This window comes from Paenibacillus phytohabitans (assembly GCF_013141775.1).
In the GTDB taxonomy this organism is placed as follows: Bacteria; Bacillota; Bacilli; order Paenibacillales; family Paenibacillaceae; genus Paenibacillus_AQ; species Paenibacillus_AQ phytohabitans.
Genome location: NZ_WHOB01000059.1, coordinates 115,344 through 230,686 on the forward strand (window position 1 = coordinate 115,344; position 115,343 = coordinate 230,686).

Annotated in this window: 93 protein-coding genes and 1 tRNA gene (1 of these 94 only partly in view); 13 read left to right on the top strand and 81 right to left on the bottom strand. The window is 53.9% G+C overall.

What is annotated here, in order from left to right; all coding sequences use genetic code 11:
• The 6 genes from GC101_RS18655 to hemE all read right to left on the bottom strand — a co-directional run.
• On the bottom strand, positions 1-322 hold the 5' portion of the coding sequence (locus GC101_RS18655) for a fumarylacetoacetate hydrolase family protein (protein WP_039310261.1). It extends 302 nt beyond the left edge of the window; only the first 322 of its 624 coding nucleotides appear in the window; the start codon lies at positions 320-322; its stop codon lies off the left edge, out of view.
• 75 nt (positions 323-397) lie between these two features.
• Complete coding sequence (locus GC101_RS18660; RefSeq protein WP_171718670.1) at positions 398-1,129, bottom strand: glycerophosphodiester phosphodiesterase; 732 nt, start codon at positions 1,127-1,129, stop codon at positions 398-400.
• 30 nt (positions 1,130-1,159) lie between these two features.
• Positions 1,160-2,539 carry a CapA family protein gene (locus GC101_RS18665; RefSeq protein ID WP_171718450.1) on the bottom strand — a complete coding sequence of 460 codons (1,380 nt, stop codon included), beginning with the start codon at positions 2,537-2,539 and terminating at the stop codon, positions 1,160-1,162.
• A gap of 188 nt (positions 2,540-2,727) precedes the next feature.
• Positions 2,728-4,200: a protoporphyrinogen oxidase gene (gene hemG / locus GC101_RS18670; RefSeq protein WP_171718451.1), complete on the bottom strand. Its 1,473-nt coding sequence runs from the start codon at positions 4,198-4,200 to the stop codon at positions 2,728-2,730.
• Complete coding sequence (gene hemH, locus GC101_RS18675) at positions 4,197-5,150, bottom strand: ferrochelatase (protein ID WP_042135693.1); 954 nt, start codon at positions 5,148-5,150, stop codon at positions 4,197-4,199. The genes hemG and hemH overlap by 4 nt, the downstream gene beginning before the upstream one ends.
• Before the next feature lie 106 nt (positions 5,151-5,256).
• Positions 5,257-6,318, bottom strand: a complete 1,062-nt coding sequence (gene hemE, locus GC101_RS18680) for a uroporphyrinogen decarboxylase (protein WP_171718452.1) — start codon at positions 6,316-6,318, stop codon at positions 5,257-5,259.
• Positions 6,319-6,545: 227 nt separating this feature from the next.
• Here hemE and GC101_RS18685 point away from each other — a divergent pair, with 227 nt between their 5' ends.
• A complete protein-coding gene (locus GC101_RS18685; RefSeq protein ID WP_042135690.1) occupies positions 6,546-7,766 on the top strand; it encodes an MFS transporter in 1,221 nt (406 codons plus the stop codon).
• Positions 7,767-7,815: 49 nt separating this feature from the next.
• Here GC101_RS18685 and GC101_RS18690 read toward each other — a convergent pair whose 3' ends face one another.
• Positions 7,816-8,445, bottom strand: a complete 630-nt coding sequence (locus GC101_RS18690) for an O-methyltransferase (RefSeq protein ID WP_171718453.1) — start codon at positions 8,443-8,445, stop codon at positions 7,816-7,818.
• Positions 8,446-8,621: 176 nt separating this feature from the next.
• Here GC101_RS18690 and GC101_RS18695 point away from each other — a divergent pair, with 176 nt between their 5' ends.
• Entirely contained in the window at positions 8,622-9,755 is a 1,134-nt protein-coding gene (locus GC101_RS18695; RefSeq protein ID WP_042135686.1) for a THUMP domain-containing class I SAM-dependent RNA methyltransferase, read from the top strand.
• Positions 9,756-10,266: 511 nt separating this feature from the next.
• On the opposite strand, the gene GC101_RS18700 is transcribed toward GC101_RS18695, so the two are convergent.
• The 18 genes from GC101_RS18700 to GC101_RS18785 all read right to left on the bottom strand — a co-directional run bounded on the left by GC101_RS18700 (position 10,267) and on the right by GC101_RS18785 (position 30,564).
• Entirely contained in the window at positions 10,267-10,950 is a 684-nt protein-coding gene (locus GC101_RS18700; protein WP_171718454.1) for a hypothetical protein, read from the bottom strand.
• Positions 10,951-11,327: 377 nt separating this feature from the next.
• The gene (locus tag GC101_RS18705) at positions 11,328-11,567 is read right to left on the bottom strand and encodes a DUF1450 domain-containing protein (RefSeq protein ID WP_039308771.1); all 240 of its coding nucleotides are present in this window, start codon (positions 11,565-11,567) and stop codon (positions 11,328-11,330) included.
• A gap of 42 nt (positions 11,568-11,609) precedes the next feature.
• Positions 11,610-11,912 (bottom strand): HesB/IscA family protein, encoded by a 303-nt coding sequence (locus GC101_RS18710; RefSeq protein WP_039308768.1) that lies wholly within the window; start codon positions 11,910-11,912, stop codon positions 11,610-11,612.
• Between the two features lie 126 nt (positions 11,913-12,038).
• Entirely contained in the window at positions 12,039-12,290 is a 252-nt protein-coding gene (locus GC101_RS18715; RefSeq protein WP_039308765.1) for a hypothetical protein, read from the bottom strand.
• A gap of 171 nt (positions 12,291-12,461) precedes the next feature.
• Positions 12,462-14,558, bottom strand: coding sequence for a 3-keto-alpha-glucoside-1,2-lyase-like domain-containing protein (locus GC101_RS18720; RefSeq protein WP_171718455.1), 2,097 nt, complete (start codon positions 14,556-14,558; stop codon positions 12,462-12,464).
• A 23-nt stretch (positions 14,559-14,581) separates the two neighbouring features.
• A complete protein-coding gene (locus tag GC101_RS18725; RefSeq protein ID WP_171718456.1) occupies positions 14,582-15,934 on the bottom strand; it encodes an FAD-dependent oxidoreductase in 1,353 nt (450 codons plus the stop codon).
• Positions 15,935-16,185: 251 nt separating this feature from the next.
• Complete coding sequence (locus tag GC101_RS18730; protein WP_246354415.1) at positions 16,186-17,787, bottom strand: helix-turn-helix domain-containing protein; 1,602 nt, start codon at positions 17,785-17,787, stop codon at positions 16,186-16,188.
• On the bottom strand, positions 17,768-19,516 hold the full coding sequence (locus tag GC101_RS18735; protein ID WP_171718458.1) for a sensor histidine kinase: 1,749 nt from the start codon (positions 19,514-19,516) through the stop codon (positions 17,768-17,770). Before GC101_RS18735 ends, GC101_RS18730 begins: the two co-directional genes overlap by 20 nt.
• Before the next feature lie 80 nt (positions 19,517-19,596).
• Positions 19,597-20,964, bottom strand: a complete 1,368-nt coding sequence (locus tag GC101_RS18740; protein WP_171718459.1) for an ABC transporter substrate-binding protein — start codon at positions 20,962-20,964, stop codon at positions 19,597-19,599.
• A 140-nt stretch (positions 20,965-21,104) separates the two neighbouring features.
• The gene (locus GC101_RS18745; protein WP_171718460.1) at positions 21,105-21,941 is read right to left on the bottom strand and encodes a carbohydrate ABC transporter permease; all 837 of its coding nucleotides are present in this window, start codon (positions 21,939-21,941) and stop codon (positions 21,105-21,107) included.
• A gap of 24 nt (positions 21,942-21,965) precedes the next feature.
• A complete protein-coding gene (locus GC101_RS18750) occupies positions 21,966-22,904 on the bottom strand; it encodes a carbohydrate ABC transporter permease (RefSeq protein WP_171718461.1) in 939 nt (312 codons plus the stop codon).
• The gene (locus GC101_RS18755; protein ID WP_171718462.1) at positions 22,897-24,279 is read right to left on the bottom strand and encodes an FAD-dependent oxidoreductase; all 1,383 of its coding nucleotides are present in this window, start codon (positions 24,277-24,279) and stop codon (positions 22,897-22,899) included. The genes GC101_RS18750 and GC101_RS18755 overlap by 8 nt, the downstream gene beginning before the upstream one ends.
• Before the next feature lie 1,577 nt (positions 24,280-25,856).
• Positions 25,857-27,065 (bottom strand): M14 family metallopeptidase, encoded by a 1,209-nt coding sequence (locus GC101_RS18760; protein ID WP_171718463.1) that lies wholly within the window; start codon positions 27,063-27,065, stop codon positions 25,857-25,859.
• A 228-nt stretch (positions 27,066-27,293) separates the two neighbouring features.
• Complete coding sequence (gene racE / locus GC101_RS18765) at positions 27,294-28,100, bottom strand: glutamate racemase (RefSeq protein ID WP_039308737.1); 807 nt, start codon at positions 28,098-28,100, stop codon at positions 27,294-27,296.
• 233 nt (positions 28,101-28,333) lie between these two features.
• Complete coding sequence (locus GC101_RS18770; protein WP_171718465.1) at positions 28,334-28,813, bottom strand: YtxH domain-containing protein; 480 nt, start codon at positions 28,811-28,813, stop codon at positions 28,334-28,336.
• A 98-nt stretch (positions 28,814-28,911) separates the two neighbouring features.
• Complete coding sequence (locus GC101_RS18775) at positions 28,912-29,577, bottom strand: helix-turn-helix transcriptional regulator (protein ID WP_171718466.1); 666 nt, start codon at positions 29,575-29,577, stop codon at positions 28,912-28,914.
• A 42-nt stretch (positions 29,578-29,619) separates the two neighbouring features.
• Positions 29,620-30,060 carry a HepT-like ribonuclease domain-containing protein gene (locus tag GC101_RS18780; protein ID WP_171718467.1) on the bottom strand — a complete coding sequence of 147 codons (441 nt, stop codon included), beginning with the start codon at positions 30,058-30,060 and terminating at the stop codon, positions 29,620-29,622.
• A 216-nt stretch (positions 30,061-30,276) separates the two neighbouring features.
• Positions 30,277-30,564 carry a Dabb family protein gene (locus GC101_RS18785; RefSeq protein ID WP_039308729.1) on the bottom strand — a complete coding sequence of 96 codons (288 nt, stop codon included), beginning with the start codon at positions 30,562-30,564 and terminating at the stop codon, positions 30,277-30,279.
• Between the two features lie 199 nt (positions 30,565-30,763).
• Here GC101_RS18785 and GC101_RS18790 point away from each other — a divergent pair, with 199 nt between their 5' ends.
• Entirely contained in the window at positions 30,764-31,348 is a 585-nt protein-coding gene (locus tag GC101_RS18790; protein ID WP_171718468.1) for a helix-turn-helix domain-containing protein, read from the top strand.
• A gap of 82 nt (positions 31,349-31,430) precedes the next feature.
• On the opposite strand, the gene GC101_RS18795 is transcribed toward GC101_RS18790, so the two are convergent.
• The 8 genes from GC101_RS18795 to rpmG form a co-directional block, all read right to left on the bottom strand.
• Positions 31,431-32,054, bottom strand: a complete 624-nt coding sequence (locus GC101_RS18795) for a class I SAM-dependent methyltransferase (protein ID WP_171718469.1) — start codon at positions 32,052-32,054, stop codon at positions 31,431-31,433.
• A gap of 69 nt (positions 32,055-32,123) precedes the next feature.
• On the bottom strand, positions 32,124-32,543 hold the full coding sequence (locus GC101_RS18800) for a DUF6157 family protein (protein ID WP_171718470.1): 420 nt from the start codon (positions 32,541-32,543) through the stop codon (positions 32,124-32,126).
• A 153-nt stretch (positions 32,544-32,696) separates the two neighbouring features.
• Positions 32,697-32,966, bottom strand: coding sequence for a 30S ribosomal protein S14 (rpsN, locus tag GC101_RS18805; RefSeq protein WP_039308720.1), 270 nt, complete (start codon positions 32,964-32,966; stop codon positions 32,697-32,699).
• A 24-nt stretch (positions 32,967-32,990) separates the two neighbouring features.
• Complete coding sequence (locus tag GC101_RS18810; RefSeq protein WP_171718671.1) at positions 32,991-34,118, bottom strand: metal ABC transporter substrate-binding protein; 1,128 nt, start codon at positions 34,116-34,118, stop codon at positions 32,991-32,993.
• Positions 34,119-34,142: 24 nt separating this feature from the next.
• Entirely contained in the window at positions 34,143-34,982 is an 840-nt protein-coding gene (locus GC101_RS18815) for a metal ABC transporter permease (protein WP_171718672.1), read from the bottom strand.
• Complete coding sequence (locus GC101_RS18820; protein ID WP_171718471.1) at positions 34,928-35,635, bottom strand: metal ABC transporter ATP-binding protein; 708 nt, start codon at positions 35,633-35,635, stop codon at positions 34,928-34,930. The genes GC101_RS18815 and GC101_RS18820 overlap by 55 nt, the downstream gene beginning before the upstream one ends.
• Positions 35,636-36,014: 379 nt before the next feature.
• Positions 36,015-37,223, bottom strand: a complete 1,209-nt coding sequence (locus GC101_RS18825) for a GTP-binding protein (protein ID WP_171718472.1) — start codon at positions 37,221-37,223, stop codon at positions 36,015-36,017.
• A gap of 95 nt (positions 37,224-37,318) precedes the next feature.
• Positions 37,319-37,468, bottom strand: coding sequence for a 50S ribosomal protein L33 (gene rpmG / locus GC101_RS18830; protein ID WP_042135659.1), 150 nt, complete (start codon positions 37,466-37,468; stop codon positions 37,319-37,321).
• Between the two features lie 295 nt (positions 37,469-37,763).
• On the opposite strand from rpmG, the gene GC101_RS18835 reads away from it, so the two are divergent.
• From GC101_RS18835 to GC101_RS18845, 3 genes are all read left to right on the top strand, one after another.
• Complete coding sequence (locus GC101_RS18835) at positions 37,764-38,795, top strand: CobW family GTP-binding protein (RefSeq protein ID WP_171718473.1); 1,032 nt, start codon at positions 37,764-37,766, stop codon at positions 38,793-38,795.
• 22 nt (positions 38,796-38,817) lie between these two features.
• On the top strand, positions 38,818-39,816 hold the full coding sequence (locus GC101_RS18840) for a permease (RefSeq protein WP_171718474.1): 999 nt from the start codon (positions 38,818-38,820) through the stop codon (positions 39,814-39,816).
• A gap of 89 nt (positions 39,817-39,905) precedes the next feature.
• Positions 39,906-40,763: a TIGR03943 family putative permease subunit gene (locus tag GC101_RS18845; protein WP_171718475.1), complete on the top strand. Its 858-nt coding sequence runs from the start codon at positions 39,906-39,908 to the stop codon at positions 40,761-40,763.
• 8 nt (positions 40,764-40,771) lie between these two features.
• Here GC101_RS18845 and GC101_RS18850 read toward each other — a convergent pair whose 3' ends face one another.
• From GC101_RS18850 to GC101_RS18890, 9 genes are all read right to left on the bottom strand, one after another.
• Positions 40,772-41,167: a NusG domain II-containing protein gene (locus GC101_RS18850; protein ID WP_042219308.1), complete on the bottom strand. Its 396-nt coding sequence runs from the start codon at positions 41,165-41,167 to the stop codon at positions 40,772-40,774.
• A gap of 90 nt (positions 41,168-41,257) precedes the next feature.
• On the bottom strand, positions 41,258-41,446 hold the full coding sequence (locus tag GC101_RS18855) for a DUF6954 family protein (RefSeq protein WP_042135652.1): 189 nt from the start codon (positions 41,444-41,446) through the stop codon (positions 41,258-41,260).
• 31 nt (positions 41,447-41,477) lie between these two features.
• Positions 41,478-44,948, bottom strand: a complete 3,471-nt coding sequence (locus tag GC101_RS18860; RefSeq protein ID WP_246354397.1) for a PAS domain S-box protein — start codon at positions 44,946-44,948, stop codon at positions 41,478-41,480.
• A 219-nt stretch (positions 44,949-45,167) separates the two neighbouring features.
• Positions 45,168-45,800 (bottom strand): hypothetical protein, encoded by a 633-nt coding sequence (locus tag GC101_RS18865; protein ID WP_171718476.1) that lies wholly within the window; start codon positions 45,798-45,800, stop codon positions 45,168-45,170.
• Positions 45,797-47,026 (bottom strand): ABC transporter permease, encoded by a 1,230-nt coding sequence (locus GC101_RS18870; protein ID WP_171718477.1) that lies wholly within the window; start codon positions 47,024-47,026, stop codon positions 45,797-45,799. Before GC101_RS18870 ends, GC101_RS18865 begins: the two co-directional genes overlap by 4 nt.
• Positions 47,023-47,898, bottom strand: a complete 876-nt coding sequence (locus tag GC101_RS18875; protein ID WP_171718478.1) for an ABC transporter ATP-binding protein — start codon at positions 47,896-47,898, stop codon at positions 47,023-47,025. Before GC101_RS18875 ends, GC101_RS18870 begins: the two co-directional genes overlap by 4 nt.
• 34 nt (positions 47,899-47,932) lie before the next feature.
• Positions 47,933-48,226, bottom strand: coding sequence for a hypothetical protein (locus GC101_RS18880; protein WP_171718479.1), 294 nt, complete (start codon positions 48,224-48,226; stop codon positions 47,933-47,935).
• The gene (locus GC101_RS18885; protein WP_171718480.1) at positions 48,189-48,929 is read right to left on the bottom strand and encodes an RNA polymerase sigma factor; all 741 of its coding nucleotides are present in this window, start codon (positions 48,927-48,929) and stop codon (positions 48,189-48,191) included. Before GC101_RS18885 ends, GC101_RS18880 begins: the two co-directional genes overlap by 38 nt.
• 88 nt (positions 48,930-49,017) lie before the next feature.
• Positions 49,018-49,698 (bottom strand): TetR/AcrR family transcriptional regulator C-terminal domain-containing protein, encoded by a 681-nt coding sequence (locus GC101_RS18890; RefSeq protein WP_171718481.1) that lies wholly within the window; start codon positions 49,696-49,698, stop codon positions 49,018-49,020.
• Positions 49,699-49,962: 264 nt separating this feature from the next.
• On the opposite strand from GC101_RS18890, the gene GC101_RS18895 reads away from it, so the two are divergent.
• The gene (locus tag GC101_RS18895; protein WP_171718482.1) at positions 49,963-51,417 is read left to right on the top strand and encodes an MDR family MFS transporter; all 1,455 of its coding nucleotides are present in this window, start codon (positions 49,963-49,965) and stop codon (positions 51,415-51,417) included.
• A 596-nt stretch (positions 51,418-52,013) separates the two neighbouring features.
• On the opposite strand, the gene GC101_RS18900 is transcribed toward GC101_RS18895, so the two are convergent.
• Positions 52,014-52,097: transfer RNA gene (locus GC101_RS18900), tRNA-Leu, on the bottom strand.
• 214 nt (positions 52,098-52,311) lie between these two features.
• On the opposite strand from GC101_RS18900, the gene GC101_RS18905 reads away from it, so the two are divergent.
• The 3 genes from GC101_RS18905 to GC101_RS18915 are packed head-to-tail and all read left to right on the top strand — an operon-like array spanning position 52,312 to position 54,655.
• Positions 52,312-52,779, top strand: coding sequence for an Lrp/AsnC family transcriptional regulator (locus GC101_RS18905; protein WP_171718483.1), 468 nt, complete (start codon positions 52,312-52,314; stop codon positions 52,777-52,779).
• Complete coding sequence (locus GC101_RS18910) at positions 52,776-53,408, top strand: LysE family translocator (protein ID WP_171718484.1); 633 nt, start codon at positions 52,776-52,778, stop codon at positions 53,406-53,408. Before GC101_RS18905 ends, GC101_RS18910 begins: the two co-directional genes overlap by 4 nt.
• Positions 53,405-54,655: an MFS transporter gene (locus tag GC101_RS18915; protein WP_171718485.1), complete on the top strand. Its 1,251-nt coding sequence runs from the start codon at positions 53,405-53,407 to the stop codon at positions 54,653-54,655. The genes GC101_RS18910 and GC101_RS18915 overlap by 4 nt, the downstream gene beginning before the upstream one ends.
• Positions 54,656-54,662: 7 nt before the next feature.
• On the opposite strand, the gene GC101_RS18920 is transcribed toward GC101_RS18915, so the two are convergent.
• The 4 genes from GC101_RS18920 to GC101_RS35830 all read right to left on the bottom strand — a co-directional run bounded on the left by GC101_RS18920 (position 54,663) and on the right by GC101_RS35830 (position 59,375).
• Positions 54,663-56,264 (bottom strand): helix-turn-helix domain-containing protein, encoded by a 1,602-nt coding sequence (locus GC101_RS18920; RefSeq protein WP_171718486.1) that lies wholly within the window; start codon positions 56,262-56,264, stop codon positions 54,663-54,665.
• A gap of 110 nt (positions 56,265-56,374) precedes the next feature.
• The gene (locus tag GC101_RS18925) at positions 56,375-57,397 is read right to left on the bottom strand and encodes an ABC transporter substrate-binding protein (protein ID WP_246354398.1); all 1,023 of its coding nucleotides are present in this window, start codon (positions 57,395-57,397) and stop codon (positions 56,375-56,377) included.
• A 401-nt stretch (positions 57,398-57,798) separates the two neighbouring features.
• On the bottom strand, positions 57,799-59,031 hold the full coding sequence (locus GC101_RS18930; protein ID WP_171718487.1) for a CynX/NimT family MFS transporter: 1,233 nt from the start codon (positions 59,029-59,031) through the stop codon (positions 57,799-57,801).
• Between the two features lie 239 nt (positions 59,032-59,270).
• The gene (locus tag GC101_RS35830) at positions 59,271-59,375 is read right to left on the bottom strand and encodes a YjcZ family sporulation protein (RefSeq protein WP_216626667.1); all 105 of its coding nucleotides are present in this window, start codon (positions 59,373-59,375) and stop codon (positions 59,271-59,273) included.
• Between the two features lie 218 nt (positions 59,376-59,593).
• Between GC101_RS35830 and GC101_RS18935 the strand changes: the two genes are divergently transcribed.
• Together GC101_RS18935 and GC101_RS18940 are read left to right on the top strand one after the other, a co-directional pair.
• Positions 59,594-61,309 carry an ABC transporter ATP-binding protein gene (locus GC101_RS18935; RefSeq protein ID WP_171718488.1) on the top strand — a complete coding sequence of 572 codons (1,716 nt, stop codon included), beginning with the start codon at positions 59,594-59,596 and terminating at the stop codon, positions 61,307-61,309.
• 151 nt (positions 61,310-61,460) lie between these two features.
• Positions 61,461-62,165, top strand: a complete 705-nt coding sequence (locus tag GC101_RS18940) for a hypothetical protein (RefSeq protein WP_171718489.1) — start codon at positions 61,461-61,463, stop codon at positions 62,163-62,165.
• A 97-nt stretch (positions 62,166-62,262) separates the two neighbouring features.
• Here GC101_RS18940 and GC101_RS18945 read toward each other — a convergent pair whose 3' ends face one another.
• From GC101_RS18945 to GC101_RS18955, 3 genes are all read right to left on the bottom strand, one after another.
• Complete coding sequence (locus GC101_RS18945; RefSeq protein ID WP_171718490.1) at positions 62,263-63,492, bottom strand: M20 family metallopeptidase; 1,230 nt, start codon at positions 63,490-63,492, stop codon at positions 62,263-62,265.
• A gap of 389 nt (positions 63,493-63,881) precedes the next feature.
• Positions 63,882-65,333, bottom strand: a complete 1,452-nt coding sequence (locus tag GC101_RS18950) for a DEAD/DEAH box helicase (RefSeq protein WP_171718491.1) — start codon at positions 65,331-65,333, stop codon at positions 63,882-63,884.
• 90 nt (positions 65,334-65,423) lie between these two features.
• Positions 65,424-66,077 (bottom strand): HD domain-containing protein, encoded by a 654-nt coding sequence (locus GC101_RS18955; protein ID WP_171718492.1) that lies wholly within the window; start codon positions 66,075-66,077, stop codon positions 65,424-65,426.
• 288 nt (positions 66,078-66,365) lie between these two features.
• On the opposite strand from GC101_RS18955, the gene GC101_RS18960 reads away from it, so the two are divergent.
• A complete protein-coding gene (locus tag GC101_RS18960) occupies positions 66,366-67,646 on the top strand; it encodes a histidine--tRNA ligase (protein WP_246354399.1) in 1,281 nt (426 codons plus the stop codon).
• 505 nt (positions 67,647-68,151) lie between these two features.
• On the opposite strand, the gene GC101_RS18965 is transcribed toward GC101_RS18960, so the two are convergent.
• From GC101_RS18965 to GC101_RS19115, 31 genes are all read right to left on the bottom strand, one after another.
• Positions 68,152-69,930 carry a glycoside hydrolase family 2 protein gene (locus GC101_RS18965; protein WP_171718493.1) on the bottom strand — a complete coding sequence of 593 codons (1,779 nt, stop codon included), beginning with the start codon at positions 69,928-69,930 and terminating at the stop codon, positions 68,152-68,154.
• Between the two features lie 105 nt (positions 69,931-70,035).
• Positions 70,036-71,676 (bottom strand): response regulator, encoded by a 1,641-nt coding sequence (locus GC101_RS18970; RefSeq protein WP_171718494.1) that lies wholly within the window; start codon positions 71,674-71,676, stop codon positions 70,036-70,038.
• Positions 71,669-73,480 carry a cache domain-containing sensor histidine kinase gene (locus tag GC101_RS18975; RefSeq protein WP_246354400.1) on the bottom strand — a complete coding sequence of 604 codons (1,812 nt, stop codon included), beginning with the start codon at positions 73,478-73,480 and terminating at the stop codon, positions 71,669-71,671. Before GC101_RS18975 ends, GC101_RS18970 begins: the two co-directional genes overlap by 8 nt.
• 29 nt (positions 73,481-73,509) lie before the next feature.
• The gene (locus GC101_RS18980; RefSeq protein ID WP_171718496.1) at positions 73,510-74,832 is read right to left on the bottom strand and encodes an ABC transporter substrate-binding protein; all 1,323 of its coding nucleotides are present in this window, start codon (positions 74,830-74,832) and stop codon (positions 73,510-73,512) included.
• 44 nt (positions 74,833-74,876) lie between these two features.
• Positions 74,877-76,547, bottom strand: a complete 1,671-nt coding sequence (locus GC101_RS18985) for a family 43 glycosylhydrolase (RefSeq protein WP_343049760.1) — start codon at positions 76,545-76,547, stop codon at positions 74,877-74,879.
• A 501-nt stretch (positions 76,548-77,048) separates the two neighbouring features.
• The gene (locus GC101_RS18990; protein ID WP_171718498.1) at positions 77,049-77,882 is read right to left on the bottom strand and encodes a carbohydrate ABC transporter permease; all 834 of its coding nucleotides are present in this window, start codon (positions 77,880-77,882) and stop codon (positions 77,049-77,051) included.
• Complete coding sequence (locus tag GC101_RS18995) at positions 77,883-78,776, bottom strand: carbohydrate ABC transporter permease (protein WP_231575329.1); 894 nt, start codon at positions 78,774-78,776, stop codon at positions 77,883-77,885.
• A gap of 93 nt (positions 78,777-78,869) precedes the next feature.
• The gene (locus tag GC101_RS19000; RefSeq protein ID WP_171718499.1) at positions 78,870-80,174 is read right to left on the bottom strand and encodes an ABC transporter substrate-binding protein; all 1,305 of its coding nucleotides are present in this window, start codon (positions 80,172-80,174) and stop codon (positions 78,870-78,872) included.
• 540 nt (positions 80,175-80,714) lie between these two features.
• A complete protein-coding gene (locus GC101_RS19005; protein ID WP_171718500.1) occupies positions 80,715-81,737 on the bottom strand; it encodes a phosphotransferase enzyme family protein in 1,023 nt (340 codons plus the stop codon).
• A gap of 146 nt (positions 81,738-81,883) precedes the next feature.
• Entirely contained in the window at positions 81,884-82,156 is a 273-nt protein-coding gene (locus GC101_RS19010) for a CD3324 family protein (RefSeq protein WP_171718501.1), read from the bottom strand.
• 657 nt (positions 82,157-82,813) lie between these two features.
• The gene (locus GC101_RS19015; RefSeq protein WP_171718502.1) at positions 82,814-84,847 is read right to left on the bottom strand and encodes a methyl-accepting chemotaxis protein; all 2,034 of its coding nucleotides are present in this window, start codon (positions 84,845-84,847) and stop codon (positions 82,814-82,816) included.
• A 261-nt stretch (positions 84,848-85,108) separates the two neighbouring features.
• The gene (locus GC101_RS19020) at positions 85,109-86,143 is read right to left on the bottom strand and encodes a bile acid:sodium symporter family protein (RefSeq protein WP_171718503.1); all 1,035 of its coding nucleotides are present in this window, start codon (positions 86,141-86,143) and stop codon (positions 85,109-85,111) included.
• 135 nt (positions 86,144-86,278) lie between these two features.
• Positions 86,279-87,289, bottom strand: coding sequence for an L-rhamnose/proton symporter RhaT (locus GC101_RS19025; protein ID WP_171718504.1), 1,011 nt, complete (start codon positions 87,287-87,289; stop codon positions 86,279-86,281).
• 257 nt (positions 87,290-87,546) lie between these two features.
• The gene (locus GC101_RS19030) at positions 87,547-88,500 is read right to left on the bottom strand and encodes a radical SAM protein (protein ID WP_039303158.1); all 954 of its coding nucleotides are present in this window, start codon (positions 88,498-88,500) and stop codon (positions 87,547-87,549) included.
• A 282-nt stretch (positions 88,501-88,782) separates the two neighbouring features.
• Positions 88,783-90,033, bottom strand: coding sequence for a stalk domain-containing protein (locus tag GC101_RS19035; RefSeq protein ID WP_171718505.1), 1,251 nt, complete (start codon positions 90,031-90,033; stop codon positions 88,783-88,785).
• Positions 90,034-90,210: 177 nt separating this feature from the next.
• Positions 90,211-91,170, bottom strand: coding sequence for a nucleoside hydrolase (locus GC101_RS19040; protein WP_171718506.1), 960 nt, complete (start codon positions 91,168-91,170; stop codon positions 90,211-90,213).
• A 1,131-nt stretch (positions 91,171-92,301) separates the two neighbouring features.
• On the bottom strand, positions 92,302-93,621 hold the full coding sequence (locus GC101_RS19045) for a glycoside hydrolase family 125 protein (RefSeq protein WP_171718507.1): 1,320 nt from the start codon (positions 93,619-93,621) through the stop codon (positions 92,302-92,304).
• A 2-nt stretch (positions 93,622-93,623) separates the two neighbouring features.
• Positions 93,624-95,927: a glycoside hydrolase family 3 N-terminal domain-containing protein gene (locus GC101_RS19050; RefSeq protein WP_171718508.1), complete on the bottom strand. Its 2,304-nt coding sequence runs from the start codon at positions 95,925-95,927 to the stop codon at positions 93,624-93,626.
• Between the two features lie 50 nt (positions 95,928-95,977).
• Positions 95,978-96,838 carry a sugar phosphate isomerase/epimerase family protein gene (locus tag GC101_RS19055; protein WP_171718509.1) on the bottom strand — a complete coding sequence of 287 codons (861 nt, stop codon included), beginning with the start codon at positions 96,836-96,838 and terminating at the stop codon, positions 95,978-95,980.
• Positions 96,839-96,875: 37 nt separating this feature from the next.
• On the bottom strand, positions 96,876-99,983 hold the full coding sequence (locus tag GC101_RS19060) for a glycoside hydrolase 5 family protein (RefSeq protein ID WP_171718510.1): 3,108 nt from the start codon (positions 99,981-99,983) through the stop codon (positions 96,876-96,878).
• Positions 99,984-100,035: 52 nt separating this feature from the next.
• Complete coding sequence (locus GC101_RS19065) at positions 100,036-100,893, bottom strand: sugar phosphate isomerase/epimerase family protein (protein ID WP_171718511.1); 858 nt, start codon at positions 100,891-100,893, stop codon at positions 100,036-100,038.
• Positions 100,894-101,399: 506 nt separating this feature from the next.
• Positions 101,400-102,458, bottom strand: coding sequence for a Gfo/Idh/MocA family protein (locus GC101_RS19070; protein ID WP_171718512.1), 1,059 nt, complete (start codon positions 102,456-102,458; stop codon positions 101,400-101,402).
• Position 102,459: 1 nt separating this feature from the next.
• On the bottom strand, positions 102,460-103,647 hold the full coding sequence (locus tag GC101_RS19075; protein WP_171718513.1) for a M20 family metallopeptidase: 1,188 nt from the start codon (positions 103,645-103,647) through the stop codon (positions 102,460-102,462).
• Positions 103,648-103,711: 64 nt separating this feature from the next.
• Positions 103,712-104,809: an alanine racemase gene (locus tag GC101_RS19080; protein WP_171718514.1), complete on the bottom strand. Its 1,098-nt coding sequence runs from the start codon at positions 104,807-104,809 to the stop codon at positions 103,712-103,714.
• Positions 104,806-105,273, bottom strand: coding sequence for a RidA family protein (locus GC101_RS19085; RefSeq protein ID WP_039303920.1), 468 nt, complete (start codon positions 105,271-105,273; stop codon positions 104,806-104,808). The genes GC101_RS19080 and GC101_RS19085 overlap by 4 nt, the downstream gene beginning before the upstream one ends.
• Positions 105,274-105,331: 58 nt before the next feature.
• Positions 105,332-106,945: an N-acyl-D-amino-acid deacylase family protein gene (locus GC101_RS19090; RefSeq protein WP_171718515.1), complete on the bottom strand. Its 1,614-nt coding sequence runs from the start codon at positions 106,943-106,945 to the stop codon at positions 105,332-105,334.
• A gap of 36 nt (positions 106,946-106,981) precedes the next feature.
• Complete coding sequence (locus tag GC101_RS19095) at positions 106,982-108,352, bottom strand: alpha-L-fucosidase (RefSeq protein ID WP_171718516.1); 1,371 nt, start codon at positions 108,350-108,352, stop codon at positions 106,982-106,984.
• 98 nt (positions 108,353-108,450) lie between these two features.
• Positions 108,451-110,136 (bottom strand): ABC transporter substrate-binding protein, encoded by a 1,686-nt coding sequence (locus GC101_RS19100; protein WP_171718517.1) that lies wholly within the window; start codon positions 110,134-110,136, stop codon positions 108,451-108,453.
• 20 nt (positions 110,137-110,156) lie between these two features.
• Positions 110,157-111,056: a carbohydrate ABC transporter permease gene (locus tag GC101_RS19105; RefSeq protein ID WP_171718518.1), complete on the bottom strand. Its 900-nt coding sequence runs from the start codon at positions 111,054-111,056 to the stop codon at positions 110,157-110,159.
• A gap of 13 nt (positions 111,057-111,069) precedes the next feature.
• Positions 111,070-111,987, bottom strand: coding sequence for an ABC transporter permease (locus GC101_RS19110; protein ID WP_343049761.1), 918 nt, complete (start codon positions 111,985-111,987; stop codon positions 111,070-111,072).
• A gap of 877 nt (positions 111,988-112,864) precedes the next feature.
• The gene (locus GC101_RS19115; RefSeq protein ID WP_171718519.1) at positions 112,865-115,168 is read right to left on the bottom strand and encodes a helix-turn-helix domain-containing protein; all 2,304 of its coding nucleotides are present in this window, start codon (positions 115,166-115,168) and stop codon (positions 112,865-112,867) included.
• Between the last annotated feature and the right edge of the window lie 175 nt (positions 115,169-115,343).

Below are 115,343 nucleotides of genomic sequence, written 5' to 3' on the forward strand. Positions count from 1 at the left end.
GTGTCCAGGGCAGGCCTTTTTTCTGCAGATCATTATGCACATCACGGAGCGTGAAGTCGAGGCCCAGCGCCATCACATCCACCAATTCCTCCACACTCATCCCCGGTACGTAATCACGCGCAATACGCAGCACCAGCTCACCTTCATAATGGATCAGTCCCGCATCTTTGGGCAGATGGATGATCGCTTTATCAAGCGCAACAGCAGCATGCGACGGCTTCAGGAAGATCAGCGGCTCGGCCGGCACCTGATTGCCGAGTTCCTCCGCATGTAATTTATAATTGCGTCCCACACAGTACACATTATTGACCGCTCTACTCATTGATCGTTCAGCTCGCTTTCTTCTCAGATTATTAGAATGAATAGATCGTTTAAATGGATTAGTCTATATCCTAAGTCAGGCCTGCAGAAAGATATCGCCCCAAATATCCGGGCGGTTCGTACAGATCATGATATCCGAATGCATGGCGGACAAGCGCCGCATCTCCTTAGCTTTATTCACTGTCCAGGCCATGATCTTCACGCCCCGTTCAGCCAGGGATTTCGCCAGAACCGGGCTAAGCCGGTCGGAGCTGATGGATAAGAAGGAGCAGCCCAGCTCATTCAGCTTTTTGGCCGGATCGCCGGACCTGGAATCATAGATCAGACCGGTACGGAACCGCGGGTCCAGCTCCTTAATCCGCTGCAGCACACCGGCGTCGAAGGAGGTCAGCACCACATCCTCGCGCATTCCCATGGTATTCACCAGATCGATGACCGCTTGCTCAAGGCCAGGGTACATCTCCCCGCTGGTCTTCAGCTCAATGTTAAGCCGCAGTCTGCCTGAAGCCAGGCTGAGCACTTCTTCCAGGGAGGGCACCCGTTCTCCGCGAAAAGCACGCCCTTTCCAGCTCCCCGCATCCAGACGCCGTATATGTTCATAATCCATGTTCTTCACCTTGCCGTGTCCATTGGTCGTGCGGTCCAACGAATAATCATGGATGACCACAGGCACGCCGTCCTTCGTCAGCTGCACATCAATCTCCATCCACCGCACAAAAGGCAGGGCAATCGCCATCCGGACGGCCGCCAGCGTATTCTCGGGGGCTTTGCCGGAAAATCCGCGGTGGGCGACACACATGTTATTCATCATCATTGGCACCTCCAGCAGAAGTAGGATTTATTGGGCCGACTGCACAACGGTACCATCATTGCGGATCTTCACCAGACCGGAAGATAAGGATTCCACCTTATGCAGCAAAAGCTGTCCGTCCGCCTCATTCATCGGCACCGGTTGTCCCAGCTCAGCATCCATCGGACTCAGCTTAAGGGAACATTGTCCCTCCTTGCTGCATTCCGCCTGGAATACAGCCGTCTCCCAGGTTGCCGGAAGACTGGAACGTGTGAAGATAAAGTTGCCTGTGCTGTAGGCAATCCATTTCCCTTTGTAAGGCTCAATCCCCTGCAGCACATGCGGATGTCCGCCCATCACCAGATCGGCTCCCGCATCGATAAAGCTATGCCCCAGCGTCTGCTGGGTCTTGTCATATTGCTCCATCCGCTCCTTGCCCCAATGGACAACGACTACGACAAGATCGGCTTGTTGCTTGGCAGCGGCAATGGCCTTGAGTGCTTCTGCGCTGTCATAGACAGAGGCGAGGCCCGGCTTGCCTGCTTCGGCCTTCCATTCGATCACCGGCATCACCCGTGTGAACCCGAGCAAGGCTATTTTGATACCCTGCCGCTCAAAATACTGCGCAGAGTAAGCTTCCTTGCTGTTCTTTCCTGCTCCGACATAGGGAATGCCCCGCTTGCTCAGGTGCTTCAGGGTATCCTGCAAGCCCTCTTCCCCCTGATCCAGCGTGTGGTTATTAGCCAAATTGACCGCATCTACGCCAGCTGATTTCAGTGCATCCAGCGCTTCGGGGGCACCCTTGAATACAAATTGCTTGTTCGCGGCACCTACACCGCCAGTAGTGATCGGCGTCTCCAGGTTGACCACGGTCAGATCATCCTTTTTGAACATTCCGTCAAGTGCACTGTAAGAATAATCGTACCCTTTCTTCTGCAGCAGCTCCGCTACCTTACCGGCAAAGATAACATCTCCGGCAAAATTCAGCTTCACCGTACCGCCGGAAGAGTTCTCCGGCAAGCCTGATATCAGGCCGCCAGGATTGCCCGTTGTCGCTTGGGGTTCAGCCGTTGCCGCTTCCTTAACTGTAGGAACAGGCGTAATCACGGCTTCCGCAGTCTCCGTAGGCAGCGCAGTGGTCTCCGGTGTTGCTTCTGGTGTTGGCTCCGGACTGGATGTAGCCTCTGCTGTAGGTGCCACCTCCATAGGAGCTGCCGCTGTTGCAGAAGCTTCAGACGAAGGTGACGGCTCAGTCACTACTACCGGAGGAGCTGAACTCTCCTTATCTTTGTTATCCATGAAAGAATAGGCCAGCAGGCCGGTTATCATCAGAAGCAACACTACATTAAACCATGCCCAGACCGTTCTGCGCCTCTTTTTGCTGCTATGTTTCTTGCTCTGTCTACTGCGTGACCTCGGCGGATACATGAGTACTGGTAATCTCCTTTACCCTTAAAGTGTTTCTATTATAGCATATCTCTTCCGTGTCGCTCCAAAGTAACCCATAGTCTTCCCGCCCCGCGGAGCGTGGCCTTGGCTTCAATGATTATTCCGGCACTTTATAAATTCCCTAATAAAAAAGGGTGAAGCGCCACTGCTCCGCTCCACCGCTTCCGTTATACCGTTACAGCCGCCGGTTCCGGCAGCTTCTCTAAATGGGCTGCAGCAGTCTCAGCCGTAAGCTTCGCCTGCTTAATGCAGTCCGGCATGCCGATGCCGTCATAGCCGGCGCCAAAAGCATACACACCCGGCAGCTTCTCCTCCAGCTCACTTCGCAGGCCGGCGATCCGGCCGGGATGGCCTACCGGATATTGCGGCATGGAATGCCTGAGCCGGGTAATCTCTGTGAACAGCGGCGCTGCAGTGATCCCCATAATTTCCTTCAGGTCTTTGCGCACCAGTTCAGCCAGCGCCTCATCCGGCAGGTCTACATTCTGTTCATCCCCCGACCGTCCGACGTAACAGCGCAGCAGTACCTTATCATCCGGGCTGGTATGCAGCCATTTCGTAGAAGTCCAGGTACAGGCCGTGATGTTACGCCCCTCTTTGCGGGGGACCAGGAATCCGGATCCGTCATATTCGGTAACGATATCCTTCTTGTTAAACGCCATGACCACATTAGCCACTGACACATAATTGACAGCATCCAGCGCGGATACATCCACATGCGGACGCAGCAGCTCTGCGGCAGCGAAATTCTGCACGGTTACATAGATATCATCAGCTTGCAGCAGTTCACCGTTGTCCAGCTCCACCTCATAGCGCGGTGCAGCAGAGGCCTCAACGGATATCCCCGCCCCACTCCGTACTTTGATAGACACCGCTCCCGTTCCGGTCCGCTGCTGGGCATCCTGCAGATCATGGATCAGGGCATGCACCAGGCTCTGCAGCCCCTGACGGAAAGTCAGGAACGCGCTTTTTTTGGTTCCGGTATGGGTCTCCGCCGGCTTCCTGCCGGTCGTCATCCCGCGGATCAGACTGCCGTACTGGCGCTCGACCTCGCCGAACTGCGGAAAAGTGGCCTGGAGGCTGATCTTGCGCATATCACCGGCATAAATACCGGCGAGCAGGGGCTCGGTCATATTCTCCAGCACCTCTGTGCCCAGACGCCGCTCGATCAGGTCACCGAGTGATTCATCCTCGGAGCTGCGGCGCGGCGGAAGTACGAAATCCATCATCGCCCGCATTTTACCGCCGAAGGAGACGAGGCCGCTCTTCAGAAACGGCCTTAGCTCCGTAGGAATCCCCAGAACAAGCCCTGCGGGCATCGGGTGGAGCTTGCCTCGCTGCAATATGTAAGTCTTCTTGGCATTCGGATTCGTGGTCACCAGCTCGTGATCCAGCTCCAGCTCTCTGGCCAGATCAACCATGGCTGTTTTGCGGGCCAGGAAGGAGTCCGGGCCTTTCTCAATGACAAAGCCGTCACGGTGCAGGGTCTCGATTTTGCCGCCAAGGCATTTATCCTTCTCAATCAATATAATTTCCGGCTGAATCCCGGCTTCCCGGTAAAACTTGCGGACGTAGTAAGCGGCACTGAGGCCGCTGAGGCCTCCGCCGATAATTACTACCTTGCGCGGTGAACCGCTCATGATTGCTTCACCTGTAACTGCCCGGCCTTCGTACGCACCACATCGCTAAGCACAGACATATACGCCGGATCGCTGTTCAACGAATCAATCCGCAGCAGCCGCATATCCAGCTCTGAAGCCAAGGCCTGTGCCTCAATATCCAGATCGTACAGGACCTCTAAGTGGTCAGATACGAAGCCTATGGGAGCGGAGAGCACATATTTCACCTGAGCTTCGGCCAGCTCACGCAGCGTATCCAGAATATCCGGACCCAGCCACGGCTCTGCAGTTCTGCCCGCGCTCTGCCAGGTGAACTGCCAGGACTCCACACCTGCCTGATCGGCAATGGCTTTGGAGGTTTCCAGCAGTTGGTCACGGTACGGATCGCCCATAGCCAGAATGCGTTCCGGCAGGCTGTGTGCGCTGAACAGTACACGTACTTCATCCCTCGCTGCTCCGGTTTCCTCGAATTCATCCAGCTTCGCAGTCACCCGGCGGCTAAGCACATCGATTAGCTCCGGATGCATATGGTAACTCTCGACAAATTCCATATTAATTCCGCAGGCATCCGCTTTTTCCTTGGCCCGCTTGATATAGGTTCCAACGCTCATCACCGAGTAATGAGGGGCCAGCACAATGCCTATCGCCTGGGTAATCCCATCCCGGACCATCGCCTCCACACCATCTTCAATGAAAGGTCTGGCATGCTTCAGCCCCTGGTAGCAGACATACTGAATCTGCCCGCTGTTCAGCTTGGCCTGCAGGGCCTCCACCTGGCGGTCTGTATTCTCCCTGAGCGGGAACACGCCTCCTACAATGGCTTCGTAGCGGTCCTTCAGCTCTTTCAGCTGTTCAGCGGAAGGTGCATTGCCTCTGCGGATATGCGTGTAATACGCCTCCACATCCTCCAGACTTTCAGGCGTGCCGTACGACATCACGAGTACTCCAATTTTGGTGGTCACGGTTTCCATCCCCTTTTACGAATAATGTCCTGCGCCTGCTCATTTCAAAATTCCATTGTGCTCATAAAAAACAAAGAGAGCAGCAATTGCTGCTATCTCATGTACCTTGCTTTAATTACGCGAGCGGTCCTGCTGCCTGTTTCAATGCCGCTGCCGAATACTCATGTACATAATCCGTTAATTCCTTAAGTGTGTCCAATGATGCTTCAGGAAATAATCCATGGCCCAGATTAAAAATATATCCCGGCTGTCTGATGCCTTCATCGATCAGTTCTTTCGCCCGTTCTTTCAATACGTCCATTGGTGCGGTCAGCAGATAAGGATCCAGATTGCCTTGAATCGCGAATCCTCCGCCCGTTCTGCGTCTGCCTTCGGTCAGGCTTACGCGCCAGTCCAGTCCGATTACATCGGCCTGCAGCCTGGCCAGGCTGGGGAGCAGCTCCCCTGAGCTGACTCCGGGGAAGTAAATCTTCGGCACGTCCAGATCAGACAGCTCGGCAAAAATCCGGGTAATCGTCGGCAGCACATAGGTTTCGAAGTCACGCGGGGCCAGAGACCCCACCCAGCTGTCGAACAGCTGGAACGCCTTGCCGCCGCTTGCGACATGGGCGCGAAGATATGCGATAACCATATCGCCCAGCTTCTCCATCAGCTTCTCCCACACGCGGGGCTGGCTGAACATCATTTCCTTGGTGCGGTGATAGCTCTTGGAGGGCCTGCCTTCAATCAGATAGCTGGCGATGGTGAAAGGCGCTCCTGCAAAAGTGATCAGCGGCACGTCCAGCTCTTTGTCGAGGAGGGCAATCGTCTCCAGAATGTGGCCCAGATCCCCTTCCACATCAATCGGCTTCAGCCGGTCGACATCCGCCGCCGAGCGGATCGGATTCTCAATGACCGGGCCGATATTCTTCACGATGTCGAAGTCCACGCCAAGGGAAGCTATAGGATTCATAATGTCGGAATACAGGATGGCCGCGTCCACACCCAGCTTGCGCACAGGCATCAAGGTTACTTCAGCTGCAAGCTCCGGCTGTCTGCAGATCTCCAGCAGCGAGTATTTCTCCTTGATTTTACGGTACTCGGGATCATAACGGCCGGCCTGCCGCATGTACCATACGGGAACGTGCTCCGTGCTCTGCTGTCTGCAGGCGCGGATAAAAGTGTCGTTGTAGGTCATGATAAGATCTCCATTAGATTTGATAGGTTACTGTGAAAACACATATCATTATTATGCCCCTTTTGCCAGCGGGTAACAACCGCTTCACCCTTAAGGGAATGACAATCCCATGACATTACTATGACAAGTGTTGCACTGCACGGCTAAAAAACTATGATATACTGATATAATGTCAATTTTTCGTGAACTATTTATCCCTGAATCCCCTGAAAGGAAGTGAAAGCACTTTGAAGAATTGGGAGACCTGGAAAGTCAACCTCATGGTGCTTTGGTTTGGCCAGTTTCTGGTGAATGCCGGCATGACTATGATTACCCCTTTTCTGTCCCTTTATCTCGCTAAAGACCTGGGTGTGACCGGAGATCACGCGATCGGGATGTGGGCCGGACTTATTTTTGCCGCAAACTTCTTGACCTCGTTCATCTTTCAGCCCCTGTGGGGCAAGCTTGCCGACAAATACGGCCGCAAAATCATGCTGCTGCGCTCCAGCTTCGGTATGGCAATTGTCATCGTGCTGATGGGCTTCGCGCAGTCCCCGATGCAGCTGCTGCTGCTCCGCCTGCTAAACGGAACCATCTCCGGCTTCAATCCCGCCTCCATCGCATTGGTCTCGGGAACCACCCCGAAGCCGCGTATGGGCTTCGCGATGGGACTGATGCAGTCCGGCGCTGTAGCGGGTACAATTCTCGGTCCGCTGATCGGCGGATTGCTGGCGGATTGGATCGGGTTCCGCCCGATCTTTTATGTCGTGGGTGCGCTCTTGTTCGTCGCCTCCCTGCTGGCGTTATTCCTGGTCAAGGAGAAATTCGACCGGGTGGAGGCTGCGCAGGTGCCGCAGGTCTCTGTGCTCGAAGGCTTCAAGGAGCTGGCTAAGGTTCCGCAGCTGCCGGCACTGTTCGGCGTAACGTTCCTGCTGCAGTTCGCCATGATCAGCCCGATGTCGCTGCTGCCGCTCTACGTGGAGAAGCTGCACGGCTCCGCTGTGAATATTGCCTTCTGGGCAGGCATGGTCAGTGCCGTCACCGGTATTTCGAACATGCTGGCTTCTCCGCTGCTCGGCAAGCTCAGCGACAAGGTCGGCGCCCACCGGATACTGACCTATGCGCTGATTGGCGCGGCGCTGTTCCTGATCCCGCAGGCCTTCGTGACCAGCGTGTGGCAGCTGATCCTCGTCCGCTTCCTGATGGGTGTCTTCATGGGCGGCCTGCTGCCGAGCGTCAACGCCCTCATCCGCTCCTATACGCCCGACGGCAAGGAGAGCCGGGCCTTCGGCTTCAACAGCAGCACACTGGCGCTCGGCAACATGCTGGGCGCGGTCATCGGCGGCTTCCTGTCCGGATATATCGGGATCGAAGGGCTGTTCATCATCTCCGGCGCGTTCCTGCTGATTAATACGGTCTGGGTAAGGCTCAAGTTATATAAGAAGACAGAACCCAGGTTGTTCCGTTAGCAGACCTTGGTATGCGTGGAGCGTATGGGCTCAGCCTGCAGAGGACAGGCTATTTAACCATCGCCAAGGCTAGTCCGTCGTAGGCCGGCAGCAGTGTGCTGGTCAGGCGGGGATCGCCGGCAATCATCTCATTGAAGCGGCGAATCGCCTGAACGGCAGGTCCGTTCTTCTCCGTATTCAGCGTGCGGCCGCGCAAGAAAATGTTGTCACCGGCAATAATTGCGCCCGGGGAAGCGAGCCGGATCGCATATTCCAGATAATTCGGATAGTTCTCCTTGTCGGCATCGATGAAGAAGAAATCATACTTTTGGCCCTGCGCTTCGAGCAGCTTCAGGCTGTCCAGCGCGGGGCCGATTTTGTATTCTACCGCGTCCCCGAAGCCCGCCTGCTCCAGATGGCTGTGGGCAAGCTTGGCATAGTCAGCCTTAAGCTCCAGGGAAGTCAGGCTGCCGCTCTGCGTTAAACCACGGCACAGGCAGATTCCGCTGTAGCCCCCCAGCGCACCAATCTCAAGTATCCGGGTGGCGCGGGAAAGGGTAACCAGCATTGTCAGCAGTCTGCCGTAGCCTGGAGCGATGGACACCTCCGGCATTCCGTTTGCTGCGATGGCCTGTTTGACTTTTAATAGTAATTCATCCTCTGTATATAGCTGTTCACTGTATTCTTCCTGATTCTGCATATGTTTTCTCCTTCAAATTTCATTTTGTGTAGCGTGAACGGGCATTGTGTAGATCTCTTCATTACCCTATACTGATATCTGAACGTTCTAATGGTTCACATTCACATGGAGAGCAAGCTTCTCTTATTGTACTGGCTTTGCGTATTTATCCACAAGTTAAACGGAGTTGAGAGCATTTGGGCAAATTACAATTGATCGCCACCGCCCCCATGGGGCTGGAGGCTGTAGTAGCGCGTGAATTAAACGAACTGGGTTATGAGACCACGGTCGAGAACGGACGGGTATTATTCAGCGGAGATTACATCGACATCTGCCGCTGCAATTTATGGCTGCGCACCTCTGACCGTGTATTGGTCAAAATGGGCCAGTTCCCGGCCAAAACCTTTGATGAGCTGTTCGAAGGCGTCAAAGCCATCAACTGGGAGGACTGGATTCCCGAGAACGGCGAATTCCCGGTAGAAGGCCGCTCCCACAAATCACAGCTGACGAGTGTTCCTGCCTGCCAGGGGATCGTCAAGAAGGCGATTGTCGAGAAGCTGAAGCTGTCCTACCATACCGAGTGGTTCCCTGAGAACGGGCCGCGTTATGTGGTTGAAGTCATTCTGCTGAATGACATCGCGCTGATCACCCTGGACACCACCGGACCGGCGCTGCACAAACGCGGCTACCGCCGCCAGGCCACCGAAGCGCCGCTGAAGGAGACCATGGCTGCGGCCCTGATCCAGCTCAGCCGCTGGAACGGCCACCGGCCGCTGTACGATCCATGCTGCGGTTCCGGTACGATTCTGATCGAGGCCGCGATGATCGCCTGGAATATCGCACCGGGTCTGCGCCGCTCGTTCCCGTCCGAGCACTGGCCGGAGATCCCGCAGCGGCTGTGGGAGGAAGCCCGCGAGGAAGCCTTCGACGCTGTGCGCGACGACTACCCGCTGCAGCTGACCGGCACCGACATTGATCCGGCAGCGATTGAGATTGCCGAAGCCGCCGCCAAGAGCGCCGGACTCTCCGGTGAGATCACCTTCAAGCATATTGCTGCCGCCAAGGCCCGCCCGGAAGGCGAGTATGGCTGCATTATCACGAACCCTCCATACGGGGAGCGGATCAGTAATGATAAGGAAGTGGAGAAGCTGACCCGCCAATTCGGCGAGATGATGCTCTATCTGCCAACCTGGTCCTTCTTCGCCATCAGCCCGTATAAGGAATTCGAGCAATACTACGGACGTAAGGCGGACAAGCGCCGCAAGCTGTACAATGGCCGGATTGAATGCCAATACTATCAATACCTCGGCCCGCTGCCTCCGCGTAATTAGCAGGAGCTGTGACTTAGACTGGCGGCCTATCGAGTAGGAGGCGTACAACGTTCCACCAACTGTCATGCCGCCCGGTAACTCACACCTAACAAGCCTTAAGTTCCGTGAAGCGGGGTTGCGCTGCGGACTTAAGGCTTGTTTATGCTAAACCAGCTGCTGAAGCACAGAATTCCCTCAATATAACGCCACAATAAGCGTAAACGGCCAAAGGTATTTGGTTTTTCACATACATTCGGCCCGTTCACCCTCGCTGCAATATATTGTATTTGGTATTTCACATAAATTCGGCCCGCTCACCCTCGCTGCAGCACATTGTATTTGGTTTTTCACATACATTCGGCCCGTTCACTCTCGCTGCAGCACATTGTATTTGGTATTTCACATACATTCGGCCCCTTCACCCTCGCTGCAGCACATTGTATTTGGTTTTTCACATACATTCGGCCCCTTCACCCTCGCTACAGCACATTGTATTTGGTTTTTCATATATAATCTGTGGTCGCAACGATTATCAGACTAGATCAGGACTTTGGAGCGTACCTATGTACTCGTAGTAATTAATTCGCTGTGATGCGCCTCTTGCCACTGGGCGAAACTTTCCCTTATCCACCAGCATGCGGCTATATTTGATGACTGTTGTAATATACAATTCCAGCTCTCTCGCTGCCTCCACCGGACGCAGAACACGATGATGACGGATGGCGGAGCGCATCAAATCCCGTTCGATTTTGGAATACGATTTCTCGGTGCTTCTATGAGCAGGCATCTCTGCTGACAAATAAGGAAACAACGTGTTCCGCAGCACAGAAAGGATAAATGACGGATTTTCCTTAAGTTCATCCAGAGAAATATAATGCACAGTACAAGCCTGTGACTGCAGAAAGAGGCCGCGGTTCAGGTCCATCCGGTATTTGCTACGGTCCATGCCATGCGACCCATAATCCATAATCTCAAATGCAATGCGCGAGGAACCTACCTCCCATAAAATATCAACAAAATAGGATCGGCCACGCCAGTCCTTAACTTCATATTCCGGATGCAGTCCGTGAAAATGTCCGGCAAGCGGCCACCACACCTGTTCGACAAATAATCGGTTACCATAGCCATGCCCCCGCCTTAGCGCATCAAGCCGCTCTCCCTTTCTCCGTTTAAGATGTTTGAGCAGCCACTGCTCATGTTCCCTTGCAAAGCCCATTTCCGTCCCCTCACTTTGCGATGATATTAGTCTTTGAATGCACAAAGCCCCACCTCCTTCCGGTAGGGAAGGGAGATGGGGCATTCTTTGCCGCGTTGATTGTATCTATCGCTAGTGTGCCACTTTTAATCCGCAAACACAATACAGAAAATATATGTATTTGATTTTCCACATACATTCGGTCCGATTCCCCTCGCTGCAGCACATTGTATTTGGTTTTTCACATACATTCGGCCCGTTCACTCTCGCAGCAGCATGTAGCAGCTTAATATATTCAGTTTTTTGCATACAATCACACAATAATACAACCCCCGCAAACTTATGCGGAGGCTGTATTTTTTCTATCACACTATCAAAACAATTCTACCAGACCTGATCTATTTCTTCACTGCCGGCTGTTTGACGAAAGCTTCCGCTTTGGCCAGCACCTCATCTTCTGTCGGAGCACTGATGTAACGGCCGTTGATATAGACAAACGGGCGTTTGCCGCAGGGTCCGCAGTAGGAGATACAGCCTGTTTTGATCTCGGCGTCAGGCGCCATCTTCAGCAGCTTGGGCACGATGCTTTTCATTTTGATATGATTGCACTCGTCACATAATCTTATATCGTTAGCCATGAAGCAACCCTTCTTTATGTCCGTAAAATACGGGCGGATCAATTAGTGATCGCCATGATTTCCTTTAGACGGATTAGTAATAACGAAGCCTTCCTCAGGGAAGTAGAGATAATCAATCTTCACACCATCCAGCAGCGGCTGGTTCGGATCAAGAATAACATCGATTTCTTTGTCGGTGGAGATGACTACGTCGTTCTCCTTAGGCGTGTCCAGATCCAGGCCGTAGTGGGCATGGTCACCGTGGGAATGCGTAATCGCTACGCGCAGTTTAAGCTCGCTGTTGCCTTCAAGCTCCATAGTTTTCTTTATCACTTTAGCCGCATTGCGGGTAATTTTGACGTTCATTCGATTCCATCTCCCGGGCATCTATAGTTTAAATACTCAATAATTCATTTTAAGGAATATAGGATGTAAAAGCAACCATATTGCTGAAATACATCAGATAGAGCAGTCAAAATTGTCGTAAAACCGTCATCTTAGGCTCTTCAGCGCCGGGTATTTGCGGTCCATCCGCGAGACGAACCAGCCCATCAGCAGCATCGTTACCCCGATGTCATCTATTGGTATGAACGGCATGAAGTCAGGCAGCACCCAGTACAGCAGCGCCGGAATAGTGAACAGCAGCTTATCTCCCATAGTGACGTTCGGTGAAATGATATACTGCCAGGAGCTGCGAAATATATGAGACCATTGTTTGAGCGACAACAGTTTTCTGAATTTCATTGAGTAGTCCTCCCTGCTTCATTTGCTTATATCATTAGAAAAGAGAAAAGGGCACAGCCGCCAAACACCCGTTGAAAGGATTGCGGCCATACCCTTTGCTGTTATCTTACGCAAATTTGCAGAAATCGTTTCATTTTTAACTAAAATTTGACCGGATCATCCCGCTAAACTTTATTCCGTAACCTCAACATCGTCGATCCGGGCGGTGCTGGAATGCATCCGTAGCCCAATCTTCCCTCCGGCCGGCTGCGCCGCCGTATCGGTCCACTGGATCAGCTGGGTACCGCCTGCAAAAGCCGTAACCGTACTGCCGCTGACCACTACCTTCAGCTCCGTCCACTGGCCGGGCGTAACGGCAACATTGGCACTGCTTACCATCGTGAGCGTTCCGGCTGTTTTTTTGAACAACTCCGCCTTGTCGCCTGAATCATTCAATCTGAACATGTAATAATTCGAGGCATCCGCATACCGGAACAGCAGTCCAGCGTTGCCGAAGGCATTCAGCAGCTTAATTTTGGCCGAATACGTGTAGTTCCTCCAGGAGGCATCGCCGGTATACGCCAGCGCTTCCCCTGACGACGATGTCTGCGTCAAAGCTTTCGTACCGTCATCCGCTACGCTCCACGCCCCGCCTGAAGTCGTCCAGCCGCTGTAATTGTTATCCTCGAAATCATCCTGCAGCAGCGTAACCGGCGGTGTGATTGTACCCTGGAACTCGAATACACCGATATCCGGCACGCCGTTATACAGTGTATTTCCGAAGTAATCGAGACCCCCGTTGCCTGCAACCACCACCCCGGCATTGATCAGCGGAGAGGTCTGCGCCAGCTTATAACCGTCTGCCGAAGCGAGTCCTGTGGCCGTGCCTGGACTGACGAAGCCGGGATTGCCGGTGATTTTGTTAGGATCGCTGGGAACACCCGAATTCAGCCCGTAGAAGCTGTTGTGATCATACGTCATTCTCGGACTGTTCGTGTATTGCCCGCTGGCAGCATTATAAAAGATATTATTAGTGTAATAGGCCATTCCTGTATTGCTGGCATGGGTCAGTGCCTTATTCTGTGTTCCCGAACGGTAGATGACATTGTTGTAGATGTACAGATTGCCGCCGCCGTTCACCAGATGGAACACCCCGTTCGCATCCTTATCATTCTGGCTGATATTGTAGCGGAAGATATTATTATTCGTGTTGTTCATGACCAGCAGTGTGCCGCCCTCGTTGTTATAGCTATAGTTATACTGGTAGATGCTGTCGTGCACCTCAATATCGAAGTCCCACGGCTGGCCGTCTCCGCCCAGCATCCGGGTATCGGAGGCCTCGTTGTACTGGAATATAGCACCCTTGGTATAATAAGCCCACTGCGCCGCAACGACAGTGATATCCTCAAGGTAATTGACGATGGATGTATTCACATCGGTGGCTTCTCCAATGGATTTCGTCTTGTTGTATTCAATCAGCGGCGAGGCGCTGGCTCTGACCAGGATGCCGTCCCGGTGGATTTTCTCCACCACATTGCCCCGGATCACGACATTGCTGAAAGCATCGAACTTATGAGTCCATGCACTATTGAAAAAAGCATCCGTCATCGTCTGAATCCCGGTATCCGCCACGTTGATGATTGTGTTATTCTCGATCAGAATATCGTCCCAGGTGCTCTCCGGTGCGGTGTTGGCTCCCCGGGCATGAACATTAATTCCGCCCGTTCTGCGGTCCGTGCCAAAGATATCGTGAATATCGAGATTGCGGATATAAATATGCCGGAAGCTCCCCGCTCCTGCTCCTTCCCCCACAACCAGCACGCCGTTTCTCCGCATATCCGTGGGCTGCTGTCCGCTTGTAATCTCCAGATTATTGATCTCCCAGTAGGAGACATTGCGCAATCTGACCCCGAAGCCTTCACCGCCCACGGCGGTGTTGCCGAAATGAATCAGCGGTTTGGCTCCGCTCCCGTAGCAGTCTACTGTGATCGGGTTCCCCTCAGAGCCTGAGCCCTGCAGATCAAGATACTGATCAGTCCACACGCCGCCTGCCTTCAAAAGGATCCGGTCACCCGGGCTGAAGGTAGTGCTGTTCACTTTGCCCAGCGTCTTCCAGGCGGCCGTTTCACTGGTACCGGAGCTATTGTCGCTGCCCAGGGCAGAATCGACGTAATACGTCGTCCCTGCGGCGGCGGCCATAGGTCCTGATGCTCCGGATATCAGACTGAACAGCAGAAATGCGACGATGCCAAGGATGGTCAGCCTGCCCCGTTTACTTGTTCGTGTCATTCTAATCACTCTCCCGCAATTAGTTATAACGCAGCCAATGCTTCACCAAGCCAGGCTCCCTGCTGAACCAGCCCACGCTGAAGCACGGTGATGTCTACCTTCCGGCTCTGGCTGTCCGTACCGGCAGCCATCGCTGCCGCCATTCCCGCCGCCTGCCCCATAGCGAAGCAGTTGGGCATCACACGCAGCGAGCCCTGCACTACACGGTCCGAGGAGGCTGCGCGTCCTGCCACCCACACATTATCGAGACCAACCGGCAGCATGCAGCGGTAGGGAACGCCGTGGGATTCGCCGGGCGGCAGATGGTGAATATGCATGGCTCCGCTGCTGCGCGCCATATGGATATCGATGAAATAGCTGTTGCGGGCAATATCATCCGGGAAGGACACCATATTCATGAAATCATCCTGTGTCAGAACATAATCGCCCACAATCCGCCGCGTCTCGCGGATGCCGATCTGCTCTCCGGTGGACACGAGGTGGGCCTGTTCAAAGCCGGGCACGTACGCGCGGAAGAATTCCAGCTGGCGGAGGACCAGCTTGCGGCCTTCCACGGCGCCCCGGGTCAAATCCTCCGCTCTGGAGCCGTCGATGCCGAAGACATGGCCGAAGTTGACGCCGACCAGATAATCGGCAACCCAGGACAGGCCAGAGACCGAATCCCGGCCCTGCGGCAGCTTCCCGTCCGCTTGGGCCTCCTGCACCGCCCGATGGATCTGATCGGTGTCGCCGCTTTCATCCAAATACTTCAGGAAGCGCTTTCGGTCCACATTAGCCAGCAGATAACACATCGTCGCAGCCTGAAGCTCACCCGCTTCTCCGCCTTTATGGAACGGCGCTCCTGCCAGGGCGGCCAGATCGGCATCGCCTGTCGCGTCGATCACCGTCTTCGCCTTGATGAGGGTCCGGCCGGATTTGTTGACGATTACGACACCTTCGATCTTGCGACCGTCTGCGTCCATCACGGTCTGGCTGGCAATGGTATGCAGCAGCACCCCGGCTCCGCTCTCTGCTACAGCATCGTCGTATACACGCTTAAGCACCTCTGGATCGATAGGCACCCAGTCCAGCTCAGCGCCGAAGCGTTCGCGGAATTCCGGCTCGCATTCCGCTTTCATCTGCTCCAGCAGCTCAAGGCCGATGCCGCGTACCACCGCCTTCTCCCCGTCACTGTAGGGACAGAAGGCCGGTACCAGGGCAACGGTGCCCATGCCGCCCAGGAAGCCGCGCTGCTCAATCAGCAGCGTCCGCGCTCCGCTTCTGGCGGCGGAAATCGCAGCCGCCACGCCCGCAGGCCCGCCGCCTGCAACCAGCACATCCACTTCATGCGAAACGGCGATTTCTTCCGCAGGTAATCTAAACGTAGTTCTATTCATCGTTCTTCCTCCTTGAAGCTATACTTAGATAACCTGAACTTAAAAAACTAACTTAAAGCTCTGTCGTCACTACGGTGAATATTTGGACTTTCGGCCGCTGTTGTCCCCAGATTTCTTGAATGGTACCGCTCTTCGCGCCCCTCCGATCCTTCTCGCTTTTTGTTATTTCCTTTTTCCTCACCATTATAGTGAGATGGAGGGCTCCTGAGCGTGCAGCCTGATTGCCTGTTCCGGTGAAAAGTTTGGACTTTTCATTCCTCAGCGCCTCCCTCTTCTACCGGCCCGGCTTTGTATTCACTGGGATTTCTCCCGCTGTATTTCTTGAACACTTTGGAGAAATAAGCCCGATCGGAGAAGCCTAGCGTGTAGGCTACATTCTCCACCGTCTCATGCGGCCGTGCCAGCATCGTGATCGCCATATTCATTTTGTACTGATTGACGTAGTCGGTGAAATTGATGCCGGACAGCTTCTTGAAATAGCGGGAGAAGTAGCTGGCATTCAGATGCAGATGCTCCGCCATATCGGTCGAGGTCACCATCTGGTCGACATGCTCCTCCAGGAAACGGTCCACCTCCTGCAGCCGGATATCCTTCTCCTGCGCCGCCACGGGTGCCAGCGTATGCTGTCTCCACAGATTCCGCAGCTCCCGCTTGGTCAGGCGGGCAGCCTCCTGGATATGAACCGTCTGCTCCAGCTGGGTGAAGAAGTCCTCCTCAGCAAGTCCTCCGGCTTCAAAGGCCATCTGGCGCACAAAATTGCCGCAGGCTTCCTTCACCAGCCGGGGCAGCAGCCTATCCGTAGTGACCTGCTGCGTCCATTGATTGACTGCCAGATCAATCCAGGCGGCATGCCCCTCCTCCAGCGCCAGCGACAGCATCCCGCGTTCCTTATCTCCGCGCCATTCGGCGGTCTGCCCGAAATCCGCCTGTTCATCGAGGACAGCAATAGGAGTAACCGCCTGATAGAAGTTGTGATCGCGGCTGTCCATAAGCGTCCTATAGAGCGAGTCGAAGTTCCGCAGCGGCACGGAAGCCCCTGAATAGAACCCCCGCAGGGTAATCTTCAGGTACTGCTCTACCTTGTCCAGCACGGATTGCATAAAATCAGTCAGCACCGTCCCCGGGCTGTAAGGATCAGCTACATTCCAAACCAGATAAATGTCTGCGTCTCTGCTCATAATCGGAGTAATGGAAGCTTCTCCGGCGGACAGCTCCAGCGCTATATTGTTCACGGCAAAATGAATCAGCGGTATATCCTTGTACCGGTAACGCTCGGTTACAGAGGCGGCATCCATATGGATAAACCCGTGGCGCAGATAAGGATGCTTCCAGGAGATCCCGAGGCGCTGTCCGAATTCAAGCGTATTCTCCTGATCTGCCGTACCGGACAGCAGCTGCTTGAGGAAGCTCTGCTTCAGCACTTCCTTATTGCGCTCAATCGCCTGGCGGAAGGAATAACGCTCCAGCAGCTCTTCACGGCTCTTGAAGCGGCTCATCGCTTTGCTGAGGCTGCTCTTCAGCTGTTCAGGGGATAATTCATCCTTAATGAGATAATCATCCGCCTCCAGCTGGATGGCCCGCTTCGAGTAATGGAAATCCTCATAGCAGGTCAGGAAGATCAGGCGCACCTCCGGCTTCGTAATACGGAAGGCATCCGCAAGCTCCAGCCCGTCCATGCCCGGCAGGCCGATATCAATAATGACGACATCCGGCAGAGCCGCATGGAACTGCTCCAGCGCATCCTCACTGCTGAAGGCCGAAGCCACCAGCTGCAGCTCCAGTCCCAGTGACCCGAGCAGATATTCTACATATTCCAGCATCGGGACATCATCATCAATCAGCATCAGGGTCATCAAGGGGAACCGCCTCCTTCTCACTGGTTACGGGGATATATAGGGTAAAAGTCATGCCATCCTCATCTGTTCTTGCCTGCGCGCTCAGCCGCGCTCGGTATCCGTACAGCACCTGCAGCCGGCGTGCCGTGTTCACGAGTCCGACCCCTTTTTCCGGCCACAGGGCCGTGTCTTCATTTCCTTGCAGCCGCCGGTTCAGGCGCTGGAGCTTATCCTCCGGCATCCCCCGGCCATTGTCGCTGATGCTGATCTTCAGCATATCGTCTTCAAACGCTGCCTCGAGCCGGATCGCCGGCTTCGCCGGACGTGCAGAGAAGCCGTGGCTGATGGCATTCTCGACAATGGGCTGCAGCAGCAGCCTTGGCAGCATAACCTCGCCTACCTTCTCGTCCAGCACGCATTCAAAAGCGATATCCAGCCGGTTGCGGATCTGCATCACCTGCACATAGCTGCCCAGCACCTTGCACTCCTCCGCCAGCTCCAGCGGCTTATCTACATGAACGTACACTCGCAGCAGCTTCATCAGCGCATCAATCATCGCGCCATGGGGCTGGTCCCCGGAGAGCAGCAGATCCACCTTGATCGAGTTGAGCGTATTCAGCAGAAAATGGGGCCGGATCTGCGCCGCCAAGGCCTGAAGCTCCAGCAGCCTTTTCTCCTCCTGTTCACTCTCGACCTGCTGCAGCAGCTGATTCATATCATCCAGCATCTGGTTGAAGGCTGAGGACAGCACTGCCACTTCATCCTTGCCCCGGACCGGAATCCGCACCGCGCGGTTGCCGCCGACATACTGCTTGACGCTTGCCCGCAGCAGACTGATCGGCTTATTGATATATCCGGCCCACAGCATGGACAGGATCAGAAACGCCAGAAAGAACAGACCGACGATCGAAATCGAGACCAGAAACTCGCGGTTGATATGGCTGTCGATGGAGCTGCGCGGCGTCTTGCTGGTGAGCAGCCAGCCTACTTTTGGAATACGGACCTCGCTGACCAGCATCTGACTCTCCTTCGGAGTATCCGCTCCGCCCGTGACCGCGATACTTCTGCCCAGCCCGTCAGCCAGGGAGAGAATGTTGGCGCTATTGCCCGTATCCAGCAGGTTATGAAAATAATGGCTCGGAATGCCCACGTACAGCGTTGCCAGCTTCTCCTGATTCAGCGGATCGGTAATAAAGCGTACAGCGTAATAATAATCAGGTGCAGTGGGGTTGCCGCCGTAGGGGAACCATTGCAGTGAGATCTTCTCCTGCTCATTCAGCTTGCTGCTCTCCTCTAGAAGCTGCTCCGGCAGGCCCGAAAAGACGGGAATATTCTGGTTGCCGATCAGAATCCGGTTCTCCCGGTTGACCAGCATAATCTGCAGATCGGCATCCAGCGACTGTACGGACAATATATTGGCCGTAGTCTTGAGTTTATTGTAGTGGGTATACACTCCGTAGTTCCCGAAGTTCCCGGTGTTTTTTAAATAGCGCAGACTTTCCAGCACGGCCGGATCATATGCCTCAGAGAAATAGACCGAGACAAACGAGATGCTGTCTACGGTTTTTTCAATTTGACTCCCGATAACCTTCAGCGTCTCCTCACCTGCACGCGAGATTTTATCACTCACATTCTCTCTCACAGAGGTGTACGACCAGAAGGTAACGACAATAAAAGGCAGCAGGATCAGGATCAGGAACGTGAACTGCAGTCTGCGATGGAAAGAAAAACGGCTTAACCATTTCATAATGTATCCACCTTGTACTGTAATGTAAATTCAACGTCCCTATTATAATCCATAATCGCTGCCGCCTTTAGCTTAATTCATTATTTCTGGTTGGCCTGAACTACCTTCTCCACTTCGGCTGTCATTTCAGTCTTGACCTCATCGAAGCTGCGGTTATCCAGGATAAAGCTGGCGAAGCCATTCTCCACAATCGCTTTCAGCTCACTGCCATAAGGCACACTGAAAGTATCCGGCATTTGAATATTCGGATCAAACAGTGTCTTGGACAGCGATGCGGTATCGATTAAATCTGTATTTTCTCCAAAGAAGCCGTTTATTAGCTCTGCTCCGTCTACACCCTTGAATGCCGGAATTTCTTTCGTAAATTTATAGGATTCCTTGGACATCCAGCGGATGAAATCATAGGAGGCTTCCTTATTCTCCGATTTCGCGCCCATAGCGAGGCCGCCGCCGGAAATATTCGTCATGCCCAGCTCTTCCGTATCCACAGAGCGCGGCAGCGGAGCGTACATCGTCTGGAACTCATGCGGGAATTTCTCCAGATTCAGCGCCGCCCGGACAGCATAGCTTGGTACAGCGAGCATACTGGCATTTCCGGCAAAAAACTGCTGCAGCACATGATAGTTCGAAGCAAGCACATCGGCATACGGTTCAACACTCTTATCTTCCTTCTCCATAGTGCGGCGGAGATTGAAGAAGTACTCGAAGGACGGATCATCGAAAATCGGCTTCAGATCTGCGCTCAGCTGCGGATGCGGCTTCTCGGTGTAAGCGATGATGTTCGGATACTCACCCCAGGTGTGGAAATAGGTTCCGTAGTGCTCAGGTGTCGTCAGCTTCTTGGCATAGTCGCGGAAGTCATCCCAGGTCCAGCCCATCTCAGGCAGGGACAGCCCGGCTGCTTCCAGATGATCCTTGTTAAAGACCGTCAGCCACTGGGTGGAGCTTGGCAGAATGCCGTATACCTTGTCATCAAGCTTCAACAGCTTGGAATATTCATCCTCCGGCGTAATGCTCTCCTGCTCAAAGAAGGAGTTAAGCGGTTCCACAACACCGCGTGAAGCACGCTCCAGCAGTTCATCCTCATTACCGGTCATGAATACATCGACTACTTCTCCGCCGGCTACGAGAATATCCAGCTTCTTCATGAAATCAGTACTGTCGCTGTTCTGAACCAGTGATTCATATTCGACTTCCACTTTATCCTGGGATTCGTTATACGCCTGAACGGCCTGGTAGATCGGTTCTTCCGGCTTATCGGCCTTGAACGTGTAGAATTTGATCTTCGCCTTGCCTGCGGGCTGTTCTGTACTGCTGCTTCCGGCAGCCGGATCAGCCGAAGCCGGCGCATCGGTGGCGGCCGAATTACTGCTGTTGCCGTTCCCGCCGCATGCGGTAACGGAGAGCATAAGAATCATACTTGCTAATACTAAAGATAGTTTTTTCAAAGCAATTCCCCCTTGATTTGTTGTCTGCAGGCTCATTATACAATCTAAGGCCCGCGCACACCGTGTACAGCTTTGCGGTGTGCGCGTACACTTTTTTGACCTTCCGGTCCGGGCAGGGATAGCTGCCCGGAGATATTACTTTAACCTTTGACCCCGCCGATGGCAATGCCGTCAATGACTTGCTTTTGCAGGGCCAGGAACAAGATAAGCAGCGGCAGAATCGCAGCTACGGAAGCCATCATCATGACGGAGATTTGTGTACCGAACTCTTCCTTGAAGAATTGCATCCCCAGCGGAATGGTATACAGCTTGGTCGAATTCAGCATAATCAGCGGTCCCTGGTAATCATTCCATGTCCAGATGAACTTGATAATCCCTACCGTAGCCAGAATCGGCCGGCTTAGCGGCAGCACAACACTCCAGAAGATGCGGAAGAATCCGGCACCGTCGAGCTCGGCAGCTTCCAGCATATCATTATGAATGCCGATCATGAACTGGCGCAGCAGGAAGGTGAAATAACTGGAGAACATCCCCATCAGGATGAGCGCTGCATGCGAATCGTAGAGTCCCAGCTCCTTGATCATAATATAGCGCGGAACGAGTGTCGCCTGCTCCGGGATCATCATGAAAGCCAGCATCAGGGTGAAAATCAGGGTTCTGCCCTTGAAATCAAGCTTGCCGAGCGCGTAACCTGCCATGGCCGATATCACAATTGTAGCTATGGTGGATATCAGGGCGATTTTAATCGAATTCATATAAAATAGTCCAAACGCGACGTCGCCCATCCACACGGCCTTAAAGTTAGCAACCAGATTCCAGTCGGTCGGAATCCATTGAATCGGGAAGGTCCAGACCTCCTTCTCCGTCTTGGAGGCTGCGGACAGCATCCAGACCAGCGGCATCAGAAAGAATACCGAGAGCAGGGCGAACAGGGCCGTAAAGATCAGATTGCCGGTCTTAAATTTTCTCATTGTCATTGCCTTAGTTCCTTTCGCCGTAGACTAATAATGGACTTTGCGGTTCTGTGTCATCCAGGTAATCGACGTAACCAGCATGATGATGATGAACAGCACCCAGGACATTGCCGAGGCGTAGCCCATTTTGAAGCGCTCGAACCCTTCCTCATAAATCTGGTACACAATGACCGTACTGGAATAGTTGGGACCGCCGTCCGTCAGGAACTTGATCATGTCGAAGATTTTGAAGGACGAAATCGTACTGGTGATCGCCAGGAAAAAAGTAGTCGGACCCAGCAGCGGCAGCGTAATCCGCCGGAACTGTCCGATCCCGCTCGCACCGTCAATCGTTGCGGCTTCATACAGCTCTTCCGGAATATTCGTCATGCCGGCCAGGAAGATGATGATCTGATAGCCCAGCAGCTGCCAGACGTAAATAATCATAATGGCGATCAGCGAGAAGCTGGTATCGACCAGCCAGCGCGGCGGCTCGGACAAGCCGATCTGCATCAGAATCTGGTTGATCGGTCCCTTGGACGGGTGATATAGCGCCTGCCAGACAGCGGCAATCGCGACGGTTGAACAAATGTAGGGCACGAAGAAGGCTACTTTGAAAAAGGTTTTGGCATACAGCTTCTTATGGATCAGCGCCGAGAGCACCACCCCCAGCAGCATCGTGACCGGCACCGTGCCGATCGTAAACAGCACGTTATTCTTCAGTGCCAGCAGGAAGCGGTTGTCTCTAAACAATTCGACGAAGTTGTCCATCCCCACAAAGTGAATGGCGGACAAGCCTCCGACCAGATTCCACTCCGTTAAGCTTAGGAAAAGGCTGAACAGCAGCGGGAACACGGCGATCACCAGCATACCGATCACTTCGGGAGCGATAAAGAGCCACCCCGCCAGCTGCTCCCTTCTTTTGCGTGTCCAGTAAGTTTTGGGCTCAGCCCCGGTTGTCTTACGGGTAACAGCAGATTCACTCATTGCATTCTCCCCCTGCTGCGTTATTAGCCTGTGTGTCTGGCAAATAGCCGCCTTCTTCGCGGAGCCGGGTGCGCAGACGGGCGGTGTCGATGGCGTGGACGTCACCGCCGGTCTGCGCGGCAGCCAGTGCTGCAGCGAGTCCGGCAGCTTCGCCCATTGCCAGGCAGACCGGCATCACCCGGACACTGCCCAGCACCCTGCGGTCGCAGGAGATGGAACGGCCGGCGACCAGTACATTGCGCAGTCCGCGCGGCGTAAGGCAGCGGTACGGAATGCCGTGCGATTCGCCCGGACCGTAGAGCGTGATCGCTTGGCTGGACCCGCTGCCGCTCTGCTGCTCCTTCTGTGTGCCGTGCACATCAATGAAGTAACTGTTGCGGCAGATCTCATCGTCGAAGCTTCTGCGGGAAATGTAGTCCTCCGCCGTCAGGACGTAATCGCCGGTAATCCGCCGGGACTCCCGCGTTCCGATCAGCGTGCCCGTGCTCATGACTACCGCATTGCCAAAGGCCGCGGGATGGACAGCGGCGAGCATGTCCCGGTAGGCAGCCGCCATCCTGCGTCCTTCAACCAATGCCCCGGATACGGAGAAGGAATTCGTGTTATCGACTCCCCAGAGATGTCCGGCGTTGAAGCCAACGGCACGCGGAGCTACCATGTTGTTGCACAGATGGGTGTCCGGAATTGCCGGATATTCCCCTGACCGGACCACTTCATGGATCGGGCTGTGCGGGTTCTCCGCATGCAGCTTCGGCCCGTTCAAATACGCGTAATCATCCACGTTGCCAAGGATGAAGCAATGCGTTGCCGGCTGAAGCTCGCCGGTCGCTTCGTCCCCCATCTCGTACTCGGCGCCTGCCCATGCGGCGACATCGCCGTCTCCTGTGCAATCGACATAGACGGCTGCACGGAAGGCCTGCAGACCGCCTTTGTTCAAGAGGAGGAGGGTGTTGATGTTGCCGTGGTCGTCTCTGTCCACATCCGCAAGCGCGGTCAGGAACAGGATATGCGCACCCGACTCCGTTACAAGATCGTCATACACCCGCTTAAGCTTCTCCGGTTCGATCGGCACCCAGTCCATCGCATCCTCCCGGACATGCGGCATTTGCGCCTTTAAGGTATTGAATGCCTTGGCCGCGAGACCCCGGTAGACCATCTTTTCTTTATCCGAGAATGGGCACCAGGCCGGCACCAGGCCGGAGGTTCCCATTCCGCCCAGGCTCCCGGTTGCTTCGACCAGCAGCGTCCGCGCCCCTTCTCTTGCCGCCGCAGCTGCGGCAGTGCAGCCCGCAGGTCCGCCTCCGACTACAATGACGTCGTAGGAGGAATTCAGCGGGATCTGTTTACTTTTCAGCGTATACGTATCGTTCTCCATATGGCCCTCACTTTCCCGGCGGCCGGCCCTCTTTCCGTGAAGCCGTCCGCCACTTTTCTATAAGCTAATTTTAGCAAGAGACATTTGCGAGTACGGTATAGCTTTCATACGGCTTGATGTGCATTATTTTGACTATAAAATGCCTAGGCGGGAGACTCAGGGGTTGGGGTTGGGGTTGGGGTTGGGGTTGGGGTTGGGGTTGGGGTTGGGGTTGGGGTTGGGGTTGGGGTTAGAGATCGAGTTGGTGTTCGAGCTGGAGTTCGAGTGGGTGTTTGAGCTGGAACTGGAGAGTTGGCGTTCGAAGTGGAGTTCGATTTCCAACTAGAGTTAGAGCTGGAGTTGGTGTTCTAGTTGGAGCTGGTGTTCGAGTTGGAGTTTGAGCTGGAACTGGAGAGTTGATGTTCGAAGTGGAGTTCGATTTCCAACTAGAGTTAGAGCTGGAGTTGGTGTTCTAGTTGGAGCTGGTGTTCGAGTTGGAGTTTGAGTTGGAGCTTAAGTTGGAGCTTAAGTTCGAGTTCGAGTTGGAGCGGGAGCTGGGGAGTTGGCGTTCGAAGTGGAGTTCGATTAGGAGTTCGATTTCGAGTTGGGGTTTGAGCTAGAACTGGAGAGTTGGCGTTCGAAGTGGAGTTCGATTTCCAACTAGAGTTAGAGCTGGAGTTGGTGTTCGAGTTGGTATAGGCCGTTGGAGTAACGTTAGCACTTTGTATGGGGGTGGCGGTGTGTGGAGGAATGGACGTATGTATGCTCTGCGCGCGTGCATTGTCTTTGCGTTTACTAGCGGAACCCCAGCCCGGTTCAGCTAGTGATGAGGACAGAGATTCCGCTAAATGATGGAATCAGGCGAAATCTCCTGTCAAACGGACTCAGATTCCGTTAAGTATCCGAATATACCTCATTTTGAGCCCGAATGAATAAATTAACGGAATCTCAGTCCGCTTCAGCCCCCTTATTAAGTTTTTTCGTGAAATAAGCGCTTCTCAGTCCGCGTCCCTCCATTAGAGCGCCCGCTGCCGCATCACCAGTAACCAATTTTGGCAAGCCACTAACCAAGCGGCAGTCTCCGGAAAAATTAGTCTAACTCATTCGTCCATCTAATCCACTTCCGGCGGAACCAGGAGCATTTCTGCACCTCATTTGCCTCACCCAGCCCACTTCCGGCGGAACCAGGGGCATTTCTGCTCCTCATTTACTCATCCAGCCCACTCCAGGCGGAATCAGGGGCATTTCTGCCCCTCATTTACTCATCCAGCCCACTTCCGGCGGAACCAGGGGCATTTCTGCTCCTCATTCCCCCCTACTCCCCAGCGAATACAAAAAGAAACCGCCCCTTAAGCGTCGGGGGGTCAGCCCGCCCGCTCTTTAAGGAACGATTTCTTAGTGCGTTTATTATTGAGCTAATTATTGCGCCTAATAATTGCGTCTATTAATCGGGTCCATGGACCCGATTTGTCTCCAACCAGCTTGTCTCCAACAAGCAATACCATAAAAAAGGATACAGCCGCGGAGGATTGATAGGGAGGATTGCGGCCGTGCCCTTTGCTGTTATCTTACGCAAATTTGCAGACATTGTTTCATTATTATTTCAAATTTGAGAGTATCGCCCCGAGTATGAGTCCGGTCTCCAGGGCCATATCCTCAAAATCAGCCGCTGGCAGCGGATTCTTGCCTATGCCCAGCTCTACCGTGAATCCCGGCTTGCGGAAGCGCTGGATGAACCAGTCCTTGTATCCGGCATCGCTGCCGGTCAGCTCGACCGCCCGGTAGCCGCTCACTGCCGCAAGCCCCGCTGCCCAACGCTTACTCTCCGGCGGCTCGTAGCCCCGGTAGTTCCAGTAAATCTCTGCACCCTGGCTGTGCAGGGATACGGCCGCATCGCCGGGAATCCGCTCGGCCAGAGCCGCCAGCGCCGCTGCCTCCGGCTCACAGAGCGGGGCATGCCCGCTGTAATCCCGCGGAGCCGGACCGGGAACCTGCCGCCGGTCGCGCTCCTCTTCCCAGTGGGCGGGGAACTGATCGCCCAGATCCACGCCGCGGATGTTGGCCTTCCAGTGGCGGAAGCTGCGCCTGCCGCTGTTCCATTTCATCAGCGCAGCACAATAAGGATGATCCGGCAGCGCGCCTTCCTGCACCAGCTCGACACCATCGGGATTCGCCATCGGCACCGCCCATAGCGTCCAGTCCCGGTGCCAGTCCGCTGGCTGATGGCCATGCCACGGGCTGCCCGAAGCAAAAGCTGCTGCGTATTCTTCAATGAAGCGCATCAGTGCAGGCGCTGTCAGCCATTCGTTTGCATGCAGCGCGCCATTCACATGCAGATGCCGTGGACCGCTGCCGATACGCAGCAGAGTGATTGGCTTGCCGAGCACGCTGGTGCCGATGGTTTCAGTGCTGACAAAAGGATATTTATCCGCCAGCCTGGCGGTATCCGCCTCCAGGTCAGCCGGTCCGTATTCACCGCGCAGATAGACTTCCTCACGGCGGGCTGCGGCCGGAATCACAAGCACCTTGCCCGGCAGGCATATGCGCCCTGAGCTTACCCCCGGATTCAGCATTTCCAGTTCGTCAATCCCCACACCGAACAGGGAAGCGATGCTGTGTGCATCGTCCCCTTCCTGCACCGCATAACGCTTACGCGGAGCAGACGGCAGGAACAACACCTGCCCCGGATATAAATAAGGCTGGCTTCCAGCCCATGGATTTCCTTGAATGACATGCTCCGGTGTCAGTCCGTGTCTTGCGGCTATACGGCTTACGGTATCTCCCCTGCGGGCAATATATTGCTGCATATGTCTCATCCTCCCGGCCCTCTTGAGCCGCCGTCCCCTCCAGCCTGTCCGGGTCTCTCCGCGAATACAGGCGGGACACAGCCCTAGACTAGTATATGAGCAGCAGCTCCATGTCATGAAGGATTTGAACATACAAAAAGCCGGGAATCCCGCTCCCGGCTTGTAACATCCGCCCCGTGATGCCTGGGGGTTTGTCCCTATTCAATTCACCACAGAGAGCATCCCAGCCTACATCGAGGATACCTGCCATACTACAGGGGTACGGCTAATCTGCTCGCCAAGCCAGTCCCGGGCGATCCGCTGGAACATCTCAGCATCGCCGCTGCAGAAGAATTGGTGGATCGGGCTTTCATCCCCGCGCGCCAGCTGGCCTTTGTCATACAGAATGGTGCTGATCTCCCGCGCCGTCTCGTCTGCCGAGCTGATCAGCTTGACTCCCGGCCCCATTACTTTACCAATCGGCTCGACCAGGAACGGATAATGGGTACAGCCCAGAATCAGAGTATCAATCGGCTCGTATTTGATGCCGTTCAGCGACTCTGCTACGGCAAGGTGACTCTCCTCCGAGCGGAACAATCCCTGTTCTACAAAAGGGACAAGCGCCGGGCAGGCCTGGCTGACCACCTGGACGAACGGTGACAGCTGCTTCAGCGCCGCCGTATATGCACCGCTTTTGATCGTACCGATGGTGCCGATGACGCCGACCTGGCCATTCTTGGATGCGCTGATGGCTGCCCGGGCACCGGGGTGAATGACTCCGATCACAGGAATGGCTACCTTGGCGGAGATATAATCAAGTGCTGCCGCTGTTGCTGTATTGCAGGCAATAACGATCATTTTAGGATTAAATTGAATTAAGTAGTCCACGATTTGTTCAGTGAACAATTTCACTTCCTCAGTCGAACGGGGTCCGTACGGAGCTCTCGCCGTATCGCCGAAATAGATGATTTTCTCCCTGGGGAGCTGTCGCATCACTTCTTTGACAACGGTCAATCCTCCCACACCTGAGTCTAATATAGCTATTGCTTGCTGCACGAACACACCGCATCCTTTAACTTGTTTTGTGTAGCTTATGTAAGGCCGGAATAAAGTGTACCAGGATTTCAGCCCCAATTGCAGATAATACCCCATTTACCGGCTTAGTTCAAGTAAGGGATTCATCAGGTACAGCCCCGGACCGGAACAAGCCAGACCTGGAGAGGGACAGGAACGGCAAAAGCCGCCTCCCGCCTGTCTGCGGAAAGCGGCTCTTCTATTGTTTGGTCAGCTTAGGAATGTTCGCCTTCGCTTTTAACGTCAACAACCTTTTCAGCTACAGCACTATCCGTGTCTGATTCAGCTTCTATCTCAGCTTCTATCTCAGCTTCAACGGCTTCCTCTTCCAGCACAGCGTCAGCAGCCTCAGCAACTTCATCCGCTTCTGAGGCTTCCACAGCCTCTTCAGCAATTCCGCTTACGGTAGCCGTCTTAGCTTCTTCCACTGTATCCGTGACGGCTTTGCTCCATTCTTTGACTTCACTGACGACCGACACTACAGCTTCTTTAGCCTTGCCGTAGATCTCTGTAGTCTTCTCACTGGCCTGACCGGCGATTTCCTGGACCTTATCGACCGCTTCAGTTGTTCCTTCGGCAATATCCTTGCGAAGCTCCTTACCCGGTTTAGGCGCGAACAGCAATGCAGTCACCGTTCCGACCACACTTCCGGCAAGCACACCCCAGAGCAAGCTTTTGGTATCCTTTTTCATCATCAATCTCTCCTTTGGATTCAAAGTGCCTCTGCCCGGCCGCCCGGGCGATCGCCTAGTTCTGGTATATCATAAGCATAGAGAGTTTGTCCTGTGACTGATCATTTGGAGTTTTCCGAAGTTTTCTCCTTTTTGTTCGGAGTGATTGCATAACGGCAGCATTGGCCGCCTTCCGCCATACATTCACTGCGGGTAACCTTCGCATCCAGCAATTCCTCGAACAAATGCTGCTCGCACTGGCAGGCCTTGCGGTACTGGGTAGCGACCTGGCGGATCGGACAGTTAAATTCACGCATCACATATGAACCGTCCTCTTCCTTACTCCATTCCGCCATATACCCTCCGGCATTCTGAATCGCTGACAGCTCGGCAACACGCTGCTCAAGATCGCGGTTCTGCATCATAGGGGTGTACTGGGCAAGCATACGCCGCCTGCGGCCTTCAAAAAGCACATTAACCGCATCCAGCCCGCTCCCGTGATCCAGCTCCCGCAGCAGCTCCAGCGCCAGATTGTGATAGCTTTTGGGAAAATGATCTTCCGCCCGCTCGGTAAGCGAGTATACATGCATAGGACGTCCCATGGCCTGGCGCACCACCTTGGTCTTGGCAAGCGACTCCTGCTCCAGTTGAAGCACATGGCGGCGGACGCCCATTTCGGTAATACCCAGTTCTTCCGCCAGAGCGCCGATTGTCAGCGGCCCTTTCATCTTCAGCAGCGTCATAATCATCCGCCTTGTCGAACCGCTTTCCTGACCCTTCTTCGCCATAAAGGACCTCCTTTCTGTCTGACTACATACTTTACGTTATGATTACACCGTTACTTCAATTCCCAGCTCCCGGTCCAGATAGCCGCGCACCTCGCAGGCGAACTGTTCCAGCACACCCGGCAGGACCAGCGTCAGCGGATGCAGCGCCTTCCGTTCCCACACATAATAGTCCTGAACCAGAGGCTTGCGCAGGGCTACCAGCGAGGTCAGATCAGGGTAAATCCCGCTGTCACCCAGCACCTTTTCCTCATGAATAATGGAAATAATATCTTCATAGCTCCCGGCATCCCGCATAATGAACCCGTCGATCAGACAGCTGCCCACATCGGTAACCACTTCTACCGCCAGATGCAGGCAGCGTTCCTGTACAAGACCAAGTATCGTACTGCCATCCCAGGAAGATGCCGCGTGCCGGAGACCGTTATTCAGATCAGGGATTTGTTCAAGTATCGTTTCAATTTGCTTACGGTTGACATAATACACAGATGACCCTCCACCCTGCGGTAATTTGTCCTGCCACTCCATAACTGCCGCTACTTCCCTCGTTTGCCCCGGCGCTTCAGCCAGAACAGCATAATGAAGCAAGCCGCCAAAAATACAACCAGATACGTTAACGCTTCCATCGGATACTCAAGCTCACGCATAACCGTCACCGCTTTCCGTACTTAATGGGTTCCAGCCTTGCAGATCATTTGCTGCCTAAATCTCGTAATCCACAGCCACAGAAACATCTTTGACTTCGTTAATGTGGGCGATAACTTCCTTGTGGGCCGGATGAACCTGATAAGCCTGTAAATCTTCCATGGAGGCTACAACGGTAACCAGGGCAATATCATACGAACGCTCGGAGTGAATCAGATCAGCCCCTACTTCAATAGAGATAAGCTGCGGAATTCTTCCTTCCATGTTGCGTAGAACGGCTACTGTCTCTTGTACTTTGTCCGGGGACCGGTCCTTTAATTTGAAGAATACAATATGCTTGATCATCTATCTCGCTCCCAGCTCTTGATTAATATAAATTTGATTACTAAAAATATATCATAAACAACAGCATTACTGAAAGAAACTTAGCGCTGAACGAAACGGAGGCATTTGATCTGGACGAAAGCATTGGTGTAATGTTAAAGTCATATACAGCTAAACTAGAAGAATTACCACTTCATTAATTCAGTATATCGGAGGAATTATGCCTAAGAATCAGCAAGAACCACATAAAATTCAGGCCTGGTCTCTGATCAACCGCAAATATCTTGGACAAGGTGTACGTGTCAAAAGATTCCGCCGGCCAAAGCGCAGCCAGATCCGCAACCGCGTTCTGCTGGCCATTCTGATGGCTAAGGACATGAAGCTCTCCAGACTTGCAGAAGAGCTATCCGTTTCCTCGCGCAGCGTAAGCGCATGGGTGTATGAAGGCCGCATTCCCTCCAGAACCAATCTGGACAAGGTCTGCCGCCTGCTCGGTTATCCGTCCCATATCTTGTTCAATGAAGCTCTTCTGCGGCAGAGTCCGATTGTGTGCCAGCCGACCCCGTCCCGTTTCATGAAAAGAACGATTGCCCGTTCACCGCAAAGCAATGTCATCCTGACCGGACTCTGCATGGTGTATGACTTCTCGGTAACTGATGTCAGCATCTGGATCGGTGTCCATCCCGGCACTTTCCGCAAGTGGCTGCACCAATGCCATCTGCCTACGCTGGCGCTGCAGGAGAAAGCCGAGAATTTCTTCCGGATTCCGCGCCATATCCTGTTCGCCGATTGTGAGCTCCACTAGTGTAACCGCCTGAATAAACGTCTGAATAAGGCCCTCCTCCTGTTTGGAGAAGGGCCTCTTGATGCTGCGCTCCTGCACCTGTTTATTTTTTGCGTGCGAGAATGTATCTTAGTATGTATTCATGGGTCCCGCCCTGCGGACTCTCCAGCGGTTCGGTAAATGCACCCGTCTCCAGAATCTCAGTACCGGCAAAATGACCTCTTAAATCGCCGTCGCTGAAAAAATGGGCATACTTATCTGCCTTGTATTCATAAGTGCCCGGTTCAAGCTCCTTCCCACACCCATAATTAGGATCTTCATCGGAGAAGCTGGTGAAATAGAGCAGTCCTCCGGAGCGCACCTGCTTAAGACACGCTTCAATCAGCCTGCGGCGGTCATCCGCCAGGAATAGATGCAGCACGTCATAGCAATACACGGCATCCACCGGATGTTCAAGCTGCGGCTGCAGCGCAGATCCGGCGATAAAGGTTGTCCCGGGATCCCATTCTGCGGCCAGCTCCAGCGCGGCTTCACTTAATTCTATGCCGTAAACGGTAAATTCGGGGGCAAACACTTTGGTGTTCCGCCCGTAACCGGCACCCGGAACCAGGACGGAAGATGCCCCGTCTTCCATAAACCTTTGTTTGGCCCACCCGGCAGTCGGACTGGGCCGGCTCCCCCAGATCATCCCCTCCCGGGCAAACCGCTGACTCCAATACTGTGACATAACGCTTCCTTCTTTCTATCCAGGAAATTGTGATGCTGTACTTTTGGCTCCCCGCTCCCGGCTCCCTGCTCAGCGGCGCTTACTGCGCATAGCATTCAGCAGCTTCACCCCGGCTTCACCGCTGGAAGAATAATAATCGTACTCTGGAGACTCTTTGGCGTACAAGGCGATTTTGCCTTCAGCATCATAGTGGACTCCCCAGCCGTACTTCTTGGGCAGCATGGAGGCCCGCAGGCAAGGATGATTCTTCGCGAACAGCTCTGCCCAAATTTCCTCGCGGCGTGAATCCCGCTCCTCTTCGGGAATTTCTTTGTGCCGCACATGTACCTGATACAGCAGTTCTTCATGGTTATATTGGTAAGGCGCACCGGCCAGCAGCTGGTATTGAATGACATGAGCGGGCGGAAGCGGCCGTCCCGAGACCGGGGTTGTGCCAATTTCTGCCGGGCAATCTTCAGCAACACGGATAAAAGTATCGGTATAGCTCATTTAGAAGCCTCCTTCAGCTGCGGAATATCTTTTTCCTCTATCATAATTCACTCCGCTGCATCAGGCAAAGTCAATGAATATGGCAAAACGGCTGGTCCCCTGTATCCCAGAGAATCAGCCGTCTTGCAGCAGAGCATCTATGAAGTTAACGGTCTACCAGCTGGACTTGGTGATACCGGGAATTTGTCCCTGGAGTGCGAGCTCGCGGAAGACGATCCGGGAAACATGGAATTTGCTTAAGTACCCCCGGGGTCTGCCGGAGACGGTGCACCGGTTTTTTTGACGGGTAGCTGAGGAATCACGGGGGAGCTTCTGCAGCGCCATATAATCTCCCGCCGCTTTCAGCTCTCTGCGTTTGTCCGCATATTTCGCCACCAGCTCCTGCCGCTTCAGTTCCTTGACAACCTTCGATTTCTTAGCCATTGTATGGATCAGCCTCTCTTCTTCTTATTCGTTCAGCGCCGCGCTCAGCGCTTCAAGATTCTGGCGCATAACGCCCAAGTAATCCAGATTATTCCTGGTGTCTTCCTCCGTCAGTCCTTCAATCGGATTCAGCACAGCTGTCTTGGCTCCAATTTCCTGGGCAATAGTGTCAGCCACACTGGAGGATACCAGAGTTTCGAAAAAGATCGTTTTTACGTTATTCGCCTTGGCAAATTCTACGATCTCTGCCATTTGAGCAGCGGAAGGCTCCTGCTCCGGTGACAACCCGGCGATAGGCACTTGAGTTAAACCATATTCACGGGCCAGGTATCCGAAAGCGGCATGCTGGGTAATAAAGTCCTTACGTTTCGTATCCTTCAGCCCGTCTTTGAACTCCTGATCCAGCTGCTGCAGCTTGGCGATATAGGCTTCGCTATTGGTTTTGAAGGCTGCTGCATTCTCAGGTGAGGCTGCGGATAAAGCCGCTTCAATCGTGCGGACCTCCTGGATCGCCATAGCCGGGGCGAGCCACACATGCGGGTCAAGGCCGCCGTGATCATGGCCTTCTCCGGCATGTGCTTCTTCCCCCTGCTCATCCTCGTGGTCATGTTCGTGGTCGTGATCAGCCTCGCCGGACACTGTGCCTTCTTCATGGGCATGCTCATGGTCATGTCCCTCTTCCTCTTCCGTTCCTTCCATGATTTCCAGCCCCTTACTGGCTTCTACGGTAATCAGTTTGCTGCCGGAAGTCCCGTCCACAACCTGCTGCGCCCAGCCTTCCATTCCGGCTCCGTTATAGACAAGCACATCCGCATCAGAAATCTCAGCCATATCCTTAGCGGTCGGCTCCCAGTCATGCGGCTCGGTGCCGGCCGGAATCAGCACTTCCACATCCGCAAGCTCACCGGTAATATTCTTCGTGAATTCATACATCGGATAGAAGCTGACCTTGATATTCAGCTTGTCCGCCGCAGGTACGGTTGTAGCTGCAGCCGCAGAGGACGGTGCGTTAGCAGGGCTGCCGTTCGAGGCAGCATTGCCTGCAGTATTGTTTCCGCAGCCGGAGACCACAAGCATAGCGGTCAGAGACAAGGCAGCAAGGTGGCGGATTTTGAATTTGGACTTTGATTTGGACTTTGATTTGGAATTCATCATATTTTTCGGAGACCCCTTTTCTTAAATGGTTGTAGATTTATGAATGTTGCGGCGGTTTTTCAATGTAATCAGCCGTTGTACGGCTATGGCACTCAGCAGAAATACGAGTAGAATAAGCGCAATCGTGCCTCCGGGAGGCGTGTTGATATAATACGAAGCCGTTAAGCCGCTAAACACACCGGTCAAGCCGACACCGACTGAAATCAGAATGGCTGCGGTAAAACCGGACGCAATCCGCAGCGCAATGGATGCCGGCAGCACAATAAGAGCGGATACCAGCAGCACACCTACAACAGGCATGGCTGCGGCAACGGTCATGCCGGTAAGAACGGCGAACGAGAAGGACAGTAATCCGGTATGGACTCCGCCGATGCTGGCGGTCTCCTCGTCAAATGTCAGGTTGTACAGCGGCCGGCGCAGCACAATGAAGTAGACGAGTCCGGCGGCGGCCACGATGGCAATCAGCTTAAGCTGGGTATCACTCACGGCAACGATGGAGCCGAACAGGTAAGAGCTGAAGCTCTTGGTCAGGTTCTGCTTCAGGCTCATCAGCACGACGGCCAGCGCCAGACCGGAGGTCATAATGATAGCTACCGGAAGCTCACTGTATGTACGGTAAGAACGGCGCAGCTGCTCGATAACCAGCCCTCCGGCTACGGCCACAGCGAAACCGCTGATGGCCGGGTTCCACTGCAGGACTGAACCCAGCGCCACACCTGCAAGTGAGACATGGGACAGGGTGTCCGCCATCAGCACCTGCCTGCGCAGCATCAGGTATACGCCAAGCAGCGGACCAATAATGCCGATCAGGCCTCCTGCCCAAAATGCACGCTGCATGAATTCGTAACCAAGCATGTCCAGCCCTCCTGTTCCTGTCGTTCCAGGCTGATCACCGTATCCAGATAGGATCTTGTCTCTTCCAGGCCATGTGTAACCATAATGACGGTGCGGCCATGCTGGCTGACATAATGCCGCATCAGCTTGTAGAAGCCGCTGCGGCTGGCAGTATCCATGCCGGTTGCCGGCTCATCCAGCACCAGCACCTGCGGCTGCTGGGCAAGCGCCCGGGCGATGCAGATCCGCTGCTTCTGTCCGCCGGACAGCTCGCCGATTCTGCGGTTGCGGTACTCCCACATATCGACCTGACGCAGGCTGCTCTCCACCAGCGCTTCCTGTTCCTTCGTGAAGCGGCGGAACAATCCCAGCCTGGAGTAGCAGCCGGAACGGACCAGCTCGATGACCTTGCTGGGGAATCCGGCATTGAAGGAGGCAACTTGCTGCGGCACATAGCCGATCACCAGCCCGCCCCCGCCGGTAAGCTCCTTGTTCAGGGAGACCGTTCCGCTCCAGGGCTTCAGCAGGCCCAGCATAAGCTTGAGCAGCGTTGTCTTCGCCGCTCCGTTGGGGCCGGTGATCCCGATGAACTGCCCGGCTTCAATATCCAGCGACAAGCGGTCAATGACCGGCTCGTTCCCGTAGCCGAACACAACATCCTGCATGGATGACAAAATCATAGCGTATCGTCTTCCCTTCTTCATTCAACTTCAGACGGAGCTGATGCACCGGTAAAGTCTATTAACATTCGCAGATAATAAGTTTATTCGTAACAATTACGTTTTGACTCCATTGATATTATCGTAATAATTACGATCTGTAAACCCGAAACCGAAAATTAATCGTAATCAAACTGATTAACACCGTAATCTAGGCAGCAAAAAGCCGGAACCGACAGTCCCGATTCCGGCTCTTCCGCGTAATTAGATACTCGTCTTGCATACCACCGTAACTCCAGATACCTGTCTTGCATTCCATCCGAATATAAATCCCCTGTATCACCCGAGTTCAATTCTTAAACCCTAACCTTCCGGCCGCTGCACGCTCCTCCTCAGCCCTCTATTCCTGCCCGGCCGCAAGCAGCTCCTCTGCCGGCCATGGCAGCGGATTGTTGAACTCGTTCCAGTCCAGCTTCATTTCTTCCGCGCTAAGCAGGCAGCGGTCCAGCCGGGCTTCGATGTCTGCACGGTTCATGCTGACGCCGATGAACACGATCTCGTTCAGACGGTCGCCCCACTGCCCGTCCCACTTCGCCTTAACATCCGGCTCGGCCGCCAGCACCTCCTGCTGCTGGTCCTCCGGCATCGTCGCCAGCCAATAACCGGCCGGACCGAACTGAATGGACGGTCCCGCCTGGCTGACGGTTGCGGCCAGATCCCCGCGCGCGGCCAGCCATACCAGACCTTTGGCCCGGACTACCTCAGCCGGCCAGTTGCTGAAGAAGAAGCTCAGCCGCTGCGGATGGAACGGCGTTCTGCGCCGGTAGACAAAGGAGGTGATGCCGTATTCTTCCGTCTCCGGTGTATGCTCCTCCTTGCCGAGCTCTGCGATCCAGCCGGAGGACAGACTGGTCTGCTCGAAATCAAACAGACCTGTATTCAGGATCTCTGAAGGGTCGACCTCCGCATTAACCGTACGGATGATCTTCGCGCGCGGTTGAAGCCTGCGCAGCACAGCCTCCAGCTTGTTCAGCTCCTGCTCGTCCACGAGATCGCATTTGTTCAGCAGCAGCACATCGCAGGTCTCAATCTGGTCAATCAGCAGATCAACGATATCCCGGAAGTCGCCATCGCCCGCAGTCATATTGCGGTCAAGCAGACTGTCCCCCGAAGCAAAATCATGCCAGAAACGGTTGGCATCGACTACCGTAACCATCGTGTCCAGTCTGGCAAGCTCAGTAAGATCAATATCCAGCTCAGGGTTCGCATAGGTGAAGGTCTGGGCTACCGGAACCGGCTCGCTGATGCCGGAAGACTCGATCAGAATATAATCGAAACGTCCTTCCGACGCGAGATTATTCACTTCCCGCAGCAGGTCGTCGCGGAGCGTGCAGCAGATACAGCCATTGGACATTTCCACCAGCTTTTCCTCAGTCCGGGAGAGGGTATTGCCGGATTTCACCAGGCCCGCGTCCACGTTCACCTCACTCATATCATTCACAATGACCGCCACCTTCAGGCCATCGCGGTTATGCAGAATGTGATTCAGGAGTGTCGTTTTGCCGGAACCGAGGTATCCGCTGAGTACAGTAACAGGAATTCTCTTCATTGATTTACTCCTTACACAAATTTAGTTTAGGACAGCAGCGCATCCGCCGCCCGTCTATCAGAACTTCTTCCTTCCCAAGGTACGGCTCAGCACCCTTAGCGGGTCTCACGATGCAGCGTTACACGCTTCAGGCGCGGGCAATATTTCTTCATCTCAAGCCGTCCGGGCGTGGTTCTCTTATTCTTCGTAGTGGTGTAGTTGCGGTCGCCAGTCTCCGTGCAGGCCAAGGTAACGATTACTCTCACTAAAATTCAACTCCCTTTCATTTAATCGTAATTATTACGATTTACACATTCTACATGGTCCGCCTGTCCGCTGTCAACTGGTGATCCGCAAAATTTCAACTCTCTTAGAATTGTGGTCTTTCCTGCGGAGGAATTACGTATAGATGGAATTACAAGTGAAAACGGCTTGGCCTCCTTCAAGAGCGGGGCCGTTTCAGCAGGAAACAGACGGTTGCTCTGGTGAGAAGCATCGAAGGTTGTATTACAAAGAAAATATGATTCTTGCAATTCCAAGAACGAAGCGGGAGAGTGAGCCATGAAGATACCTGTGATCATACTGAGCGGATTTCTGGGGAGCGGAAAAACTACTCTGCTGTTAAGTCTGCTGAAGGAGAGCAAGCGGCGGGGGCTTAATCCCGGCGTAGTCATGAATGAGCTGGGGAAAAAAGATGTCGACGGCTATATTCTGCAGGAGAATACCGGCACTAGTGTGGAAAAGCTGCTGGACGGCTGTGTATGCTGCAGCCGTAAGGAAGAGCTGCCGCGCAGCCTGGCCGCCCTGCTGGCGCGCCGTCCGGATATCATCTACATCGAGCTTACCGGCGTCGCGGACCCCGATGAAATTGCCAAATCGCTGCTGGAGATGCCTTTAGCAGACCGGCTGAAGCTGCACTTTACCATCACGCTGCTAGATGCCGAGAATGCGCTGGACTATAACAGCCGCTTCTCTGCCGATAAACAGCTGGTCCGCACTCTGCGCAAGCAGCTCACGGTGGCCGATCTGATTATCGTGAACAAAAGCGATCTGGTCGAACCGGAAACCCTATGGAAAATCGAGAAAATGGTCTATAAGCAAAACTCTGAATCGGAGATTGTATTTACCCATTACAGCCAGATTAATCTGGCCCCGCTGCTGGCAGGCATCGCCGCCCGTGAACTGCGGAGGCCTGCGCCGCAGCGCGGACCGGGTACTATAAACGGCACATCGCTTAAACGAACCAGTCCAGGCTACGGGGGGAGCGCGACTGCTGTACAGGAGCCCGAGTCCGGCCCAAGCACCTCCTACTCGCAGGTAGCGGCAGTTACGCTGACCGTACCGCAGGGGGGAAACGGAAGGATCCGCCGGGAGCAGCTGGAGCTTTTTTTCCGGGAATGGGGAGACAGTCTGCTTAGAGCCAAAGGTCATGTCCAGCTTGCGGAGCAGGATTCCGTGCAGCTTGTGCAATATGCGGGGCACCGCACAACCTGGGAAGCCTCGCGTTATCCGGGCCAGCCTTACATTGTGTGCATCGGCCTGAATTTGGACGAGAGGGCGGTCAGCCGCCGCTGGGCAGCCTTGTTCAGCTAATATCAGGCGCGGGAAGGAGCCGATGAAGCCCTTGACAACCTTTTCTCCGTTCAAAATACTGCCGCTGCTCATTCCCGCTGCCTTCCTGCTCACGATTGGCATTCTCTGGCTCCCCGGTCATCCGGAGCTGCTTAACAACGGTTATGTGGACACGTTCAAAACAGCGTTTCTCGGCATTCTGCTCGAAGCCCTGCCGTTCGTGCTCCTGGGTGCGCTGCTCTCCTCATTGCTCCGCGTCTTCGTGCCGGACGAGATGATCTCACGCTGGATTCCGCGCCATCCGGTTCCGGCTATTCTATTCGGCTGCCTGCTCGGGATCATTTTCCCCGTCTGCGAATGCGGGATGATTCCGCTTGTCCGCCGGTTAATGCACAAAGGCATGCCGCTCTACGTCGCCATCGTCTTCATCCTGTCCGGTCCGATCCTGAATCCGGTCGTCTACGGGGCCACCCTGACGGCCTTCCGTTCCCATCCGGAACTGGCCTATGCGCGGATGGGACTGGCTTTTGCCGTATCCGCCCTAATCGGCCTTGTCATCTATGCCACCATCCGCAAATCACCGCTGCGTCTGTCCATCCCCCGCGAGGGGGGCGAGGAGCATCACGGCACTACCCGCGGCGGGCGGGTAGTCGCAGTCTTTGTGCATACGTCGGATGAGTTTTTTGAAATGGGGAAATATCTGATCATCGGCTGCCTGTTAACCGCCGGTATCCAAACCTTCATGAATCACGGCAGCCTGACCGCTATCGGAGAGCGCCCGCTGGGCTCCTACCTGTTCATGATGGGGCTGGCCTTTGTACTCTCGCTCTGCTCCACCTCAGATGCCTTTGTCGCCTCTACCTTCCTGCATTCCTTTCCGGCCGGATCACTGCTGGCGTTCATGGTGCTGGGCCCGATGCTCGACTTCAAAAACTCGCTGATGCTGCTGTCGCTGTTCAAAACCAGATTCGCGCTTTATCTGTTCTTCCTGATTGTCTCGGCCGTCTTCACCGGCTCGGTGCTGGCTTCACTCTGGCTGTAGCAACCCTCACAAACTCAGCATATGCTTCCGATGCAGTTTGTCCGCAGAAACTCAGGGAGCAACCCTCACAAACTTTTAGGAGGTTCCGTATGAATAACGCCCGGAGCATCCGGTTTCACTATTTACTGAGGGCGGTTATTCTGCTCGCCTTCGCCCTCTATATCGGACATCTGGTCCAGCAGGACGCGCTTCATTACTACGTTGCCCCCAAGCTGGCACGCTGGATCAGGCTGTGTCCGGTTCCGCTCTCCCTGATGGCGCTGAGCCTCGGGCTTCAAGCCGTCCTTGGCAAAAGCAGTGTCCTGTGCGACTGTGAGCACCGCCTGCCCCGTTCCGGGCTGGGCAGTTCCGCACTATACAGCCTGTTCCTGCTTCCGCTGCTGCTCGGGTTTCTCCTGCCTGACCGCGCACTGGGAAGTGCTGCAGCGGCCAGAAAAGGCCTCACCCTGTCTTATACAGCCGCAGAGTCCGGCAGCGGCGCGAAGTTCACTCCCTCTAACCCCTATGAGGCGGAATTTGCCGAGCTGGCCGGCAAGCTGTACGGAGAGTCCGTTATTCCTGTATACCCGGAGATTTTCTCTGAGACCCTGGGCGCTATCAACCTGTATAAATCACAGTTTGAGGGCAGGGAAATCTCGGTATCCGGCTTTCTCTACCGAGAGCCGCAGGGTGCCGGCCAGACCAGCTATGCGGTCAGCCGGTTCCTCGTCCAGTGCTGCACGGCGGATGCCACTCCGTTCGGTATTCTGCTGGAGCCGGGAACACAAATAAGCCTGCCCGCCGATACCTGGATTGAGGTTCGGGGCAAGCTTCATGTGGTGCTCTATCAGGGAGTGGAGACACTGCAGATTACTCCGGAAGTCCTAACCGCAGTTCCTGAGCCGTCCACACCTTATGTATACACTAGTGCCGACGCCGCAGCGGCCTGGGAGGAGCTGCAGCCTTGAGTGCCAGCTTAGATCACCGCATCCAGCGCATCATCGTCATCAATGGATGAACCGGGATTTACGACCTCAATGAGAAGCCGGGCCGGAATACAGATAATCTGCTGTTTGGGCCTGGAGATGAACCCCATATCCAGCGCAATGGTCAGGGGAGCATCCGAGTAAGTCATCTGTATCCCATAGTCGAACACCTTCAGGGTATTGTGGCCGAACTTGGTACGGATGTCTATAATCTGTTCTTCCTTGGTCAGGTTTACCGTCTTGTACGCCTTGCCGTTCACTGTAATAACAGCCTTCAGATCTCCCTGTGCATAATGCTCATTGTGATTCGAGAACCACTTATAGCCGTAAATGGAACCGGCGGCAAGCAATACGACCAGGATCATGATGAAATCGCCACGTTTCATGGTTTTCAATACCGTAACCCTCTCACTGACTATTTTATAATCGTAATAATTACGATCCCTATAAATAATAGTTTAGCCAGGGGAAGATTGTCAACGTCTGCCCAGCCGCTTCAGCAAACTCCGCAGCCACCAGGTAATTCCGGCATAGATCAGCAGTACAATGGCCAGTGTCAGCATCCTCTCCCGGAACGATCCGTCAGCCAGCAGCACCGGCCCCAGCCCATATAGCGTTGTCAGCCCATAGAGTATGGCAAATAAAATATAGATGATCCATCTCATTCCTCTTTGCTCCTCCTCATGTCTCTGCCTGCTAATTCCGGAGATTAATCGACCATTCCCGCAGAACCCTGTCCAGCTCTTCCACCCGGATCGGCTTGGAGATGAAGTCCTGCATCCCTGCTCGAAGGCACATTTCCTTATCTTCCTTCCGGGCAAAGGCGGTAACTGCAATAATAACCGGAGATAATCCCATCGCCTCGCGGATCCGCCCTGTAGCTTCAATACCATCCAGCACCGGCATCTGAATATCCATGAATACCAGATCATACTGCCGTGTCAGCACAGCGTGAACCGCCTGCTCCCCGTTCAGGGCCACATCCGAGGTATAGCCGCGCTTATTCAAATATTTCTGCAGCAGATGCAGATTCACCGGATGATCCTCGGCAATAAGGATCGACAGCGGACCATATTGCCCCTCCGGATAATCCATATCAAAAATCCCGTTCTTATACTCTTCAGCTGCAAGGATCTCCAGGGGCAGCGGAGGCCCCGCAACCTCACCAGACGGCATAACCTCAATCGTGAAATAGAACTCCGAGCCCTCATCTTCGGTGCTGTCCACACCGATCGCACCATCCAGCAGCTCGACCAGCTTCTTGCTTATGGCCAGCCCCAGTCCGGTTCCGCCGTATTTGCGGTTAATGGAAGGATGCAGCTGGGAGAACGACTGGAACAACAGGCTCTGGCTGTCCTGCGGAATTCCAATACCGGTATCTGTCACCGAGAATCTGAGAATCATTGACCCGGGTTCCCGTACAGGTTCCAGCTTCACCGAAATACCGACTTCCCCTTCTTCCGTGAATTTCACCGCATTGCCGACCAGATTCACGAGAATTTGCCGCAGCCGGATTTCATCCGTTATTACAAGACCGGGAATCTCCGGGTCTGCTTCGCTGCGCAGGGTCAGGCCTTTTTCTTTGACACGCGGATAAAAGAGTTCACATACATTCTGAATCACTTGCCGGACATCGACCGGCTGCAGATCCAGCGTCATCATACCGGATTCAATCTTGCTGAAATCCAGCACCTCATTCAGGATATGCAGCAGTGCTCCGCCGCTTTTATTAATAATCTGCGTGTAGTATTCCTGCTCTTCCGTAAGCTCTGTCCCCGAGAGCAGATCAGCCATGCCAATAATCCCATTCATCGGAGTGCGCAGCTCGTGGCTCATAATGGCCAGAAATTCTGATTTGGCCCGGTCAGCCTGCTCCGCAGATTCCTTGGCACGCACAACCGCTTTCTCCTCGGTGATGTCACGGAATACCACTACCGCACCCTTGCGTTCTCCGTTATCATATAATGCCGTCATGCGGTATTTAACGAGGAAGCTGGAACCGTCCTGTCTCCAGAAAATCCCTTCCTGCTCCCGCTCATAGGAGAGATTAGTCGTAAGCAGCTCTGCGAGGGTCCTATGCCCTCCGCGGTAGAGTTCCCCGTCCATCCAGGTCTGGGCGATCGTCTGCAGCTTGATATTGCTGGCCAGCTCCCCGGGAGCGTAACCCAGCATAATGGAAGCCGCCGGATTAATAAAGACCGTATCCCCCTGCAGATTGATGCCAAAGATCCCTTCCGAAACCGAATTCAATATTAGCGCATGCTCATAACTGAGCTTCTCAATCTGTTCCAGATGCCGTTTGCGTTCGGTGATATCGCTCGTGATCGCAAACACGCCTACCACCTGGCTGTCCAGCAGAATAGGTACATAAATCATGCCAACCTCAACCGTCTGCCCGTCACGGCGGATGATCCGGGTCTCAAAGGTCTGGGCCATCCCCCCGGCAGCGGCAAGAAAACGGTTATTCACAAATGCCAGCTCATCCGCATCAATAATCTCACTGTAGCTTGAATGCAGCAGTGTTTCACGGGAATAGCCGGTGAGCTGCTGCAGACTGGCATTCAGCGACTGGATGCAGCCCTGCAGATCCATTGCACTGATCGCGGACGGATTATATTCGAACAGCGACTTGTACCGGTTCTCGCTTTCCAGCAGCTTCAGTTCATATTGCTTGCGCTCAGAGATATTCCGGGTAACTCCAATCATCTCTGTAATTCCCGGGGTTCCCGTCTCCGTATGCCGCAGCGTAGTCTCCACCCACAGATAAGAGCCGTCCTTGCACAGATAACGGAAGACGATAGGCTCCAGCTTCAAGCCCTTCTTACTGTCGTCCAGAAAAGCCTGCACACAGGCAAAATCGTCAGGATGGATATAATCCATCCCATTCGTGCCGACCATTTCTTCCGGAGTATATCCGAACATCTGCTGGCAGACCGGGGAAGCATACAGATAGGTCGCCTGTTCATCTGTCGCATTGCGTGAGATAAAGTCCTGAGAATTCTCCGAGATCAGGCGGTAATTCCGTTCGCTGTCACGAAGCTGTTCTTCCATCCGGTGGCGTTCCGTAACATCCTGCACAATGCCGCGGATCTGCTGAACCTTGCCTGCTGCATCCAGGATAACCTCCCAGTGCGCATAGATCACCTTACGCCCGCCGCTGCCGTTCCTGATTCTGAAGGTCGCCTCACCTTGGGTGCCTGACTTCAGTGTATGGTGCAGCTCCTCACGCAGCGCCCCCAGATCATCCTTCACCACACAATCCAGGAGCAGCTGATAATCAATCCGGGTATGACTGCCCTGACTGCCGCCCATTTCAAAAATAGCCCTCATCTGGCTGGAAACCGTCAACTCCGCATAGACCGAATTCCATTCCCACGAACCCATCTGCCCAAGCTCCTGCGCAGACGCCAGCATCTCCTCATATTTCTTCCGCTCTGTAACATCACGGGCAATGGTCAGTACCTGCTGCACTTCACCTTCACGGTCCCGCATAACCTGAAACGAGCTTTCAATCCAAATGTAATGGCCGTCTTTATGCCTTGCCCGGCGGGTAAAGACATCGTTGTCCGAGTAAAGCTTCCCCCGCTCGGTCATCTCTAGCGCGTCAACTTCATGATAATACTCCGGCCTTTTCCTGCCGATCATCTCACTTGCGGAATAACCCATCAGTTTTTCAACAGAGGGAGAAACATATCGCAAGGTTCCATCCGGATCGGCAAAGGAGATCATGTCCGGAGTATTTTGCGTAATCAGCTTGTAGAGCTGGTGATCCTCCTCAATCTTCTTCTCCGCTACCTTGCGTGCGGTAATATCCGTCATCTCCGCAATCAGCTGCAGGGGCCTGCCTGTCGACTCTTCAAAAATCAAAAATATATGCAGCGCCACCCAGATGATCTCCCCATCCTTGCGTGCAAACCGCTTCTCTTTATCTACAGCCGCGCCGGGACTGCACAGCAAATACTTCATAATCAGGCCGTGATCCACGGTATGCTCATCCTCCGGATAGGCAATATCCAAATAACGCAGATCCTTAAGTTCATCCTCTGTATATCCGAACATCCCGCAAAAGGCAGGATTGGCCATGAGCATTGTACCATCGTCAATGGATACTACCGCATAGCCTATGGAAGACCGTAAATACAAATGCTTAAAAAGTGTATCAGACAAAGCTCCGAGCCTCCTCTGTGAAAGTGGGGGACATAAATTATTATCAGTATACCTTTTTTTCGGATAATATGCTCCAGCTCTGAAGTCACTCCAATAATCAGGCAGTATATTCAATGCGTCAAAAAACCGCCCCGGTCACTAAAATGACGTCAAGGCGGTTGTTATATGATTTTAATTATATTGGATTGTTCCTGATATTTAAGACAGGCCTGGCCTCTACTAGTCTAGTCTCTTGCGCGGCAGCCAGAAGGCGCAGAACAGCGCAAGGGCGAATGAACCTCCTGCCAGCAGCCATTTATCATTATCCCATTCGCTATTTATCAGGCCGAATAAATAAAAGCGGCCGGTCAGCTTGCCTTTGGTCATGAAATCAAGCAGATACCAGGAGAATCCGGCAATGTATCCGGCAGAGGTGTTGCCGATCAAGAGTGCAGCCGTCAGTCCCGCTGATCCTATCGCAACTGCGGTAATCACCGTCCCGCCGATCATCGGCCACAGTTCAAAATCAGCACCGCTCCCATGCATCCATGTGAATAAGGCAGTCACCACAAGGAAGATATAGAGAACGGTGAGCAGCCAGCGGAAAAGAAATACCGGATGATGCCTTACCCGCTTGGCATAGAGCACTTCACCAATCCCGCCATCCTCCAGCAGGCCCAGGTGGGGGAAGACAATCAATCCCACAAAGCTGATCAGCTGTTCCCCCAGCTTCGCAGCCTGAACCCTGTTCATCAGTGCCGGCTCCATGAAGAACGGGACGACAGCCAGAAGCACTGCGGACAGGAGCCATGAATAATGTGCAGTCAGCCTGAGGTTGTACCCGGCCAGCGGGCGGATGATCTGCCGGCTCATCTAAGCGCCTCCGCTGCAGATGCCGCCACACTTCCTTTAGCGGTCTTCCTGCTCAGCATCTTGGCTGAATCCAGCCGGCTGCGGTTTCTTTCCCATAACCAGGCGGCTCCTGCAGCCAATAGTACGGTGAGTATCAAATAGAAGCTGCGGTTAAGTGCAATCTCATCCGTCCACTTCCAGTATAACTCGTAGTCATTAGGCGAGTTGAAGCGGATGAACAGCCGGTTCAGCCCATAAGAGCCTAACAGCGGCAGCACCGACATGAACCACCAGACAATCTGCAGGGCGATGGGTACGATCCCCCGGCGGAACAGCATCGAGCCGAACATCCCGAAGGCAACGGAAATCCATAACGTCGGCAGCAGCCACCATGCTGTGTATCCAAGGAAGATTACAATAGCCTGTCCCGTCTGGCCGGTAAGCCCCAGTGTATCCACGGTCTGCCAGCCGCCGATGACAGCCAGGATGAGGTAGATCATAGATAACATGACACCTTGTGCAATAAACTTCGAACCGACATACACCCAGGGCGAAATTCTGCGGCTGTAAATCAATTCATTCATCCGGCTGGAGCGGTCCCGGAGCAGCAGAAAGGCTGACAGAAAGACCGGAAAGATCCCTGCTGGCAGCGAGAGATAATCACTGAAGTAGCGTGCGGCTCCGGGCAGCAATTCACCTGCATTCACCTTAGCGTTATAGCGGGCAAGATCCGCTTCCTGCGCCTTTATGGCTTCATCAACAGTCTCAATGGCAGAACCGAATTCCCCCAGCCCTTGCTGGTATATACTCTTCCCGCCCAATTGATTGTTCACTGACTCGGCGATAGTGTTTACCTCATCCATAGTATATTTATCCGGATTCTTCAGAACCTCATCCAGCTGGGAGATCGCTGCAGACAGGGCTGTCTTCTCCTTCTCGTTCAGCTTAACCTTGAAAGGAAAACCCAGCCTGATTTTCTGGCTGGTTCCGGCATCCAGATTCCAGCCCATTTCCTTCCTCATTTGTTCGGCCAAATCGCGGGTATCCGCCGGCTGCTTCCAGCCGTAATACGGGTGTTCAATAGTACCTACATTCTGCGGCGTACTTATAACCGGGGAACCCAGCTCGCCCCAGGTTTCCTCCGTAGCATAAGAGGTGAAATAGAAGAACACGCTCGCGATAATAAACAGATAAAAAACCAGGCTGCGCAGCGTCATGCGCATCTCTTTGCCGATCAGTGCCATCATACGAAGGATTCCTCCCTGCGCATGAGATGCAGATAAGCATCTTCAATCGACGGCGCGGTCTGCTGTGCCCCTGCATAAGGCTGTTCATCTGCCAGCACCCGCACCCGCATATTTCTTCCCTCCGGTACAGCGGACAGTACCGGGAACCGGTCGCGGTCCCGCTCCCACTCTACCCGGTCAAGCTCGGCTATCCAGACACGGCCGGCGGCCGCAGCAGTCAAATCGCCTATTCTGCCGTGATAACGCAGACGCCCCTTATGCAGCACGGTCATCTGCTCACAGGTGGACTCCACATCTTCAACAACATGCGTGGATAATAGAACAATTCTGCCTTCGGCAAACCGGCTGAGCAGCCGCCGGAAACGGATCCGCTCTTCAGGGTCCAGCCCTGCAGTCGGTTCATCCACGATCAGCAGCTTCGGCTCATGCACCATTGCCTGGGCTACGCCGAGCCGGCGCTTCATTCCCCCGGATAATGCCTTTACCTTGGTACGGCGCTGCTCGGTAAGGTTAACCAGCTCAAGCAGATTGTCTATTCTCCGCTTCCGCTCCGCACGGCCGGCTATGCCCGATAACAGCGCCAGATAATCCATCGCCTCCACTACCGTCATCCCCGGATAAAAGGCGAATTCCTGTGGCAAATAGCCAACCAGTTCGCGGATCTGCGCCTTATCTTTCAAGGTAACTCCACCAATCTCCACCGTACCCGAGGTAGGCTCCAGCAAGGTGGCAAGCAGACGCATCAGCGTTGTTTTGCCCGCTCCGTTAGGCCCGAGCAGGCCGTGAATGCCTTCGCCCACCCGGAAGCTGATATCCTGCAATGCCTGTTTGTTTCCGTAGGTCTTGGTTAAATGATTAATAATTAGCTCCATCCCAGTCTTCTCCCCCGTTCTTATAACTCCCTGTTCACCCGTCATTCTCCGGACTCCACGACAATTCAAGCTTCTCAATCAGCAGACCTGCTGCGAACAGAACGAGTGACAGCGCCACGCATAGTTCCTTATCGATCTTTCCAATCGAGATCATCAGGGCAAAAACAGCCGTAAAGATTGTGACGCATGATATTGTCATTGCCTTGCGTCTGGCCAGCAACCTGCGGTTATGCAGCACTTTCTCTGCATCACGCTTGTCATATTCCAGCAGACGGGCTTTGCGGTAGACCTCATCCAGAAATAACTGTTCCGGTTCGTTTGACCTCACAATCCCACTCCTCCTTTTCGTAAATCTGCCTAAGCTTCTTGCGCGCCCGGTGCAGCAGCACCTTGAAGCTAACCATATTGCGTCGCATTACTGCTGCCGCCTGCTCATAAGACATCTGTCCCACATCCACCAGATAGACCGCCTGGCAGTAATCCGGCTTCATCTGGTGCAGCCTTCTGCGCCATTCCAGGTCTTCTTCACGGATAATAGCCAGCCGCTCGGGATCGTCTGTTCCCTGTGTATGTACGCTGCCGTATCTCTCGAATCCGCCGCGGTCTGCCGGACCATCACTTTGTGTCCTGCGGTCTTCCGGATTATGACTCTCTTCCGCGGTCAAGGTACGCTGTCTGCTGCGCTTGCGGATGGAATCAATGCTTTTATTGCGCAGGATCGTGAACAGATAGGTCTGGAAGGATGCACGGTGATCATACTTCTCCGGATATACCAGCAGATAAGCGAAACAATCCTGCGCCAGATCCTCGGCCGTATGATAATCTCCGGTCAAGTGGTACGCAAATCGTACCGCCGGCTTCCGGTACTTACACACCAGCCACTCAAAAGCCTCAAGGCTTCCGTCCCGGAACCTGACCAGTACAGCCTCTTCTTCCGCGGAACTATCCTTCGCTTCCTCTGATTCAGGGTCTTCCGCATGTTCTCTTCCGTTTCCGTTCGTCTTACGCCGCCTCCTCTCCCGCTGAGCCATCTACTGGTTATTCGTTTACCTCCGGCAAAAGGTTACAGTCTGTCCGCAAAAAAGAACCCCACAAAGTGGGGGCTCCAAAACATATGAATTATCGCGCCTGCTGCTGGGCCAGCTGTGCGATTCCTGCAATGATTATTTTCAGGCCTGTACGGAACATGTTATCCGAACCCAGCTCGCGGAATAAGCCATTATGGTGCATACGCTGCACCACGTTCGGCCCTCCTCCGGACAGACGTGCAAGCGAATCCATAAACATTCCCTGCGCTCCGCCCTCCGCTTCCTTCTTCATGGCTGTATCGACTCTGCGCTGCTCATATTTATCGAGTTCAAAAGCAATCACATAGTTCAGCAGGCAGGCAATCGAGGAAAACTTGTCGCTGTCGCTGACGGGAAGATGATCCACGATCTGCAGAAGCGAGTTGATTAAGGCCAGATAGTCCGGCTCGGAAGGTACCGTTCTCATTAACAGCTGGGCGGAACACGGATACTTAATCATTACGCTGCGGATCATCGACGCACAATGAAACAGCTGCTCTTCCCACTCTCCTTCGAGCTTAGCAGACTGCCGGGCCTCCTTCGCCACCTCATTAGCAAGCGTCTGAAACAGGCTCTGCTTGCTTTTGAAATGCCAATACAGCGAAGGGGCCTGGATATGCAGCAGATCCGCCAGCTTCCTCATACTGAAATCCTCAATGCCTATTTGGTCAAGCAGCTCCCAGGCTGCCTTGATGATATTTGGTTCGGTAATTTGCAGATTTTTGATTCTCATACGAGCCCTCCCGAGTACAAGCTGTTTCTATTCTAAGCGATCCTGCGAACAGGGTCTACCATCGTTAGATAATTCATGCGGCAGAATAAACTTACACCGTTAGATATTTTCCTTTACAGTGAAAAAAGACAGTGCTATATTAATCTCACACCGTTAGATTAAGGGTGCAGAGATCCTTACCGGCCGGAGGGGACAGCTGCTTCCCGATCATTATTCAAGCTTCACACGAATACCCATATTAACTTCAAGAGGACGTGTACTGCAATGAATCCATCCGCAACAGAAGCCGCCCTGCAAGGCGGCAAGCCTTTTTCGATCAAACCGCTTATCCCTGTACTCTTCGCGCTCATTGCCGGAATGCTGCTGGTTATGCTGGACAATACCATTATGAATGTGGCCATACCTGAGCTGGAGAATGTATTTCACACCAGCCTAAAGACCATCCAATGGGCGATTACCGGCTACACGCTGGCTACCTCCATGATCATTCCGCTCGCAGGGTGGTTCTCGGACAGATTTACCGCTAAGCGTGTTTTTCTTGTATCCATTCTATTGTTCACTATCGGCTCCCTGCTGTGTGCAGCGGCCCAGTCCCCGGCTCAGCTGATTGTTTTCCGGATTATGCAGGGTCTTGGCGGCGGCATGGTGGCTCCTATCGGCATGGCCTTATCCTTCAAAATAGCTCCGCCTGAGCGAAGAGGCGAGCTGATGGGCTTCCTCGCCATGCCCATGCTGATCGCTCCGCTGCTCGGCCCCGTGTTATCCGGATGGCTGCTCGAATATGTGAGCTGGCATTGGATTTTCCTGATCAATTTGCCCATCGGCCTGATCGCAATCTATTTAGGGATGAAGTATCTTCCGGTCTCCGAAAAAGGAACCGCCGCCAAACTTGATATTTGGGGAATGATCCTCTCCCCGCTGGCCTTCTCCAGTCTCGTCTTTGGAGTGCACAGAGGTGGCGCGGAGGGTTGGACAGACTCCTATACATTGCTGCCGCTTATCTTCGGCTTAGTTGCTCTGTCATTATTTATTGTTGTAGAGCTGCGACAGAAGGAGCCGCTGCTTGAGCTGCGCTCCTTCCGTTCCTTCGAGTTCACCAAAGGCATTATTCTGGTCTGGATTAACCAGATCGCGTTATTCGGTTCGATCTTGTTGATTCCTTTATATCTGCAGCAGGTTAGAGGCTTCTCCTCCTTGGAGTCCGGGATGATGATCATCCCGCAGGCGCTGGTCAGCTTCGCCGGCGTTATGGCTGGGGGCAGACTTCTTGACAAATACGGAGCGCGGATTCCTGTGTTCTCCGGTCTTGTGATGCTCTCGGCTGCACTCGTTCTTTTGTCACGGCTGGACAGCGATACGACGATCTATGCGATGATTGGATCCTTCGCCCTTCTGGGACTGGGCCAGGGTCTCACCACCATGCAGCTCGGCACCCATGTACTCAAGTCGGCACCCAAAGACCTGATCAGCCGGGTAACCCCGCTGACCACCTCCGCCCAGCAGATTGTCGGCTCCTTCTCCATTGCCATCATCTCCGGTCTGTTGTCTTCCAACATTGCTGAGCACATGACCCAGGCCGGCTCCGCTGCAGCTTCTGCCCATACTGCAGCGATGGTTGCAGGGTTCCACGACACCTTCCTGCTTCCGCTGAGTCTGGCACTTTGCGGGGTTGTATTGAGTCTGTTCCTGCGGAAGCAGGAGCACGGAAGCGGGCAGTGAACAAGGCATTTAAAGAGGCAATCACGCTACGCAAGTTGATCGGCATGAAGTAGTAAGTGCATCAGGCTTCGCCTCACATAGCGCACATCACGTATATCACGCATATCACGCATATCACGCATAACGCATATCACGCATATCACGCTCATCACGCTCATCACGCATAACGCATATCACGCTCATCACGCTCATCACGCATAACGCATAACGCATATCACGCTCATCACGCAAAAAAAGATGCTCCCCTTACCGGGTAGCATCTTTTGCGGCTTCTTGTTTCTCATCCCGCCCACATCAGTCCTATAATTGGTGCATTGTATTCGGTTTTTCGCATACATCCGGCCCATCTGCCCTAACATTGGTGCATTGTATTCGGTTTTTCGCATACATCCGGCCCATCTGGCTACTTTTGGTGGACTCAGAGGGAACTTCACCCCCTGATTTTCCCACAACGCCTACTTCCGGCGGATTCAGGGGCACTTCTGCCCCTTATTCACCCACCCAGCCTCTTTCCAGCCTACATTCCACCCATTAGCTCAAAAATCAAAATGGCCCGTAATTGCCTGAGCAATTACGAGCCATATTTGTAAAACAGATGCGGTCAAGAGGACTCGAACCTCCACGATATTGCTATCACTGGCACCTGAAGCCAGCGCGTCTGCCAATTCCGCCATGACCGCATATTATGTAGTTCAGTGATTCAATCACCGTAATTAAGACTATACTCTCTTTGAATATAAATTGCAAGCATTATTTATTGGTGATTATTACAGCACTATGAAAGTCCTGCTATCCACTCAATGACCCACCAATAATATGTATGGAATATTATTGAAATACTTATTATTATAATGTATATTCCTCATATGGATTAATAATATAAGGAGGAATAACATGGATTCTTTAGATTACAAGATCATCTCAGCAATAATGAATAACGGCAGGATCACCTGGTCCGAGCTTGCCGGACTGCTGGGCCTTTCTTCTCCTGCCGCAGCGGACAGGGTTCGGCGGCTGGAGGAGCAAGGTGTCATTACCGCATATACGGCGCTGATCGACGCGGAATCTGCCGGTTACGGATTGGCTGCACTGATTGCCGTATCGCTGGAGCGGCCGGAACACCGGCAAGGCTTCATTGAACTCGTGATGAAGCTGCCCGAGGTTCAGGAATGCCATCACACTGCCGGGGATGATGATTACATCCTGAAGCTGCGCTGCCGGGGAACACGGGATCTGGACCGGATCATCAGCGAGGAGATCAAAGGCCTGCCGGGTATCGTGCGGACCCGCACTACGATTATCCTCGGAACGGTCAAAGAAACTCCGCATGTACCGCTGCCCCCGGCAGAACGCACACCATGAATACATGGCTGGCCCTGTTAAGCGGTCTCAGCTTCGGCTTCATTATTGCCGCTCCTGTCGGCCCGATGTCTCTGCTGTGCATGAACCGTACCCTGAAGTCCGGCTTCACTGCCGGTCTCGCTACGGGTGCCGGAATTGCGCTGGCTGACGCCTTCTATGCGCTGGTGACCGTTGCCAGCTTCCGGTTTGTGAACGATTTCACTACCACCTACGCCTTGCCGCTTCGACTGCTTGGCAGCCTGTTTCTCGGCTATCTGGGGCTGAAGGCGCTATGGACGGCTCCGGCCAAGGGAGATCCGGTAACAACAGCCGTGCGCAGCGGAATTATCTATAGCCTGTCCTCCGCCTGCCTGCTGACTCTGGCTAATCCGGCAACACTTCTGTCCTTCATGGCGCTTGCCGCTTCACTGGGCCAGGCAATCAGCGCCTCCCTGTTTCTTCCGGCAGGGATTGCTCTGGGCTCCTTCGCCTGGTGGCTGCTGTTATCCGGCCTGATCTCCCTGATCAGGGGCAGGCTGTCCGGCAGCTTCAGCCAGTTCCTGAGCCTGGGCACCGCAATCATACTGGTTCTGTTCAGCTTATACGGCAGCTTCACCGTATTGTCCACTTATTGGAGGCAACGATTATGAAGACCGCCCGCGGTTCCTCTGCTTATCCAGCCTCTGCTTTGCCGCAAGAACCACAGCGTCACTCCCGGCCGCAAAGCCCGCTCCAGCTGGCGCATTTCCTGACCGGATATTTCATTTCCAGAATCGGAGACGCCCTATACACCTTTTGTCTGCCGCTGCTCTCCTACAGGCTGACCGGGTCTGTGCTGGTAATGAGCTCGCTGTTTGCCGTCAGTGTGCTGCCGGTCATACTGTTCGCCCCTTTTGCCGGAGTGATCCTCGACCGGTTCAATCGCAAGCGGCTGATGCTCTGCGCCGATCTGATCCGAATGGGGCTCATTGCCCTCATTCCTATACTGGCACATTACGGACTGCTCGCCATTTGGCATCTGTACGTCATTTCCCTGCTCTTATCCATTGTATCAACGGGTTATGATATAGCGGTTGTAACCCTCATTCCGTCGCTGTCCGGGAAGAATCTAACCCGGGGGAATGCCGGAGTTCAGACCGCAGGTCAGCTGGCCGATATGCTCGGACCGGCGGTCGCGGGAGGCTTGGCCTCACTTATGAGCATTACTTCCATCCTGTGGCTGGATGTCGCTTCCTTCGCGGTCATTCTCTGCGTTCTGTACCGGCTTCCGCAGGAACCCGCACGGTCACGCAGCGCCAAGCCTGCTTTTGCCGCCGAAATGTCCCAGGGCTTCCTCTGGCTGATCCGCAGCCCGGTCCAATTGGCCCTCTCTGTACAGGCAGCCATCGGCAACTTCGGCTACAGTGCAGCGTATGCCACCCTGACCTACTACCTGATTACCAATCTTCATTTAACTACAGGTCAAATGGGCATGACATATACCTTGCTCGCTGCCGGAGGAGTCGCCGGGAGCCTTGCGGTTATATATCTCGACCGGCATTTCAGGCGCGGCCGCCTGATTCCGGTGCTGCTGCTGGCCGGAACCTGCGGATTTGTGCTGGCCGGCTTCAACGACTCCTGGCTGGCGCCGGGAATCGGCTTCGGCCTGGTCGCTGCCTGCAACACCTCCTGGTCCGTATTGTCTGCTTCCATCTGCCAGGAGAAGGTTCCGCCCGAGCTGCTCGGCAGAGTGCTGAGCTTCTCCAGAGTCGTCACCCGCACGGCTATGCCGGCCGGTGCATTACTCGGCGGCTGGATGAGCGGTGCATTGGCCCCCGGTGCCGTATTTCTGCTGGCCGCCGCCGCCAAACTGATCGAGGTGCTTATTGCTGTTGCTTCACCAATCCGCAGATTGTGACTGGTGCCTACGCCAGTACCTTCAGCACATCCTCGATTTTACGCTGATGGGACAGCACACCATAATTCATCCAGGCCATGAAATCAACCTCGTACACACAGCGGTTGCGCACAGCGGGCAGGCTTCTCCATAGCTGTGTATCGAGCAGCTCCCGGCTTTCACCTTCCTGCTTGTCAAAAGTTATAAACAGATGATCTGCAGTCAGCTCAGACAATTCTTCACGGCTCAGATTCACACGCTTTTGTCCCCGGGTAAGCCTGCTGACGAATCCATGCCGCTGAAGCCCCAGATCCTCATGCAGAACACTTGCTGAATATCCCAGCTCATCACAGCCATACAGAGCAACTCCATAAGCGGATATCCGCAGTAACGCTACCGTCTGTCCCCTGATGCTGCGGCTGAGCATCCGCTTGGCCTGCCGGGCTTGCTGCTCATAATGGCCGATAACCTCCTGCACCCGTTCCGTTCTGCCGAAGACAGCGGCTGCGGAGCGGAGCGTTGCCCGCCAGTCCTCCTGATGGAACGGAAGCCGGAGCAGCGGGGCCACCTGGCGGCATTCCCCCAGCTGCCAGCGCTGAAAGCCGTCATCCAGCATAATCAGCTCGGGCATATACCGGGAGAGTCCTTGCCAGTCTCCGCTCGAAATATCAAAGGCAGGAACCTGATCAAGACCCAGATACTCCTGCTTCCCCCACTGGGCATGACAATATTGCACCACCGGAGTAATCCCCAATGCCAGCAGATAATCCTCCAGAAAAGGGGCAAATACGCGGACTCCCTCCTGATGAAGGCTCCTGTATTGGCCGGGAGTTACACCAACTGTTCCTTTGAAGCGGCGATTGAAATAATACTCATTGCTGTAGCCGACAGCCAGTGCAACATCATGCAGGCGGTCCCTGGTCAGCAGCAGCTGCTGCTGTGCCCGTTCAATACGCAGTCCATTCAAGTACTCCAAGGGAATCTGACCGGTAATCTCTCTAAAAAGCTGGGTATAACGCGCACGGCCAATTCCTGCAAGCTCAGCCAGCTGGTCGACAGATAAGGATTCATTGAAATGGTCCTCCATATAGCGGATCGAACGCTCCACCGCCTCATGATCATCCCTGGTCTTCATCGCCGGAGAATTCGCCCGCATGATCAGCAGCAGGAGCTCCTGAAAACGGGTCTGAGCCGCAAACCATTCAATATCCTCGGCACTCCTGCGGCTATGATAAATGGAATCCAGCAGCAGTACACACTGTGAATAAGGTCTGCAGTTAAGGAGTCCCGGCCGGAGCATGCCATCTCCAGACTTCCTTTCCACTCCGTTAGGTTTGCTCCCTCCGGTATGAATAACCTCAAAGCCAATCCGGTAAAAGCTCAGTCCCCGCTCTCCGGCCCGGATTCTGTTTAGTGATCCGGCCTCTATCAGAAATCCGGCACCTTTCTCCAAGGGATATTGCCTATCATCCGCTTTGAGCCAGCCCTGCCCTTCCGAAACTATAATTAATGTATGTTCCTTGTACACATCTGTCGGTTCATTTTCAGACGGGGACTGGGCAACGGTTTCTATGTTAATCAGGCTATAGAATAGCCTTCTTCCGGTATTTTCCTGTACTAGATCCGCCATTCTACCCCACCTTATTGAGAATCATTATCACCAATTCAGTGTAAAACAAAAAAGAAGATCTATCAACTGTGCTGATAGACCTTCTTTTCACATGCTTCATCAAAATCAGGTTATTTCACCATGACCTTAAGCAGATCGTCAAGCTTCATCGTATTTGCCGTGATTGCACCAGACTGCCAGTGGGAACGTTCCATTCTGTAGATGTTCCCGTTCTTCACCGCAGGCAGGTTCTTCCATAGAGGGCCATCGAGAATCTGGATCGCCTCCTGATTAGCCGCAGTATCCCAGTCTCCGTTGTCAGGGAATACAATGATGTGATCCGCTTCAAGCGCTGGTATCACTTCTTCGGAAATAATGGACTGATATTCCGTCATCTCAGCGGCCATCGGGACAGGTGTCAGACCGAATTGATCATAGAGCACACCGGTAAAGCGGTTTTTGACTCCAAAAAGAGCAAAGGTTTTGTCCGCGACATTAAGCCGGATTACAGCTACCTTTTCCTGTCCCAGAGCCTGCTGCAGCTTGGCTTTACCCTCGGCTACCTTCTGGTCATACTCCGCAAGCACAGCCTCACCCTTCTCCGGAATACCCAGCGCGTCGGCAATCGCTGTGAGCATTAGCCTTGAATCCTGGAGCACGCTCTCCGGCAAACGGTAGGTTGGCGCCACCATGGAATATTGTTCATACTTAGCGGCATCTGCACCGCCATCGGTAATGATCAGATCGGGATTTTTGTCGAGCAACGCTTCCATACTGCCGCTGATATCGAATTCAGGCACATCCAGATTCAGATAATCCTGCTTGCCCCAGCTTGGATGATACCACTGCACCACTGGAGTAACGCCTAGTGCCTTCAGATAATCTTCTACATAGATCCCCGCCACCCGCTTAGGATTTACGGGAATTTCTACATCTCCGAATTCTCCGGTAATCGTACGGGTCGCTCCTTCTTCTGAGGCATTATTGCTGCTCTCTGTAGGAGTTGCACTGGCTGCTGCTGCCTCTTCCGCTGCATTCCCTGCTTGGACAGCGTTGCCCTCCGCAGCCTTGTTAGCAGTCCCGCAAGCCGCCAAAGCGGACATTGCCAGCATAAGTACGATTGTCCAGATAAACTTCCGGCCCCGGTTTGTCATTTCTCTCTTCACTCCTATGTCTGTTTTCATTGATTATCATTCTCATGTAATCTTAATGACAATAGTAGCATGTCCTGATCAGCTTTCAATGCACTTTCTCTGCCAAAATCTTATACAAACTAAGCGTATTGAATTTAGCTGTAATTGGATACGGCAGCCGTTCTTTTCTAAGGACGGTAACGTTTCAGCGAGAAATAGAAGGATAAGTGATCCTGTGAAACATATAAATTCTTATAGTTATCAAAAAAATTGACCCCGCCAGCAAGTGGCGGAGTCCATAGTTCATAAACATATATAGCACATACAAGCTGAGGATATCCTTAATATACCATCCGATTGTAAATGGAATGTGTGAGGTAATCCATGAAAATAATAAATATATCCGTGTTCATTATAATCCGCTATCCCCTGTCACCAACGTATCTGTCGCGTCCGGCTCCCATTCCTGCCGCGAACAAGAGCACGCTTGCTGCCGCCAGCAGTGCCAGCGGTGTGTTCCAGCTGTTCGTAGCATCATGCAGCAGACCGAACAGTGCGGGTCCCATCGCGGCCAGCAGATAACCGGCAGACTGGGCCATGCCCGACAGCTCACTGGCTTCCTGCGTAGTCCGGGTGCGCAGGCTGAAGAACATCATCGCCAGTCCAAAAGCAAATCCCCCGCCGATTCCAATGCATACCGCCCATACCGCCATCAGCTCCGTGCTGCCCAGCCAAATTCCAAGGATGCCAATGATAAACAGGATAGAAGTAATAACTACCAGCAGACGCTGGTTCTTCATCCGTCCGGCCCAGAGCGGAACAAAGAATGTAAACGGCAGCTGTGCCAGCTGCATCAGTGAGAGAATCCATCCCGCATGGCTGGAGGACATTCCCCGCTCCCCGAGAATAACCGAAAACCAGGCGATCAGGACATAATAGAGCAACGACTGCAGCCCCATGAACAATGTAACCTGCCAGGCGAGCGGGGAGCGCCATACGCGCACGGCCGAAGACCGCACGGCGCCTGTACCGCTTGGGCTTAGGCTCTTCATCTGCGGAATCCAGAGCAGTGTAGCCAGCGCAGAGATGATAAACCACAAAGCCAGGGTTCCCCTCCACCCAAGCCCCGCATGGGAGGCCAATGGAACACTGATTCCTGAAGCAGCAGCTGCACATATATTCATGGAGACCGTGTAGATTCCGGTCATCAGGCCGATGCGGTGCGGGAATTTCCCCTTGATCAGTCCCGGCAGCAGCACATTGCAGACGGCAATGGACAGGCCAATCATTGCCGTACCCGCAAACAAGGTAACCGTTCCGGAAGCTGAACGGACGAGAATCCCCATTGACAGCGTAAGCATAGCCAGCATCAGGATATTGGCAAGTCCAACTTTGCGGGCTAGCTGTGGGGCGAATGGTGATAGTAGCGCAAAGGCCAGTAACGGCAAGGTCGTGATCGCTCCAGCCAGGGTATTAGACAAGCCCAGGTCATCACGGATCATCTCCAGCAGAGGTCCGACTGAAGTGAACGGGGCACGCAGCGCAGCTGCGACACAAATAATACCGGTGATGAGCATCCAACGGCTGGCGGTATTTGAATCATGCGCGGACAAGCCTGGCTCCGCTATGTTGCTTTTTTGACGGCTGAATTTCATGTTGTTCCTCCAAGGCCGCAGCAAAATACCCATCAAGCCCAGGGCTTGTCAGGGAATAAAGCTGCTGTATGTAGTAGACGTTCAGATCCATGGCACATGTGGCCATTATATCTCTTTACGCTGAAGGCTGCACAACTTAAAGTTATTTCAAAGGCTTGACAATGCGCCTGAACAAAATCAGCAACAGGAAAAACCGCCGGTCTCCAGGACCGGCGGCAGCACAGATAGGTGAAGCCTAATTAAATCCAGAAGGATTTAGTAATGATTACGAGCAGGATGAACAGAACCAGAATCGCGCCAGTGGAAGTGAATACTCCGCCGTATCCCCCAACATTTTCGCTCATGTTAACTCCTCCTTTATACTTGAATACAGTTAAAATATGTGGAAATAGCCTTTCACGACTGGGTGAAATGGTAATAAATCAGATGAATTACATGTAATTTTAAACATCTTACCGTTGACAAATCATGTAACCCTCTTTAGTATCCTAAGAATAAGGTTCACTTGAGAATCAATCTCAATAACCAGATACATAACACTACAGAAAAGAGTGAACAAGAGATGCTGCGTCGTTTTTTCTCCTATTACCGTCCTTATAAGAAGCTGTTTATCCTCGACTTCACCTGTGCGGTAGGTGCCGGTCTGCTGGAGCTTGCTTTTCCCGTAGCGGTCAATAAATTCATTGATGATCTGCTGCCGGGTCAGGACTGGCCGCTGATTCTGATTGCCTGTGTGGTCTTGCTCGGAATTTACGCGCTGAATACGGCAATGAACTATGTTGTCACTTACTGGGGGCACATGCTGGGCATTAACATTGAGACCAATATGCGCAAAAAAATGTTCGATCATATCCAGAAGCTGTCCTTCCGCTTCTTCGATAATAACAAAACAGGTCATCTGCTCGGCAGAATTACCAATGACCTGAACGATATCGGCGAAGTGGCCCATCACGGGCCGGAGGATGTGTTCATCGCTGTCATGACACTGATCGGTGCATTTATTCTGATGGCGGATATCAATCTCCAGCTGGCTGTGATCACCTTCATCATCGTGCCGGTTATGGCCTGGGTCATCATCCATTTCGGCCGCAATATGACGGAAACTTACCATCGTCTGTTCGGCAATGTGGGTAACTTTAATGCCCGGATCGAGGACAATGTCGGCGGGATTCGTGTGGTTCAGTCTTTTGCCAATGAGGAATATGAGAAAGAGCTGTTCGCTGTGGACAACCAGAAGTTCCGCCAGACCAAGCTGATGGCTTATAAGCTGATGGCCAAAAGCTCGTCGGTCAGCTATATGATGACCCGTCTGATTACCATTGTAGTCATGGTCTGCGGCGCCTGGTTCTTCATTCAGGGAGAGCTTGAGATCGGGGAATTCGTCGCTTTCATCCTGCTGGCTAACGTCTTCTTCCGCCCGATTGAGAAAATCAACTCCGTCATCGAGAGCTATCCGAAGGGGATTGCCGGGTTCAAGCGTTATCTTGAAGTCATTGATACCGAGCCCGATATCGCCGATAAACCGGATGCTGTAGAAGTAGGCTCACTCCGCGGGGATATCAGCTTCAGCAATGTCAGCTTCGGCTATGAAGCGGACCGTACGGTTCTGGCGGATATTAGCCTGAACGTTAACGCCGGTGAAACCATTGCCTTCGTCGGACCTTCCGGCGCCGGTAAAACAACGATCTGCAGCCTGCTTCCCCGCTTCTATGATGTGACCGGCGGAGCCATCTCCATCGACGGGATCGATATCCGCGATATGAAGCTCAGCTCGCTGCGGAAGCAGATCGGGATCGTGCAGCAGGATGTGTTCCTCTTCTCCGGCACGATCCGTGAGAATATCGCTTACGGCAAGCTGGATGCAGAGCTGCCGGAGATCTGGCAGGCCGCACGTCAGGCTCACCTGGAGGAGCTGATCAACAGCCTGCCGAACGGGATGGATACCGTTATCGGGGAACGCGGCGTCAAGCTGTCCGGCGGACAGAAGCAGCGCCTGGCGATCGCCCGTATGTTCCTCAAGAATCCGCCGATTCTGATTCTGGACGAAGCCACTTCGGCCCTCGACACCGAGACCGAAGCCGCGATTCAGCAGTCGCTGGCTGACCTGTCCGTGGGCCGCACAACCCTTGTCATCGCCCACCGCCTAACAACGATCAAGAATGCCGACCGGATTATCGTGGTCAGCGAGGACGGCATCTCCGAGGAAGGCCGCCATGAGGATCTGGTTAATGCCGGCGGAACCTACAGCCGTCTGTATCAGGCGCAGTATAATGCTTAAGAGTACACATCAAAAACCTTGCGAGATGCGGCCTGCGGGCTGCACTTCGCAAGGTTTTTTTTGCGTTCACGGGCCTCATTCCCGCAACCTCCCGTGAACAGTTTCGTCAATTAGTATAAGTAATGCAACTCAAGAAAACGGGGGTCTTAGGATGAAAATAAAATTACTCATCGTGCTAACGGCTGTTATAGTCCTGTGCGGCTGCTCGGGCAGTACTCGGATTAAGGGCGGCTCTGCAATTGACTGGGTGGATTTCCTAAAGTTAAATGGACATTCCTACACCGGATCTTGGGAAAACGTGATTAAGAATCCGGCTCAAGTCACCATGGAAACTGTTGGCGAAGTAAATTTTAAAGTCGCGGATGTCGTTACTAATCCTCATTACCAGACGAAGGATGGTGATGCTGCCTTTTTGGAAAAAGGAACTAAGCTATACCGCATTGAAGGCTTTAAGACAGACGAAGTTATTGCCGCCAAAGATGAAACACGCATCGGCGGATACCGCTTATATGTAGAGGATGATTACGCCAATAACCTGCAGCAGCGATATAACGACGTCATTAAACACAATATAGAGCGGGTTGAACTATATCATCAGGATGATGTGAAGCCTTACAAAACTCTAACCGATGATGAAACCAAGCGCTTCGTTCACTTGCTGGAAAGCGGAAAAAACACCCAAAATTACAGCCCTCAGAATACGGATGGTGATCCGGAATATTATCAGGTAGTCCTATATACCGGCGGGCCGTTTGCCTTCTCCTTTTCTCTTGTTGATGATGGTGTGAATGTGTTCTTTTCGCCTTGGGATACCAGAATAGTCGGCAACGAAATCCGAAGTTTATTACAACCTTAGAAACGGCGTATAAAGTACAATCAACCAAATTGCAGGGTTACCTATGCCCCAGTTTATTCGTTTAAGAGTGGCATCTGCCTCGTCAGCGTTGCGTCTTCTACTCATCCGCCTTGCCCAGAAAACGGACCGCCAGCTCTCTATAAAAGTCGATTGATTCCAGGTAGGCCTCAATATCCACCCATTCATCCGGCTGATGGGCGAGGCGGTGGTCGCCCGGACCATAGATCAGAACCGGGAGCCTGCCATTATCATGCAGCACGGAGCCGTCCGTGTAATAAGGCACACCTTGGATTGGAGTTACTTCTTTTGCCGCATCACTTTCTGCTTCTTCAGCAGGGCCTCCCGCTTGGCCCTGCCGCCTCTGCTGCGCAGCAATTTCCAAAGCCGCAGTAATCAAACGCTGGCCGGGATCAGTATAGACCACACTCCGGTCCAGCAGCTGCTCCACCTGATAACGGTAGTCCGGATGAAGCTGCTGAATCTCCTGCAGCTTGTCCTCAATCTCCCGCAGCAGCGGACCATGCTCCAGCGGCGGAACGGTGCGGATATCCACATCGATGGTGCAGGAATCCGGGACCACATTGGTCTGTACACCACCGGTAATCTTGTTTACAGACAAGCTGCTTGAACCAAGAACCGGATCAGTGGCCTGCCACTCCAGCGCATGGCGGTGCAGCAGCGCGATGATCTCCATCATGCCCTCCACCGCATTGAGTCCAAGCTGCGGCATGGAGCCGTGGGCGCTGCGCCCGAAGAGGGAGATGCGCAGCCAGAGGGCGCCTTTGTGGCCGACCGCCACCCGGCTGCCGGTTGGTTCGCCGATGACGAGGCCGTCCAGCTCCGGCAGGTCATGCCTGTGCTGCTCGGCATACACCCGTGCGCCGCAGCTGTCCACCTCTTCCCCGGCTGTCGCCAGGAAGAGCAGATCACCGGCCAGCCGGATGCCGTCCTGGTGCAGGGAAGCTGCGGCGAGCAGCATGGCGGCCAGGCCGCTTTTCATATCCGAGGTGCCCCGGCCGTACATCCGGCCCCCCTCAATCACCGCACCATGCGGGGGATAGCTGCCTGCTGCTGCGCTCCAGGGACTGACCGTATCAAGATGGCCGCAGAACATCAGCTTCCGGTTGCCGGAGCCGGCAATCACCGCCTCCAGGTTGCTCCGCCCCTGCTCCACAATCGTAATGCTGCTGGATATGCCCAGCTCCCTCAACACCTCCTGCAGCAGTAGAGACAGCTTGTGCTCATTGCCTGGAGGATTACAGGTATCCACCTGGATTAGACGTTGCAGAAAAGGCACGGCAAACTCGCGGCTTCTCACACTTTTCATAGTCCACCATCCTCCTTGGTTAGGTAGTTCCAGTTTAATTTAGTTTAATTTAGTTCAACTCAGTCCAGTTCATCCTCGTTTCGGCCAAGTTTACAGCACGCCCATCCAGATCGTGCAAATAACTTATGTTGAAATCTACGTGATCTCCGTGATTTTTGCAGCCGCAAAAGTCACGTTGTCCTGGAGCATATGTATCACTCAGGACAAAACCTTGGCGCCGCTAAACGTATCTGCTCCTTTACCTCCAACATTTCCCGGATAATCGGCTTCCCCAGTAGCGGTGACACATTGTATCCGGTTTTTCGCATACATTTGTTCGCAGGCTCTCATACATCGCAAAAAAGCCGCCACCCCGTATAACAATTGGTGTGACAGCTCTTTGAAACATCTTATTTCTTCGCGATATGGCACTTCAGCAGCTTGCCCTTCACGGTTGTCTCCTTCATCGCCTGCAGCACAAGCGAGCCTTTGCCGTTCAGAATATCGACGTAGGTTACGTTGTCCTGGATCGTGATGATTCCGATGTCCGCCGCTGTGATGCCCTCAAGCTTGGCGATAGTGCCGACGAAATCGACCGCGCGGAGCTTCTTTTTCTTGCCGCCGTTGAAGTAGAGCTTCATGATGTCCTGGTTCATGACCTCGGTTTTGCCGGCTTTGCGGACCTGCTGCTTGCCCAGCTTCAGGTCGAACGCCGGTTTGGCGTAGGCCACGGCATCATCTGAAGGAGCTTTCATCTCCGGCAGGGTGAAGCCGATGTAGCCTTCGATTTCCTTGACCCATTTGTGCTCGTTCGGCGTAACGAAGGTGATCGCTTTACCGCTTTTGCCTGCGCGGGCGGTCCGGCCGGTGCGGTGGACGTAGCTCTCTTTTTCGAGCGGGATATCGTAGTTAATGACATGGGTGATGTTCTCGATATCAATCCCTCTGGCTGCAACGTCGGTGGCGATCAGATAACGGAATTGGCCCCGCTTAAATGCATTCATGACCTCAAAACGCTCGTCCTGCTCCATGCCGCCGTGGATTTTGTCCACCGGATATTCCAGATCCGCCATTCCGCGGAAGAGGGCATTCACCTGCTCCTGGGTGCGGCAAAAAATAATACAGCTATCCGGATTCTCCACCGTCAGCAGGTCGCTCAGCAGTCCAAACTTGGCAGCTTGTCTCACTTCAATCAGCGCATGCTCAATCGACGCCGTCGTAATTCCGCTGGCTTCGATCTCGATATCCACCGGCTCCGTCATGTACTTACGGCACAGATTCTTAATTACTTCCGGCAGCGTCGCCGAGAACAGCATCGTTACACGTTCCTTCGGCAGTTGCTTGATAATCTTCTCAATCTGCTCAATGAAGCCCATGCTGAGCATTTCGTCCGCTTCATCAATCACCAGATATTTAATCCGGCTGAGATTCAGCGTTCCACGGTCGATATGGTCAAATACACGGCCTGGCGTGCCAACGACCACATGCGTTTTCTGAGTCAGCTCAATCTTCTGCGGGGCAAAAGGCTGCTTGCCGAACAACGCTACCGCCTTAATCCTCTTGAAGCGCCCGATATTCGTAATGTCCTCCCGCACCTGCTGTGCCAGCTCCCGGGTTGGGGTCAGCACCAGCGCCTGGGGTTTGTTCTCATTCCAATCGACCAGCTCACAGAGCGGAATGGCGAAGGCTGCGGTTTTGCCGCTACCCGTCTGTGACTTCACGATCAGATCCTGCGCCTTCAGCGCTACCGGAATGACCTTCCGCTGCACCTCGGTGGGGTCTACGTACTTCAGAACCTCCAGCGCGCGGATAATCTCTTCATTTAAACCATAATCACTAAACTGTACTTGTACTTCACTCATATTGTATCCAACCTCTTCTATGCCGATTGTTCCGGTTCAAGCGGGGTCTCCCGCGTTCCATCCATCTTGCGCATTATTCCATTATAACACCTACTCTGCCCCTTGATTCCATTCCTTATAAAATTGCTCCAAAAAAATCAGCATAAACTGATGCCGCTCCTCCGCCAGCTGTTTGCCGTAAGAGGTGTTCATGAGGTCCTTAAGCTTAAGCAGCTTCTCATAAAAATGATTGACCGCCGTTCCCTTGGAATAGTTGCGGTATTCCTCTTTCAGCGATTCGTCCCTTGGCGGAATTTCCGGATCATAGACCGGACGGCCTTTGGCTCCTGAAAAGACCATTGTACGCGTAATCCCGATCGCCCCCAGCGCATCCAGACGGTCCGCATCCTGCACCACTTGTCCTTCCAGCGTAGACATCGGTGCGCCACCGCCGCCGCTGAACGACATCGTCGAGATGATCTCCATAATCTGCTTGTTTGCAGCTTCATCCGGGAGATGTGCGGCCAGCCAAGTATGTACTTTGAGCAGTCCTGCTTCTTTGGAGGGATTCAGCTTCTCGTCGGCCACATCATGCAGCAGCGCGGCGATTGTGCAGATCACCACGTTGGCCCCCTCCATCCCTGCGATCAGCGCCGCTGTATTGCGCACGCGGTTAGTGTGAAACCAGTCATGGCCGGTGGTATCCTGGCCGAGCTGTTCTTTGGCGAAGTTCTCTGCTTCTGTGATAAGCTCTGTATGATTCATTATGATTGCTCCTTTGTGAAAATAGGGATATAGGTATTGCACAGCTGTCCCTGATCCGCTATAATGTGCAGTAATTAAAAGCTGAAGGGAATTGATTCACATGAACTGCCTGTCCATCATACCGAATCAACTTCATCATCACAAGCAGCGTTAGCACACACCTGAATTCATTCAGGGAGGGCTAACGCATTTCGCGTTTGACCTCCCTGCGGCATATCGAAGCGCGCGGGACCACGGGGTCCGGCGCGTTTTTTATTTTACCGGAATTCAATAACAAGGGAGCTGCTAATGATGCAAAATATTAAAGGAACGTATGATTATTTCGGCCGCGAACAGGCCATCCGCCAGAATGTCCGTACCACACTCCAGGAGCTGTTCGAGCTGTACGGCTTCGAGTCGATGGATACGACGCTGCTGAACGAGCTGGAGCTGCTGACCTCCAAATACGCCGGGGGCGATGAGATTCTCCGCGAGATGTACCAGCTGGCTGATCAGGGCGGGCGCAGGCTGGGGCTGCGTTACGATCTGACGATCCCTTTTGCCAAGGTGATTGCCATGAATCCGGGAATCGAGTTCCCATATCGGCGCTACGAGATCGGCAAGGTGTTTCGGGATGGGCCGGTCAAAAAAGGCCGCCTGCGCGAATTCCTGCAATGTGACGCGGACGTCGTCGGCATTGCCGGCCCGCAGGCTGAAGCAGAGCTGATGCAGCTGGCCGCGGAGGTCTTCCGCAGACTGGAGATTCCGGTAGTGCTAAAGTGGAACAACCGCCGGTTCCTGGGCGAGATTCTGGGCGCGGTCGGCGTTCCGCCAGAGGAGCAGCTCTCCGTAATGCTGACCCTCGACAAGCTGGCCAAGATCGGCAGCGAGGGGGTGCTGGCAGAGCTGACGGATAAGCAGCTAACGGCTGACACGGTTCAGCGGATTGCCGAGCTGCTTACGCTTAACAATCCGGGGTTCGGGCAGCTGGTGGAGAAGTATAAGCTTGACGGGCAGCCCGGGGCGCTGGAGGTTCTTGCGCTGCAGCAGCTGATTGACGCGATTGGACTAGGCGCCGTTTGCGTCTTCGATGCCTTTCTCTCGCGCGGCCTCTCATTCTATACCGGAACCGTCTATGAAATCTTCGACGCTTCCGGCAGCTATACCTCAAGCCTGGGCGGCGGCGGCAGATATGATGCGATCATCGGGAAGCTCGTCGGGCGTGATGATATCGTGTACCCGACGGTCGGGATCTCCTTCGGCATGGAGTCGATCATGGCCCTGCTGGGCGAACGTCCGGCGGATACGGCGGACCGTTCCGGCGTCCTGATCATTCCGATAGGCGGATATTTGCCGCAGGCTCTGGTTGCCGCCGCTGCGCTGCGGGCCTCCGGCATCCGCACGGGTGTAGACACCGGCTCGCGCAAGCTCAAAAAAACGCTGGCCGCAGCGAGTGCCAAGGGCATCCGGTATGTCATTATGGTTGGCGAGAGTGAGGCGGCTGAGGGCAAGCTGCGGCTCAAGGATATGACGCTGGGGAGCGAGAGATTGGTTACGGTGGGGGAGGCGGCTCGGCTGACTGCCGGGTAAAACTTGTTGAGTCTGCTCCAGTCCAAATTCACTGTCAGACAAAGAAGTTTGCATACGCTCCACGCCCCCTTCACCAGTATCTGTATACAAATGCCGGCGGCTGGTAGTTGTACTTTTTACAGGATTGCTATCAGCTTACTTGACCTCTGGGACTGCTCATTGTTGTAATTTGTGCAAGATTTCAGTCAACCGGTTGCGCTGAGCCGAAAAATGTTGTACTTTTTGCAGGATTTCCGCTCAGTTGGCGGCTGCGTTCACAAATTGTTGTACTTTTTGCAAGATTATCATCAGATTGGCGCATCCCGGGCACAGATTGTTGCATTTCGTACAACAATTCCCTATAACGGGATTTAAAAGGCGCCGATTGTTGTATTTAGTGCAGGATTTCGCATAGCTCCGTGCTAAAAAAGTTAAAAAAGCTGCCTCCGTACGATTTCCGTACCGGAAGGCAGCTTTTCTATAGCCTGGACTTAACAGCATGAGCTTCGCCTAACTATTCCTACGCCTATTTCCCCTCATTAATAGCCCGAATAAGCTCCAGCGGCAACTTCGGTACGCGGTCATAAGTCAGCAGGCCGTTGATCTCCTGCTCCACATCCGTAAGCTGGGTGTAGCAGTAGCCCTGCACCACCCCGGAAAGCAGCAGCGGCTGTATCACCGCCCGCAGACGCGCGGCGAAGTCTTCGTCGTTCTCTGCGCCGGAGTAGCCCCAGCCGTCCCAGTCGCTTTTTTTGTAGGCGACGCCGCCGAATTCTGTGATGAGAATCGGCTGGTCCGCATACGGGAAACCTTCTACCGCCAGCTTGCGGTTACCCGGCAGGCCGCTGACGGCCTGCTCCACGGAGGAATAGCGCTGCTCAAGCACCTCGCGCCGCCACTCGTAATCGTGGATGTTGAACAGGTCTGTGGTGACCAGCTCCCAGCCGTCATTGGAGACAACCGGCCGCGTCCCGTCCAGCGACTTGGTCAGGTGGTACATCGCTTGGGCATGCTGCTGCTGCTGTTTGTCGGCAGCGATGTTCGGCACACCCCAGCTCTCGTTGAGCGGAACCCAAACCACAATCGAAGGATGGTTGTAATCCCGTTCGATGCTCTCCTGCCATTCCTGGGTGAAGCGGCGGACATACTCTTCCGAGTATTCATAGGCATTGGCCGCTTCGCCCCAGACAAGTAAGCCCAGCTTGTCACACCAGTACAGGTAACGCGGGTCCTCCAGCTTCTGGTGCTTGCGCGCACCGTTGAAGCCCATCTCCTTGGTCAGCTCGACATCGCGGCGGATCGCCTCATCACTGGGTGGTGTCAGGTTGCCGTCCGGGAAATACCCCTGATCCAGCACCAGCTTCATGAAATAAGGGCGGTTGTTGAGGGAGAGTCTGCCGCTTTCGACCGAGATTTTGCGCATACCGAAATAACTGGTTACCTGATCCAGCACCTTCCCACCATCCAGCAGGGTAAAAGTGACATCATAGAGATTCGGCTGCTCCGGCGACCACCAGTGCCCGTGCCCATGGTCGTTGAAATCACTGAGGGTAATGCTCCGGGACTCTTCCGGGTTGCGCACAGAGTACACATCACCTGAAATCGGCTGACCCTCAAACGTGATCTCCACCTGAAGTTTCAGGGAATCACTGTTCAGCTCTCCATTACTGGTCAGCGCACCTTTAATGAAGGAACGGATCTCAATGCTCTTGCGGTCAATATCCGGCGTCAGCTTCACCTTGCCGAGATAGACGGACGATACCGCCTCCATCCACACCGTCTGCCAGATCCCCGTTGTCCGGGTATAGAAAATGCTGGCCGAATCGCTTTTCCAGTATTGCTTGCCCCGGGGCAAAGTCACGTCCTTGCTGTAATCCACAGCCTTGACCACCAGAATATTAGGCTGGCCTGCTGGCGCCAGTGCGGCGCTAATCCCGGTATGGAACGGCGTATGCCCGCCCTCATGCTTCGCCACCAGTATCCCGTTGAGCCAGACGGAGGCTTCGTAATCCACAGCGCCGAAATGCAGCAGAATCTCTTGGTCTACAAAACTCTCCGGAATCTCCAGCTCCCGCCGGTACCAGACGATGTCATGAAATCCGGGATCGCCGATTCCGCTCAGGCTGCTCTGAAAAGCAAACGGAACCTGTATCCGCCGGGCCAGCGGTTTATTCCCCAGATGCCACTGTTCCCGGGTACCCGCATTGTCATCGTCAAAAGCAAACTCCCACTCCCCGTTCAAATTCACCCAATTATCGCGTACAAATTGCGGACGCGGATATTCCGCACGTTGCTGATTCGTCATTATTTCATCCTCCAGATTCCCGTGTGATTAGATTTCATGCAATCCGGCCTTGCTACAGTCTTATTAGTCCTTATTAGTCCTTTTAATCCTCACTAGTCCTTACTGTCAGTCCTTCCTATCAATTAGAGCCGCCTGCACGTTACGAGTGCTGTCCCTGTATTCTTTGGGCGAGAGACCGCAGCAGTTCTTAAACACCCGGTTGAAATGGCGCACATTGCCAAAGCCCGTCTCCTCAGCGATCCTGCTGATTTTGTCATCTGTGAAGGCCAGCTTCTTGCGGGCCTCTTCCATCCGGATATGCGTCAGGAACTCGATAAAAGTGACGCCGGTCCTCTGCTTGAACAGATTGCTGAAATACGCCGGGTTCAAATACACCTCGTCCGCCACTTCCTTAAGGCTTAGCGGATGATCATAATGCTGCGAAATGTAGCGCTGGGCAGCGGCAACCGGATCGAGATCCTTCACCTCTCTGGACTTCGCAATACAACCCGTCAGAGTAAGCAGCAATCCGCGGCATTTCTCGGCCAGCTCCTGCCGCGAAGACAGGCTGCACACATCGAACAGCACCTTGCGGATATCCTTTGACCCCAGCCAGGATTCGGTAACATTAAGCTCTTCGGATAATTCGTAGTAGTACAGCAGCAGCTTGCAGATTTGCTGATGAATGCTCTCCGGCGATTCTGCCATACTGCACAGCTCTTCAATCATATGTTCAACAATCGGGCCGATACTGGCCACTCTGCCCCCGGTAATCGACTTCTCCAGCATCTCCCATGACCATTTCAAGGGTCCGCTTCCGGAATGGGGGCGCTCTGTCATTTTGGCATAATCGAGCAGCTTGTCACCGCCTTCGATCAACCGGTATAGGAGGGCAATTCCGGCTTCATTATAAGCTTTCGGAATACCCGGCAGCCCTTCCGCCGGATTACTGACCCCGATGGTTACCGTCAGGTTGGACAAAGAGCGGATCTGCCTGCGGATCAGGTCGCCCAGAGCTCCCGGGGCCGATAAGGAATGCTGCAGCTCAGCTATATTCAGCAAAGCCACGACCTCGGTATCCGACAGCACGAAGCTTATGCCTGTAGCATGGCGGTCAATCATTTCCTGGACCACCTGCTGGATATACAGGAGGAACAGGGAGGCATCGCCCCGCTGATAACGCTCCTTCTCCACCGAATGCTTATCCAGCTTGATCACCATGCAGATGAAGTAGGGATGCCCGAAGGCAAAACCCATCTCCCGCAGCAGCTGCAGGTCGCTGTCTTCTGTTTTGCCCTTCAGCAGACTCTCGATCAGATGACCGGCCACATGCCGCTTCAGCACAGGCTGGACCTGCCACAGTTCTTCCTTACGCGCCGGATGCGCCTTGCGCTCGGCCAGTTCCCGCCCCAATCTCTCCAGCACACGCCCCAGCTCCTGGCGTTCAACCGGCTTCATCAGATAATCCTTCGCCCCCTGGCGCATCGACTGCTGCACATAAGCGAACTCGTCATAGCCGCTGACCACGACGGTCATCAGATCCTTGAAACGCCCTCCCGCCATCTGCTGCAGCTGGATTCCGTCCATCCGCGGCATGCGGATATCGGTGAGCAGCACTTCAGGTGACAGCTCGGCCAGCTTGTCAAGCGCATCATAGCCGTCAGTGGCTTCACCGACCACCTCCCAGTTCCCCTCCAGGCTGGTGATCATTTTGCGCAGACCTTTGCGGAAGACAGATTCATCGTCAACAATCAGTATTTTAGGCAACTCCGTCATCCTCCCTTGCTCTGCCCTGATGGGTAATAACCGGCAGCTTGAGCACTGCCTTGAAGCCCTGATAAGGCATACTCTCCAGCGAAAGACCATATTCATCGCCATAATGCAGCACAATCCGGCGGTGAACATTCAGCAGACCGTTGCCTGAGCGTCCACCCAGCTCCTTCGTATTCCGCAGATGGAGCCGGAGTGCCTCAAGCGCTTCCGCATTCATGCCGATGCCGTCATCTTCGATAGTGATTCTAAGCACCTGACTGCTGCTGTCTGCAGTCAGCGATATGCGGCCCCGGCCAACACCTTTGTCCAGTGCATGATTAATTGCATTCTCCACCAGCGGCTGGATCATCAGCGGGATAACCTCACTGCCGAGCAGCGAAGGTTCGATAGTCATCGTGAAGCGAATGCGCTCTTCATAGCGCATCTGCTGGATTGTCATATACCCGCTGACATGGTCCAGCTCATCCTGAAGCGTCACATGCTCTTTGCGCCCGCTGAGGCTGTAGCGCAGCAGCTTGCTGAGATTGTTGGACATCGTAATAATCTCCGGACTGCCCTCAAGCTCGGCGTACATGCTGATAGAGCCCAGTGTGTTGTACAGAAAATGCGGATTGATCTTGCTCTGCAGCGCGGCAATCTGCGCATCCTTCTCCCGGATCTCTGTCTCATAGAGCAGATACGCCAGCTCGCTGAGCTTGGCAAGCATGCCGTTAAATGAATGGCCCAGCATTCCTACCTCGTCCGTACCGCTCACCGGAAAAGCCCTGCTGAGATCACCGCGCTCGACACTGCGCATCAGCCGGCTCAGCTTGCGCAGAGGCTGGGTGATCCGGTAGGCGATGAACACATACAGCAGCAGGGCCAGGCCTACACAGATGATGCCAATAAGAATAATGTATGTGCGCAGAACCTCGGTATCTTTCATCAGACTGGAGACCGGTACAATGCCCACCGTGGTCCAGCCGGTCACTTCAGAAGTTATGTGGGCCATCAGCAGCCCTTCCCCCTCCGACTTCACATGACTTACCCCTTCACTGGCATTATCCGGAGACAGGGAAGGCGCTGCCTGCGGCAGTCCATGATCCTTACCGATGACCAGTTTGCCGGAATCATCCGTAATGTACAGCAGCTCCTTGGCGTCCAGCTTTACTTTGGACAGAATCTCACTGATGAACTTGGGGTCCACATCAATGACAATGTACCCGAGGGTCACCCCGTCATCGAAGCTGCGCAGCTCCCGCACAATGGAGAAGGCCTGATACACATTTCCGCCGCTTGAGCTTAAGTCATGTGTGGCAACATACACAGGCTGCCCGTAGTGACCCTTGAACTTGTTCAGCCAGCTGACATTCTCGTCGAGCTTATAGGTTGTCACATACTGGCTCTCCGGCATGACCACATACGAGGCACCGCCGGTGCCGTATAATGAGACACCCAGAATATCTACCCGGCCGTTCAAAAACACCTGAGTGACGAAGCTGTTAAGTCCGCTGATCTCATCCAGTGTCAGCGGTTCACCGGAGGTGCGCCTGGTTGCGAGATAATCGGTTACTTTTGGATATTGATAGGGCATCACGGTCAGCCGGTTCAGCTCATTCATATAGGTGTCGATATTCAGGGTAAGCTGCTTCAGCGTCTGTAGCTGATAATCGCCAACCTTGCGCTCCGTCGTTTCGGTGAAGCGTGCGAAGGCGAAATAGCCCATCAGCCCCAGCGGCAGCACAATGAATACCACATTGATAAGAATAAGCTTGCGCGCGAGCGCCAGATTCCTGAACCAGCCGCGAAATGATTTCAACCGCATTCTCCCCTTTGATCCCCTTACAGTCATTTCTTCAGCTGAAGGTTAATGCTGTCCACCGCATTTTGCAGAGCCTGCTCCGGGCTTTGCTCCTTGTAGATCATTTTCTCGAATTGCCGGATGATCTCTTCATTAATAGTCCACTGCTTCACATTTCTCGGCCAATAGGCTACGGAGTTGGCGGTATTGGCATAATCACTGCGGAATTTCAGTGCAGCATATGCCCCGCTCTCCACGACCTCCCGGGAACTCGGCACATGCCCTGCTTCCGCCCACATCACTCCATGCTCCACCGCCCAGCGGGCAAAAACCATAGCAGCATTACGCTTCTCCGCACTCATCTCACTTTTGGCCGGAATAGCCAGCGTATGCGAATCTCCCCAGACCGCCGGATGATCATAGATGACCGGAACCGGCACGACGCCCAGCTCCAGGTTCTCATCCTGCTCAAAAGCACCAGTTCCCCACACACCTGTAATCAGCATAGCCGCCTCACCGTCATAGAACAGCTTGAAGGCATCGTTGATATCCGGCGGAATCAGCTCCTGCTGATACAGGCTGTTCACGAACTCCAGTGCCTGAAGCGATCCCTTGTTGTTAAAAACAGCCTGCGTACCATCCGGATTGTAAAAGACACCACCGCCCTGCATCTGATTGTATAAGCTCCACCACAGCCACACGGAATCGATACGTGTGCTGGGCAGAGCCAGCGGAGCCACACCGGGCGGTAACTCCGCCTTCAACTGCTGCAGGAACTCCGTAAACCCCTGCTCTCCTTTGCCGATCAGCGGTTTGTCCCCGGCATCCAGCAGCCCTGCTTCTTTTAAATACTTCTTATTGTAATAGAGCACTAACGTATGCGTATCCAGGGGTACAGCATAATGGGCACCGCCGTAGACCGTGGACTCAGCGATTTTGGCATTGAACTGGCCCCAGTCCAGCCCGGTATCCGCAGCGAGTCCGTCAAGCGGCTCAATATAACCGTTCTGTACGAATTGCGGCAGATTGGTCGCGTGAATAATGGCTAAATCCGGTGCATTACCGGACAGAATCGCCGTGCGCAGCCGGGAATAATAATCATCCAGCCGGGAGTTAATCTGATCGATCCGGATATCCCCGTGCTCCCGGTTGAACTGCTGCACCAGCTCGGTCATGAAAATGTTGTCTCCGCCGCTGAATGGAGTCCAATACTCCAGAGTTACCGGCTCAGCGGCAGCCTGTGGGGATTCCTCTGCCCCGTCTGTACCGCAGCCGCCCATCACCAGCACCAGAAGCATAGCCAGCAGCAGAATTGAAAGCGTAATCAATATGTTCCGTTTGTGTCCGCTATAACATCCCGTATCTCTCATATGGTTAAGCCCCCGTCTTGCTTGCATTCTATGAATCTGCCGGCTCAGTCAATCTTCTGCCATATATCCATATAATCTATACCGAAGCTGCCTTGTCTGTCAAAAAGAATGATTTCGTTCGCACCGCTCTGCAATTGCAGCTCCAGCTCCATGAAGGATAATTGGTTTCGTTCCTGAGATTCCAGAGTCGATACGATCGTAGAATCCCCGTTCACCGCCACCTCCAGCTTCGCGTCCGGCGAAGCATTAAGAACAGCTACGGAGATGGTGTAGGCCCCGCTTCGCGGAACATGAATATTGCTAAAGCGCAGCGCTGCATCGCTTCCGCTGAGGTTTGCCGCTGCCCCGCCTGAGGCATACGGGTTATCCTCCGCATCAGCATCCCCCTCCATCGCCTGGGCTTCACCTTCATACCGGGGAATTTCTATGGCCTTCAGTTCAGCTGCGCTTCCCTCCGGCAGCTCAAAGGCTACTGTATTCATCCCGGCTGTGAACGGTAAGCTCAGATAGGCGTACCCGGTTTGTCCCTCTTCGGAAGGCGGCAGCGGCAGCTGAAGCTTTGACGGTGTTCCAGCATTCACTGAAACTGCCGCCTCCGCCGGTTCTCCACCCGGATTCACATAATGCACCAGCACCGGGGTATCGCTATTCACCGTGGACGGCAGGGACGGGAACTCCAGCCGGTTCCCGCTGCGGATGGCATTCTCAGCCTGGAATACTCCCATTCCAGCGTGAACCTCAAGCGCCGTGCTCAGCGCCAGCGGCTTCCCGAACACAGGTTGGCCGCCATCGTCCCAGTTGACCGGCTGGGCCCGTGCTTTGCGGTTGTTCCAGCCGTCCGCCGCTCCAGTAGTCGCGTGATAGACAATCCACTGCTCGCTGCCATCTGGCGATACTGTGAACGAATTATGCCCCGGCCCGTACACTCCGGCGGCTTCATCCATCGCCAGCAGCGGCTGCTGCGATTTGCTCCAGCTTGCTGCTTCCAGCGGATTCCCGCCTGACTTCAAAGCGAGCAGTCCAAGACTATAATATGGAGTCCAGCTGCCCGCGCCGGAATAGACAATGAAGACGCGGCCGTCCTGATGAAGGACCGACTGGCCTTCATTGATGTATGGCGGACCTCCGGCTTGTTCCCATGGCAGCAGCGGTTCGCTCAGCAGCACCCTCGGTCCGCTGATCGTCAGCGGATCACTCATTGGTGCAATATAGGTGTTCTGCGCAGCGTTCACCTCGCCTTCCCAGCCGGACCAGACGAAATACAGTTCCCCGTCCACCTCCATCGCCAGCCCGTCGATCGCCCACTTATTACTGCTGTCAGTTACTTGGCCCTTGAAGGTATAATCGCCCAGCGGATCACCGCTGTCACCCTGCAGCACATACATCCGGTGATTCTCATTCATTCCATTATCCGCAGCAAAATAGATATACCAGCTGCCCCGGATGTACTGGAGCTCGGGTGCCCAGAGATTCGCCGAATAAGCAGTCTCCGCTGGCGGATACCACACCACTTTCCGCTCAGCCTGACGGAAATCCAGGGTACGGGACTTCATCACCATAATATCCGTTCCGTTATGGGTGAAGGTCATGTAATAATATCCATCCTTGTAGATCACACTCGGATCCGGAGTATCAATCTCAGCAAGCGTGTTCTTGAACGTCCCGCCATGCCCGTTATAGACTTCATCTGTCCCGCTATTATTGTGCTGCAGCACTAAATAAGCACCTCCCGCCAGTATAAGTAACAGAACCGCCGCAAGGGAGTAGATTATTCTACGTGATTTCTTACCTGTCCATGCCTTGTGCGGTTTCGCTGATTTCAATTCCATCTGCTTCCCTCCAAGGGTTATGGAACAGTTTTATATAAGATGTACAATAGAAATTAACAAAAAGCAGGTAGGAACGAATGGGGAATTTGGAACTATATATTAAGCACAAAAGAAACTAACGAAAAGCAAAAAGAAGCGAAGGGGAAATTTGGAACTGTAGGAGCGGTAGCGACCGCCTTTGTCACCGGATTTCCACCGCGAAAAAGCGGTTCTAATCAAGAAATCTGGGGACAACAGCGGCCGGAAGTCCAAATGTTCACCGTAGTGACGAATATGCTTCAAGTTCAAATCTTAAGTGCGGCCGGAAGTCCAAATATCTACCGTAGTGACGCCTGAGCTTTATGTTAATTTATGAAGTACAGCTTATATCTCCTGTTCTATCACCCGTTATTTCACACCCGAGCTCGTAATCGCCTTAACGAATGACTTCTGGCCGACAATGAAGATAATCAGTACCGGGAGCGCCGCGATAGTGGTCATGGCCATTAATTTACCATAACTCTGGGTGTAGCTTCCGGTGGCCATCATGGCAATCCCTGCGGTGATCGTCCGCATCTCCGGCGAGGTGGTTGCATACAGCGGCCAGACAAAGTCATTATAGATTCCCATGAAGGTGAAAATCCCCAGCGTCATCATGATCGACACTGCGGAAGGAAGCAGGATCTTAGCATACAGATTCCATTTGTTCACCCCGTCGATCCGTGCCGCCTCTTCGATTTCTTTCGGGAAGGAGACAAAAAACTGATACAGCAGGAACACGCCGAATGCCCCGGCTGTAGCCGGCAGAATCAGCGCTTGATACGTGTTGATCAGCCCCAGTGTATTGAACTCAATATACATCGGCAGAAAGGTCAGCAAGCTGGGGATCATCAGCGAGGCAATGAACATGGACAGCAGCGTACGGCGCAGCGGCAGATCCGGCAGCCGGGCCAGGGCAAACGCCGCCATCGAATCAATCAGCAGCACGATAGCTGTGCCCGCAATCCCTACTGACAGGGAATTGATGATCCAGCGCAGAATCGGTGTATTCATCAGCTCCCCGCTCAGCCCCTGAACAAAATTATCAAGGGTGGGCTTCTGCGGGAAGAAGTTCATCCGCCCGGAGAGGGCTTCGAAGTCATTTTTGAACGCAGTGGACAGCATCCACACGAGCGGCAGCAGCACGAACAGTGCAATCAGAATGGCCAGCAGCAGCAGGCCGGTTTTTTTGGCTTTTCCCATTTATACCTTCTCCTTCCGGTTCGTAAGACGGAACTGCACGATGGACACCATCATGATCAGCAGCGCCATCAGAATCGCCATCGCGGAAGCTGAGCCGATATCCTTGCGCACGAATGCCTGGTCAAGCACATTGATCAGCAGCACCTTGGTGGTGTCTCCCGGCCCTCCGCGTGTCAGCAGAAACGGCTGGGCATAAATGTTGAAGGACGCGATCGTTGAGGTAATCATCACGAACAGCATCACCGGGCGGATCGAAGGCAGTGTAATCGACACAAACCTGCTCCACGCGCCCGCCCCGTCAATAGCAGCAGCCTCGTAATAATCTTCAGGCACTTCGTTGAGCGCATTCACAAAAATAATCATATTGAACCCGATCGTCCACCAGAGCGTCGTGAGCACCAGCGCAATCCACACCCAAGGCGTAGCCGTCAGCCACGGGATCCCCGTCAGGCCCAGCTTTTGCAGCAGACTGTTAATGAATCCGGCATTGGTATCGAACATCATCAGCCAGATCACGGCCATAACCGAAGCCGACAAGGCATAAGGCAGGAAATAGAACGTCCGGAATAACCCCCGGAGCTTCGCCGGCAGTGCATTGACCAGCATCGCCATTCCCAGCCCCACAACGATCAGCAGCGGCACGGAGTACAGGACAAACTGGAAAGTCGTCCACAGCCCGCGGAAGAAGATACTGTTCTCATAAGTCCCCGGGGTAAATATCGTTATATAATTCCGCAGTCCCACAAAGGGATGCGCGGCAGACAGCAGCTCGAAGTCCTGCAGGCTGATCACAACACCGTACAGGATCGGAAACAGCAGAAACAATCCGAAGGCTGCAAGGTAGGGCAGTATGAACAGAAATGAGGTGAAGCGGGAAGTCCATGTGCTTTTCAAAAGAGATTCCTCCATTCCTTCGTATAAAGAAAAGCGGGAAGCTATTCCGCGCTCCCGCTTTTGCTTACCGAAAAGTTCACTTCGTCATGAGTGCTATTTCATCGCCTGACGGGATTTGGCTACAGCATCATCCATGGCCTGCTGTGGTGATTTTTTGCCGAGAATGGCATTGCTCAGCTCGCTCCACACCGGCTCGACGATGGTGCCCCAGTTCAGCACATTCGGTGCAAACTGTACGGAGGAGAAGCTCTGGGATACGGTACTCTGGAACTCCATAGCTTTGAATTCTGCACTGTCCATAACAGTTTTGGAAGCTACCGCCTGACCGGATTCGGCCCAGTCCAGCGAGTTGCCGGAGACATATTTCAGGAAATCACCGATGCCGGCCAGCGTATTGCTGTCTGTCACAGCCTTCGGAACCACAAAGCCGTGGGAGCCTGCATAAATAGCCTGCTTCGCTTTGCCGATCTGCGGCATAACGGCTACGCCATAATTGAGTCCGGCTTCATCAAACTGCGACTTCATCCACGGTCCGTTGAACTGGATCGCATTCTTGCCCTGGAGGAACAGCGTATTCTCGCCGTCCTGCTGCACATTGGCCGGGGAGATGCCCTTGTCGACCATATCGCGCAGCCACTGTACCATTTCTACAGCTTCCGGGGAATTGTAAGCTACGTCTGTTCCGTTCCACAGCTCTCCGCCATTCTGCCAGACAAGCGACGGGAAGATGAACTGCTGCGGCCAAAGGGTAGGCACTACATATCCGTAGACTCCTTTGGATTTATCCGTCAGCTTCTCCACGGCCGCGTCGAATTCAGCACGGTTTGTTGGCGGTGCGGTGACCCCTGCTTTCTCGAACAGATCCTTGTTGTAGTACATCACCACCGGGTGGATGTCGAGCGGAATGGTGTACAGCTTGCTGTCGATGGTGGCGTACTTCACCGGGGCTTCGGCAAAATCAGCAGAATTAATTCCGGCAGTTGCCGCCAGCTCATCCACAGGCTGCAGCTGATCCTTGCTCTGGTAGGTCGGCACCTGATCCACGTGCATAATCATCAGGTCCGGCCGTTCCTTGCCGGTACTGAGCGCTACATCCAGCTGCTTGTAATACTCACCATTCGGCTGGATCACGAAATTCACTTTGTATTTATCCTGGGAGCTGTTGTATTTATCTACGATCTTCTTCATGAACGGGCCATCCGAGCCGGAGAACGGTGACCAGAACAGAAGCTCTGTTTTCTTGCCGCTGCTGCTGCCTTCTCCCTGCGTCTCCTTGCCGCTGTTACCGGCATTTGCGCTGTTGTTCTTCGCATTGTTCCCGCCGCAGGCGGCTACTACCATTGCCAGCATCATAACCATCAGTAATAGTGATGTTACTTTTTGCATGGATCGTTTCATCTGTGTACTCCCCTTTTATCGGTGATTCAAAGACGACTGCTCTTTGATGTCTTTATGTTACCGCCCCGGGGGATCGCAAAAAATGTCCTCAGTCTAGGTTCAATGGACATATTTACAGATTGGCGGGCACGCTGCCGGGGTCTAACGTATGAATTCAACGCTCATGGGCTCCGAATCCAACGGCGGCTCCCGGAGAATAAAATCGCCCTGAGGGCGATCAAGCAGCACAATTCCTCCACCCTATTCCCTCGCTGCGACACATTGTATTCGGTTTTTCGCATACATTAGGCTCGGTTACCCTCGCTGCGACACATTTCTTTTACAGCTCATTTCCTCCACAACTCACTGCTGGAATCTCATCAAACATCGCGTAATTTTCCGGCATGATTTCTTAAACTACATAATAAAACGGTTGATCAGATACCACCCAGTACATCAAAAAAAGCTGCCCCACCGGCATAATCACCAGGGAACAGCTGATATTGAAGAAGCAGACCGCAAAGGGCTCTGCTATTTATTAAGTACAACTGGACGCTGCCCTCACTCTATCACGAAGGGTTCGATGCGTCTGAACAAAAAACGCTCACCCTGCAGATATTCTCTCAGATAAGCCAGTGCATACGGCTGTTCTTCCCGCAGACCGGGGATTTCATCCGGATTAGAGATGTGATGGCTGTAATTTCCGATCATGATCATAACGAAGAAGCATTCCAGCTTCCGTTCATAATCCGGCTCCAGCTCCCGGACACTGCTATAGCCCTGGATCAGGCTGCCGCGCTGCCCGGGGGAGAGCTCCAGCAATGCGGCGGCCATATCATAGAGGAAATATCCGTATCCGCAGCGGCCGAAATCGATCGCACGCGGCTCGCCTTGGTCAAAAACAACATTTCCGCTATGTAAATCTCCGTGAATCAAACCGTAGCTGCTGGAGTCAGGCTGGATGGCTTCGAGATCAGTCCGTATTTTTGCGGCAGCAGCCTGATAGAGCTTCCATTGTTCCTCCGTTACCATTACCGCGTGATGCTCCTCCAGCTTGCTCCACTCCAGCTTGAAGCTGGCTGCTCCCCATACCGGACGAGTGAAGCCGGCAGACGGAACGAACGGTGTACCCGCTTCGTGCATACCGGCAAGCATTTTCCCCATCCTGAAGATATGATCATCCGGCAGATTGCCCTCTACAAACTCACCTTCCACCCAGTGCATCACCGTTACCCAGGCAAGCTGCCGCTCTTCGCTTCCAGTCTCCAGGATATAGCCGCCGCCGGAACTGGCCAATCCTTGCGGGACCACAAAGCCCGCCGTCTGATTGAGATACCGGGTCCATTCCAGCTCCGACAGGATCTCCTCCCGGCTGAAGCGCTCACCATGAATCCGCAGCAGAAAGCTGCCGGAATCTTCTGTCTCAATCCGGAAGGTGACGCTATCCGACATCCCGATAAGCTCAATCCTGTTCCATTCCAGATCATACTCTGCCAATGCCCTGAGTGCTATATTCCTGCCCGATCTCCAGAGGGACCGAGAGGGCTCACCCGTAATTCCGCTCCATAAACTATGTTCCGTCATCTTCCTGCCTCCCGCATATGTATGTCTGTAATTATATGGGCGGCTCACCGGAAGGACATAGATAATAAACAGCTGCAATTCATTTTTTGCACAAAAAAAGAAAGAGTCCTGTTCGACTCCTTCTCTCATTTCAATATAAGTGCTGCTCATATCTGCTTGCTTCCATATACAATCTTCTTGATGCTGTCACCCGACAGGCAAAATTGCTCGGCAAGCTCGGTTACGCTTAAGCCTCCGGCATAATGGTCACGAATGGACTGGTTCCGGGCCGTCAGATAGGTTCTGCCGCCTGAGTTCTCCCCCCACCGTTTCCGTTGTCCCTCGGGCTTGCGGATGTAGAGCATCCCGCCCTGCATATATTTCTGTACTTCCTGCAGCAACTGCTGCGGTAATACCAGATCTGCATTTACATATTTCATATAGCTCCGCTCCTTTAAAGTAGTGAACTTGTAAAGGCAGCAAAGTCTATAGAACAGACCATTTTATGCGGCAAATCGTTGCAGCGGAGACTTGCTATCAGCTCTACACAACAACCACTGCCATGTCGTCCATAGACTTTGCGTAGAGCTGAGCATTAATCTTCTCATGAAGCGTCCTCCTTCCATTATCTGACTTGGATTATAATTAATATAGCATACTCGAACCTCAATTTTCCTGCAAAAAACTCCTGAATCCTGCGTATACGATGAGCGGTGCCTCGATTAACTATTAATAGCTTTGGGACATTTCTGACAGATTGTTTCTTTGTAGGATCAACGTGAGCACTTGGGTGGACGCTGTGCGAACGGCCCGTCGTACCAATCGCTGTGCTCGTAAGATTTTTTTTCGTTTCCCTTAGCGGTGGAAATCGGAAGACCAAGGTGAACGCTAACGATTTTCCGCAGGTCAGTCCGTCCTCTCCGCTGTTTAAGCGGGATACGAATTTCAATCTTAACGGATGCGCGGCACCAACAAAAAAAGGGACCCCGCCAGCGTCCGGCGGGGTCTAAGTTATATTAAAGGGGGGTTATGTGATTAATATATACCCCGAAGCTTAAAATCAGATGAAGCGCGGGTAAAAATCTGCTGAAACCGGCTTAGATTTTGAACTTCTCTACCAGGACCTGCATCTCCTTGGCGCTCTGCGTATTCTCATCAGCCATGGTGGCCTCATGGAAGGTCTTCTCCACAATATCCGCCGTCTTCTCGGCGATATCCTGCACACCAATCGCGCCCTCGTTCACGGTAGCCGCCACTTCATTGACGGCGATGGCGATGCTGGATACCGTTTCGTTCAGGTGATCGGCTGCCTCCTCGAACTGGTTCATCAGCTCGTTAATCGTGGAAGCATCGCTGTTATACTGCTGGCTGACCTCGGTCAGCCGCTCATAATCGCCCAGCACATTCTGGTCAATGAACGTCAGCATCGCTTCGGAATGCTCGATCATCTGCTCTACGGAGCTGTAGACATTCTTGACGACGCCCTGGATGCCTGCCGCAGTCTCCGACGACTTCTCGGCCAGCTTGCGGATTTCACCCGCTACAACAGCGAATCCACGGCCCGCATCCCCTGCCCGTGCAGCTTCAATTGCAGCATTGAGGGCCAGCAGATTCGTCTGGCTTGTAATGGAGAGAATCGTATCCGCCAGCACATTGATCTCGTTGATGGCTCCCGATTGCTCTATAGCTTTCTGCATCTCACCACGGACCGAGCCGTAGATCTGTTTGGCATTCTCGGTGGATGTGACCGCATCATGCTGAAGCGCCAATGCACGCTCCGTAATCTGGCCGGATACACCGGAGCCTTCTTTTACCCGGGTGGAGATCATTCTGACATTGTTCTCAATCTCATGAATCGCTGCCGTCATCTCCTGGGTAGATGCCGCCGTTTCTTCCATTCCTGCCGACAGCTGCTCCGTAGTGGCTGAATTATCATGCGCATTCTCTCTGACGTCGATGGACAGCTTCTCCAGCATCTCCGCATTATCCAGCACTTTCGAGGAAATCGAGATCAGGCTTCCGGCCATCTCACGCAGAACGGCGCGGGTATGGAACATTGCCTTGGCAATGGTGCCTGTCTCATCTTTATTTTTGGTGAGGTATTCATACTGGTTGTCATACTTCAGATCCAGCTCCGCGGTGCGGTTAATAAGCTGGGTAAGCTTGATAATCGGTGAGGAGATACGGGTAGCTACAGTAACCCCAATCAACAGCGTAAGCAGCAGGCTGCCCACTCCGAGTAGAATAATAAAATTCGTCATTTTCTGTACAGGCAGCATGATCTCCTCCAGATCTCCGGTCAGTACCAGGGTCCAGTGAGTCTCCGGGAGAACGGTGAACGCCGCTTTTTTCTCCGCGCCTTCATACGTGTACTGCACCGTTCCATCCGGTACGGTCTCGCCCACCTTCACACGCTCCACAACAGCTTTGATCGCTGCATTCTCAACCACGGAACCGATCTTCGTCTCATCCGGATGGTAGAGGATATTGCCGGTTTCGTCCACCAGATAGGCGTAAGATGAAGGTGCATTGGTCACCTTCGCATCGGCCAGATACTTAATAATACTGTTCGCATTAACCGCCGAAGCGACGAAACCTATCATCTTGCCCCCGCTCTTTACAGGATGAACAAAGGCCAATACATAAGCTCCGGTGGATTTGGATTTCAAGGTCTCACTGACGACAGCTTCACCTGTCTTGAATACATTCTTCGTGTAGTTTCTTTCGCTGAAATCGGTGCCAACCAGCTTGGTATCACTGTCTGCAACCGCAACTCCCTTCATATCAACTACAAACATATGCTCAAGGTTGCCAGCATCCTTGACTAAGCCCTGAAGCTTCACATTCACTTCATTCTGCAGTGCATCTCCGGTAGTAAGTTCGCCGTTCCCGGCTTGAAGCAGCAGTTCCGCGATTTCGCTTTCACCTGCAACGAGCTGCATGCTCCGCTTCTCTTTATCGATCATTGCCGCAATAGTCTGCGCTTTGTTAGTGTTTACTTGTGCCATAGAAGATTCAGTCAGATTCAAGATGGTGCCAGTGGACTTGGTGTACGTAAAAATCCCCATTAATGCTGTAGAAATTAGTGTAACGACAATCATCATAACCGATAGCTTCATACGAATCTTCATAGTTTTCTACACCCTTCCGCCTTTATCTAATCCACTAGTACCTAAACAGCTAAAAACTGTAACATTTATTACAATTACTATCGGATTTCCCACAGAAATAATTAATATTCCTAGACGAATTTTCGGAAATAATATCGCATTTTGTCGAATCATAGTGAAATATAACTATTTTTATTTCTTTTCAGCCCGAAAAACCCGCAAGTCCCCCAGCCGCTTACAGCGGTACCGAACAAGGAGGAATTGCGGGATTCCAGGTAACGTTTATAACGAAATGCGACCCTCGGCAGGAGTGACCTTTGGCCCTCCCAGGGATTCCGCCTTCAGTCCGGCCTGCAACAGACGTTTGGCCCGGCTGCGGATGAACATGCCGGAGCAGGCAGCCAGAATCTGCTGGAACAGCATACCTGAAATCACGGGCAGGGCAACGGCTGGCGGAAAGTATTTCACTGCCAGTACCGCACCTGCACTCAGATTGCGCATACCGGAGTTGAACTGAACGGCAACAGTATTCTCATAATCCCAGCGGAAACGGCGTGAGACTACAGCACCGATGACATAACCCAGTAAGACTGTGACGAAGGTAACGGCAATAATCAGGACCAGCTTGCCATCCGGATGCTTCAGATAACGGGCAATGCTAGCGCCATTGATCGACACAACGATGAACAGGCCTACTTTGACAAACGGCGCCAGCGGCGGTCCGCAGACTGCCGTAACCTTGCCTTTGCTGAACTGATTGAGCAGCATCCCCGCTACGGACGGCAGCACCACCATGTAGAGCAGGCCCCGCATCATCTCCCCAATCTCAATCTGCACACTCGCCCCCATCAGCAGATACAACGTGCCGGGTACAACCAGCGGAGAGAGCAGTGTATCGATCAGGATCAGCGCCAGCGTAAGAGCAACATTCCCGCCATGCATCGACACCCAGACCACACTGACCACACCGGTCGGAATGGCGAACAGCAGCACATACCCTGTAACTGTATACGGATCTCCCGGGAAAAAGGCCATCGCTGCCAGCCAGCCGATCAGCGGCATCACAATATGCAGAATAATCAGCAGGATGATCAGCTTCTGCGGTTTAGCCAACACTGCCAGCAAGTCACGGAAATTAGATTTCAGACTGCCGATCAGCGTCATAAAAGCAAAAATCCACGGCACCAGCCAGGTAAACGGCAGCAGCGCCGCCTCGTTAAGCACACCAACCACAATGGCTGTAGGTGTGAGCAGCGGCATGATTTTCTCAAGCACAACATTGGAAGATATTAATCCGCGTCTTATTGCACTAAGCATGTTGTATCCCTCTATGTATGGCGGGTCACACATTCCTTCTCTGCAGATTTCTTGGTCTTGGTTAACACCTCTAATGAAATCATAACAGAACCAAGCCGCCCGGAAGAGTGGAAAATTGCCAATTTGCGGAATATCCTACGCCATGCTGTTGGCGATCCCCACCACAATCCAGGACAGAATCAATATTATATTCCCCCACAGCAGCAGCTTCTTGGGAGCAGCGAACCCTTTCCACTCTCCGTCCTTAAGTCCCCAGGCATTGCTGATGATCAGCGACAATCCGTTGAAGGCAAGCCAGCCCACGACAGAGCCTAGCGGACCGAGTAATGCGGTTGCCTTGGCATAGACACCGAGTGCCAGGAACCAGACTGCAGCGGTTAACAGCGCCTTGCCGTAGGCCGGGCCTGCACCTTTGGCGAAATAATCCTTATAGGTCCGGTTCTTGATTAACAGGATAAAAGCATACGCGAAGTTAGCGATGAAGCCGCCGGACAGCGTAATTACCCAGGAAATAAGATTGGCGCTAATCCTGGCTGTTCCATCGGCAACGGCAATATCCGCCGCCTGACTCGCATAGGAGAAGCCGATATTCATCGCAGCAGAGCCTAGCCCGGCAGCTGAAGCGATAATCAGGCCTTTGGTCAGGTTGCTGCCGGAGCTTGTCCCTTGGCCGGAAGCGGTGATGATCTTTTCTTTGAGCAGGCCGGCCTTGGTAATCACGGCAACACCCGCCAGCATAATTGCTGTGCCGGTCAGCAGTACCGTAAATGAGCCAGCCGCCGGGATATTACCGAAGATGAACAGCGGAATCAGCGAACCCAGCGATGCCGATATCCCCATGTTAACACCATAGGTCAGCGAGACACCGATGGAATCAATAGCCTTACCGAACATAATTGAGCTGATGCCCCACAGGAAACCGCAGAAGGAAGCCGTCCACAGCACATCAGCAGGCGTCTGCCGGATATAGCTGAAGAAGTTGGGCACTTCAATCCATGTCCAGACTACCGGAATAATTAATATCCCTACCAGCGAGAAAATCGTCCAGAACGCTTCCCAGGAGAACGGCTGGTATTTCTTCATCCCCAGCCCGAAGCTGCCTTGGAAGCAGCAGGCCAGCAGCAATAGTAAAAACCCGTAAATCATGATGAAATCCTCCCAGTCCATATGTGTTATCTCTATTTCTATAGTAATGAAGCAGAAGGTTTCTGCATTGTTATACAGCTCATGCTGATGATTATACATGAAAGTTTTCATTCATAGTTGAAATAAAGTCAGAAATACCTGTCATTCAAAGTCATTCCCAGCAAAAAGCAGGACCACAGCGGTTGGGCTGCAATCCTGCCTGATATAATGCGTTATATCAATATCGGCTCATAAGCTCTTCTGCTGCTGCGTCCGGACTATACCCCTTGCGGGAAAAGCGCATCAAGCGCCGGGCAAGGCCGCTTCTCCAGATACTTTTCGAGCGGTGCAGGCATGTTGCTGTACAGATCCTTCAGCGAGGTGCCGCTGTAAATATTGCCGATAATAACCGGGTGGCATAGCTCGGAGATCAGAATATCGCCATTGCCGTGCAGGTGAAGCTGCTTCATGCCCTCAATGCAGTGCGGGAAGTAGACACCCGGCTGTTCCTCGAACCCCATAGCCTCCATGAACCGGTCCATACATGTGAAATAGAGGGTGGTATCCGCCGGTTTACGGGCAATCAGCTCGTTCACGGCATTCTTCAGCTGTTCCCGGGCCGCGATCGCTTTCCAGCCGGTATGCCCCATAATAATGCTGTTCTGGATCTCATGCGTTCTTACACCCATGGAATAGACATGATCGCTGATCTCGCGCATATTATCCTGTGTTTCGTTGAACAGCAGCGTTTCCAGCACCACATTTACATTTGTTTTGGCGAACATGGTGATGTTCTCTCTGATCTTGTTATAAACGCTTGTGTGGATATTGTAGTAAGCAGAGAATGCTTCGGCAGTAGTGAAATTGAAGGATATATGTATCGTAGTCAGTCCTGCATCCACCAGCTGCCCGATCCGCTCTTCATTCAGCAGGCTGCCGTTCGAGTTCAGCTGGGTCTGAATCCCGCGGGAGGTGCAGTAAGCCACAATGTCCACGCAGTCCTGGAACTTCAGCGTCACCTCACCGCCCGAGAGGCGCACACGCTTCAGATTAGGCAGCTCCTCCAGAATGCGGATAACCTCCTTGCCGTTAATGCTCTGTCCATCATTTCTATTGTAAGCGCAGCAGTAATCGCAGCGGAAATTGCAGTTCGAGGTGACCCCGACTTCCAGCCCCTCCAGCTCATAAGTCATCGGTTTATCCAGTTCCAGTGCTTTGTATTTCGTACTCATGCTCTATAGTCCTCCTATATTTAGAATCGTCAATTTAAAGGTCAACCTTTAAAATTATACAGGTTTGCCCGTCAGGTTAATGTGACATTTGATATCGCCAAGCTGAGTATGCAAGGGGGCTGCATAACAAACAGAAGCATGGGGAGGACTCATATAAATGAAAATATACAATTATATATTCATCAAAAAGACTGCCGCGTGGTCAATATCACCATACGGCAGTCTCTCTTCAGCCAGATTTAATTATAGCTATCCTTGTATAATTACTTGCAGCACCTGCTGCTACCATTCTACCGATTCGCCCATTCTGCTGAACACCGGCTGGCCAATGAGACCCAGACGCCAGATGGCAATTCCTTTGAGGCCGTAACGTTTGGCCAGGCCAATCTTCGCGTTGACGGAGGAATCATTCTCGCTGAATACTGAAATGCCGAGAATCAGCTTGTCTTTGCTGACCTGCTGCAGGGCTAGCCGGATACCTTCATCCACTTTGTCCATCGGCTCCGGCCCCTTCTCGCCCTCGTAGGCATAGGCCATAATGACCAGATCGTCAGCGAGCGAAGCCAGAGTCTTGTAATCATAGCCTTTGTAGGAGCTGTTGAGCGGATGCAGAATCACCGTCAGCTTCAGACTGGCCGCGCGTGCGGCCACGGAGAGATTTTTGACAAAAGCATTATACTGGCTCTGCACAAGCGCCTTATCTCCGGTCAAGCCCAGTCCTTCCAGATCCAGTCCTATACCCTGAAATCCCTTCTGCGAGGCCAGGTCCACGATGCTGGCGATGGTCTGCTGCTGCAGCTGCGGGTCCTCCAGATTCTTGCTTAGTTCCAGAGCTGAGTCACTGGAGTAGACCATCAGATACGGGGCTGTACCTCCCGCTGCTGCATTCTGGACAATGGATTCCGGCGTCACCTCTCCTGCAGCCTCCGGCCACCAGAAATCCTTACCGGTTGTAGTGAATTGACCGACAGGGTCAATCCGGCTCCAGCCAAAGGCTACCGCATCAAAGCTTGGAATCAGCGACACTTCGCTGTAGGCCTTCTGAGCATAGAATCCTAAAGTGTACAGATCCCGCTTGGGCGATGTAATGGATACGGTCTTGGAAGCCTGGTTCCAGGAAGCAACCGCTCCAAACTGCTGGCTGAAGAACTTGAGCGGAATCATCGTCGTCCCGCGGATATTCTGCGGCGCTACATCAAGCTTCACTACGGTTCCGTTCACGGATGCATTTTTACTGCCCAGGGTCAGGATAACTTTTGCCGGAGCTGCTTCAGCAGCGGACTTCTGCGTCGCGGTAATCTGGCGGGCTGCCTGGTTCCATTCCACCCCAATGCCCAGTGCCTCAGAAATCGCCCGGAAAGGTACCATTGTCGTTCCGCTCATGACTACCGGTTCTACCGGAAAGGGCAGCGGATAGCCGTCCAGCAGAATACTGACACCGCCTGGTGCCGCCTGTGCAGCACTTGCAGGGAGTGCCGAGTAGCTACCCAGTGAGATCGCTGCGCATAATACTATTTTAGCCAGATGCTTCATTAATAAGTTCCCCATTCTCTTATAGATAGATTATGAATCTCTCAATCTTACATCCCCTACCATTTTACCAAACCAGGAAATTATAGCAAATTAAGAGATTGTAACTATTGGGAGATTCAATTGTCTGCTATTGAAGTAGGGTAGCTGATGCATAATTCCATTCCACTTACTTCACACTCACATAAACGCGCTCAAAAAGACGCCAACCGCCCGTTCAGCCTCCACATCCACCGCCACTTCGATGAAATGTCCGACCTTCGGCTGCGGCCGCAAATCTGCCACGACCATACCTGAGGTGAACTCTCCCTGATGCTCCACGCGAACCTTCATCCGGCGCGTAGTCACCAGATCCGGCTGCAGCGCAGCCATGAGGGCCAGCGGATCATGCAGCGGCGCACTATTGATCAGATAGTTGGCTTCCCGGTAAAATTTGAAATAGTATTCGAGTGACTCCTCCATGAAGTCTATGATGGACTTGTTCTCTTCGCGTCCATGGCGCTTCAGCAGCTCAAGATGCTCTGAGGTAATCCGTGTCTGCAGTGTAACGTCCAGCCCGATCATCAGCACTGGCAGCCCAGAGGTGAATACACGGTCAGCCGCTTCCGGGTCGCCCCACAGATTGGCTTCGGCTACCGGAGTCACATTGCCCGGCTTAAAGACCGTGCCGCCCATGACCACTACCTTCTTCAGCTTGGAGGTCAACTGCGGGTCCAAATCCAGAGCGAGCGACAGATTGGTCAGCCGTCCGAGCGTTACCAGCACAATCTCACCCGGGTTCTCATCCGCCATCCGCACAATGAACTCCGCCGCCGTCTCTTGCACCGGCACTTGCCGGGAAGGGGGCAGCTGAACGCCGCCAATCCCATTCTCCCCATGCACATGGGTCGAGAAGCCTGTCAGTTCGCGCACCAGTGCCTTGGACGCTCCAAGCGCTACCGGGATGTCGTATCCGGGATCTGCGAGTGCAAGCAGCCGCAGCGTATTATCCGCCGCCTGCTGCACATCAATATTGCCAAACACCGTCGTTATCCCCTCAACTACCACATCCGGTGTGCGGAGGGCATAAAGAATAGCCAAAGCATCGTCTATTCCTGTATCACAATCAATAATCATCCGGGTTGTATTGCTGCTACTCATCTCTAACTCTCCCACTCTCTATATATACTTACTCTATCAGCCGTACTGCCCATCTTATCACGGCTCTGCGGTCTGCTCAATAAGCGGTTGTGGTTGAAGCGCATGCCGGGAAGGAGGGGAAGAGCGGCTTGATTCGCGTGGAAGATGAAGCTTGCTTGTTGATTGAGGAGGAGCCGGGGGATAGAAGCGGCGGTGGCCTGGACTGATCGGTGGTAGCATAGTTAGATGCGCGGGTGGTGCGGATTGATATGCCGGTAGTACGGTATATGTTGGCAGTATCTTTCTCTATAGGAGGAAATGTATTCGATTTTTCGCACACATTCGGCTCGTTAACCCTATCTGCGGCTCATTGTATTTGATTTTTCGAATACATTTGGCTCGTTAACCCTATCTGCGGCTCATTGTATTCGGTTTTTCGAATACATTTGGCTCCTTAACCCTATCTGCGGCTCATTGTATTCGGTTTTTCGAATACATTTGGCTCCTTAACCCTATCTGCGGCTCATTGTATTCGGTTTTTCGCATACGTTCGAATATTCCAAACGTTCGATGAGGTGAATGGAACCGTTTATCGCTACATTTAATTTCACAACGAACGTTGCTCCAAGGGCAGCCTGCTCAGAATGAGTCCAACACAGTATCTGTAGGCTTGTAGAGCGCGCGTACTAGAGGCGGTAGAGATGAAAGTCTAGTTGCAGGATTACTGGCAGAACGCTGCCTCGAAGCATGGAGTGTTGTACAATATGCAAGATTTCCGCCAGATGAGGGCCTCAGCAGCACGGATTGTTGTATTCTGTGCAAGATTTCAGCCAGATGAGGGCCTCAGCGGCACGGTTTGTTGTATTCTGTGCAAGATTTCCGCCAGATGAGGGCCTCAGCGGCACGGATTGTTGTATTCTGTGCAAGATTTCCGCCAGATAGGTGCCTTAACTGGGTGGATTGTTGTATGTTGTGCGTTGTGCAAGTTTCGCCTGAACTAAAATCGGCTCAGGGCGCGAGAGGACCCTGCGGCGGTAATGTAATCGGGATATCACCGTGCTGACCCCGGCAGATAAACACACAAAAACAGCGGCACTTCCCATTCACAATTGGGTGCGCCGCTGTTCTTACGCAGAAACGTACTGCTGTTATTCACAGCAGATTCTTCTTCAGCGCCTGATGAACCAGCCCGGCGAACAGGCTATTCGACCAGGCGAACCATGGCCGGGTATAGACCGAAGGATCATCCGCCAGAAACCCTTCATGCATATAGCCGGTTCCGGCATCCGTAGCTTCCAGCAGCGCGATCATCTCCAGCATCTCTGCATCTGTCGATGCAGTCAGGCCCTGCATGGACAAGGCCATGGGCCAGATGTATCCCTCCGGCGTATGCGGACTGCCGATTCCCCGGGCAGCCGCTCCCTCATAATAGAAGGGATTATGCTTGCTGAGAATAAACCGCCGGGTATTGCGGTAAATTTCATCATCGCTGCTGGCATAGCCCAGGTATGGAATGGACAGCAGTCCCGGTGTTCCGGCGTCGTCCATCAGACTGTAATTACCGTAGCCATCCGTCTCGTAGGCATAAATAACGCCAAACTCAGGATGACGGTATTTGCCGTATAGCTCAATTCCGTGCCTGATCTCCCCTTCAAGCTCAGCCATTTCAGCAGCCATCCTGCTGTCACGGAAGACTAAGCTTGCGATCTCCTGCATCTGGCTGAGCGAGACGGCAGCGAACATGTAGGATGGGATATGGTAGTGGAAATCGCAGGCGTCATCACTGGGCCGGAAGCCTGACCAGATCATGCCGGTATAATTGACCGGCATGCCGCGTCCGCCGCTGCGCAGCGTATCATGGAAGGGACAATTGCTGCGGCTGAAGCTGTAGGCAGATTGCTCCTGATGGCGCTGCTCGGTTTTCCACAGCCTCATGATCCCCAGCAGCATCTCTTTGAAGCCCGCGTCAAATATATCCGCCTTCCCGGTCTCCTTCCAATAGGCATATGCCAGGCGGATCGTGAAGCATGAGGAGTCCAGCTCGAATTTGCGCTCCCAGACCCATGGTGACATCTCCGTCTCGTCTCCCGCATTCCAGTGCCAGTCATTGGCAGCTTCATTGAAAGCATTCGCATACAGATCAATGCCGGCACAATGAACATGACGGCGGATCAGCCCGCTCACCATCCGCTGCAAATCCTGATCGTCTGCAAGGAGCGGAGTGTAATGCATCATCTGCTCCACCGAATCGCGCAGCCACATCGCCGGGATATCCCCGGTGATGACAAAGGTCGTTCCATCCTCCATTAGCTTCGTGGTCGTTTCCAGCGTGTTCGGAAAACAATTAAGAAATTGCTTCAAGAGTCTAGGACGGTGACCGAGCTTCTGTTCCGCTTCCTTCAGAACCGCCTGCACAGATTGCGGCAGCTTCAAAGCAGGCATTGTTACAGACGGCAATTTAAAAGAGTCCAAATTTACTGCACCCCGCTTTCCCGGACGGTCAGGCTGCAGCTGACCGTAGAAGCCGAGTGCGAGCCTACCCGCACCATGAATTCGCCAGGCTCAACAACTCGCCGCAGATCCATGCCAACCAGCTCCAGATGCTCCCGGTTCAGCGGAAATGTAACCGTCCTGCGCTCTCCGGGCTGAAGCCGGATTTTGCTGAAGCCTTTGAGCGCCAGCTCGGGGCGGGTAACCGAAGCTGCAAGATCTGACACATAGAGCTGGACAACTTCTGCCCCGGCAAGACTCCCCACGTTACTCACGTCAACATGCACCAGCGCTTCTTCATCCGGTCCGATAACTCCGGGTTCAATCCACAGGCCGCTGTACTCAAACTCCGTATAGCTAAGCCCGAAGCCGAACGGATACTGCGGCGACAGATCGGACTCCAGATACCGCTTGCCCCGTGTCCTGCGCGAATTATAATTCAGCGGCAGCTGGCCGACATGCTTCGGCAGGGTCAGCGGCAGACGTCCGGACGGGTTCACTTCTCCGAACAGGATATCAGCAATGGCGTTTCCGCCCTCCTGTCCGGGATACCAGGCTTCCAGAATGGCATCGGCCTGCTCATCCATCCACGGCTCCGTGACCGGCCTGCCATTGATGTAGACTACAATCAGCGGCTTACCCAGCTTGCGGAGTTCCCGGGCAAGCTCCAGCTGGACACCGAGCAGATGGAGTGTAGAACGGTCTATGCCTTCCCCGCAGTCCATGTCACTCCAGACATGATCCGTTACGAGGGAGGCCCCGGTGCGCAAATCGATAGTTCCGCCGCCGAAATCGCGGGCGCTTGAACCGCCGATGACCAGCACGGTGGCATCCGCCTGTGCGGCAGCCTCCAGCGCACGCGAAAATCCCTCCCGCGAGCCGTCTTTGATCCGGCAGCCCGGCGCGTAGTGTACCCGCTCAGGCTTAAGCTGCCTGCGGATTCCTTCCAGCACGGTCACGATCTGCCCCTCCGGCTGGGGGGAGGTATAATCGCCCAGCTGGTTATAGGGCGAATGGGCATTAGGCCCGATGACGGCAAGGCTGCCGATGTCCTTGCTGAGCGGCAGGGTCCGGCTGTTATTTTTCAGCAGAATGATTCCTTCCTCCGCCATCCGCCGGGCCAGCTGCTTATGTGCCTTACTGCCAATAACCTCCTTGGCCCGTGCGGGATCAGCGAATGGACGCTCGAACAAACCGAGCCGGAACTTCAGCGTAAGCACCCGGCTGACCGCCAGATCCAGCTCCGCTGCCGCTACAGCGTTCTGCTCAAGCGCCGGCGCCAGATGCCCCCGGAACATCCCGCCTGACATTTCCATATCCACTCCGGCCTTGACCGCCGCCGCTACCGCCTCTTCCCCGGTCGCAGCTGTATTGTGACCGCTTTGCAGCATGTCAATTGCGCCGCAGTCGGTGATCACGAGCCCGTCAAATCCCCACTCCTGCCGCAGCACATCCTCCAGTAGGTAGCGGTTTGAGGTGCAGGGCACACCGTCGATTTCATTATAGGCAGGCATTATGGAAGAAGCTCCGGCCTCCACCGCTTTGCGGAACGGGTAGAGATCGGTCTCATGCAGCTCCCGCAGGCCCAGATGTGCCGGAGCTCCGTTGCGTCCTCCCTCCGGGCTGCCGTATCCGGTAAAATGCTTCAGTGTAGCCGCAATGCTGTCCACTGAATCCAGCGACTGGCCCTGCAGTCCCTTCACTGCAGCAACAGCCAGTACACCAGCCAGGTACGGATCTTCACCGTAGGTCTCCTCGGTCCGTCCCCAGCGCGGATCGCGGACGACATCCAGCACCGGAGAATAGGTTACAGCTCCACCCTGGCTGCGCGTTTCCACCGCAACTGCACGGCACATCTCCTCATACAGCTCCGGGTTCCACGCGCTGCCCACTAGAAGGGGAACCGGGAACACCGTGGCTCCGACCGCCATGTGCCCATGCGAGCATTCCTCGCCGAACAGGATGGGAATGCCCAGCCTGGTGTGCTCCAGCGCATACCGCTGGAGCACATTCACTGCCTCGGCCCCTTCTTCGGGAGAGAGGCCATTCTCCAGCGTTACACCAGTCCAGGGATCGGCGCGGAGTGTCCCGTACAGCGAGCCGATCCCGCCCGCTTCCATCATCAACATGAATTCTTCCGTTATGGCAACGGTGCCGTCCTCCTGTTTGACGTAGCTTTTCCATCCGAAAGGCTGGATCAGCTGCCCGATCTTCTCCTCCATTGTCATGCGGCAGAGGAGATCGGCTACACGCTTGTCAACCGGTAATGAAGCATTTTTGTAATCCATAGTGCAGATCTCTCCTTCCTCGCATATCACGCTTTTCTCGTCCGCCTAACTTACCGGAACTGCCCGATGAATTTCACAGCTGCGGCGATATCGTCTTCAGGTCGGTCGCCGACTTCTCTTTCCACGGTCAGATACCCTTTATAGCCGATATCCTGAAGGGCGGTGAAATAAGCCGGGAAATCAACGCTCCCTTCGCCCGGAGGAACCTCCCGGAAGCCTGCTCCGCCCTCGCCCATTACCGCAATCCGCTCATGATCCAGCACGCCATACACATCATACGGATCGACCTCGCGCAGTCTCACGCCGTCTTTGACATGAGTGTGCACGATATAGTCACGCAAAGTATACACTCCCTGGACGGGATCATCTCCGGTCACCATGACCATATTCGCCGGGTCAAAGTTCACAGACATCCCATGGGTATTCAGCGAATCCAGGAAGGATTTCAATCTGGCCGCAGGCTCCGGTCCCGTCTCGATGGCGAAGTAGCCGCCGCGTGCGGAAGCATATACAGCCAGCTCATTGCAGGCCTCCTGCAGAATGGCATATTCCGGGTCGCCGGGATCTTCCGGCACAATCCCTATATGTGTCGTAACGATGCGGCAGTCCAGATCAAGCGCAAGGTCGAGCGCCAGCTTCGACTTGCTGATTTTCCAGCCATTCTCGGCCGGATTCTTAAATCCCTGACCGCCGTAATCCGCACACAGCGCTGACAGCTCAAGATTAAGCTCCGCCAGATAAGCCTTAATAGCCTTCCGGTCCTGCAACATCAGCTTGGCCGGGTCCATTTCGCCCTGGATCGCCCAGAGCTGTACACCTTCTGCGCCAATGTCCCTGGCGGTCTGCAGATTGCTGCGCAGATCCCGGCCGAAGCTGTCGGCGATCACACCGATTTTATTGGACAACCCCATTCTTGCTCACCCTCCCCTTCATTCTTCACATGTATGGTTATTGCAGCTTCACTTGGATCTGTACCTGCTGCGGGCGGTAGACCGACAACAGCTGTCCATCAAGACCGGCGGCGAACATCACGGTCCGCTCCTGCTCCAATGTGAAGGTATACTCCGCACCGTGCTGCGGATCGCGTACAGTAATCCCGGCATCACTGCCATATTCGGATACGAAGATATACAGGCTGCCTCCTGCAAAAGCCAGCTTGCGCCCGTAAACGCCCGGCAGCTCTCCTCCTTGAAGCCAGTGCAGCTCAGGCTGTACTCCAGCCGTCTTGACCGCTGATGCGTATAGCGCCTGGATCGGCTCCCAGCGTTCATTCAGCTCCACGGGCAGCGGACAATACATGAACCTGCCGGCTCCGATGGCTACCTCCAGCATTCCCAGTTCCCCTCTGCTTCCGGCGGGCCGTTCCACTGCCAGATTGCCGATTTTCTTCTGGCCAAAAGCTACAGGGAAACGCTCCTCTCCCAGCTTCAGCATTTCCTCGCGCAGGATATTGCCTTGCTCAAGCCTGCCAAGCTCTTCACGCAGACGATCCCCGGCCGGTCCCCAATGCTCATCCAGCTGCAGCGGCCCGCTCCATAGCACCGTACTTCCCTGCCGGGCCAGCTCCAGCAGTTGTCTGAAGGCTTCATCCGCGAAGTTATGCGCACTTGGCACAATAATCAGCTTGGCAGGATGGCGCTCCAGCGCCTCCAGATGATATTCGCCAATTCCGCGCGGGTGCACGTTCATTCCGAACGCCAATACCCGCACGGCCTGGGTCGTAGCCTCGAAGGCCAGCTTGCGGTTCGAGAAATCATTCGAGAACGGATAGATCACCGCAATCTCTTCCAGCTCCCGCGACTCGAACAGCCCGCCGATCTCCGCCATAAAGCTGCCGAAATCATAGGAGACATCCGCTTCCGGCTTCTGGGTTCCATCGGCACGCAGGGCACCGATATTAGACTCATTGGCGTTGTTCATGAAGTAATTGGTGTTCCAGATCCACTGCACCGCACCCGCACCGCCCGTCGAGAAGGAATAGGCATATTTGCGTTCCAGGATGTTGCGCAGCTCCTCTTCCGTGCGTTTGGCGATCCCGTCCGGACGCTGGACATGCATAATGCCGGTCTCCTGAATGAGATTCGGCTTATCCGGCGTCTTGGTGAAGATCCCGTCCCAACCGAGGTGATCCATCTGCCACCAGGTATGAACCGTTGTATAATCCACAGTCTCTGCATAAAAGAATGGAGAAGGCCGCTGCGAGCAGATGCCCTCATCCTGGCCCACCGTCGCCAGGTGCGACGGATCGGATCGGCGGATGGTTCTAATCAGCTCTGAGGCCCAGCGGTTATGCATATCCATGCTGAACAGGGAAAAATCCGTCCAGCGCAGCCATTTCTTCGGCTGCACCACACTCTGGAAGTACGTGTCATTCGGGTCCGGCGCAACGGCAGCTTCGAACGAAGGCAGCTGGCCGGGCGTCATATTCCAGCGCTCCTGGAGGGCAGCGATATCGTTGCCATATTTACCGCGCAGCCATTCGCTCCATGCCGCCTGCTCGAAGCGGTCGCCAGCTGTGTACGGCCCTTCAAAGACACGGCGCGGATGAAACAGCGAGGGCTCATTGATCAGATCCCAGTGCACATTGGTAGTCCCTTTCTGGCGGGAAACGATGGAGGCAATGAACCGTTTCTGCGCCTCTACAGAGCGCGGGTCCAGATAAGGATTCTCTCCTTCCCACGCTTCCGGCGCGAAGGAGAAGAAGGTAAACGTTACTTCCAGCTCATGCCGCTTGGCGGTCAGCACAAAGGCATCCACCGCACGCATGATATCTTCGGCGGCATGTCCGTCCGCGAACATGACCATCCGGTAGCCGGTCCAGATCCCGGTGCGGATCAGATTGATTCCGGCACGCTTCATCTCGGCCATATCCGCCTCCCAGCGGTCCACATTCGGCAGCTGCAGAAATTTTCGTGAGACATCCGAGGTCATATAGGTCATGCCCACGATCGGCACCGGTTTGCCGCCCCGGCGGAAATAATCGCGGCCCGCGCTCAGCGGCTCCCCGCTCTGCAGAAGCGCCCGGTCCATCCCCCAGAAGGCCTGCGTAAGTACACGCCTCTCCCCGCGCGTGGATTCCGCAGTGCAGCTTACACGGTACAGACCCGGCTCAAGCCGCCGGGGAACCGGCAAACGCACAAACTGCAAATCCGGTGCGGCCGGTCCCGCGTTCAGCTCCGCCCGGGCCTCCCACAGCACTTCATCCGTTCCATCCTTGCTCACTTCCAGCTTGAAATGCCACACAGCATCCGGCGCAGAAGTCCGCGACAACGACTGAAGCTGCAAGGTCAGCAGCGCCTGCTCCCCTGGCTCGTATGAGGCAAAACTGCTCTTCAGCCATATTTCTGTTACGCCGTGAGCAGTATATTCTGCGAGCTTGCGCAGCAGCTCCGGCCCGCCGTTGCTCCAGAAAAGTTCATCCAGCTCCTGATTGATCAGAATCCAGCGGCTTCCGGCGTAGTCTCCCTTGTATAACTCCAGCAGAACAACCGGAGCGGAACGCTCACGTCCCGTGCTGTCCGTCCCGGTCAGCAGCGGATAGATGAACATATCCATCGGGCCGCAGGCACCCATCTCCTCGGGGATATCACTTGTCTTCGTGGGCTGCAGCGTTAGTCCCCACGTAGGCTTAACCGTGAACAGCGCCTTGTAGTTCTCCAGCAGCGGATATTCGGAGGGAGCTTTGAAGAAGGCTACCGGAGCGGGACTGACAGCCAGCGCATCATGAATGTTCAGCAGCTGGTGATAGGCGACCTGCGGGCGTTCCACCTTCCAGCCTTCAACTCCGGCAGTTACAGGCTCTCGAAAAGGAATTCCGCCGGTATGCAGCAGCCCGCCGCCGCTGCGCAGGTAAGCATGGATATCGTTCCAGGCCGCTTTGGGAAAGTAGGGCCCATGCAGCTGAACCAGTGCATCCCAGCCGCCAGCCCGGAGGCGTTCTGCCAGCTCAGATGCATCCGCCATAGTAGCCCATTGCTCCAGACCTTCAAGATTGCTGCGGGATGGCCTGTCACCCGAATAAGGAAATGTCTCGTCGTAAAATACCAGTATGTTCATGTCCATCCCCGTTTCTTGTTGTTGTGCAGAGTGCAGGTTGCTGGGCTCTGCCCTATGCCTGCTCCCACAGCCGCCGGACATTCTCCATGGCCAGCTGTGTTCCAACTTTGCATTCTTCGCGTCCTTCAAACTCAATTGAGATAAACCCGTCGTAACCGGAGTTCTTGACAGCCGATGTGATGGCCGCAAGCTCCAGATCGCCATGACCTGCAACAGCCCCCAGCAAATACCGTCCTGCTGCGCTGCGGAACCAGCCGCCTCCAGGATCGCGGTCCCCCGGGCGTATGTAGAAATCCTTGAAATGCACCATGGAAGCAAAGGGGGCATTCTTCTGGACTGCCGCCAGCGGGTCTTCATCGACGACAACGAAATTGCCAATATCCAGCGTAGTACGGAAGTTCTCCCGGTCAACGGCATCCACCAGTCCAAGCACACGGTCGCTGGCCTGCAGAAGATAGCCATGGTTCTCGATGCTGGTGGTAATGCCGAAGCCTGCCGCGTAATCAGCTATCTCACGGCAGCCTTCAGTCAGCCGGGCGAACTGCTTCCGGTAATGCCGGATTGACGTATCCGGATGTGTAGCGGCGTCATGCCGCAGCAGCTTCACGCCAAGCCGGACTGCCATGTCCACTTCCGTCTTCAGCCGGGCAATCTCTGCATGAAAGCTCTCCTCACTCTCTGTAATCAGATTGCCGCGTACGGCATAATTGGACAGCTCTATGCCACATTCTGCCGCTTTGCTGCGGATTTGCTCAGCAAGACCATCCTGTTTATGCAGATCGTATCCGACCGGCACCAGCTCAACATGCTCCCCGCCTGCGGCTGCCGTCCATTCGATGACGCCCAGAACATCCATCTCACCGCTCTGAATCGCTTTATACAAACTGTAGGTGCTTACGCCAAGCTTCATTTTCTTCACTCCTAAAGTTTTGTGAGCGTTACCCGCTATATGTCTTCGTACAAAACTCGCTTCGGAAGCTAACTCTTAAGTTTAGTGAGCATTTGCTTCCAGTCATGGCTTCGGCTAAACTCGCTTCGCAAGCATTCGCTTATGTTTAGTTAGCATTTGCTTAATGTCATTGACTACGATAAATTATGACCGCAGCAAGTTTTCAATTGCGCTACCGCTCCTGCTCCTCCAGTTCTAATCCCGTTATCAATCTTACATCCTGCAGAAAATACAACATTTCCCGCAAAATTCCGCTTCTATTCAAAGAATGTTGTATGAAAGGCAGCATTTATGCTCCTGCGAGCGGATATTGCAGAGGATTCTTGTATTTCATACAACAATTGTTGCGAATCTCCCATTTTATAAGAACCTAAGTTGTAGTACGTACAACATTTTGTCCGGGTCAGTCCGGGCAATGGGCAATTCATCTTAAAATCCGGCTTCAGCTAAACCCTCTCCTCAAACACTCAAAAAACAATTTCCTTCCCCAGCTCCGCCGATTCGTAAATCCCGCACAGCATGCGCATGATCTCTACGCCGTCCGACACCGGACTTAGCGGCTCGCGGCGCTGCTGCACACATTCAATGAAATGATCAATCTCATTCTGAAAGGCGGTGTCCAGATGAAATCCGGGATGTGTAGTCTGCGGTGTAGTATTGAGAATCGTATTATTCTTCTCCGTGGTGAAGGACAGCACAGGATCAACCTCAACCCCGCCCTTGTCCCCATAGAGTTGAATGGTTGTCTTGTTCTCTTTGGCATGCAGAGTGAAGCTGGCGTCAAGCATCAGGGAAGCTCCGCCTTCGAAGCGGATCAGCGCATTAGCCATATCCTCCACTGAGCTTGCAGTAGCATCGTAATCCGCAGCCCGGTAGGCGGCCAAATGCTGCACATTCGACCGGTTGCCAAGCTGATAATAGGTGTTGGCAGAGACGGATTTCACCTTGGGCCGGCCCATCAGATACCAGCAGAGGTCCACAACATGAACGCCGATATCAATGACAGGCCCGCCGCCGGAACGTGATCTGTCAGCGAACCAGCCCCCCGGATTCCCGATCCGGCGGATACTGGAAGCACGTGCATAATAGAACGCTCCAAATTCACCAAGATCCGTAAATTGCTTGACGAGCTGAGCGTTGTTGTCATAACGCCGTACATAGCCGATTTGCAGAATCTGACCTGACCTGTTCACCGCCTCTTCTATCCGCAGTGCGGATTCCACCGTGGTGGTCAGCGGCTTCTCCAGCAGCACATCAATGCCGGCCTGAACAGCGGCAACAGCAATTTCCTCATGCGTATTGTTCCAGGTGCAGATGCTGACCGCATCAATCCCCGCTTCCGCGAACATCTCCCGGTAATTGGTATAAATCTTGGCCGCACCATATTTGTCAGCGGTCAGCTTGGCCCGCGCCTCATTCAGATCGCATACTGCATGGATCTGTACATCCGGGTTATTGCGGTAGGCATTCAGGTGCAGCTCAGAAATGGTGCCTACTCCTACGATGCCGATTTTGATCATAGCCATGTCACATCCCATCCCTTCTATAATGGAGAATCAATTCAGCCAGTGCCGAAGCTGCGGAGACTACCTCCTGCACTGACACCCATTCATTGTCCGTATGCGCCTGACCGATATCTCCCGGTCCGAAAACAACCGACGGCACGGAGACACGGGCCAGCTTGCTGGCATCCGTCCCATAGGCGGCCCCATGCTCATGGCGGCCTTCAGCATAACCGGTAACTGCCGATGCCAGCTGGAGCACCAGCGGATGACTGCCGGAGGTCTCCATCGCATAGTCGATAATAAACGGCTCCTGTACGGTTAGCTTCAAACCCGGAACATTCTGCTTCAGCTCCTGCAGTCTATCCTTGAATCCCTGCCATACCTCCAGCGGCTCCTCGCCCGGAACCGTCCGCCGGTCGATGGTGATCCGGCAGCTGCCCGGTATTGTATTCGGCGCAGCTCCGCCGGTGATCTCGCTGATGCAGTGCGTCGGCGCTCCGACCAGCGGATGCTCCTGCAGGGCATACAATGGTGCTATCTCTTCCTTCAGATAGCGGATCACCTCGGCCATCTGTTCAATCGCGTTGACGCCTTTGCCCGGCTCGGAGCTGTGGCCCGGCTTGCCGTGCACATCAATATAGAACCGCACACAGCCCTTATGGGCGATTACCCGGTGGAGACCGGTAGGCTCCCCGACCACCGCTCCGCAATAACTCAGCTCACCGGAGCTGATTGAGGCAGCAAGCCTGCTGACTCCGGTGTAGCGGTACTCCTCATCTATGACTGCAGCCACATGCACGCCCACCGGAAGCGGCAGACCGCTGCGTTTCAGCGCAGCAACGGCGACCAGCATCGCAGCCAGCGAACCTTTGGTATCACAGGCGCCGCGCCCGTACAGCCTGCCGTCTGTCACAGTTCCGGCGAACGGATCAATGGTCATCCCGGTGGTCTGAACGGTATCCATATGCGCCTCCAGCAGCAGTGCAGGGCCGGGATGCTGACCCGGCAGCATCCCTATAATGTTGCTGCGGCCCGGCTCTACAAGCTGCTCCATGTACGGAATTCCATGCTCCGCCAGATACTGCTTCACATAATCTGCGACACCTGCCTCTCCGCAGCCCCCTTCAAAGGCCGGATTGACACTTGGAATAGCCACCAGCTCCTGCAGTACCCGGGTGATTTCTGCGGGATCGATCTCCACCTGTCCCATAGATAAGCCAGCCTCCTTTTACGTACGGTTGTTTCTGTCATCTTTCATACCGGCGGTCCCTCCATCACGTAATACAGCCCCGGGCATCCACCGTAATCCATTCTGACCACCGGCCCTTACGCACACCCGCCACACGATTGTTGAGGTTCGGAATGACACAGGAATGGTTCGGGATAATCTCAATCCGGTCCCCGATCTGAAACGGCTCCGTGAGCGGATCAAACTGCAGGAAGCCATGCTCTTCATTCAGCGCAGCCAGCTTCACCTGCGGATGTCCGACAATAATGCCGAAGCCGTCGCGCCCGTGGGCTTTGTCACTGGTCAGGCTTTTGGTGCCGGCATCGATGGTTGCCCGCCCAGGCAACGGTGTACTTACTACAGTGGCAATCACGCGCAGCGCGCAATCCTCCTCAGACGCAAGCCCCATCCCTACACCGGAAGCATCAAAAAACACATAGTTCCCCGCACGCACCTCCGTCACCCCATCCAGCTCCCGGCACATCAGGGCAGCGGGCGAAGATCCCGTGCTGATTACATCCACCGGCAGCCCGGCTACTCTGAACATTGCTGCCGTATTCAGCATCAGTGCCGCTTCCTCACGGGTGGCTTCGATGAAAGCCGCTTCGCCGGTATTCTGGTATATCGTTCCGAAATAGCCCATCAACCCGGCGATCCGGATGCCCGGCAGCTCCTGGATGGTCCGGGCAAACTGCAAGGCATCCTCACCTGCCTGCCGGCCTCCCCGGTGCAGCCCGCCGTCGATCTCGATCAGTACCTCCACCGGCTTCCCGGTCTTCACGCCGACCTCCGACAGACCGGCGGCTCCGGCGATGCTGTCAGCTGTGGTGATCATCCCGCACTTCATATGCAGCGCGGCGAACCGGTCCAGCTTATCGACGCCGATCAGCGGATAAGCGATCAGAATCGATTCCACGCCAGCAGCTGCAAACACTTCGGCCTCCGCCAGCTTGGCTGTCGTAATTCCGATCGCGCCTGCGGCCAGCTGGAGCTTAGCGATGGCTGCCGACTTATGCGATTTGATATGCGGACGATGCTGAATTCCGCAAGCTTTGAGCCGCCCTGCCATGCCGTCAATGTTGCGCTGCAGAATATCCATGTCAATGATTGCGGCAGGTGTCGGCAAGTCCCCATAGAGGCTCATGCTTCTGTTACCTCTACAATCAGCTCGATTTCCACCGGGGTGTCAAAGGGCAGCTCATTGGCCGAGATCGCTGAGCGGGCATGTCTGCCTTTATCACCCAGCACCTCTACGAGCAGATCCGACGCACCATTGATGACATACGGCTGCTCCACAAAGCCCGGAGCCGAATTGACAAAAGCCAGCATCTTCACCACCTGCTTAATCCGGTCCAGCTCTCCCAGATGCTCCTTGAGGACAGCCAGGAGATTGATAGCCACCTGGCGGGCGGCGGCATAACCCTGCTCCACGGTCAGATCGGAGCCCACCTTACCCGTCAGCATCAGTGTTCCGTTAATACGGCAGTCATTGCCCGAGGTATACACGACGTTGCCCACCTGCTTAGCAGGCACATAAGTCGCTACAGCCGGAGGCACCTTCCCCAGTACAATTCCCTTCTCTTCCAGCAGCTTCTCTACATTTCCCATGCTTCTCGCTCCTTAGATTCAGATGTTGTTACTAAATTGATTGTTAAGCTTCTATAAATTAATGATGGCATGAATGCTTGCAGATACCGGCCCGGATCAGCTCCCCGGGACGTTCCCCGCTGCGCTTGCCGTGTGACAGGGTGCGCACACCGTTCACCCACACCTGTGAAATGCCTGACGGCGCAAGTGTCGGCGCCAGATAAGTCGCCCCGTCCGTAATCGTATCCGGGTCAAACATCACAATATCTGCCTGATAGTCCGGCACAAGCAGGCCGCGCTTGCCCAGCTTGAAGCGCTGTGCAGGGAATGAGGTTACCTTCCGTACCGCCTGCTCCAGCGTAAGGCGCTTATCCTGCCGCACATATTTGGCGAACAGCCGCGGGAAGGTTCCGTAGGTGCGCGGATGCGGCTTACCGGTCACACAGCCCAGGCTGTCGGAGATAATGACCGAATGCTCCCAGGCTACCAGATGGTCCACATCTGCCTGAGACATATGAAAATACACAATCGACACTCTGCCGTCTTCCTGCAGCAGCAGATCCAGCGCACAGTCAATGGGATCGTCTCCCCGCTCCCGGCTGATCTCAAGAATATGCCTGCCTTCCAGCAGCTGTCCCGCAGCCGTAACAGCCGCAGAGACATAGATGCTCTGCCAGCCTGTTGAGGCCACAAGATTATCCCACTCCGTCTGCTCGTGGCGAAGCTCTTCCCTGATCCGCCCGCGCTGTACCGGGTCACGCAGGCGATCAAGCACAGCGCTTATGCCGCCTTCCAGCGCCCACGGCGGCAGCACGGTAGTCAGCGAGGTTGAGCCCGCTTCGTAGGGATATACATCGCAAGCGACATCAAGCCCTCTTGCCCGGGCATCCACAATCAGCTCCAGCACCTCGTTCACCTTGCCCCAGTTGATCCTGCCTGCCGCCTTGACATGGCAGACCTGCAGCGGGACACCGCTGCGCTCGGCAATCCACAGCACCTCCTTGACGGAGGCGATCAGATTATTGCCTTCGCCGCGGATATGCGCCGCCAGCATTCCGTTATAGCGCGGCAGCACGGAGCAGAGCTCGGCAAGCTCCTCCTTGGAGGCATAGCTGCCGGGGGAGTACAACAGACCGATGGACATGCCAATCGCCCCTGCTTTCATCCCCTCCTCCAGCAGTTCTTTCATGACGGCCATTTCCTGCCGGACTGCCGGGCGGTTGTCGAAGCCCATTGCGGCAATCCTCAGCGGTCCATGGGCCACATATGTCGCCAGATTCTCAGCCGGCCGGGAAGACGCCAGCACCTCCATATATTCACCGGCAGTCCGCCAGGACCACGGCACATCTGAGGCACCGATTACAGGTTCTACATAGGAGCGGAGCATATCCAGGCGGTCCGGATGATAAGGCGCCGGAGCCAGCCCGCAGTTCCCTACAACCTCTGTTGTAACCCCCTGGCTCATCTTCACCTCGCTGAAGGGCTGCTCCAGAATCATCAGATCCGAATGGGTATGCCCGTCTATGAATCCCGGGGCGATCACCTGCCTTCCGGCTTCGATCACCTCGCGGGCTTCTGCGTCAATCATTCCTACGGCAGCAATCCGGCCGTCCCTCATACCCACATCTCCAATGAACCACGGATTTCCGCTGCCATCGACAATTCTGCCGTTCTTAATCAATGTATCGAGCATCGCCGTCCTCCTCTCTGTTCCCGCTCACCCACATAGTTATCCTCGTTCGATACCATCCGCGAAGACCGAAGTTCCGCGCTGGCTGCGCGCCCATTCCGCTACCCGGGAAGGATCACCTTCCCACAGGCGTTCCCGGCCCCACTGATTGGCTTCGGGCTTGCCTTCACATTCCACGCGGATCACCGGGAACAGGCGTGACGGCGCTTCTGCCGGCAGGCCTGTGATGAATAATTCTGCGTCCCGCTGCTCGAATTCCAGCGTCTGGCCGGTGGTCAGCAGAGTTACAGACTTCACTTTGCTGGTCAAATCCGCCAGTCTCATTACGGGCCGTCCATCCCAGAAGCGGATGATCAGATACAGGAAGTTCTCCCGCGTCGTCTGCCGCCCTCTGGTGATGAATTCCGTAATGGAGCCGCCGTCCGAGCCGTAGATGGCCTCGCCGTGCACCTCCAGCCAGCGGCCGATATCGAGCGCCCGCTCCACAAATTCCGGAGGCAGCTCTCCATCCGCTGTCGGGCCGCAGTTCAGCAGCAGATTGCCGCCGTGTGCCCCGCCCTTCTCCGCGCATTCACAGAGCATATCCAGCAAATAATCAGCCGGACGCCACCGTTCCCCGAACACATGGCTCCAGAGCCGCCAGGTGGTCACCTGGCACGATTCCCATAGCCGTTTGCGGTCAGCCACAATCAGGTGCTCCGGGGTACCGAAGTCGCCCAGTGTATCCGAGTCGCCCGCACCCACACCGCCATCCGCGCGGTATTCATCATGGGTGCTGGAATAGCCCAGCCGGTTGTTGACCAGAATGCCCGGCTGCAGCCTGCGCATTTCCTCCAGCAGCTCGACGCTCTGAAGCTCATCGGCATTCCTCGGCCACACGCCATCGAAGAAGAAGTGATCGATCTGGCCGTAATTGGTGAGCAGCTCCTTCACCTGGTTGTGCAGGTAAGCCCGCACCTTCTCCCAGCCCTCCGGGTCTTTGGCCGGACCGTCGAAATAGGCCGGCAGCCGCCAGTCAATCCAGGAGTAGTACAGTCCGATCCGCAGCCCCGCCTTGCGGAAGGCATCCACATACTCGCGGACGAAGTCACGCTGCGGAGCCAGCTTGGCGCTGGAGTAGTCGGTATAGGCGCTGTCCCACATACAATAGCCGTCATGATGCCTGGTTGTGAAGCAGGCATATTTGAAGCCGGCCTTCACTGCAGTCGCTGCCCACAGCTCGGGATCAAAATGCTGCGGGTTCCACGCAGCAGCCTGCTCAGCATATTCCCGCTGGTCCAGATGCTCGCGGAACAGAATCTGCTCCCCACGGGCGTGCTGCGCATAAGGGCCCCAGTGAATGAACATGCCGTAGCGGCTTTCAGTGAACCACTTCCAGTGGTCCGGTACAGTGAAATCTAGTGTCGTCATGAGCTTCCTCCTGTTGTTTCCTCTTATTTTGGGCGTGTTAAATCTACAGCTGCCCGGAATTCAGGCAGCTGCAGGTTGACGTATGGGGTTTGCAAGTCTTATTTGGATGAGGCCGACTTATAAGTTTCGTATGCCTCCTGATAGATTTCCAGGTAACGGCTCAGGTTCATGCTGTCCAGTGTAGCCAGATATTGCTCCCACTCGGCATTGATATCGACATCGCCGATAATGAAGCGGGCCATCATCTCATTGGTATAATCGTAGATTGTTTTGGAGAGATCCGCGATTTCCGCAGACTGGTCAACCGTGAAGTTGATCGGCGGCAGCACCGTTTCGACATCTACCCGGTAAGGCTCATATTTCTCCTTGGTCTCGTTATACAGAATGCTGTCCAGTGGATTCTCGGGGTTAGCAACCAGACCGAGACGCAGTGAGTTTGGACGGTAAGCGATTCCGGTCTGCGACCATTGCTTGTTCTGGGTAACCCCGAACTTGGACATGTCCATATAGACGGCGGCTTCCCCGTTCAGGCCGATCTCATCAGCCGTTGCCCATCTCCAGTCCACATCCGGCTCGCCGATCGTGGAACGAAGTGTAATTTCCCGGTCATACAGCGCATCGGCGAAGCGGAAAGCCGCTTCCGGATTCTTGGCTTTATTGGTAATAACGAATTGGCCCGGAGCTACCTGATACGGATCGTATTGCGTAACCTGTACGCCATCAGGGCCTTTAAGCGGGGCAACTGCTACATATTCAAGCCATCTGCCGCTTGATCCGTTCAGCTGGGTCAGCGCACTCTGGTTCGGACCGGAGGCGGCCCCGAGAATCGGCACATCCGGATTTTCACCCAATTGCACCAGCTGGGCGGCATCCCGTGTTAATGCCTGCGGGTCCATCAGACCTTCGCTGTACAGCCGGTTAAGATAGGTAAGACCTTCCTTCCAGCCATCCTTGTTGAACGGTACATCCACTTTGCCTTCGTCATTAACATAGATGCGGGTGAACGGTGCATAGGTGAAGGAATTCATCAGGAAGTTCTCGACGCTGGTCGTAAGTGTAGAACTCTGGTTCACCTGCGGTGCACCGGAGAACGGAATCTCATCCGCGATGCCATTCCCGTTAGGGTCCTGGGTTTTGAAGGCCTTCAGCACTTCATAGAACTCTTCCGTCGTTGTCGGCATGTCCAGATTCAGCTTCTCCAGCCACGGCTCATAGATCCAGAGCTTCTGGCGCATCGAACAGTGGTAACACTCATTCGGTGCAGGAAGTGCGTAGATGTTACCATCCGCCGAGGTGATCGTCGACTCTACGAGCGGACTTTCCTCGAACATTTTTTTGGTATTCACACCGTATTTCTCAATATAGTCGTTCAGCGGGAGCAGCACGCCCTGCTCTCCATAAAGGGCCTGCTGCTCAGGCGTCACATTCATCGTCATAATGACATCCGGAAGATCACCGCTGGCCAGCGCCAGGTTCAGCTTCTCTGTAACCGTACTGGTCGGCACAATCTCCCACTCTACATGGATATTCGTTAACTCCTCAAAATATTTAGTGAACTCATTCGTATCGAAATCCTCGACGGACGGGTTGGCCCCGGTCATGACGCGCAGCGTGATTTTCTCATCAACAATCGGGAATTGTCCCGCCTCCGCAACAGTGGCCTCTGCAGTTCCATTTCCCGCCGCTGCACCGCTGTTACTGTTATTACTGCTGCTGCATGCGCTCAGGATACTGCCCAGCATACTCACTCCAACAAGTAGTGTTACGACCGCCTTAAATTTCATCAATATAGTCCCCCTTATGATTATCCTTTGAGTGAACCTACCATAACGCCCTTAACCAGGTATTTCTGTACGAAGGGATAGAAGACCAGCAGCGGAAAAGATGAAATGACAATCAGCGAATACTTCAGCAGCGTCTTCATTGCCTCACGTTTGGCCGCATCCTGCGGGTCGCCGGACAGCATGCCGACATCGACATCATTTTTGACCAGGATATCCTTGAGCACCAGCTGAAGCGGGTAGTGATCCTGGCTTTTTAGATACAGCATGGCGTTGAAATACTGGTTCCAGTTCGCAGCGGCGTAATAGAGCGTAATAACCGCAAGGATCGGACCTGACAGCCGGACAACCACCTTCCAGACAAACTGGAAATCATTGCACCCATCCAGCTGTGCCGCCTCCAGCAGCTCATGCGGAATCGACATTTGGAAATAGGTCCGGGCGATAATGACATTCCACACGCTCAGTGCGCCGGGGATAATCATCGACCAGATGGTATCCAGCATGCCCAGATCCCGGACCAGCAGATAAGCCGGAATGAGGCCGCCCGTGAACATGGTGGTGAACATGAAGAGGAGCATGAAGCCATTTTTACCATAGAAATCTCTGCGGGACAGCGGATAGGCCGCCAGCACCGTCATAATTACATTGACCAGCGTACCTGTAACCGTATAAAGAATGGAATTGCCGAAGCCGACCCACACCTGCTTGTACTCAAAAACCGCCCTGTACCCGTCCAGACTCGGACGCACCGGCCACAGCCAGACCTCACCGGACACCACTGCCTGCGAATCACTGAATGAGGCGCTGATAATATACACGATCGGATACAGCACAACCAGGAACAGAAAGCTCATAAAAATAGTGTTCAGGATCGTAAACAGCTTGTCGGCTACGGAATCATTGCGGAAAATCGTGTTCATGGTCGCCCCCCCTTTACCACAAGCTGCCTTGCTTGGTTTTTTGTGCGATTTTGTTGACTGTCAGCAGCAGAATTAAATTGATAATCGATTTGAACAGTCCGATCGCCGTCGAATACGAATAGTTGGCAACCTGCGAAGTTAAGCCTACCTTGTACACATACGTGTCGATAATCTCGGCAGCCTTCAGGTTAATCGGATTCTGCATCAGCAGCACCTTCTCAAAGCCGACATCGAGGATATGCCCCGTGTTCAGAATGAGCACGATGATGGCCATCGGCATAATGCCCGGCAGATCGATATGCCACATCCGGCGGAATTTCGTCGCCCCGTCCATCACCGCCGCTTCATGCAGTGAAGGATCGATACTGGCCAGTGCCGCGATAAAAATGATGCAGTTAAAGCCGACATGCTGCCACACATCCGACCAGACATAAATGGAGGAGAACATCGAAATCTCACCCATGAAGTTGACCGGCCCAATCCCGATGAACCCGAGCAGTTTGTTGATAATGCCGATTCGCGGATCCAGCAGCTCTTTCACAATGCCGACCACCACTACTATGGAGATAAAATGCGGCGCATACGTCACCATCTGCACGGCTTTGCGGAAACGGACATTGCGGAGATAGTTCAGCCCCAGCGCCAGCAGGATCGGAATCGGGAACCCGGCAATCAGATTGTAAAAGCTGAGCACCAGCGTATTCTTCAGAATGCGCCAGAAGTCATAAGAATTGACGAACCGGCTGAAATGCTTCATGCCTACCCAATCACTGCCCCAGATGCCCTTTACTACGGAGAAATCCTTGAAGGCAATCTGTGCACCGTACATCGGCACATATTTGAAGATAATCAGATAAAGGAAAGGCAGAGCCATCAGCGCGTACAATTGCCAGCTTTTGATCAGCTTTTTGACGAAGGGATTCTCGTTCAATTCAGTTCTCACCTCCTCTTATGCTTGACTTGGGCAAACACTTGCGATCATTCCTCAGGAGGCTTGTTCGTGTGTCTTCCGTGTAACCACAGCATAGGCCGGGTGAGCGGGGAACGTAAATTGTAAATCCGCCATTTCATCGCCTTTTGTTAAGAAATCTGCCTTTGCAGTTGCCGGTTTTGTGTGCATTTGAGTAGAATTGGGCGTTTTTTTACCATTTAGAAGGATTTAATCAATATTTAGGATTACAATTGAGTTAGGTTATATAACATAGAAAATATGATTTTGTGCGTGCTGCAACCCGCTCGGTCAGGGGATTAGAGGCGGCGATCGGGAAAGCGGCGGTATAAACGTTATCGTGCAAATGGGCGGCATGAGGTGAAATCGCCCGCTTCAGCCACAAATGGGGGCACTTATGCCCCTCATTCCGCCAACTTGCCCGCCTCAGTCACATTCAGGGGCACTTATGCCCCTCATTTCCGCCCAACTCGCCCGCTTTAGCCTCATTCCGCCCAACTAGCCCAATCCAGCCACATTTAGTGGGATTTATCCCTTTCATTTCGTCAATTCCCCCGCTCCAGCCACATTTAGTGGGATTTATCCCTCTCATTCCGCCCAATTTTCCCGCTCCAGCCGCATTTAGTGGGATTTATCCCTTTCATTCCGCCCCCCTACCCAACGATAATTAGAAGGCTCATCCGGCGCGTAACTATATCTCCCTATATCAAAAAAGGCCAGGACCTCGTCCCAGCCTTCGTATGAAATTGATGAATTTGAACCGCACCGTTATCCGGTTGCGAACTGTACTATCATCCTGCTCCGAACTGTACTCTCATCCCGCTGCGAGCTACTCTATCATTTGGTTGCGAACTCCCCCTCACCCGGCTGCGGATTCGCGGAAGGCGGTGGCGCTGAGTCCGCTGCCTCTTTTGAAGGCCCGGCAGAAGGTGTTCGTGGAATGATAGCCGACCTGCTCCGCGATGTCGCGGATGGGCAGGCCGGTGTTGGCCAGCAGCGCCTTGGCTTCAGTCATGCGGAGCTGCTCCAGATATTCGGAGAAGTTCGTTCCCGTCTGCTCCTTGAAGAACTGCGACATGTACCCCTTTGAGATGTTCATATGCTCAGCTACAGCGTCCAGACTGAGATTGGCCTGCCCGAACTGCTCCTGAATATAGACGAGAATGGAGTCAATCAGCTTGACATTGCGGCTCTTCTTGCGGTGATCGGCTTCTTCGCTCATGGAGAGGAAGATATCCGCCGCACTCCGGTAGACCTCGCGCAGATTCTCCGTAGCGTTCAACTGCAGCAGCAGACTGCTTACCTCCTCCGGGTATTGCAGCATCAGCTGCTCCTGCAGCTTCACCAGACAGCTAATCATCTCGCAGCAAAAGAGCTGCTGCATCGCCAGCGGCAAATGCCGCTGCTGGAAATTCTCCTGATACAATGAATCCAGCAGCCTCCGGAGCTCCCCGGATTCACCTGCCTTGGTGTAATTGCTCAGCCGGTTCTCCACCTCGCCGGGGAAATAGAACAGGCTGTTCTCGCTTGGCAGGTCATAGAACCAGGCTGTCTGCACAATTTCCTCATAGGTAACCGACGACAGGGACTGGCGCGCCTCCTCATAAGAACCGGACACATCCAGCAGCGAAGCGCGGAAGCCGCCGATCGCGAAATACAGACCCAAAGCGAGCCGTTCCCCGATCTCCGCTGCGGTACCTGCGATCGCCCCTTCGATCATCCGCCGGAACCGGATGCTGTCCCCGGCTGTATCCACGAACAGGATGGCGATTTTGTCTTCAGCGACATCATGCACATAGTAGCTTTCACCCAGCGCCAGCCGCAGCGCTTCCTTGATCAGCACTCTTTCGACGTCCAGCTTGCGCAGCGCATCGGCGTTAATCCCCCGGGTTCCCCCGCGGAAATGAAGAATGCCGACCGCATAGGATTCGCCAGCTATCTCAATATGCTGGTGCCGAAGCAGCGTGTCGATCTCGTTCTCATTCAGGAATTCCCCCTTCAGCAGCCGCTCATAGAAGCTCTCCCGCAGCAGCGGAGCCTGCCGCTCAATCTCATCCTGAAGTGCCGCATTGTTATCAATGAGGGTGGACAGGGAATTCTGGATGAAGCCGTACATATCCTTCGGACGCCGGGGCTGTTTGCCGCTGGGCCGTTCTGTAAGCGTCGAGAGGATTCTGACCAGGGGTTTGCCGCTGCGGGTAGCGAACAGATAGGCCAGGAACAAGCCGACCAGCAGAAACGCCAGGACGACGATTATAGTAATTTTTTTGATCGACAGGACCTTGCCCAGAACCACATGAGGCGGCTGAGCTACCACGTAGGACCATTTATTATAAGAAGACTTGGTATAGGTCACCATCATATCGTTCGTCTTGCCCGAAGCCTCAATAATTCCGGAATCCGCCGGATATGCCGCAGGGTCCAGATCAGGAATCGTTCCATCCCCGGACAATGCGCTGACTACACGGCCTTCATTGTCGATAATCGAGACCCAGCCGCCATCGGACACATCAACCCCCGAGAGCAGCGACTTCAGCTTACGGTTATCCACGAGTATGACCAGCGCCCCCTGAATGGAGCCCGGATAGCCAAGTGACTGCACATAGGTAAGCATGTCATAGGATTTGCCCTGATATTGCGTGGACCCCGAGGCCATCACCTCACGGTTGCGGTAGGTACTGAACAGATCACTCCGCCAGGTTTCATAATCGGTCCCGGTATTGGAGAGCACATAGTTGTAGAAAGCGGGTAGCTCATAAGTGGAATTGGAGGATAACGCCAAATTGCTGTTCTTAAAAATCAGATAATAATCCAGCACGAAATTATTCGAGGTATTATAGCTGTACAGATTCTTCTGGGTTTCCAGAACCTTGTAGGTTCTTGTGCTGCTGAACGGATCACTGACACGGGCAAAGCTCAGTACCATCGGATCATTCAGCAGCTGCAGGGCAATTGTATTAATCTCGGATAGCCTGATATCCATTGTCTCTTTAACCTGATCCAGGAGCTGCATATTGCTGCCGGTCACTTCATCCTTGACGACATCATAGGTCAGCTTATAGAAGAGTCCCCCAAGGCATAAGGCAAAAACCATGAATGAAATATAAGGAATCATCAAACGCACGAACAGATGCTGCTGTTCCGGCCACTTCGCAAACCGCATGGCTGCTGTCCCTCCTTTCTCAACCCCCATTGATGTAAGATTACTTAACCTCAAGTGAAATTACTGTCGAAAAAAAAGACAAAACCAATTATCATGTCATTTATTATAACATTTCGATTCAATTTTAGGTATTACACTTTTTGTCTTTCGAACTAATATTCATGCTGTATCCGCA

Bases quoted from the DNA above. Each gene is read 5' to 3' on its own strand.
- GC101_RS18660 (WP_171718670.1), bottom strand. From the start codon at position 1,129: ATGAATAACATGTGTGTCGCCCACCGCGGATTTTCCGGCAAAGCCCCC.
- GC101_RS18665 (WP_171718450.1), bottom strand. From the start codon at position 2,539: ATGTATCCGCCGAGGTCACGCAGTAGACAGAGCAAGAAACATAGCAGC.
- hemG (WP_171718451.1), bottom strand. From the start codon at position 4,200: ATGAGCGGTTCACCGCGCAAGGTAGTAATTATCGGCGGAGGCCTCAGC.
- hemH (WP_042135693.1), bottom strand. From the start codon at position 5,150: ATGGAAACCGTGACCACCAAAATTGGAGTACTCGTGATGTCGTACGGC.
- hemE (WP_171718452.1), bottom strand. From the start codon at position 6,318: ATGACCTACAACGACACTTTTATCCGCGCCTGCAGACAGCAGAGCACG.
- GC101_RS18690 (WP_171718453.1), bottom strand. From the start codon at position 8,445: ATGCAGAATCAGGAAGAATACAGTGAACAGCTATATACAGAGGATGAA.
- GC101_RS18700 (WP_171718454.1), bottom strand. From the start codon at position 10,950: ATGGGCTTTGCAAGGGAACATGAGCAGTGGCTGCTCAAACATCTTAAA.
- GC101_RS18705 (WP_039308771.1), bottom strand. From the start codon at position 11,567: ATGGCTAACGATATAAGATTATGTGACGAGTGCAATCATATCAAAATG.
- GC101_RS18710 (WP_039308768.1), bottom strand. From the start codon at position 11,912: ATGAACGTCAAAATTACCCGCAATGCGGCTAAAGTGATAAAGAAAACT.
- GC101_RS18715 (WP_039308765.1), bottom strand. From the start codon at position 12,290: ATGAAATTCAGAAAACTGTTGTCGCTCAAACAATGGTCTCATATATTT.
- GC101_RS18720 (WP_171718455.1), bottom strand. From the start codon at position 14,558: ATGACACGAACAAGTAAACGGGGCAGGCTGACCATCCTTGGCATCGTC.
- GC101_RS18725 (WP_171718456.1), bottom strand. From the start codon at position 15,934: ATGAATAGAACTACGTTTAGATTACCTGCGGAAGAAATCGCCGTTTCG.
- GC101_RS18730 (WP_246354415.1), bottom strand. From the start codon at position 17,787: ATGACCCTGATGCTGATTGATGATGATGTCCCGATGCTGGAATATGTA.
- GC101_RS18735 (WP_171718458.1), bottom strand. From the start codon at position 19,516: ATGAAATGGTTAAGCCGTTTTTCTTTCCATCGCAGACTGCAGTTCACG.
- GC101_RS18745 (WP_171718460.1), bottom strand. From the start codon at position 21,941: ATGACAATGAGAAAATTTAAGACCGGCAATCTGATCTTTACGGCCCTG.
- GC101_RS18750 (WP_171718461.1), bottom strand. From the start codon at position 22,904: ATGAGTGAATCTGCTGTTACCCGTAAGACAACCGGGGCTGAGCCCAAA.
- GC101_RS18755 (WP_171718462.1), bottom strand. From the start codon at position 24,279: ATGGAGAACGATACGTATACGCTGAAAAGTAAACAGATCCCGCTGAAT.
- GC101_RS18760 (WP_171718463.1), bottom strand. From the start codon at position 27,065: ATGCAGCAATATATTGCCCGCAGGGGAGATACCGTAAGCCGTATAGCC.
- GC101_RS18770 (WP_171718465.1), bottom strand. From the start codon at position 28,813: ATGATGAAAAAGGATACCAAAAGCTTGCTCTGGGGTGTGCTTGCCGGA.
- GC101_RS18775 (WP_171718466.1), bottom strand. From the start codon at position 29,577: ATGGCGAAGAAGGGTCAGGAAAGCGGTTCGACAAGGCGGATGATTATG.
- GC101_RS18785 (WP_039308729.1), bottom strand. From the start codon at position 30,564: ATGATCAAGCATATTGTATTCTTCAAATTAAAGGACCGGTCCCCGGAC.
- GC101_RS18790 (WP_171718468.1), top strand. From the start codon at position 30,764: ATGCCTAAGAATCAGCAAGAACCACATAAAATTCAGGCCTGGTCTCTG.
- GC101_RS18795 (WP_171718469.1), bottom strand. From the start codon at position 32,054: ATGTCACAGTATTGGAGTCAGCGGTTTGCCCGGGAGGGGATGATCTGG.
- GC101_RS18800 (WP_171718470.1), bottom strand. From the start codon at position 32,543: ATGAGCTATACCGATACTTTTATCCGTGTTGCTGAAGATTGCCCGGCA.
- rpsN (WP_039308720.1), bottom strand. From the start codon at position 32,966: ATGGCTAAGAAATCGAAGGTTGTCAAGGAACTGAAGCGGCAGGAGCTG.
- GC101_RS18810 (WP_171718671.1), bottom strand. From the start codon at position 34,118: ATGAATTCCAAATCAAAGTCCAAATCAAAGTCCAAATTCAAAATCCGC.
- GC101_RS18820 (WP_171718471.1), bottom strand. From the start codon at position 35,635: ATGATTTTGTCATCCATGCAGGATGTTGTGTTCGGCTACGGGAACGAG.
- GC101_RS18825 (WP_171718472.1), bottom strand. From the start codon at position 37,223: ATGAAGAGAATTCCTGTTACTGTACTCAGCGGATACCTCGGTTCCGGC.
- GC101_RS18835 (WP_171718473.1), top strand. From the start codon at position 37,764: ATGAAGATACCTGTGATCATACTGAGCGGATTTCTGGGGAGCGGAAAA.
- GC101_RS18840 (WP_171718474.1), top strand. From the start codon at position 38,818: ATGAAGCCCTTGACAACCTTTTCTCCGTTCAAAATACTGCCGCTGCTC.
- GC101_RS18845 (WP_171718475.1), top strand. From the start codon at position 39,906: ATGAATAACGCCCGGAGCATCCGGTTTCACTATTTACTGAGGGCGGTT.
- GC101_RS18850 (WP_042219308.1), bottom strand. From the start codon at position 41,167: ATGAAACGTGGCGATTTCATCATGATCCTGGTCGTATTGCTTGCCGCC.
- GC101_RS18855 (WP_042135652.1), bottom strand. From the start codon at position 41,446: ATGAGATGGATCATCTATATTTTATTTGCCATACTCTATGGGCTGACA.
- GC101_RS18865 (WP_171718476.1), bottom strand. From the start codon at position 45,800: ATGAGCCGGCAGATCATCCGCCCGCTGGCCGGGTACAACCTCAGGCTG.
- GC101_RS18870 (WP_171718477.1), bottom strand. From the start codon at position 47,026: ATGATGGCACTGATCGGCAAAGAGATGCGCATGACGCTGCGCAGCCTG.
- GC101_RS18875 (WP_171718478.1), bottom strand. From the start codon at position 47,898: ATGGAGCTAATTATTAATCATTTAACCAAGACCTACGGAAACAAACAG.
- GC101_RS18885 (WP_171718480.1), bottom strand. From the start codon at position 48,929: ATGGCTCAGCGGGAGAGGAGGCGGCGTAAGACGAACGGAAACGGAAGA.
- GC101_RS18890 (WP_171718481.1), bottom strand. From the start codon at position 49,698: ATGAGAATCAAAAATCTGCAAATTACCGAACCAAATATCATCAAGGCA.
- GC101_RS18895 (WP_171718482.1), top strand. From the start codon at position 49,963: ATGAATCCATCCGCAACAGAAGCCGCCCTGCAAGGCGGCAAGCCTTTT.
- GC101_RS18905 (WP_171718483.1), top strand. From the start codon at position 52,312: ATGGATTCTTTAGATTACAAGATCATCTCAGCAATAATGAATAACGGC.
- GC101_RS18910 (WP_171718484.1), top strand. From the start codon at position 52,776: ATGAATACATGGCTGGCCCTGTTAAGCGGTCTCAGCTTCGGCTTCATT.
- GC101_RS18915 (WP_171718485.1), top strand. From the start codon at position 53,405: ATGAAGACCGCCCGCGGTTCCTCTGCTTATCCAGCCTCTGCTTTGCCG.
- GC101_RS18920 (WP_171718486.1), bottom strand. From the start codon at position 56,264: ATGGCGGATCTAGTACAGGAAAATACCGGAAGAAGGCTATTCTATAGC.
- GC101_RS18925 (WP_246354398.1), bottom strand. From the start codon at position 57,397: ATGACAAACCGGGGCCGGAAGTTTATCTGGACAATCGTACTTATGCTG.
- GC101_RS18930 (WP_171718487.1), bottom strand. From the start codon at position 59,031: ATGAAATTCAGCCGTCAAAAAAGCAACATAGCGGAGCCAGGCTTGTCC.
- GC101_RS35830 (WP_216626667.1), bottom strand. From the start codon at position 59,375: ATGAGCGAAAATGTTGGGGGATACGGCGGAGTATTCACTTCCACTGGC.
- GC101_RS18935 (WP_171718488.1), top strand. From the start codon at position 59,594: ATGCTGCGTCGTTTTTTCTCCTATTACCGTCCTTATAAGAAGCTGTTT.
- GC101_RS18940 (WP_171718489.1), top strand. From the start codon at position 61,461: ATGAAAATAAAATTACTCATCGTGCTAACGGCTGTTATAGTCCTGTGC.
- GC101_RS18945 (WP_171718490.1), bottom strand. From the start codon at position 63,492: ATGAAAAGTGTGAGAAGCCGCGAGTTTGCCGTGCCTTTTCTGCAACGT.
- GC101_RS18950 (WP_171718491.1), bottom strand. From the start codon at position 65,333: ATGAGTGAAGTACAAGTACAGTTTAGTGATTATGGTTTAAATGAAGAG.
- GC101_RS18955 (WP_171718492.1), bottom strand. From the start codon at position 66,077: ATGAATCATACAGAGCTTATCACAGAAGCAGAGAACTTCGCCAAAGAA.
- GC101_RS18960 (WP_246354399.1), top strand. From the start codon at position 66,366: ATGATGCAAAATATTAAAGGAACGTATGATTATTTCGGCCGCGAACAG.
- GC101_RS18965 (WP_171718493.1), bottom strand. From the start codon at position 69,930: ATGACGAATCAGCAACGTGCGGAATATCCGCGTCCGCAATTTGTACGC.
- GC101_RS18980 (WP_171718496.1), bottom strand. From the start codon at position 74,832: ATGAGAGATACGGGATGTTATAGCGGACACAAACGGAACATATTGATT.
- GC101_RS18990 (WP_171718498.1), bottom strand. From the start codon at position 77,882: ATGGGAAAAGCCAAAAAAACCGGCCTGCTGCTGCTGGCCATTCTGATT.
- GC101_RS19000 (WP_171718499.1), bottom strand. From the start codon at position 80,174: ATGAAACGATCCATGCAAAAAGTAACATCACTATTACTGATGGTTATG.
- GC101_RS19005 (WP_171718500.1), bottom strand. From the start codon at position 81,737: ATGACGGAACATAGTTTATGGAGCGGAATTACGGGTGAGCCCTCTCGG.
- GC101_RS19010 (WP_171718501.1), bottom strand. From the start codon at position 82,156: ATGAAATATGTAAATGCAGATCTGGTATTACCGCAGCAGTTGCTGCAG.
- GC101_RS19015 (WP_171718502.1), bottom strand. From the start codon at position 84,847: ATGAAGATTCGTATGAAGCTATCGGTTATGATGATTGTCGTTACACTA.
- GC101_RS19020 (WP_171718503.1), bottom strand. From the start codon at position 86,143: ATGCTTAGTGCAATAAGACGCGGATTAATATCTTCCAATGTTGTGCTT.
- GC101_RS19025 (WP_171718504.1), bottom strand. From the start codon at position 87,289: ATGATTTACGGGTTTTTACTATTGCTGCTGGCCTGCTGCTTCCAAGGC.
- GC101_RS19030 (WP_039303158.1), bottom strand. From the start codon at position 88,500: ATGAGTACGAAATACAAAGCACTGGAACTGGATAAACCGATGACTTAT.
- GC101_RS19035 (WP_171718505.1), bottom strand. From the start codon at position 90,033: ATGAAGCATCTGGCTAAAATAGTATTATGCGCAGCGATCTCACTGGGT.
- GC101_RS19040 (WP_171718506.1), bottom strand. From the start codon at position 91,170: ATGAGTAGCAGCAATACAACCCGGATGATTATTGATTGTGATACAGGA.
- GC101_RS19050 (WP_171718508.1), bottom strand. From the start codon at position 95,927: ATGGATTACAAAAATGCTTCATTACCGGTTGACAAGCGTGTAGCCGAT.
- GC101_RS19055 (WP_171718509.1), bottom strand. From the start codon at position 96,838: ATGGGGTTGTCCAATAAAATCGGTGTGATCGCCGACAGCTTCGGCCGG.
- GC101_RS19060 (WP_171718510.1), bottom strand. From the start codon at position 99,983: ATGAACATACTGGTATTTTACGACGAGACATTTCCTTATTCGGGTGAC.
- GC101_RS19065 (WP_171718511.1), bottom strand. From the start codon at position 100,893: ATGAAGCTTGGCGTAAGCACCTACAGTTTGTATAAAGCGATTCAGAGC.
- GC101_RS19070 (WP_171718512.1), bottom strand. From the start codon at position 102,458: ATGGCTATGATCAAAATCGGCATCGTAGGAGTAGGCACCATTTCTGAG.
- GC101_RS19075 (WP_171718513.1), bottom strand. From the start codon at position 103,647: ATGGGACAGGTGGAGATCGATCCCGCAGAAATCACCCGGGTACTGCAG.
- GC101_RS19080 (WP_171718514.1), bottom strand. From the start codon at position 104,809: ATGAGCCTCTATGGGGACTTGCCGACACCTGCCGCAATCATTGACATG.
- GC101_RS19085 (WP_039303920.1), bottom strand. From the start codon at position 105,273: ATGGGAAATGTAGAGAAGCTGCTGGAAGAGAAGGGAATTGTACTGGGG.
- GC101_RS19090 (WP_171718515.1), bottom strand. From the start codon at position 106,945: ATGCTCGATACATTGATTAAGAACGGCAGAATTGTCGATGGCAGCGGA.
- GC101_RS19095 (WP_171718516.1), bottom strand. From the start codon at position 108,352: ATGACGACACTAGATTTCACTGTACCGGACCACTGGAAGTGGTTCACT.
- GC101_RS19100 (WP_171718517.1), bottom strand. From the start codon at position 110,136: ATGAAATTTAAGGCGGTCGTAACACTACTTGTTGGAGTGAGTATGCTG.
- GC101_RS19105 (WP_171718518.1), bottom strand. From the start codon at position 111,056: ATGAACACGATTTTCCGCAATGATTCCGTAGCCGACAAGCTGTTTACG.
- GC101_RS19115 (WP_171718519.1), bottom strand. From the start codon at position 115,168: ATGCGGTTTGCGAAGTGGCCGGAACAGCAGCATCTGTTCGTGCGTTTG.